This is a genomic window from Algoriphagus mannitolivorans DSM 15301 (assembly GCF_000429425.1).
GTDB lineage: Bacteria > Bacteroidota > Bacteroidia > Cytophagales > Cyclobacteriaceae > Algoriphagus > Algoriphagus mannitolivorans.
Window position 1 is genome coordinate 64,742 of the sequence record NZ_KE386903.1, and the last position, 80,799, is coordinate 145,540.

General features: G+C 42.7%; 74 protein-coding genes, 1 tRNA gene, 1 rRNA gene, 1 other RNA gene and 1 riboswitch (1 of these 78 running past the window's edge). Of the genes, 42 read left to right on the forward strand and 35 right to left on the reverse strand.

Annotated elements, in window-relative coordinates:
* The 9 genes from G458_RS0119535 to G458_RS0119575 all read left to right on the forward strand — a co-directional run.
* Positions 1–321 carry the 3' portion of a SusC/RagA family TonB-linked outer membrane protein gene (locus G458_RS0119535; protein ID WP_026953397.1) on the forward strand. The gene continues 2,658 nt to the left of window position 1, outside the view, so only the last 321 of its 2,979 coding nucleotides appear in the window; its start codon lies off the left edge, out of view; the stop codon is at positions 319–321.
* Positions 322–334: 13 nt separating this feature from the next.
* Positions 335–1,714, forward strand: coding sequence for a RagB/SusD family nutrient uptake outer membrane protein (locus tag G458_RS0119540; protein ID WP_026953398.1), 1,380 nt, complete (start codon positions 335–337; stop codon positions 1,712–1,714).
* A gap of 128 nt (positions 1,715–1,842) precedes the next feature.
* Positions 1,843–4,476 (forward strand): valine--tRNA ligase, encoded by a 2,634-nt coding sequence (locus G458_RS0119545; protein WP_026953399.1) that lies wholly within the window; start codon positions 1,843–1,845, stop codon positions 4,474–4,476.
* A gap of 176 nt (positions 4,477–4,652) precedes the next feature.
* Positions 4,653–4,739: signal recognition particle sRNA small type (gene ffs / locus G458_RS21725), an RNA gene on the forward strand.
* A 126-nt stretch (positions 4,740–4,865) separates the two neighbouring features.
* Positions 4,866–5,525 carry a fructose-6-phosphate aldolase gene (fsa, locus tag G458_RS0119555; RefSeq protein WP_026953401.1) on the forward strand — a complete coding sequence of 220 codons (660 nt, stop codon included), beginning with the start codon at positions 4,866–4,868 and terminating at the stop codon, positions 5,523–5,525.
* A 45-nt stretch (positions 5,526–5,570) separates the two neighbouring features.
* Positions 5,571–5,774, forward strand: coding sequence for a hypothetical protein (locus G458_RS0119560; RefSeq protein ID WP_026953402.1), 204 nt, complete (start codon positions 5,571–5,573; stop codon positions 5,772–5,774).
* 2 nt (positions 5,775–5,776) lie between these two features.
* A complete protein-coding gene (locus G458_RS0119565) occupies positions 5,777–6,487 on the forward strand; it encodes a cell division ATP-binding protein FtsE (RefSeq protein WP_026953403.1) in 711 nt (236 codons plus the stop codon).
* Positions 6,488–6,560: 73 nt separating this feature from the next.
* Positions 6,561–7,997: a S41 family peptidase gene (locus G458_RS21215; protein WP_051287473.1), complete on the forward strand. Its 1,437-nt coding sequence runs from the start codon at positions 6,561–6,563 to the stop codon at positions 7,995–7,997.
* A 147-nt stretch (positions 7,998–8,144) separates the two neighbouring features.
* Positions 8,145–9,368 carry a S8 family peptidase gene (locus G458_RS0119575; RefSeq protein ID WP_026953404.1) on the forward strand — a complete coding sequence of 408 codons (1,224 nt, stop codon included), beginning with the start codon at positions 8,145–8,147 and terminating at the stop codon, positions 9,366–9,368.
* A gap of 285 nt (positions 9,369–9,653) precedes the next feature.
* Here G458_RS0119575 and G458_RS21220 read toward each other — a convergent pair whose 3' ends face one another.
* The 5 genes from G458_RS21220 to G458_RS0119605 all read right to left on the reverse strand — a co-directional run bounded on the left by G458_RS21220 (position 9,654) and on the right by G458_RS0119605 (position 14,932).
* The gene (locus tag G458_RS21220) at positions 9,654–11,096 is read right to left on the reverse strand and encodes a purple acid phosphatase family protein (protein WP_051287475.1); all 1,443 of its coding nucleotides are present in this window, start codon (positions 11,094–11,096) and stop codon (positions 9,654–9,656) included.
* A gap of 137 nt (positions 11,097–11,233) precedes the next feature.
* On the reverse strand, positions 11,234–11,941 hold the full coding sequence (locus tag G458_RS0119590; RefSeq protein WP_026953406.1) for a tetratricopeptide repeat protein: 708 nt from the start codon (positions 11,939–11,941) through the stop codon (positions 11,234–11,236).
* Between the two features lie 20 nt (positions 11,942–11,961).
* Positions 11,962–13,386, reverse strand: coding sequence for a CCA tRNA nucleotidyltransferase (locus G458_RS0119595; RefSeq protein WP_026953407.1), 1,425 nt, complete (start codon positions 13,384–13,386; stop codon positions 11,962–11,964).
* On the reverse strand, positions 13,383–13,853 hold the full coding sequence (locus G458_RS0119600) for a hypothetical protein (RefSeq protein WP_035468549.1): 471 nt from the start codon (positions 13,851–13,853) through the stop codon (positions 13,383–13,385). The genes G458_RS0119595 and G458_RS0119600 overlap by 4 nt, the downstream gene beginning before the upstream one ends.
* A 674-nt stretch (positions 13,854–14,527) precedes the next feature.
* Positions 14,528–14,932 (reverse strand): hypothetical protein, encoded by a 405-nt coding sequence (locus G458_RS0119605; RefSeq protein WP_026953409.1) that lies wholly within the window; start codon positions 14,930–14,932, stop codon positions 14,528–14,530.
* A 386-nt stretch (positions 14,933–15,318) separates the two neighbouring features.
* On the opposite strand from G458_RS0119605, the gene G458_RS0119610 reads away from it, so the two are divergent.
* From G458_RS0119610 to lepB, 7 genes are all read left to right on the forward strand, one after another.
* Complete coding sequence (locus G458_RS0119610; RefSeq protein WP_026953410.1) at positions 15,319–16,935, forward strand: CTP synthase; 1,617 nt, start codon at positions 15,319–15,321, stop codon at positions 16,933–16,935.
* A gap of 40 nt (positions 16,936–16,975) precedes the next feature.
* A complete protein-coding gene (gene yidC, locus G458_RS0119615) occupies positions 16,976–18,769 on the forward strand; it encodes a membrane protein insertase YidC (protein ID WP_026953411.1) in 1,794 nt (597 codons plus the stop codon).
* Between the two features lie 186 nt (positions 18,770–18,955).
* The gene (locus G458_RS0119620) at positions 18,956–19,738 is read left to right on the forward strand and encodes a ParA family protein (RefSeq protein ID WP_026953412.1); all 783 of its coding nucleotides are present in this window, start codon (positions 18,956–18,958) and stop codon (positions 19,736–19,738) included.
* A 4-nt stretch (positions 19,739–19,742) separates the two neighbouring features.
* Positions 19,743–20,654 (forward strand): ParB/RepB/Spo0J family partition protein, encoded by a 912-nt coding sequence (locus G458_RS0119625; protein ID WP_026953413.1) that lies wholly within the window; start codon positions 19,743–19,745, stop codon positions 20,652–20,654.
* A 2-nt stretch (positions 20,655–20,656) separates the two neighbouring features.
* Positions 20,657–21,259, forward strand: a complete 603-nt coding sequence (locus tag G458_RS21225; protein ID WP_245579304.1) for a DUF5683 domain-containing protein — start codon at positions 20,657–20,659, stop codon at positions 21,257–21,259.
* Entirely contained in the window at positions 21,259–21,981 is a 723-nt protein-coding gene (dapB, locus tag G458_RS0119635) for a 4-hydroxy-tetrahydrodipicolinate reductase (protein WP_026953414.1), read from the forward strand. The genes G458_RS21225 and dapB overlap by 1 nt, the downstream gene beginning before the upstream one ends.
* A 12-nt stretch (positions 21,982–21,993) precedes the next feature.
* On the forward strand, positions 21,994–23,076 hold the full coding sequence (lepB, locus tag G458_RS0119640; protein ID WP_026953415.1) for a signal peptidase I: 1,083 nt from the start codon (positions 21,994–21,996) through the stop codon (positions 23,074–23,076).
* A gap of 31 nt (positions 23,077–23,107) precedes the next feature.
* Here the strand turns inward: lepB and ung are convergent, their stop codons facing one another.
* Positions 23,108–23,770: a uracil-DNA glycosylase gene (ung, locus tag G458_RS0119645; RefSeq protein ID WP_026953416.1), complete on the reverse strand. Its 663-nt coding sequence runs from the start codon at positions 23,768–23,770 to the stop codon at positions 23,108–23,110.
* Positions 23,771–23,833: 63 nt separating this feature from the next.
* Between ung and apaG the strand changes: the two genes are divergently transcribed.
* Complete coding sequence (apaG, locus tag G458_RS0119650; protein WP_026953417.1) at positions 23,834–24,220, forward strand: Co2+/Mg2+ efflux protein ApaG; 387 nt, start codon at positions 23,834–23,836, stop codon at positions 24,218–24,220.
* Position 24,221: 1 nt separating this feature from the next.
* Positions 24,222–25,001 (forward strand): O-methyltransferase, encoded by a 780-nt coding sequence (locus G458_RS21230; protein WP_035468552.1) that lies wholly within the window; start codon positions 24,222–24,224, stop codon positions 24,999–25,001.
* Here the strand turns inward: G458_RS21230 and G458_RS0119660 are convergent.
* Positions 24,990–25,583, reverse strand: coding sequence for a methyltransferase domain-containing protein (locus G458_RS0119660; RefSeq protein WP_026953418.1), 594 nt, complete (start codon positions 25,581–25,583; stop codon positions 24,990–24,992). The two genes, G458_RS21230 and G458_RS0119660, sit on opposite strands and share 12 nt — an antisense overlap.
* 20 nt (positions 25,584–25,603) lie before the next feature.
* Between G458_RS0119660 and G458_RS0119665 the strand changes: the two genes are divergently transcribed.
* The 4 genes from G458_RS0119665 (at position 25,604) to rplI (ending at position 27,791) form a co-directional block, all read left to right on the forward strand.
* A complete protein-coding gene (locus G458_RS0119665; RefSeq protein ID WP_026953419.1) occupies positions 25,604–26,533 on the forward strand; it encodes a coiled-coil domain-containing protein in 930 nt (309 codons plus the stop codon).
* 155 nt (positions 26,534–26,688) lie between these two features.
* On the forward strand, positions 26,689–27,057 hold the full coding sequence (gene rpsF, locus G458_RS0119670; RefSeq protein ID WP_026953420.1) for a 30S ribosomal protein S6: 369 nt from the start codon (positions 26,689–26,691) through the stop codon (positions 27,055–27,057).
* Complete coding sequence (gene rpsR, locus G458_RS0119675; RefSeq protein WP_026953421.1) at positions 27,057–27,308, forward strand: 30S ribosomal protein S18; 252 nt, start codon at positions 27,057–27,059, stop codon at positions 27,306–27,308. Before rpsF ends, rpsR begins: the two co-directional genes overlap by 1 nt.
* A gap of 39 nt (positions 27,309–27,347) precedes the next feature.
* On the forward strand, positions 27,348–27,791 hold the full coding sequence (gene rplI, locus G458_RS0119680; protein WP_026953422.1) for a 50S ribosomal protein L9: 444 nt from the start codon (positions 27,348–27,350) through the stop codon (positions 27,789–27,791).
* Positions 27,792–27,865: 74 nt separating this feature from the next.
* Here the strand turns inward: rplI and G458_RS0119685 are convergent, their stop codons facing one another.
* A complete protein-coding gene (locus G458_RS0119685) occupies positions 27,866–28,114 on the reverse strand; it encodes a hypothetical protein (RefSeq protein WP_026953423.1) in 249 nt (82 codons plus the stop codon).
* A gap of 302 nt (positions 28,115–28,416) precedes the next feature.
* On the opposite strand from G458_RS0119685, the gene G458_RS0119690 reads away from it, so the two are divergent.
* A tRNA-Gln gene (locus G458_RS0119690) sits at positions 28,417–28,489 on the forward strand.
* A gap of 33 nt (positions 28,490–28,522) precedes the next feature.
* Here the strand turns inward: G458_RS0119690 and G458_RS0119695 are convergent.
* On the reverse strand, positions 28,523–29,269 hold the full coding sequence (locus tag G458_RS0119695; RefSeq protein WP_026953424.1) for an EcsC family protein: 747 nt from the start codon (positions 29,267–29,269) through the stop codon (positions 28,523–28,525).
* A gap of 117 nt (positions 29,270–29,386) precedes the next feature.
* Positions 29,387–32,098, reverse strand: coding sequence for a M14 family metallopeptidase (locus tag G458_RS0119700; protein ID WP_026953425.1), 2,712 nt, complete (start codon positions 32,096–32,098; stop codon positions 29,387–29,389).
* A 310-nt stretch (positions 32,099–32,408) separates the two neighbouring features.
* Between G458_RS0119700 and G458_RS0119705 the strand changes: the two genes are divergently transcribed.
* The 5 genes from G458_RS0119705 (at position 32,409) to G458_RS0119725 (ending at position 37,507) form a co-directional block, all read left to right on the forward strand.
* Positions 32,409–33,335, forward strand: a complete 927-nt coding sequence (locus G458_RS0119705) for a ribose-phosphate pyrophosphokinase (protein WP_026953426.1) — start codon at positions 32,409–32,411, stop codon at positions 33,333–33,335.
* Between the two features lie 25 nt (positions 33,336–33,360).
* Complete coding sequence (locus tag G458_RS0119710; protein WP_026953427.1) at positions 33,361–33,933, forward strand: 50S ribosomal protein L25/general stress protein Ctc; 573 nt, start codon at positions 33,361–33,363, stop codon at positions 33,931–33,933.
* Between the two features lie 81 nt (positions 33,934–34,014).
* Positions 34,015–34,575 (forward strand): aminoacyl-tRNA hydrolase, encoded by a 561-nt coding sequence (gene pth / locus G458_RS0119715; protein WP_026953428.1) that lies wholly within the window; start codon positions 34,015–34,017, stop codon positions 34,573–34,575.
* Positions 34,576–34,636: 61 nt separating this feature from the next.
* A riboswitch (SAM riboswitch) is annotated at positions 34,637–34,741 on the forward strand.
* Between the two features lie 99 nt (positions 34,742–34,840).
* Positions 34,841–36,007, forward strand: coding sequence for a trans-sulfuration enzyme family protein (locus G458_RS0119720; protein WP_026953429.1), 1,167 nt, complete (start codon positions 34,841–34,843; stop codon positions 36,005–36,007).
* Positions 36,008–36,175: 168 nt separating this feature from the next.
* Complete coding sequence (locus G458_RS0119725) at positions 36,176–37,507, forward strand: GntP family permease (RefSeq protein ID WP_026953430.1); 1,332 nt, start codon at positions 36,176–36,178, stop codon at positions 37,505–37,507.
* 44 nt (positions 37,508–37,551) lie between these two features.
* On the opposite strand, the gene G458_RS0119730 is transcribed toward G458_RS0119725, so the two are convergent.
* The 3 genes from G458_RS0119730 to G458_RS21235 are packed head-to-tail and all read right to left on the reverse strand — an operon-like array spanning position 37,552 to position 42,034.
* Entirely contained in the window at positions 37,552–38,346 is a 795-nt protein-coding gene (locus G458_RS0119730) for an SDR family NAD(P)-dependent oxidoreductase (protein WP_026953431.1), read from the reverse strand.
* Between the two features lie 33 nt (positions 38,347–38,379).
* Complete coding sequence (locus G458_RS0119735) at positions 38,380–39,474, reverse strand: sugar phosphate isomerase/epimerase family protein (RefSeq protein WP_051287477.1); 1,095 nt, start codon at positions 39,472–39,474, stop codon at positions 38,380–38,382.
* Positions 39,475–39,490: 16 nt separating this feature from the next.
* Positions 39,491–42,034, reverse strand: coding sequence for a DUF7133 domain-containing protein (locus G458_RS21235; protein WP_035468553.1), 2,544 nt, complete (start codon positions 42,032–42,034; stop codon positions 39,491–39,493).
* Positions 42,035–42,214: 180 nt separating this feature from the next.
* Here G458_RS21235 and G458_RS0119750 point away from each other — a divergent pair, with 180 nt between their 5' ends.
* Positions 42,215–43,354 carry a DEAD/DEAH box helicase gene (locus G458_RS0119750; RefSeq protein WP_026953433.1) on the forward strand — a complete coding sequence of 380 codons (1,140 nt, stop codon included), beginning with the start codon at positions 42,215–42,217 and terminating at the stop codon, positions 43,352–43,354.
* An 18-nt stretch (positions 43,355–43,372) separates the two neighbouring features.
* Here G458_RS0119750 and G458_RS0119755 read toward each other — a convergent pair whose 3' ends face one another.
* Positions 43,373–45,301, reverse strand: a complete 1,929-nt coding sequence (locus tag G458_RS0119755) for an AAA domain-containing protein (RefSeq protein WP_026953434.1) — start codon at positions 45,299–45,301, stop codon at positions 43,373–43,375.
* 63 nt (positions 45,302–45,364) lie between these two features.
* Between G458_RS0119755 and G458_RS0119760 the strand changes: the two genes are divergently transcribed.
* Together G458_RS0119760 and G458_RS0119765 are read left to right on the forward strand one after the other, a co-directional pair.
* The gene (locus G458_RS0119760; RefSeq protein ID WP_026953435.1) at positions 45,365–45,970 is read left to right on the forward strand and encodes an acyl carrier protein phosphodiesterase; all 606 of its coding nucleotides are present in this window, start codon (positions 45,365–45,367) and stop codon (positions 45,968–45,970) included.
* Positions 45,957–46,415, forward strand: a complete 459-nt coding sequence (locus G458_RS0119765) for a hypothetical protein (protein ID WP_026953436.1) — start codon at positions 45,957–45,959, stop codon at positions 46,413–46,415. Before G458_RS0119760 ends, G458_RS0119765 begins: the two co-directional genes overlap by 14 nt.
* A gap of 21 nt (positions 46,416–46,436) precedes the next feature.
* Here the strand turns inward: G458_RS0119765 and G458_RS0119770 are convergent, their stop codons facing one another.
* The 5 genes from G458_RS0119770 to G458_RS21590 all read right to left on the reverse strand — a co-directional run bounded on the left by G458_RS0119770 (position 46,437) and on the right by G458_RS21590 (position 53,224).
* Entirely contained in the window at positions 46,437–46,973 is a 537-nt protein-coding gene (locus tag G458_RS0119770) for an inorganic diphosphatase (RefSeq protein ID WP_026953437.1), read from the reverse strand.
* Between the two features lie 75 nt (positions 46,974–47,048).
* Positions 47,049–48,140 (reverse strand): hybrid sensor histidine kinase/response regulator, encoded by a 1,092-nt coding sequence (locus G458_RS0119775; RefSeq protein ID WP_026953438.1) that lies wholly within the window; start codon positions 48,138–48,140, stop codon positions 47,049–47,051.
* Positions 48,130–50,244, reverse strand: a complete 2,115-nt coding sequence (locus G458_RS0119780; protein WP_035468554.1) for a sensor histidine kinase — start codon at positions 50,242–50,244, stop codon at positions 48,130–48,132. Before G458_RS0119780 ends, G458_RS0119775 begins: the two co-directional genes overlap by 11 nt.
* The gene (locus tag G458_RS21240; protein ID WP_035468556.1) at positions 50,237–50,947 is read right to left on the reverse strand and encodes a hypothetical protein; all 711 of its coding nucleotides are present in this window, start codon (positions 50,945–50,947) and stop codon (positions 50,237–50,239) included. The genes G458_RS0119780 and G458_RS21240 overlap by 8 nt, the downstream gene beginning before the upstream one ends.
* Before the next feature lie 3 nt (positions 50,948–50,950).
* Positions 50,951–53,224: an Rv1355c family protein gene (locus G458_RS21590; RefSeq protein WP_051287479.1), complete on the reverse strand. Its 2,274-nt coding sequence runs from the start codon at positions 53,222–53,224 to the stop codon at positions 50,951–50,953.
* A 192-nt stretch (positions 53,225–53,416) separates the two neighbouring features.
* Here G458_RS21590 and G458_RS0119795 point away from each other — a divergent pair, with 192 nt between their 5' ends.
* Positions 53,417–53,890, forward strand: a complete 474-nt coding sequence (locus G458_RS0119795; RefSeq protein ID WP_026953440.1) for a response regulator — start codon at positions 53,417–53,419, stop codon at positions 53,888–53,890.
* Here G458_RS0119795 and G458_RS0119800 read toward each other — a convergent pair whose 3' ends face one another.
* Genes G458_RS0119800 through porX form a run of 3 tightly spaced genes read right to left on the reverse strand, consistent with a single transcriptional unit; the run spans position 53,891 to position 57,085 of the window.
* Positions 53,891–55,102, reverse strand: coding sequence for an alanine dehydrogenase (locus tag G458_RS0119800; RefSeq protein WP_026953441.1), 1,212 nt, complete (start codon positions 55,100–55,102; stop codon positions 53,891–53,893). It abuts the gene before it with no gap.
* A 1-nt stretch (position 55,103) separates the two neighbouring features.
* Entirely contained in the window at positions 55,104–55,520 is a 417-nt protein-coding gene (gene tsaE / locus G458_RS0119805) for a tRNA (adenosine(37)-N6)-threonylcarbamoyltransferase complex ATPase subunit type 1 TsaE (protein ID WP_051287480.1), read from the reverse strand.
* 2 nt (positions 55,521–55,522) lie between these two features.
* Positions 55,523–57,085 (reverse strand): T9SS response regulator signal transducer PorX, encoded by a 1,563-nt coding sequence (gene porX / locus G458_RS0119810; protein ID WP_026953443.1) that lies wholly within the window; start codon positions 57,083–57,085, stop codon positions 55,523–55,525.
* A 60-nt stretch (positions 57,086–57,145) separates the two neighbouring features.
* Between porX and G458_RS0119815 the strand changes: the two genes are divergently transcribed.
* Genes G458_RS0119815 through G458_RS0119840 form a run of 6 tightly spaced genes read left to right on the forward strand, consistent with a single transcriptional unit; the run spans position 57,146 to position 62,780 of the window.
* Positions 57,146–58,378 carry an HD domain-containing protein gene (locus G458_RS0119815; protein ID WP_026953444.1) on the forward strand — a complete coding sequence of 411 codons (1,233 nt, stop codon included), beginning with the start codon at positions 57,146–57,148 and terminating at the stop codon, positions 58,376–58,378.
* Between the two features lie 17 nt (positions 58,379–58,395).
* Positions 58,396–59,418 carry a UDP-3-O-(3-hydroxymyristoyl)glucosamine N-acyltransferase gene (gene lpxD, locus G458_RS0119820; protein ID WP_026953445.1) on the forward strand — a complete coding sequence of 341 codons (1,023 nt, stop codon included), beginning with the start codon at positions 58,396–58,398 and terminating at the stop codon, positions 59,416–59,418.
* Positions 59,419–59,450: 32 nt separating this feature from the next.
* A complete protein-coding gene (locus tag G458_RS0119825; protein ID WP_026953446.1) occupies positions 59,451–60,845 on the forward strand; it encodes a bifunctional UDP-3-O-[3-hydroxymyristoyl] N-acetylglucosamine deacetylase/3-hydroxyacyl-ACP dehydratase in 1,395 nt (464 codons plus the stop codon).
* Positions 60,842–61,621 carry an acyl-ACP--UDP-N-acetylglucosamine O-acyltransferase gene (gene lpxA, locus G458_RS0119830; RefSeq protein ID WP_026953447.1) on the forward strand — a complete coding sequence of 260 codons (780 nt, stop codon included), beginning with the start codon at positions 60,842–60,844 and terminating at the stop codon, positions 61,619–61,621. Before G458_RS0119825 ends, lpxA begins: the two co-directional genes overlap by 4 nt.
* A gap of 1 nt (position 61,622) precedes the next feature.
* A complete protein-coding gene (locus G458_RS0119835) occupies positions 61,623–62,243 on the forward strand; it encodes an ABC transporter ATP-binding protein (protein WP_026953448.1) in 621 nt (206 codons plus the stop codon).
* A 57-nt stretch (positions 62,244–62,300) separates the two neighbouring features.
* Positions 62,301–62,780 (forward strand): DUF5004 domain-containing protein, encoded by a 480-nt coding sequence (locus tag G458_RS0119840; RefSeq protein ID WP_035468557.1) that lies wholly within the window; start codon positions 62,301–62,303, stop codon positions 62,778–62,780.
* A 50-nt stretch (positions 62,781–62,830) separates the two neighbouring features.
* Here G458_RS0119840 and G458_RS0119845 read toward each other — a convergent pair whose 3' ends face one another.
* Both G458_RS0119845 and G458_RS0119850 read right to left on the reverse strand, forming a co-directional pair.
* Complete coding sequence (locus G458_RS0119845) at positions 62,831–65,218, reverse strand: endonuclease MutS2 (RefSeq protein WP_026953450.1); 2,388 nt, start codon at positions 65,216–65,218, stop codon at positions 62,831–62,833.
* Positions 65,218–65,571 carry a DUF4296 domain-containing protein gene (locus tag G458_RS0119850; protein ID WP_026953451.1) on the reverse strand — a complete coding sequence of 118 codons (354 nt, stop codon included), beginning with the start codon at positions 65,569–65,571 and terminating at the stop codon, positions 65,218–65,220. The genes G458_RS0119845 and G458_RS0119850 overlap by 1 nt, the downstream gene beginning before the upstream one ends.
* A 106-nt stretch (positions 65,572–65,677) precedes the next feature.
* On the opposite strand from G458_RS0119850, the gene G458_RS0119855 reads away from it, so the two are divergent.
* Genes G458_RS0119855 through G458_RS0119865 form a run of 3 tightly spaced genes read left to right on the forward strand, consistent with a single transcriptional unit; the run spans position 65,678 to position 68,469 of the window.
* Entirely contained in the window at positions 65,678–66,556 is an 879-nt protein-coding gene (locus tag G458_RS0119855) for a DUF58 domain-containing protein (protein ID WP_026953452.1), read from the forward strand.
* Entirely contained in the window at positions 66,549–67,445 is an 897-nt protein-coding gene (locus G458_RS0119860; RefSeq protein WP_026953453.1) for a hypothetical protein, read from the forward strand. The genes G458_RS0119855 and G458_RS0119860 overlap by 8 nt, the downstream gene beginning before the upstream one ends.
* Positions 67,426–68,469 carry a vWA domain-containing protein gene (locus G458_RS0119865; protein WP_026953454.1) on the forward strand — a complete coding sequence of 348 codons (1,044 nt, stop codon included), beginning with the start codon at positions 67,426–67,428 and terminating at the stop codon, positions 68,467–68,469. The genes G458_RS0119860 and G458_RS0119865 overlap by 20 nt, the downstream gene beginning before the upstream one ends.
* Here G458_RS0119865 and G458_RS0119870 read toward each other — a convergent pair.
* The gene (locus G458_RS0119870; RefSeq protein WP_035468558.1) at positions 68,461–69,555 is read right to left on the reverse strand and encodes an alkane 1-monooxygenase; all 1,095 of its coding nucleotides are present in this window, start codon (positions 69,553–69,555) and stop codon (positions 68,461–68,463) included. The genes G458_RS0119865 and G458_RS0119870 overlap by 9 nt on opposite strands.
* 132 nt (positions 69,556–69,687) lie before the next feature.
* On the opposite strand from G458_RS0119870, the gene hemN reads away from it, so the two are divergent.
* The gene (hemN, locus tag G458_RS0119875) at positions 69,688–71,046 is read left to right on the forward strand and encodes an oxygen-independent coproporphyrinogen III oxidase (protein ID WP_026953456.1); all 1,359 of its coding nucleotides are present in this window, start codon (positions 69,688–69,690) and stop codon (positions 71,044–71,046) included.
* Here hemN and G458_RS0119880 read toward each other — a convergent pair whose 3' ends face one another.
* From G458_RS0119880 to rrf, 10 genes are all read right to left on the reverse strand, one after another.
* A complete protein-coding gene (locus G458_RS0119880; protein ID WP_026953457.1) occupies positions 71,047–71,751 on the reverse strand; it encodes a sulfite exporter TauE/SafE family protein in 705 nt (234 codons plus the stop codon). It lies immediately after the preceding gene.
* Complete coding sequence (locus tag G458_RS0119885) at positions 71,751–72,176, reverse strand: FixH family protein (RefSeq protein WP_026953458.1); 426 nt, start codon at positions 72,174–72,176, stop codon at positions 71,751–71,753. The genes G458_RS0119880 and G458_RS0119885 overlap by 1 nt, the downstream gene beginning before the upstream one ends.
* Before the next feature lie 3 nt (positions 72,177–72,179).
* Positions 72,180–73,610 carry a cytochrome c oxidase accessory protein CcoG gene (ccoG, locus tag G458_RS0119890; protein ID WP_035468560.1) on the reverse strand — a complete coding sequence of 477 codons (1,431 nt, stop codon included), beginning with the start codon at positions 73,608–73,610 and terminating at the stop codon, positions 72,180–72,182.
* Between the two features lie 52 nt (positions 73,611–73,662).
* A complete protein-coding gene (locus G458_RS21250; protein ID WP_035468562.1) occupies positions 73,663–74,583 on the reverse strand; it encodes a cbb3-type cytochrome c oxidase N-terminal domain-containing protein in 921 nt (306 codons plus the stop codon).
* A complete protein-coding gene (locus tag G458_RS0119900; RefSeq protein ID WP_026953460.1) occupies positions 74,580–74,762 on the reverse strand; it encodes a hypothetical protein in 183 nt (60 codons plus the stop codon). The genes G458_RS21250 and G458_RS0119900 overlap by 4 nt, the downstream gene beginning before the upstream one ends.
* A gap of 11 nt (positions 74,763–74,773) precedes the next feature.
* A complete protein-coding gene (gene ccoN / locus G458_RS0119905; RefSeq protein ID WP_026953461.1) occupies positions 74,774–76,906 on the reverse strand; it encodes a cytochrome-c oxidase, cbb3-type subunit I in 2,133 nt (710 codons plus the stop codon).
* Positions 76,899–77,087, reverse strand: a complete 189-nt coding sequence (ccoS, locus tag G458_RS0119910) for a cbb3-type cytochrome oxidase assembly protein CcoS (RefSeq protein ID WP_026953462.1) — start codon at positions 77,085–77,087, stop codon at positions 76,899–76,901. The genes ccoN and ccoS overlap by 8 nt, the downstream gene beginning before the upstream one ends.
* A 1-nt stretch (position 77,088) precedes the next feature.
* Positions 77,089–79,518: a heavy metal translocating P-type ATPase gene (locus tag G458_RS0119915; protein WP_026953463.1), complete on the reverse strand. Its 2,430-nt coding sequence runs from the start codon at positions 79,516–79,518 to the stop codon at positions 77,089–77,091.
* Positions 79,519–79,588: 70 nt separating this feature from the next.
* The gene (locus G458_RS0119920) at positions 79,589–80,233 is read right to left on the reverse strand and encodes a hypothetical protein (protein WP_245579305.1); all 645 of its coding nucleotides are present in this window, start codon (positions 80,231–80,233) and stop codon (positions 79,589–79,591) included.
* A gap of 434 nt (positions 80,234–80,667) precedes the next feature.
* Positions 80,668–80,779 (reverse strand): 5S ribosomal RNA (gene rrf / locus G458_RS0119925).
* Positions 80,780–80,799: the final 20 nt, after the last annotated feature.

The following is an 80,799-nucleotide window of genomic DNA, read 5'->3' on the forward strand; positions in this document are numbered from 1 at the left end:
GGAATTCCAAATGGCCGTCAAAGACCACCAGCTCCGTACAACAATGCCGGCCGCTGGGTACAAGATGCAAGTTTTGTGAAAGTCCGTGAAATAGGCCTTTACTACACAGTTCCAAAAACCACAGTTTCTACCTGGTTCGGAAATTCTGTGCAGAGTATTCGAGTGGGCTCTTCAGTAAACAATGCATTCTTGTTTACCAAGTACCAAGGTTACGATCCGGAGACTTCCACTTTCGGAGCACAAGCAGTAGCCAACAATGTGGACATTGCTCCATATCCTACTCCTCGCCGTGTATTCTTTCATTTAACTATTGACTTCTAAACCGGCTTTAATCATGAAAAACATAAGAAATTATTTCGCTTCTGCACTGATTACCGCCGCGGTTTTATCCAGCTGTAATCCTTTGCAACTAGATGAGGTACTTGATCCTAACAACCCATCGGTAGGATCAGTATCCAATAATGCCACCCCGCAACAGATCCAGTTTTTGATCACGGGACTAGAATCCCGTCACCGGGGTTACGTGACCAATATTTCTCAGGCCTGGAATACTTTTGGAAGGGAAATTTGGTATCTAAATGCCTCTGACCCACGATTCCAGACAGACTGGCTGGGACAGAACGGCAGAGTTCCGGATCGGGCCTATTTTGGCTTCGGCACCACTGGAGGCGGATCTTGGGCAACTCCTTATCAGGCGATCAAACAGGCAGATGTCCTAATCACAGCTGCCGAAAACACCAGCCTGATTCCAGAAACGTCCAAAAGCGCTGTACGCGGATTTGCCAAAACCATCCAAGGATTTCAATTTATGATCCCGGCAAACTTTGTTTACCAAAACGGAATCAGAATCGACGTCAAGGATCCTTTAAACCCAGGTCCATTTGTCCCATACGCTCAGGCATTAGACGCGATAAAAACCATCCTAGATGAAGGCAATGCAGAGCTTCAAGCTGCAGGAACCGGGAATTTCCCCTTCACGCTTACCAGAGGCTTTAATGGATACAATACCTTGACAGGATTGAGACAGGTAAACCGGGCGATCACAGCCAGGCTAAATGCCTATCGAAAAGACTGGCAGGGAGTATTGACCGCCTTGGAAGGATCATTTATGAATCTCAATGGAGACTTGAACGCCGGTCCTTCTCACCCTTATGGTGCATCTCCTGACATCTTCAACCCTCTCTTTTATCTTCCCAATGCGGCGGTAAACACCATCATCGTGGTACACCCTTCGGTATTGAGAGACACCATTCCAGGTGACAGGCGAGTGAGAACCAAATTCCTCAGAAGAACAAATCCTGTCACTGTAACCACAGACGCAGGAGCTTTGGTAGGTACTCACCAGGATGCCCGTTGGCCTTCCAATACCACTTCCATTCCTTTTATAAAAAATGAGGAATTGATCCTGCTAAAGGCTGAGGCTCACGCCAATCTGAACCAGCCAACTTTGGCAGTGGAAGCCATCAATATCATCCGGAATGCAGCAGGTATTGGTCCTTACACTGGAGCGACCACTCAAGCCGCTTTGATCAATGAGATTCTATTCCAGAGAAGATATTCTCTTTGGGCAGAACCATGGGGACATCGATGGATTGATGCACGACGATATGATCGTCTAAATCAAATTCCAACTTCGTTTGATGGAGGCACCATATTTACCCAATTCCCACATCCTCAAGCAGAATTGAGCTGGGATCAGTATGCGGGAAATTAACCCATCCTTAATTCTTAATAAAAGACCGGCAGTGATGTCGGTCTTTTCTTTTTCTCGGAATTGGATTCTTCCAAGGCCTTTTCCCCATTTTCTGCTATTTTTGCCCCTTCGAAAAAACAACCCCGAGTATGTCTATTGCCAGCAAATACGAACCGGCATCCGCCGAGGCCAAATGGTACGCTTACTGGATGGAGCACAAGCTCTTTTCCTCAAAAATTGACCACAGCAAGGAACCGTACACCATCGTCATTCCTCCGCCCAACGTCACCGGCGTGCTACACATGGGCCATATGCTGAACAACACCATTCAGGACGTACTCATCCGAAGAGCCAGAATGCAAGGCAAAAATGCCTGCTGGGTCCCGGGAACAGACCATGCCTCCATTGCCACCGAAACCAAGGTCGTTCAGCTTTTGAAAGAAAGAGGAATCGACAAAAAGGATATATCCCGAGAAGAATTCCTTACCCATGCCTGGGAATGGAAAGAGAAATACGGGGGAATTATCCTCGAGCAACTGAAAAAACTCGGCGCATCCTGCGACTGGGATCGGACTGCTTTCACCATGGATCCGGGATTAAGCGACGCGGTGATTTCTGTTTTTGTGGATTTGTATCAAAAAGGAAAAATCTACCGGGGAATCCGAATGGTCAACTGGGATCCAAAGGGGCAAACTGCTCTTTCGGATGACGAAGTAATCATGAAGGAAATTGCTTCGAAGCTATTCTACATCAAGTATAAAATCGAGGGTTCCGAAGACCAATTTTTGACTATCGCCACCACCCGGCCAGAAACTATCATGGCTGACGTGGCGATCTGTATCAATCCAAACGATCCGAGATTTACTCATCTCAAAGGAAAAAAGGCCATCATCCCTCTTATCAATCGTGCCATTCCAATTATTGAGGATGAATACGTAGATATGGAGTTTGGTACTGGCTGTCTCAAAGTCACTCCCGCCCACGACATCAATGACTATGAGTTGGGCATCAAACATAAGCTGGAAGTCATCGACATTCTCAACGACAATGGAACCCTCAATGAAAAAGCTCAAATTCTTGTTGGAGAGGACCGATTTATTGCCAGAAAGAAAATCGGGAAGCTTCTGGATGAAGCCGGACAATTGGAAAAAATCGAGGACTATAAGTCCAATGTAGGTCACTCCGAACGTACAGATGCAGTCATTGAACCGAAGCTTTCATTGCAATGGTTTCTCAAAATGGACGAAATCACCCAACCTGCCTTCACTTCGGTGATGGAGGATTTGATCCAATTGCATCCACCCAAATTCAAAAACATGTACCGGGTATGGATGGAAAATGTGCGCGATTGGTGCATCTCTCGCCAGCTTTGGTGGGGTCACCGAATCCCGGCTTTCTACCTTCCTAATGGTGAATTTGTGGTAGCCAAAACTGCGGAAGAGGCTTTGGCTCAGGCCAACTCCCGGTTTGGATCAAACTGGACTCTAGCCGATCTGAAGCAGGATGAAGACGTTTTGGATACTTGGTTTAGCTCTTGGCTTTGGCCGATATCGGTTTTTGACACTGAAGTTTTCAGTACTGGAAAACCCAATGAGGAACTGAAATATTATTACCCTACCAATGATCTGGTCACTGCTCCGGAGATTCTTTTCTTCTGGGTAGCCAGAATGATCATTGCCGGATACGAATACTTGGGTGAAAAACCCTTCAAAAACGTGTATTTGACGGGGATAGTCCGAGACAAGCAGGGAAGAAAAATGTCCAAATCCTTGGGCAATTCCCCTGATCCCCTCGACCTGATTGCTCAATATGGTGCCGATGGTGTAAGAACGGGAATGCTTTTCTCCTCGCCTGCCGGTAACGACTTGCCATTTGATGAAAAGTTGGTGGAACAAGGTCGAAACTTTGCCAATAAGATTTGGAATGCTTTCCGATTGGTTCAAGGCTGGGAAATTGATAAAAACCTAGATGGCTCAGCGAATGAGGCGAGTATCGAATGGTTTGAAAACCGATTCAACCAAGCTTTGAGTGAAATCAACGAACATTTTGAAAAATTCCGAATTTCTGATGCCCTGATGTCCACCTACAAGTTGGTGTGGGATGACTTCTGCTCTTGGTATCTGGAAATGATCAAACCAGGCTATCAGCAGCCGATTGATCAGGTTACATTTGATAAGACTATTGGGTTTTTCGAAAACATCCTCAAACTACTTCATCCATTTATGCCATTCATTTCGGAAGAAATCTGGCACCAAATCCGGGAAAGAAATGTGGAGGAGTCTCTAATCTTAGCTTCTTGGCCTTCTGAGCAAGGATTTGATCCAAAGATTATTGAAGAAGCAGTGCAGGTTTTTGAAGTAGTCTCTCAGGTAAGAAACCTAAGAGCTTCCAAAGGTATGTCTCCAAAAGAAGCCTTGGGCCTGACCATCAATGCAAAAAACGAAGGGCTTTATTCCCGATTTGAGTCAGTTTTGACCAAGTTGGCAAACCTCTCCTCCCTTTCATTTGGGGAGAAGGTGGAAAATGCCATGAGCTTTGTGGTAAAGGCTGACGAATGCTTTATCCCGATGGGTGATTCTATCGATGTAGAAGAAGAGAAAGCCAATATTCAAAAGGAATTGGAATACACCCGAGGATTCTTGAATTCTGTCGTGAAAAAACTCAGCAATGAGCGCTTTGTGGCCGGGGCTCCAGCCCAGGTGGTAGAAATGGAAAAGAAAAAACAAGCGGATGCTGAGGCAAAAATCAAAGCCCTAGAAGAAAGTCTGGCGAAGTTGGGATAAATAAAGACCGATGTCAGATGACCGATGTTGGTTCTCGTAAATATTTATTGAAAATTTGAAGTAGAATCCGGGGTCAAAAGGCCCCGGATTTACTTTTTTCTCCTGAATCCAAGGCAGATAGGGGTGAATTTCGAAAAAGATCTTGCTGTGAGTCATTTTTGCCGTACCTTTGTGGCCTAGCGGCACGACCAGCTCCTGCTGAATCCCCCAGGTCCGGAAGGAAGCAAGGGTAGGCGGTTGTAGCGGTGCGATGCCGCTTCTTTTTTTGCCCTAAAATTTCTGAATAGGTTTTTTTGAAGATTCCGAATCCTGATTAATCTTCTAACTTTGTTCAATTAGGAAAACAATCTCCCTATTGAATCTATTTTACAAAATCAAAACCTATTCACATGAAATTCTTTATTGACACAGCCAACCTTTCAGAAATACGCGAAGCCTATGATATGGGCATTTTGGACGGAGTGACCACCAATCCTTCCTTGATGGCCAAAGAAGGAATCAGCGGTGAAGCAAATGTTTTGGCTCACTACAAAGCCATCTGTGATATTGTAGACGATAAAGTAAGTGCCGAAGTCATCGCCACAGACTTTGATGGAATGATCAAAGAAGGTAAGGAACTGGCGAAAATCGATGATAAGATCGTGGTGAAAATCCCCATGATCAAAGATGGCATCAAGGCAATCAAATATTTCCATAGCGAAGGCATCAGAACCAATTGCACCTTGGTATTCTCACCTGGTCAGGCAATTTTGGCAGCAAAAGCTGGTGCGACCTACCTTTCCCCTTTTATCGGAAGATTAGACGATATCTCTTATGATGGATTGGAGTTGATCGCTCAGATCGTACACATCTATGGCAACTATGGATTTGAAACTGAGGTATTGGCAGCATCCATCCGACACACCATGCACTTGGTGAAGTGTGCAGAAATCGGAGCCGATGTGGTCACTTGTCCACTGAAAGTAATTACCGGATTATTAAAACATCCCTTGACTGACTCAGGCTTGGCCCAGTTTTTGGCTGACCATGCCAAGGCAGCAGGAAAATAAATTACCAGAGCTGCCTAATACAGGCAGCTCTTTGATTCTCCCCTTATGTACATCATCAAAGTAAAAGGCAAGGCAAAAATTCCGGACTACATTCAGATCCGGGATGAGAATTTTGTTTTGGTTGCTTATTTCAGGGCTGACAGACCCATGAAAAATGTAGAAAAATTTGGACTAGAGGGAAAAGAAGATCAGCTGGAAGAACTGATCAAATCCCTGCCTTTCGGAAAACTTCAAAAACTTGATCTTTAACTATGGATTTCAGTACTCAACCTGTACTTCAAATGACCTCGGCCACCATTTTTCAGGGCGAAACCCCAGTCTTGGCAGATGTCAATTTTTCAGTGGAGCAGCATGAATTTGTGTTTTTGATCGGAAGAACAGGAAGTGGGAAAAGCTCCTTACTCAAAACACTCTACGCCGATCTTCCTCTTCAGGCCGGACATGCAGAAGTAGTAGGATTCAATCTTTCCAAAATCAAAAACTCAGAAATCCCTTACCTACGCAGGAAAATTGGAATCATTTTTCAGGATTTCCAGCTGTTCTATGATAGAAATGTCTCTGAAAATCTAGCATTTGTATTGAGAGCCACTGGCTGGAAGGATAAGATGAAAATCAAATCAAGAATCAGTGAAGTCCTGATTCAAGTTGGGTTGATTGATTCCCTTTTGAAAATGCCTCACCAATTATCCGGAGGAGAACAACAGCGTGTGGTAATTGCCAGAGCATTGCTAAACGAGCCTTCAATTTTGTTGGCGGATGAACCTACCGGAAACCTGGATCCTGATGTAGCGGATGGTATTTTCCGCCTGTTTCAGGACATCAATAAAAAAGGAACTGCCATCCTTATGGCAACCCACAATCATGACCTTTTGAGAAAATTTCCTTACCGCGTATTGAAATGCGAAAAGGGAAAATTGTTGGACAGCCAGCTACATAATGTTTCCCTTGGCTCAACATTTTAATCCTTAGATTTTGAGGAAATTGAAAACATGCCACTTTTCATCGGCGTTATAGAAAACAAACAACCATAATTATATGAGTCTTAAATCAATTCTCAGGCTTCTGTTGATCGGGATGATCACTTTTGGGGCAATTTCCTGTAAGCAGGATGAGGACATCGAGCCAATCGAAGAAAAAGACCCAAACATTGCGATCAATAACTGGATCAAGGAAGTAATGGATGAAGTCTATCTATGGCTAAGCGAGATGAAAACTCCAATTGCCAATACTTCTGAACCTGCCGACTATTTTGAATCCCTTCTTAATCGACCTACAGACCGATTCTCTGTTATTTATCCTGATTACCAGCAATTGATCAACTCTCTCAATGGAATTGAGCTAGAGGCAGGATATGAATTCACGCTTTACCGAGAAAGCTCCAGCAATAGTAATGTCATTGCTGAGATCTCTTACATCAAAAAAGGCAGTCCGGCAGCTACCGCGGGTCTTAAAAGAGGTGACATCATCACCAAAATCAATGGAACCCAAATGACTCTGGACAACTACCGGGTAGTATTGGGTACTTTGGACAAAACTCATACTCTCACCTTTATTCGTTATGTGGATGCTAATGGAGGATTCGTGGCTCAGCCGGACGTCACTCTTACACCGGTTCAGCTTTCTGAAAACCCCAACTTCCTAGATTCCATTTATACCATCAATGGAGAAAAAATAGGATATGTCGTGTATCACTTTTTCTCTCCGGGCACAGGCTCAGGCAGTACGATCTATGACGATCAGATGGATGCTATTTTCCAAAAATTCAAAACAGCAGGAATCAATCACCTGATTGTGGATTTCAGATACAACGGAGGTGGTTTTGTTTCCTCGGCAGTGAACCTTGCCAGCTTAATCGGACCTGGAGTGGACAACACAAAAGTTTTCTCCAAGACTAAGTACAATAGCTATTTGATGCAGTTTGATCAGCTCAAAAATGTGCAGACCGTATTCAAAAACAAATCCCAAAACTTGGGTAATACCTTAAAAAACAACAGGGTATATATTTTAACCTCATCCAGAACAGCCTCTGCATCTGAGTTGATCATCAATGGCCTAAGACCTTACATGGATGTCTTCTTGATCGGCAGTACTACAACCGGGAAAAATGTAGGCTCCATTCCATTTGAGGACGAGGAAAACCCTGAAAACAAATATGGAATTCTTCCCATCGTCTCCAGAAGCTTTAACAGCTTAGATCAATCAGATTACATCAATGGATTCGGACCAAACCTCGAAGCAAAAGAATCTTCTGAAAGGCTTCGTCCCTTCGGAGACGTAAATGAGTTACTCCTAAGAAAAGCAATTGAACACATTACAGGAATACCTTCAGGAGCTAGAATTCAGAAGCTAGACAGAATCGATGTAGGAAGTACTTTGGAGCATAAAACACGCTTTGGAAACTTGATTGACACCAATCCAGTGGCCAACGAAAAAATCTCCGAATTAATCCATAAAAACGCCTCCGAAAGGTAATTAAGAGAAGAAAAATCAACTTCTGAAGGGCTGCTTTTTCAAGCGGCCCTTCTTTTTTTGTGAATTTTTTTCTTGGATTTAATATCGAATTTTTGATACTTATCCAATAAACGTTTCAATTACCAACAACTTTAACCAAAAAATCCCATGAAAAACTTTAGCAGACCATCAAAAATTCGGTCTTGGGCAATCGCGTCTTGCCTTGGTATTGCTATTTTTTCCTGCCAACCGGAAGAGGCTATCAACTTTGACAATTCTAACTCCTTGGAGTTTGTCAAGTACCAAAATGGAGACCTGATTCCCGGCCAGTACATTGTAGTCATGAAGCCTACAGGCCTCAACTCCAGGAAAGATTTGAGCTACCAAGGAACCCAGGAAGCCATGCGCAGATCTGGCATCTCTCTTCTAGCCAAGTACAGGATTTCTGAAGAAAATCTAGGCCAGGTATATGGCTCAACCATTGAAGGATTCGCAGTAAAATTGACAGAAGAACAAGCGGGGATTATTGCGAGTGATCCCGCTGTAAGCTATATCGAACAAGATCGGATAGTTGCTTTGGCACCTCCTTCAGGAAAAGGTCCTGGAAATGGAGGAGGAACTCCTCCATCACAAACCATCCCTTGGGGAATTACCCGAGTCAATGGTGGCGGAGCTTACACCGGATCCGGTGTTGCCTACATTATTGACTCAGGAATCGACAGTGGCCACGAAGACTTGAATGTCAATGTTTCCCTGGGCTTTAATGCTTTTACTAAGGGAAAAGATTCTGACCTCGGTAGTGACGGAAATGGACACGGCACCCACGTTGCGGGTACAGTTGCTGCACTTGATAATGAAATCGGAGTAATCGGTGTGGCGCCAGGTGCAACCGTGGTTCCAATTAAGGTTTTGGACTCTAGAGGTTCAGGTTCCTATTCCGGGGTTATTGCAGGAGTAGATTTTGTGGGAGCTAACGGAAAAGCTGGTGACGTAGCAAATATGAGTTTGGGAGGAGGATTTTCTCAGGCTGTAAACGATGCGGTGATTGCTGCTTCTTCCAAAGTTAAGTTTTCCCTTGCTGCTGGAAATGATGCTCGACTTGCATCCACGACTTCACCTGCCAGTGCCAATGGACCAAATATTTATACAATTTCTGCAATGACGCAGAACGACGGGTTGGCTTCCTTTTCAAACTATGGGAATCCCCCAGTTGATTATGCAGCGCCGGGAGTCGGAATTCTTTCTACTGTTCCTGGAGGTTACACCACTTATAGCGGGACCTCCATGGCGGCACCTCATGTAGCAGGAATTCTTCTTTTAGGAAATATTAGAACAGATGGAACTATCTCAGGAGATAAGGATAGTTCTCCAGATCCAATTGCAGTTCATTAAATTGAATCTGAAAAACAGAAGAGGCGACAAGTGATCTTGTCGCCTTTTTCTTTGATTACCAAATCGTTATTTTTTTATGTATTTCTTTTATGGATGAAATCAAGAGGCTATTTTCAAAAAATGGAAGAAGTAGCCACGTTTATCATCCTGTTCCTGATCTATTTTCTGGGAATATTGGCTGTAGTCCAACTTTCCATCAGACCGGTACGGAAATTAGTAACCAATCAAACTGGTCCCGGCAAACATTGGAAGACAAATTACCTGAGAATCCTACTACTCAGCCTTTCACTTTCTTTGCTGACTACGATTATTGCTTTTCTTGTCTTCCCCTAAATCTTCCTTATATGGGACGGTATTTTGGTGGGTTTTCTCGGGCACAGCATTGACTCGAAGTTCAATAAACTGATTCAGACCATCTTGATCTTTGACCAAGTCAAAAGCATCATAGAGCTCCCCCACAGCCGTGTAGGACTCGTATTTAAGGCGATTTCCCTCTACTGTAATGACTTGGAAAAGCTGTGTGTTTTCAGCGATTCGATCTCGTTGACCTCCTTTCAAAGTCCAATCGTCTCCAATATCATACATTTTCCCTCCACTTACGCTGACCACATAGACAGTCCCGGTTTGGTCTTTCAAATTCAACCCATCCAGAATATTCTCTCCGGGAGAAACCCTTCCTCGGGCATAGGCATGATCATGTCCCTGCAGGGCTAAATCAACTCGATATTTATCAAAAATCGGCTTCCAAAGTGTTCTCAATTCCTCATTGTCCCTTCCATTGGAAGCTGAAAACATCGGATGATGATAGGTTAGGATCACCCACTTTTTGGGATTCCATATTAAAATCTCCTCCAACCAGGCAGCCTGAATTTCATGGTCTTTGTTTGAATCCAAAGAAATCACCCTCACATCCTGATAATCCATGTAGTAAACTGTCTCTTCGAGCCCTTCTGGACCATTTAAGGGAAGCGTAAACTGAGGTCTCCATTGGACAGAAAGACTCCTTTCTTTCTTTTCTGTTTCCTCCTGGTTTTTTGCTCGGTATTCATGATTCCCGGGAGTGGGAAAAGAAGGAATCATACTGTGAATAAAACCTCCAGCAGTAAACCACTCATGCCATTCCTGGTCACGATGGGCTGTATTGATCAAGTCACCGGCATGGATAAAAAACTTTGCATCCGGAGCGGTTCTAAATCCTTCCCGGACCAATCTTGACCAAAGCTCCAAAACATAATTCTGCGCATCTCCAACATAGAGAAAGGAGAATTTATCCTCAGGATTTTCAGAGGCTGTCCTAAACTGAAACCATTCACTCCAGTGCTCACCATCCCCCACTCTATAGGCATAAATGGTATCTGGGATCAAATCCTTGAATTCCACGGAATGATAATGAGCCAAGACTTCAGCGTCTTTGATTTGCTTCGCGTCCAAGATCTCCAAGGTTGCGTTCAACTGCTTTCCGTTTTTCCAGAATTTCGGAGCTGCCGTGGCCACTGCGACTTGAGCGATGCCATTTGTTACGGTACTGTCTGTCCTCCAAGTCACATTCACTTCCCTTCCCGGGTTTTCCCCAAAGTTTAGAACTATCCGGTCGGGATGCACGGTGGGTTTGGACCAATTTTGCCGAAATTTAGGTTCTTGATACTCAATTTGGGCTTGAGAAAAACCCTGAAAACCAAAGCTTATAAAAACAATAAATAGAGTCGCCTGAAGAAGATATTTAGCCATTCACAAAGAAATTTAAGTCGAGTAAGCTAGTAAAAAATTTCAGTTCCGCTATCCCGTAGGAAATCAACTTTTTGTAAATAAATCCACATAAAAAAAGCCGGTCATTGCCGGCTTAAGAAATTAAAATTAAGGCTAGGTTAATTTGCTTTGGCAAGATTTTCTTTAGCCTGAGAGAAGTTTGGTTCTAATTGAATTGCTTCCGTGAAAGCCGCTTTAGCTTCTGCTTTGGAATTTTGGTCTAGGTAAATCAATCCTTTGAGATTTAATGCAGCAGCTTTTATCCCCACTTCCTGGGTTTCTGTCTCTGAAACTGCAAACCCGATTTTGTCATCAGGTTTGGCATTCTTCACCATCATATTGACAGAATTGAGCGCCTCTTCGTATCGTTTCAGACTATATTGAATATAAGCCGACTTGTACAGGCTGAAGTTGTCGCCGGTAAGCAAATAAAGGCTTTCGTATTGAGGCAAGGCACGGTCCAGAGCGCCTAATTGCTCCAGAGAGTAGGCTGCAATTTCCAAAGCACCGACATTTTTGTCATTCACCTGAAGAATATCCAGAGCTACCAGAGCAGCTGAAGCCACTTGTCCGGCATCAAAATACAAACTACTCAAAGCCTCCATGTAACGGAGATTTTCAGGGTTTCTGGCGATTAGATCGTATAACTTGGTCTTGGCCATAGCCCGGTCATTGTATCTCAAAGCCATCTGATAGTTAAACTGATCAATGGCGTTCAGGGCATTTTTGGTTTTTGGGTCTAGTTTTGGAATGGAATCATTTGCCGTTTGGGCTTTGAGGCAACTGGCACTAAAGGCCAAGAGCAGCAGTAGAATTGCGCGCTTCATAGGTACAGATTAGAAATAGTTTATACTGATTTTATCGGATTGAGTCCTTTTTGAGAAGCAATTTCAAACATAAGTTTTCGTGCTTCTTCAGGGTTGTTGGATATTTTGCCCTCCAATATAGCTTCTTTGATCTCTTCTTTAATCTCTCCGACTACTTTAGAGGGAGAAATGCCGAAAGTTTCCATGATTTCCTCCCCACTGATTGGAGGTTGGAAATTTCGCACTTGATCTTTTTCCTCGACTTCCTTGAGTTTCTGGTCAACCTTGTCAAAATTATCCAAATACTTCTGGACCTTTTTGTTGTTTTTGGAGGTGACATCTGCCCGGCAAAGTTTCATCAAATCCTCAATAGCATCTCCTGCATCAAACAACAATCTTCGCAAGGCAGAATCAGTGACCTCGTCTTTGACCAAAGCAATAGGCCTTAAATGGAGACGGACGAGCTTTTGCACATATTTCATCCGCTCATCCATAGGGAGCTTTAGCCTACGAAAAATTCCAGGTGTCATTTTGGCTCCTTTGTCCTCATGGCCATGAAAGGTCCATCCTGCCTTAGGATTAAACCGCTTCGTGGCTGGCTTTGCAATATCATGCAGGATTGCAGCCCACCTTAGCCAAAGGTCATCAGACACTTTGGAAACATTATCCAAGACCTGAAGAGTATGATAGAAATTATCTTTATGGGACTTGTCATCCACTGAATCCACTCCTTGCAGTTCTACCATTTCTGGGAAAAACTCATGTAGCAATTTGGAAGCGAAAAGCAGTTTGAACCCATAAGATGGCTTATCAGTCCTTACGATTTTATTTACCTCGTCAATGATCCTTTCTGCAGAAATAATCTGAAGTCTGGCCGCATTTTCACTCAATGCAAAAAATGTGTCAGCGTCGATATCAAAATTGAGCTGGGCGGCAAACCTCACCGCTCTCAGCATCCTCAATGGATCGTCCGAAAAGGTAATATTTGGCTCCAAAGGAGTCTTGATTGTCTTTCTACGGATATCCCCCAACCCATCAAATGGATCAATCAACTCCCCATAATCCTCCCGGTTAAGAGAAATCGCCATGGCGTTGATGGTGAAATCTCTCCTTTCCAGATCTTCTTCCAAGGTACCATCTTCCACAATCGGCTTTCTGGAATCAGAGCGATAAGATTCTTTTCGGGCTCCCACAAATTCTAATTCCCAATCGTCCAGCTTAAGCATGGCGGTTCCAAAATTCTTGAATACCGAAAGAGGAACATGCTGATCAAAATATTTTGCTACTTCTTGGGCCAACTGGATGCCACTTCCCACACAGGTGAAGTCGATATCCTTGCTGGGTCTACCCAAAACCAAATCCCGCACATACCCACCTACCACGTAGGTCTTGAGTCCAAGTTTCTCAGCAGCTTGAGCTACCTTTTCAAACAGTTCAATTTGATCTAATTGAGCTTTGAAATTCATCCTTTAATAATTTTCACTTCACCTTCCGGTCCCAGAAATAATTCCTTGGTGGCAGACATCAGCAAGGGATAATAAACATTGGTTTGAAAATCGACCGATTCCCAATTACCAACTTTTGCCAAAACAGGCTGCGAAATCTGGAATAAAAGTTTGTTCCAATGTGGTTCCCTTATCAATGAGAATCGAATATTCCCATTTTCAATAGGTCCTGATTTCAAAATTGAATTAGCTGGGCTGTGGTAGATGGTAGGTTTAGAGGCAAATTCAACTACATCCAATGAAACTTCAGAAAAAGGAACACTTACCGATCTAATTTGAAAAATATCGAACAACAAGTAGGTCCAGTCTTTCCCCATGGACTCTTGCCATAGTTCCGGACGGATAAGTCTGATTTTTTGGGAATTGCCATCTTGAATAATGACTTCACCTTTGTCCCTGAATGCCTTGGTTATGCTTGATTGATCCAATTTCTTTGATTTTGACACAAAAATAAGCAGAATATCCAACCTGACCTGCTTAGAAGCCTATCAATAAAAAACTGATCTCCGCTTACCATCCTACGCGAAGAAAATTTAAGCCTGACGAGTATTATCCAAACACAATGCTTCCGATTCAAAAGCACCTTTCCAATTTACTCAATCTGATCTCGCATGTTTTAAATTTGAAAGAATAGAAGGAAAAGCAAAAGAGTCCCGAAATTCAAATCATTATGGATGAATGGAGAAAGTAATTAAAGCCTTAAGAACTTTCTTTTCCTTATTGATCTAGTGAGTTAAAGAAAGTATTCTTGGTGTTTCTTTAAAAAAATCAAAACTAGATCGAATGATTTGATTTTATTATTCAGTATTTTGATTAGACCTCACAAATGGGATTTTTTTAAGAAAATGACAAAATAATTTTTATCCCGAAAATGTATTTCTCTAATAGAAATATTGAAAAAATTTAAGTTACCCAAAAATTCACTAACCCATATACTGATCCATTTCCCCATCTCATTAAGGAAACGGATTGTTATTTTATAGGATGGGAAATTTTATGTAGGCTGAATTTTTCTTTGATGATATCGTTTAAGGAAACACAAACTATCAAACAAAAAAAAGGACTGTATGAAACAGTCCTTTTTAATAAAAATTGGTAGCTATTAACCTTTCAGCCAATTGATAAATGTCTGGTAACCAACGCCAATCTCTCTAGCGAAAGCAGCCTTAGTCTTTTTACCTGCAGCTTCTACTTTTTTCCATTCTTCAACGATTTTACTCTTTTCAGAATCAGAAAAAGATCTTCTCTTACCGCTTGATTTTGTGGAGGATTTTCCACCCAAAGTAGCAATAAGATCACTCAAATCGCTCAAAAACTTATTGTCTGTCAAATGCAAACCAGCAGCCTCCAGTTTTTTGATCACTTCGTCTTTAGGATTCATCGGAGTTACAGGAATACCTCTTGTAGCCGCTTCATGAAGATCAATTTTCTTCCCATCTGCGGTCACATAAATAAATCCATCAGCTCTCTTTAGATCCGCCAACGCTTCTTTAATTAGCTCTCTCATGTTTAATTGTTAGTTAGAATTAATACAAAATTATGGCAATTTACAAAATCAAATAATAGGTATTACAAATCAGTATAAATTTTAAAGTATTATTTAACAATAAAATAACATCATCATCAAAAATCTTCCTCCAAACCAAAATTTACTTCAAAAAACATCAAATACTACACTGACCAAGGCACCTCATTTTTCATAAAAATCCCGAACAAAAACTATTATTTAAATGATAGATTAGCTTAAAAAAAGAATTTCAATTTTATCTCTATCAAAATTCAACTAAGGAATAGTTATTTCAAAATTCAGAAACATATCCCCATTCAATCCGGAATTTTCCCTAATTTTGAGCCCCATAAGAATCCAATCAAAAACAGCCTGCCAAGTTTCTTATGGCCCAATCCACAAAGTACATATTCATCACAGGAGGCGTGACCTCCTCCCTTGGAAAAGGGATTATCGCTGCCTCATTAGGAAAACTCCTACAGTCCAGAGGTTTCAGTGTCACCATTCAAAAATTCGATCCTTATCTGAATATTGATCCAGGAACACTAAATCCTTATGAACATGGGGAATGCTATGTGACAGAGGATGGGGCTGAGACTGACCTTGACCTGGGGCATTATGAAAGATTCTTGAATGTGCAGACTTCCCAAAGCAACAATGTCACAACCGGGAGGATTTACAACAACGTCATCACCAAGGAACGAAAAGGCGAATTTCTAGGGAAAACCGTTCAGGTAATCCCTCATATTACCGACGAAATCAAAAGTAATTTTTACAAGCTCGGAGAAGACGGAAAATTTGATGTAGTAATTACCGAAATCGGTGGGTGTGTTGGGGACATTGAGTCTCTTCCATTTATCGAAGCAGTTCGGCAGGCCAGATGGGATTTAGGGCCCGGAAACTTCCTAGTCATCCATTTGACTCTAATTCCTTACCTAAAGGCTGCCAAAGAACTTAAAACAAAACCTACTCAGCATTCTGTAAAGCAACTTTTGGAGGCAGGTATTCAGCCGGACATTTTGGTATGCCGAACTGAGCACCACTTGCCTCAAGAGGTCAAGAAAAAACTTGCACTTTTCTGCAACGTTCAGCTCAACAGCGTCATCGAGGCGATGGATGCAGACTCCATTTATGATGTTCCGCTCCTGATGAAAAAGGAAAAGCTGGACGAAAGAGTCTTAGCCAAGCTCAAGCTTTCTTCTAAGACGAATACTGACCTGGAAAATTGGAAAGACTTTTTGGGAAGACTAAAAAATCCAACCCAAGAAGTCACAATCGGTCTGATCGGGAAATATGTATCCCTTCCCGATTCCTACAAATCCATCATCGAATCATTCACTCATGCAGGAGCAGCTGTGGAATGCAATGTCAATCTGAAGTTGATTTCATCCGAAGAACTCAATGTTGACAATGTAGAGACCAAGCTTAAGGAATTAGATGGGATTTTGGTAGCTCCCGGATTTGGAGAAAGAGGATTTGAAGGAAAAATCGAAACAGTCAAGTACGCCCGAACCAATAATATTCCATTCTTCGGGATTTGTCTAGGCATGCAGGTAGCGGTAATTGAGTATGCCAGAAATGTCTTGGGACTTTCGGGAGCTAATTCTACCGAGATGGATCCAAATACTTCTCATCCTGTGATTGGATTGATGGAGGAGCAAAAGAATATTGAACAAATGGGTGGAACTATGCGATTAGGTTCGTATGCTTGCGAGCTCAAAAAAGGAAGCAAGTCATATTTGGCCTATGGAAAATCAAAAATCAATGAACGCCACCGCCACCGATATGAATTTAACAACGCATATTTGGAACAAATCGAGAATGCGGGAATGATCGCTACGGGAAAAAATCCGGAGACTGGCCTTGTTGAAATCATGGAAATCAAAAACCATCCTTGGTTTGTAGGCGTACAGTTTCATCCAGAATATAAAAGTACCGTGCTCAATCCTCAGCCTTTGTTTGTGAAATTTATTCAGGCAGCAATAGACTACAAATTGAAATAAATAATATTCCCTGATGACCATCAGGGGTGATGAATAGATTATGGATAGAAACCAAGCGACCGGACTGATTTTATTCGCCGCGGTCATTTTGATCTACTCGTTTTTCTTTGCCTCCGGGCCAGAAACCCAAGTAGCTGAAGAAAGCCCTGCTCAAACTGAGCAAAGCAACGTCATTTCCTCCAATACCACTCCACAGGAAACTTTCACAGAGAGTACTTTGGCGGATTCCCTTCGTGCCTCCAAGTTTGGCGTTTTAGCCAATTTGACTGTCGGCGAAGCTCAGGACGTGATTTTGGAAAATGAGCAGGTGAAAATCACTTTCTCCAGTAAAGGAGCCAAAATCAAAGAAGTAGAATTAAAGGAATATAAAAGTTGGCAAGGGGATCCCCTGATTTTGTTGGATGAAAACACCTCTCAAATGTCTGAAACTCTGGCTACCAGATTTGGAACATTTGATTTGGCTGAATTCTACTTTACTCCGGAACTGAGCACAGTTTCTGAGGAAGAAGGTGAAATCAAGCAATTGACCTTTACAGCTGCAACTGAATCAGGAACAATAAGCCAAACTTTCTCTTTGGAAGAAGGTGGTTATTTGCTGAAAAAGATTTTTGAAGTCCAGAATTTCTCCGGTGTTTTCACGGGCAACGAAATCCAGATCAACTGGACCGATCAAGTAAAAGCTCAGGAAAAAGACTTGGCTGAATCCAGAAGAAAATCCCAGGTAAACTATTACTTAAGCTCAGGATCCTATGAAAATCTTGGAGTTGGAGATGATCTGGAAGAAGAGACTATCGCTGAACCAGTCAAATGGATCGGTTTTAGCCAGAGATTTTTCACTGCTGGGATCATTTCTGACACAGAATTCAAAAACGTCAGCCTGACTCAAAGCACTCCTACAGACAGCGCGATTGTCCGAAACATGGGCGCTAGTATGGCAGTGCCTTTTGAAAATGGAAAATCAGGCTACGCTTTTTATTTCGGTCCTGACAAATACAAAACTCTAAAGAAGGTCACTGAAGGCTTTGAAAAGAATGTGGACATGGGCTACTTCTTCGTGAGCTGGGTGAACAAATACATTGTTGTTCATTTATTCGAGTTTTTGGAGAAATATTTCAACAATTATGGAATTATCATCATTCTGATTGTCTTCCTGATCAAACTGGCCTTGTCTCCATTGACCTACAAGTCCTACATCGGTATGGCCAAGATGAGAGTCATCAAGCCTGAAATCGATGAATTGAAAGAGAAATACGGAGATGATGCTACCAAAATGCAGCAGGAGCAGATGAAGTTGTTCTCTCAACTTGGCGTAAGTCCCATCTCTGGCTGTCTGCCTCTTTTGCTACAGATGCCGTTCCTTTTTGCCATGTTCTTTTTCTTCCCGAATGCAATCGAACTAAGGCAAGAAACCTTCCTTTGGGCAAAAGATTTATCGACTTACGATGAGTTTATCAAGCTTCCGTTCACCATTCCTTTCTATGGAGCACACGTCAGCTTGTTTACTTTATTGATGACCGTATCTCAGATCATCTATACCCACTTCAATAACCAGCTGACCACCGCTACCGGTCCTATGAAGAACTTGGGATATATCATGCCGGTCATGTTTATGTTTATCCTAAACTCCTACCCTGCTGGCTTAAGTTTCTATTACTTCGTTTCAAACGTGTTTACATTTGGACAGCAGGCCTTGATCAAGCTTTTTGTGGATGATTCCAAAATCCGTCAAAAGGTGGAAGAAAACAAAGTGAAGAACGCAAACAAAAAGAAGTCTAAATTCCAGCAAAGACTGGAAGAAGCGATGAAGGCGGCAGATGCCAACAAGAAAAAGTAAAATTTAAGGAGCTTTTTTAAGCTCCTTATTTTTTGCCAGTCTTTGTCGCACAAAATCCTTTTTAGGATTGATTACCAGAATATTAACCTTTTTTGACAAAAACATCCCCCCAAAAAAAGGCAGGGGATGCCAAGGAAAAGACCTTAATTTGATTAATATTGAAGTCCAAATACCCTTCGACTACTCATGGGAAAAATTATTGCCATCGCCAACCAAAAAGGCGGGGTTGGAAAAACTACCACTGCAATGAACTTGGCTGCAAGTTTGGCCATCCTGGAGCACAAAACTCTGGTGATTGACGCTGACCCGCAGGCCAACACTACCTCAGGCTTGGGCCATGACCCCAAAACTGTGGAGACTAGCATCTATGAATGCATGGTCGAAAACATCCCCGTGAAAGATATTATCATCAAAACTGAGATTGAACATCTGGACTTGGTGCCTTCCCATATTGATTTGGTCGGTGCCGAAGTGGAGATGATCAACATGGATAACCGGGAGGAAAAGATGAAAGAAGTGGTCGCCGCTATCAAGGATAACTATGACTTCATCATCATTGATTGTTCCCCTTCTTTGGGTTTGATCACCATCAATGCCCTGACCGCGGCCAACTCAGTGATTATTCCAGTGCAATGTGAATACTTTGCTTTGGAGGGTTTAGGGAAACTTTTGAACACCATCAAAATCATCCAAACCCGATTAAATCAGGAATTGGAAATCGAAGGCATCCTACTAACCATGTATGATGTCCGTCTAAGACTTTCCAACCAAGTGGTGGATGAAGTGAAAATTCACTTCAAAAACATGGTATTCGAGACCATTATTCCCCGAAACGTAAAATTATCAGAGGCTCCAAGCTTCGGGATGCCTGCTATCGCTTTTGATGCGGAAGGAAAAGGCGCAATCGCTTACCTCAACCTTGCTGGAGAAATAGCGATGAAAAACGGATTTCAAAAAGTGACCCAATAACATCATGTCTGACCAAAAACCCAACCGGAAAAGTGCATTAGGAAGAGGCCTTGGGGCCCTTTTGCAGGATAGCCCTGCCAAAGGAAAATCAGACGAAATACTCCCTGAAGTAGCAAAAACCGGCATTTCAGAAATTCTTTTAAGTGAAATTCAGGTTAACCCCTATCAGCCTAGAACTCATTTTGACAAGGAGGCTCTGGAAGAACTTGCCGAGTCGATACGTGTTCAAGGAATCATCCAGCCTATTACAGTAAGGAAGTTAGACAGCAATGAGTATCAGCTGATTTCAGGGGAAAGAAGATTTCAAGCCTCCAAACTTGCCGGCCTGAAGCAAATCCCTGCCTATATCCGAACTGCCAATGACCAGCAAATGCTGGAAATGGCGCTGATCGAAAATATCCAAAGGGAAAATCTCAATGCGCTGGAAATTGCTCATTCCTATCAGAGACTTTTGGCAGAATGTAACCTGAAGCAAGAAGAGCTTGGAGATCGGGTTGGAAAAAACAGAACCACGGTAAACAATTACCTTCGTCTGCTTAAGCTTCCTCCGACAATTCAGGCAGCTATTCGTGACCAGCAGATTTCAATGGGCCATGCCCGTGCACTGATCAATGTGGAAGATGTAGAAAAGCAACTTGCTATTTTCAAAAAAGCTGTTGAAGAGGAGTTGAGTGTCCGTCAAGTAGAGGCACTGGTAAAAGCACTCAATGAAGGCAAACCTAAAAAGGAAGAGAAGCAATCTGGTCTTGATCCGGTAAGAAAATACGAGATGAACAAAATCCAGCAGAGGCTGGCATCTCACTTTGGTACCAAGGTTGCCCTTAAAGCCAATGACAGAAATAAGGGAGAAATCAAAATCCCTTTCAACTCTGCTACAGACCTAAACAGGATTCTAGAAATCTTAGAAATCATCTAAACTTGAGCTCTTTTAGCTTTAGAAATACAGATCTCAACAAGACCCCGTGGATTTTCATGGGGCTTTTGCTTTTGATATTCTTTTGCACTCCTGACATACAGGCTCAGGTTCAAAATACCGAAACGCAACAAGCAGAGGAGGATAAACCGGATTATTCCTTACTTCCAAAAAACCCAAAAAAGGCCACTATTCTCTCCGCAGCCTTACCAGGTGCTGGGCAGGTTTACAATGGCAAATCTTGGAAAGTGCCGATTTTGTATGCTGGTTTTATGACTGATATTTATTTTATCGGCTACAACAACAAGCGGTATCAGACCTTCATTAAGGCACTCAATGCTTTCGATGAGGGAGATAATTCCCAATTTCCCTCCCTAAATCGGGACGCCTTAGTAAGAAATGTCAATTACTGGAGGCAAAACCGGGATTTGACTATTTTGCTTTTACTTGGAATATACGCCTTGAATATCATTGATGCCAATGTGGACGCCCATCTCTCAGGATTTGACATCAGCGATGATTTGGCCTTTAAAATAGAACCCAATGTGGAAACCCTATCGGCGTCCAATACAATGATGGGAATTTCCTTTAAACTTCAATTCAAATAATGAAAATCTTACTTCTAGGCTACGGAAAAATGGGTAAAATCATCGGGCAGATTGCTGAATCCCGAGGACACTTATTGGCTGGAAAAATCAACCTGGACAACCTTACTGATTTGGACAAAATTAATCCAGCAGAGGTCGATGTAGTCATAGAGTTCAGCCAACCTGAATCCGCCGTGGCCAACATTACCTGGGCGATCGAAAGAGGTATTCCGGTAGTCTCTGGCACCACTGGCTGGCTTGAACACCGACCACAAATCGAGAAATTGACCCAGGAAAAAAACGGAGCCTTCTTTTATGCTTCCAATTACAGCATCGGGGTAAATATTTTCTTCAAAGTCAATGAATTTCTAGCTAAACTGATCAATGAAACCTCCAGCTACGAAGTGGCAATAGAAGAAATCCATCATACTGAAAAGAAGGATGCTCCCTCAGGTACTGCAATTACATTGGCGGAGGGAATTATCCAAAACCTAAAAGGTAAAACTGATTGGCATTTAACCGGACAGGTGGACGCAAATGAACACTCTATTCCGATCACTGCCAAGCGTATTGACCCGGCGCCGGGCACACACATTATTACCTATTCCTCTGAAATCGACACCCTTGAGATTTCACATACTGCACACAGCCGACAGGGATTTGCCCTTGGCGCAGTTTTGGTGGCGGAATGGATAAAAAATAAAAAAGGAGTACTTTCGATGAATGACTTTCTTTCCTTTTGATCTTAATAGAATATGACAAAACAAAACAATAAAAAGTCACCGGCGAGGGAATGGATTGATGCCCTAGTTTTTGCAGTGGTGGCGGCAAGTTTGATCCGTTGGTTGCTTTTGGAGCCTTTTACGATTCCGACCGCATCCATGGAAAAGTCTCTTTTGGTAGGGGATTTCCTGTTTGTCAGCAAAATGCACTACGGAACCCGAATCCCAAAAACACCATTGCAGGTCCCTTTAACTCACCAGAAAATCTGGGGTACTGAAATCTCATCTTACAGTGATGCCATTCAACTTCCCTACTACCGCCTCCCAGGATTTAGCAGTGTGGAGAGAAATGATGTGGTAGTATTCAATTATCCGGTGGAATTTGAGTATCCAAATGATTTGAAAACCAATTATATCAAACGGGCCGTCGCAGTTCCGGGAGATGTCCTCGAAATCAAAAAAGGAGAGCTTTTTGTCAATGGCGAAGCTTCTCCTAAGCCAGAAGAAATGCAATATTCCTACGACCTGATCACCAGCCGTCCCTTGACTGTGGACTTTTTTGCGGATTATGGCATTAATCCGGAAAGCTTTATGGCCTTTTCAAATGGTGCTGGCTACCTGATTTGGGCTACCGACCAAGTGGTAGAAAGACTCAAATCCTCCCCGGTAGTAACTTCTGTCACCAAAAGGATTTATGCTGAAGGAGAGAGAGAACAAGGTCCCGAACTTTTTCCTCAGGGAATGGATGTGATTTGGAATAGAGATAATTATGGACCGCTCATGATTCCAGGAAAAGATCAAACGATCGAAATGACTCCTGAAAATGTGATTAAGTATGCTTTCACCATTGAAAAATACGAAGGCCATTCCAGCGTGGATGTCATTGAAGGAGGTCTCTATATAGATGGTCAAAAAGTAGATCAATATACCTTTAAGCAGAACTACTATTTCATGATGGGAGATAACCGACATGATTCCCTTGACTCCAGGTACTGGGGATTTGTACCTGAAGATCATGTGGTAGGAAAGGCTTGGTTCCTTTGGCTATCACTGGACAAATACGAATCCATGTTTAACAAAATCCGATGGAGTAGATTCTTCAAAGGAATCAACTAAAAATAAAAGGTCCATTTTGGACCTTTTTTTATTACCAGTCGATTGGATTGATACCCTTTGACTCCAAAAACTGATTGGCTTTGGAGAAATGCCCACAGCCTAAAAAACCTCGATGCGCGGAAAGCGGACTGGGATGAGGTGCTTTTAGTACTAAATGCCTGTTTTCATCAATCAAAGCTGATTTTTTTTGGGCATAGGCACCCCAAAGCAGAAACACCACATTTTCTCGCTGCTGATTAATCACCTTGATCACCTCATCCGTGAATTGTTCCCAACCCTTATTCTGGTGAGAACCCGCCTGGTGGGCTCTTACGGTTAGGGTTGCATTGAGTAAAAATACCCCTTGATCAGCCCAGCGAGTAAGGTCTCCGTCTGGGGGCATATCTTTCCCAATATCCTGTCTGATTTCTTTCAAAATATTCAAAAGACTGGGAGGAAATGGTATTCCCGCCCGGACAGAAAACGAGAGGCCATGAGCTTGACCCGGCCCATGATAGGGATCCTGACCTAGAATCACTACCTTCACCTTTTCTAAAGGGCAATGCCAAAAAGCATTGAAAATTTCTTTACCTGGAGGGAAAACCAAATGACTTCTATATTCGTCTTTCACGAATGATATTAAGTCTGAGAAAAATTTTTGGGAAAATGTTTCACTTAATGCATTCTTCCAACTATTTTCAATCTTGACTTCCATGAGTTCTTTTTATAGTTCAACTTTCGAAAATTGTAATTTATTTTGTATCAAAATTTTCCATCCATGGTCACAGCTGTCACAGAAGGTATCCAAGTAAGTGTGGAAGTAACCTATCAGTCTGAATTTTCTAATCCTCACCAGCATCATTTTGTTTTCACTTACAAGGTGACAATAGAAAACAAAAGTCAGCATACTTACCAACTTCTTTCCAGAAAATGGGAAATTTTTGATGCAGCTGAAAGTCCCAAGATCGTCGAAGGAGCCGGAGTGGTTGGGCAACAACCTACCCTTGAACCAGGAGAATCCCATTCCTATGTATCAGGCTGTAATTTAAAATCGGGCCTTGGAAAAATGAAAGGTATCTTTACCATGGAAAAGGTCTTTGACGGGAAGCATATTGATGTAACAATCCCTGAATTTCAGTTGATTGCCAATATTTTCCATAATTAATTTGGCTGACTTTTTATTTCAGTTTAAGTCCTATTTTAAGTATTGGCTCCTCAAAGAGGATCACTTTTCCCAACAATCCCCATTTGTATTCAATGTTTATCAGGGACTCAATTCCTTCTTGTCCAAAAACCCTAAAGGTGATCCGGAAATTGAAGGTTATCGAAAAAACTTCCTAGAAGACACCTCCAAAATCAAAGTTTTGGACCTTGGGGCAGGTTCCAAAAAAGTACCTGAACCTATCCGGGAAATCCGAAAAATCACCAAATACTCCACTAGCTCGGCCAAATTTGCCCAGATTTATCAGTATTTCTGCAGCCTTACTCCTGCTGGCAATGTTGTAGAGTTAGGTACATGCATGGGCATCAGTACAAGGTATTTGGCAAAAGCCACCCAAGGCCTTTTATATTCCTTGGAGGGGTCTCCAGAAATCTTAAATGCATCCCAAATACATCCGTTTCCACCTTGTGTCAAACTGATTTGCGGATCAATTCCGGAAACACTCCCCAAACTATTAGAGAAAATTCCAAGCCTTGATTTTGCCTTAATAGACGCCACACATACGCAGGAAGCAACTTTGGCCTATTTTGAAATATTGATCAACAAATCAAACCGCCAGACCATTATAGCCGTGGCAGATATTCATTGGAGTCCAGGAATGGAAAAGGCCTGGAAGGAAATCCAAAACCACCCAAAGGTCCAACTGACATTGGATTTTTACGAGTGTGGCATAGTGTTTTTGGAAACACCCGGAGAAAAAAAACATCTAATCCTATCTGTCTAACTTTTTCAGATTGATCCATAGCTCTGCCCCTTGTCTAGGAGGGATCGAGTTATAGCATTTTTCGAAGGTCTGAAATTCAAAAAACGGTTTAAAGTATTGTCTATACTCCGTCGCACTTCCCCCAAAAGGAGGCCCTTGTTTTTCGAATTCCCGATCGAATAAAACTCCAACAAGCTTGCCTCCCGGTTTCAGAAGTTGATGCATTTTTAGGGCGTATGCATTTCGAAGCTGGGGATCCAAAGCGCAAAAGAAGGTCTGTTCAATAATTAAATCGTATTGGCCTTGATGATTAAAAAAATCTTCATGATATACCTGATCCGAAGGAAATTGAGGATTTCTTTCTAAAAATTTCTTAATCGGATAATCCGAAATATCCAATAAAAAGACATTTAAGAACCCCAATTCCCATGCTCTGGCTACTTCATAGGCATTTCCACCACCCGGAACGAGCACTTCAATATTTTTATTTTCAATTTGGCAAAGATATTGATCAATAGGTGAAGAGACAGAACCTATGTCCCACCCTGTGTAACCCTCTTGGTATCTCTGGGTCCAAAAGTTTTCGTCTAAATCAAATGTCATAAGCCCCAATTCAAAATAAAATGAACACCAATTTCGAAAAGGATTCCAATCCAAAAAAAGACCAAAGCAAAAATATTATCATTATTGTTTTGGTACTACTGGTCATCATCAGTGGAATTAAACTGTATACGGACTATGTGGACCGTACCAAAAAAACAGAAGAAATTCTGCTACTCTCCACTGAAAACAATGAGCTAAATCAAAGACTCGACTCGGTCACCTACCAATTAGAACTTAGAATCAAGGAAATAGAAAAACTTGGAGGTGATGTAAAAGCTTTGGAAGCGGTAAGGGACCAGATGATCGCTGAGCGAAATTCCAACAAGCAAAGAAGTGCGGCGGAAATAGCTTCCCTAAATGGAAAAATCAACAACTTGAATAACCTGATTGCCCAAAAAGATCAGGAAATCCTTGAATTGAGAGCGGCCAATCAGCAGTTGTTTGCAGAAAACCAAGATTTGAAAAACACCCAAGCCGAGATTGAAGAAGAGGTAGCCCAGCTTAATATTCAAAAACAGAACCTTCAGGCCAAAGTGGACGTGGCGTCTATGCTGAAAGCAGAAAAAATTTCCATAGCTGCGGTCAATTCAAGAGGTAAAGAAAGAGTAGAGACTACCAAAGATTTTAAAAACCGACAAATTGAAAGACTTAAGGTAAGCTTCAACCTTGCAGATAATAAGGTCGCAGAAAAGGGTCCAAGAAATGTTTATGTACAGATTTTGGATCCAAAAGGCCAGCCTATTTTCGATGTCGCAAAAGGCTCAGGAACTTTCATGATCAACGGACAGGAACAATTCTACACAGTACGCCAAGATTTGATCTTTGACAACACCAATCAGGAGTTAATCTTCTATTATGAGAAAGGCACTGATTATGTTTCAGGAAATCATGAAGTAAGAATCTTTATCGACAATTACCCTGCTGGCAGCAAAACCTTCACGGTCAAGTAAATCGGATAATTCCTAAGTCATCCTTGAAAGGCTCTAATTTTTAGAGCCTTTTTTACTTTATACCTGAATGAGATTCAGGTCAACGTTTGGAATAAAACCAATAATACTCTACTTTTGCGGTCTGTTTATACAAAATATTTAAACACATTAAAGAAATGTTCCAAAGAAGTTACGAGACGGTATTCATTTTAACTCCCGTTTTGTCTGAGATTCAGATGAAGGATACTGTCGACAAGTTCGTGAACTTGTTAAAAGAAGAGGGGGCAGATGTTTTCAATGTGGAAAATTGGGGTCTTAAGAAGATGGCTTATACTATCGACAAGAAGACTACAGGTTTCTACGTTCTAGTTGAGTTCAAAGCTGATCCAACGGTAATCAGAAAGTTTGAATTGGAATTCAGACGAGATGAAAAAGTAATGAGATTCTTGACTACTGTCTTGGACAAGCATGCTATTGCTTACGCTGACAGAAGAAGAAAAGGAGAATTTAACAAAAAAGCTGAAGCTAAGGAGGAGCAAGCCTAATGACACTAGTAAACGAACCTATCAACAGAGGCGAAATCAAGAAGAAATATTGCCGATTCAAGAAGCATGGAATCAAGTACATCGATTACAAGGATCCTAACTTCCTCTTGAAATTCGTTAACGAGCAAGGTAAAATTCTTCCTAGAAGACTTACCGGAAACTCTGCAAAATATCAGAGAAAAGTAGCTCAGGCTATCAAGAAAGCAAGACATTTGGCTTTGTTGCCATTCGTAACCGATGGTTTGAAATAATTCGGTCTTGTATCGTTAAATCACAAAAGATCATTACAAATGGATATCATACTAAAAACAGACATCAAAGGTCTTGGATATAAGAATGACTTGGTTACAGTAAAGCCAGGTTATGGAAGAAACTACCTGATTCCTCAAGGATTCGCAGTGCTAGCCACTTCTTCTAACAAAAAAATCCTAGCCGAGAATATTAAGCAGGCTGCTCACAAGGCTGAAAAAATCAAGACTGAAGCAGAAAATCTTGCTACTAAGCTTGAGACCATCACTCTTGAAATCAAAGCAAAAATCGGTGACTCCGGAAAAATCTTCGGTAAAGTAACCACTCTACAGATTTCCGACGCTCTTGCAACTCATGGAATCGACATCGACAGAAAGAAAATCGCAATCTCTGTTCCTGTGGAAGGAGCTGGCGAATTCTCTGCTGACGTTGACCTTCATAGAGAAGTGAAAACTCAAGTGAAATTTGTGGTAGTAGGAGAATAATTCTCTATAAACACATCAAAAAGAAGGCCCGGAGAATATTTCTCCGGGCCTCTTTTACTTTTAGACTTTTAAGATTAAGCCAAAGCTTTTTCTAAATCCTCCACCAGTTTTTTCGCAACTGCCTTGGAGTTTTTCTCACGCGCTGCAGAAAATTTTGCCAAAGCAGCATTCCCTTTTTCAATCACTCCAACAGGATTTTGGTCATTTTGAAAACTTACCCAGCACCAGCTAAGCTCCGCTGCCAATTCAGTTTCTTTGATTTTCTCCAATTTCCCAATCACTTCAGGGATTAGTTTTTCCAATTTTTTGAGATTCGTAATCATATTTTTTAAGGTTTAATTTTCATTTTTGACACAAATCAAGTCATTTATTTTCATTACGTCAATATTTTAGTTAAAAAATTAATAAAAACACAAAATTCAATCGATTTCGAACTAGAATATTAACCCATTACCAACTTTCTTACTGCTTAACTTCACATAATTATCTCTGATTTTTTTCTCTCTGAACTCAAGGAGTTTACATTTCAATAGAAAATTTCTTGAAAACAGGGTTTGGAAAAAATAGAACAGAATTCTACCTTTGTGTCACTTTAAGAGAAGCCGAAAGTGAATCTCACAAAAACTGGTCTATGGTGTAACTGGCAACACGTCTGATTTTGGTTCAGAAGAGTCTAGGTTCGAGCCCTAGTAGACCAACAAAGCCCTCCAAAAGAGGGCTTTTTTTATGCCTTATATTTTCTCTTCCCAAGGCATCAGTCTAAGCCGGTATGCGTTCATCGCATATTCACCCAATTGCTGAGTCAGTTTGTAATTGGTCCAAGCGCCAACAGGAGCACCTATGACGGGAATTAATTGAGCCATTTTTGCCAGATCCATATAATCCCTGTAATCCAGCTGGAAAGTCCTCCAGTCGAATTCATTTATTTCTTTTGGCAATTGCTTCTTGTAGGTCTCCCAATTTTCTATCAACCCCACCAATTCATTCCGGCGGATTTGACTCGAAAAACTCAACTGGAAAATATAAAGTAAAAACAGACGCTCAGTGTAGTCCTTTGTATCCATGCCATATAATGCAGCGATATCGAAAAGCATTTTCATCTTGATCGTTAAAAAAGCCGGGAAATCCGCAAGCCCAAGTAGAATCCCTCCCGCTCCGGTAATCGCTCCCTCGGCAGTAGCGGTATTTCTATACCATTTTATCCGAGTTCGGACTTTGTCTTCCAGTTCCTTAAATTCAAGTTCCTCTCTTACCCTTGGCACTACCCAGCCCGACCCCTTAATAACAGCCTTAACCATCCCTTCAATAGCTATTGTAATCGCTTTGTGGACTTTCTCAGGAATCCATGAATTGATCTTGCCCTGGATCCCATGTGCCATCCTGCTGAATAGCCCAGGGGATGTTTTCATCTTCAAAAGCCATACAGTCAACTCGGCATGAACGTAGCTTAAATAGGTCTTGGAATAAGGTGATTTCAAGGTGTATGGGTTTGCTTTACTAACGAAGATGAAAATACTTAGTTAGATTTTACGGAGTTGGTAATAAAAAAGGATGGCCAAAAGACCATCCTTTCTCTGTTCTAGCGTAATTATAGATTATTGGTATAGGCCGTTGAAAAGCATTTTGAAAGTGCCATGAGACTGCCCTCTAAAGGTGATCTCCGGACCATAGGCGTATAGCTTGCCTTTTCCTACCTGAGCTTCAAAAGCTACCACTCCATTTTTCAAATATTGCTGACCCCAAGCCCATCCACTGCGCAAAGGAGCCTCATTTCCAAACCAAGCTAAAGGCTTAACTCCAATTAAAGCAGCCTCTGGTGCCAGCTTAAACACAGGACTGTTGTTGAACAAAACATCAGCAGTGTTGCCCATACCAAAATTTGCAGGAGAGGAATTGTCAACCTGAATCTGAAGAATACTTCCCGGAATGTAGTATTTATCTCCAGGAAGGGGTTTCTCTTTTCCATCTACTATTTCTACCAACGCATTGGAAACCGGCAAATTCAAATGATACGCAAGAGAAGTCGCAGCCCCAACTGTGATTATTTCCCCACCATTCTCCAAGAAAGACTTCAATTGAGGGATGGACTTATCCATAGACAGTCTTCCTACCATATGATGATATTCACTCGGAATATCCTCCAATTTTGGAGAAGCGCCACCGCCATAGCCACCCGAACCAGGCATACCCGGCCCAATGAACAAAATGACATCATACTTGGAAGCAAGATTTCCGGCATCGATCTCTTTAGGGAAGACCACATTGAAATCAAAGTGAAACTGTTCCATCATCCATCTTACCCAGCCTGAAGGCATTGAGCCCCCATAATAGTCATATAGCGCTATTCTGGACGGCTTGATCTCTTTTGCTCCGGAAGGCTGAGATGCCGGCACTGCCTTTATCCCATAATTCTTGGCAGAAGCTTCCAAAACCTTTTTTCCGGAAGAAGGCACATAAAAGGAGCCGGCTGGAAGTCCATTGACAGCCGTAGAAGTTCTGTACACCTTTACTTTCGCTTTAAAAAGATCATTAACAGCCAAGAAGGAGTCATTTACACGGGCATCCAAAAGGTATCCACTACCGCTGCCTAGAGCTTGAGGAGAAGGAGAAAGCAAAGTGCCATAAGCAACTCTTTCAAAAGGCCCCTCAAAGCCCTCCATAATCCGATCAAACTCTATCCCCATTTGGAAAGCCAAAGTCCAACCTGCTGCATCATAAGGGCGAACAGGAGGACCGCCTGGGTACAAGAAATCATTCGGATGATCTTGTGGCTCAAACATATCCAAAACGTGAGGACGGAAAGCCTGTGCGGTCTTTACGATGTAGGATCCTTTAGGGTAAGATTTGCCTTCTACTGTAAAATCAGACGTAGCCTGATGAACCAACACACCGGATTTAATCAAGGCATTCAAAAACTTAATCGCCGTAGAGAAATCCGGCTGATCAGCTGAAATGATATATCCTCTAGGATCTCTCTTTGCTGGATTTTTGTAAACAGCATCGTAAAACTGAAGCGGTAATCCTGAACGAAATCCGAATGCAGACATTTCCGGATCATCGGAATCTTTCTTTTTCTGAGATGCTTCAAATTCATTCTGAATATCCTGTGCATATTTTGGATATCTCGTCCACGTATCCTGATTACCCCGATCGATGGAGTTTTTACCCATCAGGTAAAAATTATATAACAACTCATCCCCATGTCGGACGGCATGGTTTAAAATGGCATAATTCAATGAAACAGAATACTCAATAGATCTTCTGAAAGGCCAAGGCCCTGGGGTTACGGGATAAGGTGTCCCATTGTTGGGAATCAGCCGATCCGGAACCAAAGGAATAGAAAACGGAGAAGGGTCCCCCACGATTTCAGTCAAAATTCCAATCATGTTATGGTAATAAGGGGTAGTCCTTAGACCACCATTCCACCAAGTAGAAAAAACAGATCCATCCAATCGGGTATAACCGGGCTTATCCTCTACGTGCAGCCTGTTGATCATCGCAGCTCCTACAGCATCCAAGCTGGTAATAATCAAAGGATCAAATACATGGTTAAAGGGATCTCTGTATGGAGGACCAGCGACTACGGTACCGGAAGGTCCGCTTTGGTGATGGTTATAAACAATTTGAGGAAGCCACTCGACATATTGCTGCAGAGAGATATTGGTAGATTCCTTCATGTTGTTCATGTAAAAATCGCGGTTGTTATCATGGCCCACATATTTCTGGTAGAGGACCGGGATATTTTTATTCCGCTTTGCCTGATCAGCATCTTTCATGTACCAATTGGACATGATTTCCATACCGTCGGGGTTTACATGAACCAAAAGAATAATCACTTCATCGAGGATTTTCAAGGTTTCCTCATCATTTCGGGAAGCAAGATTGTACAGCGTTTCGATCAATTGCTGGGCTCCAACTACTTCACTAGCATGAAGTCCCCCATCGATCCAGACTACAGGCTTACCTTCTTTCGAAAGAGCCTTTGCTTCAGCTTGGGTAATTTCTGCCCGGCCAAGTTTTTGGGAAATCTCCTTATACTTCTCCAACTGGGGGAGGTTTTTTGGAGAGGTAATGATCAGCATGGGCTGGTCTTTTCCAAATTCAGTCTTTCCGATGCTAGTGTACGTTACACGATCTGAGACTTCGGCTACTTTTTTGAAATAGGCTTCAGTCTGAGAAAAATTTGCAAGCATGTAAGGATCTCCGATATCAAACCCGAAATGGGATTTGGGAGTGGGGATGGATTGGGCAATCGAAACAATAGCCCAAAAGAAGGCTATCAGCCCAAAGAATAATTTTTTCTTCATGGGGTAGATTGAGGGGTAAGTGGTGGTTGATTTTAACTTCTATTTCCCTAAAATATCTCTTTCTGTCGGTCAAGGCTTCAAAAAGTGATAGAATACTCGAAAATTACAGGATCGGAAAATCTACCTGCCCATAACCCTCCAGAGCCTTGGCTTTCCTCTATATTTTCTCCCCTTCACAAACAGAATTAAATGAAGGAAAATTGAATCAAGACTTTTGAAATCTGAATTTCAACTAGCCCGTCCCTTAAAAATCATTACTTTTGTTTTCGATTCAATTCTGATCCTTTTCCTCAAAAATCCAGGTCCAATCATGTCTGAAGTAAAAATATTTGCCGGAACCAGCAACCTGAAGCTGGCAGAAAAAATCGCCAAAAGCTATGGCAAAAAGCTCGGAGATTTAACCATGTCCAAATTCAGTGACGGAGAAATGTCTCCTAGTTTTGATGAGTCGATCCGAGGCTGCACGGTTTTCGTCATTCAAAGCACAAACTCCCCATCTGACAACCTATTAGAACTTTGTCTGATGATTGACGCGGCCAAAAGAGCCAGTGCCTACAAGGTTTGTGCTGTCATTCCTTACTTCGGATATGCACGCCAGGACAGAAAAGACAGACCCAGAGTCTCCATCGCTGCCAAATTAATTGCCAACATGATCACCTCTGCCGGAGCAGACAGAATCATGACTTGTGACCTTCATGCCGGACAAATTCAAGGTTTTTTTGATATTCCATTGGATCATTTGAATGGTTCTGCTATTTTTGCACCCTATTTGAGTACGCTTAGGCTAAATGATATGATTTTCGCAGCTCCTGATGTAGGAGGTGTCGCAAGAGCAAGGTCTTACGCCAAGCATTTCGAAGTAGAAATGGTCGTCTGTGACAAGCACAGAAAAAGAGCCAACGAGGTTGCATCCATGCAGGTGATCGGTGAGGTAGAAGGAAAAGATGTAATTCTCGTGGATGATTTGGTAGACACTGCAGGAACCTTGTGCAAAGCCGCCCAAATTATCATGGAAAAAGGAGCTAACTCCGTGCGAGCAATCGTCACTCACGGGGTTTTGTCCGGAAAAGCCTACGAAAACATTGAAAACTCCATGTTGGAAGAGTTGGTCATCACAGATACCATTGCCGCCAAGCAGCAATCTTCTAAAATCAGAGTTCTCAGCGTGGCAGAGCTTTTTGGAAAAGCCATTCATGCTGTGACCGGAAACACCTCGATCAGTTCATTATTTATCTAAGAACCAATTTTAAATACATATACACATGAAAACACTAGAGATTATAGGGTTTAAAAGAGCAAATCTCGACAGTGCTGCTTTGAATGAGATCAGAGATTCCGGCAATGTTCCCTGCGTGGTTTACGGCCCAGGTATCCCTGAGCAAATTCATTTCTATTCTCCTGCTATCCTTTTCAGAGACTTGATCTACACTCCGGATGTCCACTTGGTAGAGTTGAACATTGAAGGAACTATCATCAAGGCTGTATTGAAGGAAACTCAGTTCCACCCAGTAAGTGAAGTATTGCTTCATGCTGACTTCATGGCATTTACTGAAGACAAGCCAATCAAATTCGAAATTCCAGTGAAAATTGAAGGTAGCTCTCCAGGTATTGCTAAAGGTGGTAAACTAGAATTCAAAACCAGAAAATTGAAAGTAAAAGGTTTGGCGAAAGACCTTCCTGATTACATCATTACAAACATTTCCAATTTGGATTTGGGTAAGTCATTCAAGGTTGGTGAATTGCAGCCTGAAGGATTTGAAATCTTGACCTCACCTAACGTTTCTATCGTGACAATTGGTATTCCAAGAGCACTTAGAGGCAAGAAGGCTGAGTAATCAACTTTCCAACAGCTTAATAAGATCCTGCCCTTTATCGGGTGGGATTTTTTATTTTCAAATGCTTGAACCGGACAGGATATGAAATATTTGATTGTGGGATTGGGAAATATCGGCCCAGAATACGAACTCACCAGACATAACATTGGCTTTTTGACCTTAGATAGATTGGCCGACAAAGAAGGAGTCACATGGAAAAGCGATCGCCTTGCTTTTAAATCTGAAATAAAATATAAAGGCCGAACCCTTCATCTGATCAAACCCACCACTTACATGAACCTAAGCGGAAAGGCTGTGAACTATTGGATGAAGGAGCTCAATATTTCCAAAGAAAATATTTTGGTGCTAGTCGATGACGTGGCCATCCCCTTTGGAAAATTGAGAATGAGAGGGAAAGGAAGTGCTGCCGGTCACAATGGCTTGAAAAATATCGAAGCCCTCACCGGTGGGCAGGATTATCCCAGACTCCGAATGGGAATCGGTGATAACTTCCCTAAAGGTCGCCAAGTGGACTATGTACTCGGGAGATTTACCCAACAAGAGTTTGACGAACTTCCCATGATGATGGACAAAGCCATAGATATGATTTTTGGATTTTGTACCATTGGAATCGCACAAACCATGACCCAATTCAATGACTGATTTAAAGGGAGATTTGGAAATACCCATTTCTCCCTTTTTATTTGCACCACTTCAGGTAACTGATTTATAAAGAAGAGGCGAGAGACTAGGCTCGATGACCCTCTGGCAACCATCCCCAGCTAAGGAGAAAGGTGCCAATTCCTACCCTTCGCGGGAACTATAAATTGGCGTACATCACTACTACCCCACTTTCTGGTTCGGAATCTGTCGCAGGGAAAATTCTTTGTAAGTTCCTGTTTATTTCTTGCATCCAAACCAGTAAACCATGAGCCATTTCGAAACAGACTCAATCCGAATCCAATCACGATCCAACGAAAGGGAGCACTCCTCCCCGATTTTTCTTACCTCTAGCTTCACATTCGATTCCGCAGAAGAGGCCAGAGCTATGTTTGCCGATGAGATCCCGGGAAACATCTACTCCCGGTATGCCAACCCCAATTCCACTGACCTCATAGAGAAAGTTTGTGCAGCAGAAGGAACAGAAGCGGGGATTGCAACAGCCTCAGGAATGGCTGCCATGTTTGGAAGTATTGCGTCGCTACTTCAGCAAGGAGATCATATTTTGGCTTCCAGATCGCTTTTTGGCTCTACTCATCAACTTTTAACTCGGGTATTTCCAAAGTGGGGCATTACCTCCACCTATGGGGATATTGCTGATTACCAAAATTGGGAAAAGCTCCTTCAGCCCAATACCAAAATGCTATTCATCGAAACTCCGTCGAACCCGGGACTTGAAATCATCGACTTGGAATGGGCTGGTAAATTTGCAGAAGCTCACAATCTCATCTTGGTTGTGGACAACTGCTTTGCCTCGCCTTACCTTCAGCAGCCTGCCAAGTGGGGAGCACATATCGTCACTCACAGCGCCACGAAGTACATTGATGGACAAGGAAGAGTGTTAGGAGGATTGATTTTGGGAAAAAGTGAATTGATCAAAGAAGTTCAGTTTTTCACCCGACATACCGGACCATCCATATCTCCCTTTAATGCATGGATTTTATCCAAAAGCATGGAAACATTGGCGGTAAGAATGGACCGGCACTGTGAAAGTGCACTTAAGGTTGCCCAGTATTTCGAAGGAAATTCACACCTAGAAGCTGTCAAATACCCTTTTCTGAAATCGCATCCACAGCACCATCTTGCCCTGAAGCAAATGAAGGCAGGCGGAGGAATCATCACTCTGACGCTCAAGGGAGGGGTAGCTAGGGCACAGCGATTCATAGATCAGCTCCAGATGATTTCCGTTACTGCCAATTTGGGGGACAGCAGAAGCATCATCACCCATCCTGCCTCCACAACCCACAGCAAACTTTCCCAGGAAGAAAGGGCCAAAGTAGGTATCGCCGACGGATTGATTCGCCTTTCGGTAGGTCTGGAACATGTCGATGACATCATCCAAGATGTCGAACAGGCTATTGCGAAATCCAGCTAAACTGGACTTTCAAATCTTGGTAGCCCGAAAGCAGCATCGACTCTTTCGGGCTTTTTTCTGACCTATTTTCCACGGGTGGGCTTTCTTTTCCTTAAATTTTCTTTAATTTTTTAATTCTCTTTCGGGACCAAAGCCCTGATTGCCATCCCAGTACTCAATTAACCCAAAATGCTGACACTTCTGATCATCCTGATAGCTCTTGCTATCATTCTAATTGCCATCATAAAGTTTGACATCCATCCATTTTTGGCACTTTTTATCGGGGCAATTATTTACGGATTGATGATGCGGATGCCTACAGAATTGATCCTAAAATCCATTTCTGACGGATTTGGCGGGGTGATGGGAAGTGTCGGGCTATTGATTCTTTTAGGAATTATTCTGGGGACTTTTTTGGAAAAGACAGGAGGTGCCATGGTCATTGCCGAGAAAGTTCTGAAGTGGGTGGGTGAAAAGTCAGTCAACCTATCCCTCATGCTCAGCAGCTGGGTCCTTTCTATTCCCGTGTTTGGGGACAGTACTATCATCATGATGAACCCAATTGCTAAATCACTATCCTCGAAAAGCAAGCTTTCCTATGCCTCCACCATCATAGCCGTTTCACTGGGAGCTATGGCAAGTCATTCTTTGGTGCCTCCAACTCCCGGTCCTATTGCAACAGCAGGGATCTTAGGGGCGGATCTCGGAAGTGTGATTTTCTACGGTGGTTTGGTCTCTCTGATTACCCTGATTCCGCTACAATTTTTTGTCCAAAAATGGGTCTCCAAAATAGAGCTCAGACCTCAGACCATCATTGAGGAAGATGCTTTGACAAAGAAAAATAGACCTAGCTTCTTTTCCTCCTTACTTCCGGTATTAGTCCCTCTGATCTTGATCATTCTTGCTTCTATTGCCAACTACCCTACCTTACCCTTAGGTGAAGGTAGTTTGGTAAAAGCTATCCAATTCATCGGCACACCTGTTATCGCACTTTTGATTGGAGCAATCCTTTCTTTTACCCTTCCGAAAAAATTTGATCGCAAGCTTTTATCCTCTTCCGGCTGGATTGGGGAAGCTATTCTTTTGTCTGCACCCGTAATTCTAATCACAGGAGCTGGAGCCGTTTTCGGAAAAATGCTTCAAAATTCTGGAGTAGGCGACTTAGTCACCTCGAGTATGAGCGATGCCAACTGGGGAATTTTCCTGCCCTTTCTAATCGCTTTTGCTCTAAAAACAGCCCAAGGTTCTACCACGGTAGCGATGATCACCACAGCTTCTATAATTGCTCCAATACTTGGGCCTCTAGGTTTGGATTCCGAGACCATGAAGGTGTTTACCACCATTGCCATCGGAGCGGGAGCATTAGCCATTTCACATGCCAATGACAGTGGATTTTGGGTAGTCACCCAGCTTTCAGGAATGACCACCAAGCAAGGTAATCTTTCCCATAGTTTGGGCACTGTCATAGCCGGAGTTACGGCAATAGTTTTGATCTATATTTTGACGCTGATTTTGGGATAAAAAAAGGCAGAAATTCTGCCTCCAATTTGATGGTTTGACGATCCTCACCGGGCTGTCCAGCCACCATCAACCGTGACCATTGATCCGACCATAAAAGTTCCTGCATCAGAGGCCAGTAAAATCGCGGCGCCCTGAATCTCTTTCAATTCTCCCCAGCGTCCCAAGGCTGTGGCTCCCACGACAAATTTCTTCCCCTCCTCCGTATCCGCTATGGGAAGATTCATTTCTGTCAAAAATGGTCCGGGACAAATGGCATTGACGGTGATATTCCATGGAGCAAGTTCCAAAGCAAGGGCGCGAGTCATTTGAACAACTGCTCCCTTGCTAGCGGTATAAGGGGTTCGATTAGCCAGTCCGACTAACCCCAGTGTGCTAGCCAGATTTATGATCGAGCCTTTCTTCTGATCTTTCATGAATGGAGTCACTGCCCTACAGGCATTCCAAGTGCCGGTAACGTTTACCTCCATCACTTTGGAAAAATCCTCTGGGCTCAACTCATCGATAGCACCACGGATATTGATTCCAGCGGAATTGATCAGCACGTCAATACTTCCAAAAGCCTCATGGGCTTTTTTTGCCATAGCATTCATTCCCTCCAAGTCTGAAACATCCGCTGCAAAGGTTATCGCTTTTACCCCATATTTTTCAGCAATTTCTTTTGCCGCTTCCTCCCCATCTTGAGCATTTCTACTCACCAGCAGGACATTAGCTCCGGCAGACGCCAAACCAGCGGCCATTGCTAATCCGAGACCCTTGGTGCCTCCCGTGATGATAGCAGATTTTCCCTTAAGTGAAAAAATTGAAATACCGGGTAACTGTGAGAAATCAATAGCAGACATAGAAAATAAGGTTTAATGATGTAAAATATAAGTTTAGCTTAACAGCTCTTTTTTAGAATAATTCAAGCACTGCAAGACATTTTGCTCTTCAAAAGCAAGGCGTTCTTCTGCTGATAAGTCTTTGACAGACGGCAATTCTCCCTGATAACTCCTGTCCCTGATCAGGCGAAGAGTCCGAGCCAAATTTTCCCCAGAATAATTCCCAAAAGTGCTCCAGTAGGAATCTTCCAAGCAAGGAATTTCTAAGGGATCCCTCGTGATCATTTCCAGACTAAATCGCAGGGCAGGATTATACTTTTGGCAGAGCTGGATGGCTTCTTTCAAATCGACGATACCCTTTCCCAGTTCTACCTCAGAGAGTAGAAATCCTTTCTTGAAGGGCTGAACCCCCATATCTTTCACATGGGTGGAAAATGCCAAAGGAGCCAAAGTTCGGATTACTTCCATAGGGTCCTCGAGTAGAGACACATTGTTTCCAAAATCCAAGGTTACCCCTATCCATTCACTATTCAGGTTTCGGATGATAGCCGCCAATTCCTCGGCTGTCCAATCCTTGTGATTCTCCACGGCTAATTTAACTTTATGCTTTCTCACGATGGGTTCTGCCAGTTGAAGACTTTGGATAGAATGCGATTCGAATGCATCCCAGTCAGCTTTAGACTTGAAGTTTTCATATCTCCTTCCATTCAGGCAGACTGTCCGAATCACCCCAGCCCCTGCTTCTTTTGCCAACAGGATTTCTTTTTCAAACCTGCCCACATCTTCTGCCGACTTTGGAAGGCTAATACTTCCTTCCAAATACATATCGAGACGCTCTCTTTCTTCCCTTACTTTTTTGGAGAAATCATCCGCCCAACCTCCAATTGTGGTCTGAATGCCGCCGGCACCGATAGCATGACAATGCTTCATTAAATCCAGCGCATTTTGGAATCCCGGATATTTTTCACTTTCGATCTTGGAATTAAATCTCATGCCGTAAGAATGGACCACCACTCCCATTGGTACAGTTTTAAGACCTTCGGAAAAAACTGAAAAGGGCAGCGTCATCCCCAAGGCAGCCAAACCGGATTTTCTGATAAAGTCCCTTCTTGAAGAAAACTCGGAATCAATCGAAGAATCTGGTTTCATGGCTGATGGTTTTGGGTTATGGTTTCGGAGCTTGCGTGAGCTTCTCTACATGTTCATTCAATTCTTTGGCAGACCAGGGATATACTCTTCCCTGATTCAAAACGCGGGTTCCACCTACTATCCGTCCCGTAACCATTGGCGCTTGGTTTCCCCACTCATTTCTAATATAAGTCAAAATCGCCGCAATGCTTCGATCATCCATCGTGGAATGTGAAGGCATCACCGGTAGAATTTCCGGCGCATCATACTTTTTTCCCATCACTTCGATAGGCCCTTCAATCCCATGGAGCAAAATCAAAGTAAGTCTCACTTCATCTCCCAGCACCCACTCTGACCCAGCCAAAGGTGGCCCCATCCGAGTGGCTCCTTTCCCATTATTTCCATGGCAACCTGCACAGGAGACCAGATATTTTTGTCTGCCTTCGGCAAAAAGTTTAAGTCCGGCCTCATCTAATTGCCCTGAAGCAGTTTTCATTTTCTCAGGAGAAAATCCCGGCCAAGCAAACATCCTTTTCATCAACATGAGTTTTACTTCGTCCAATGGAAGGTCTGACCGCTTGAAGAGTGCTGGCTCAGCGGCGAGTTTAAATGCCCCGGGAGTCTCAATATTTCCTGCCTGGATGGCAAGCCCATTTAAAACTGCATTTTCCTTCCAACCCAAATCAGACTGATTGATTAGGGCTAAAAGCCCTTTCATTTCCTCAGAATTTCCACGGTTGACGATAGCTGCGGAAAGCATTTCCAAAAAGATTTCCCGATTGGGATCTTCGGTATTCCAAGAAGGATTGGAAAGGAGGGTCTGAAGGAAACTATATTCCATCCCCTCCAAGCTGCTCATGACGGCATCTCGGATCAAGGCTTCTTCTCCGAATCGATCCAATAGCGAGGAAAGGATCTCATAGCGGGAGTCAGTAGGCAAAACATAGGCGCTGAGCGCAAGCTGAAGTCCGAAATTCTTGGAAACTTGGTCTTTCTGGCCTAATAGAAGAATCTCCAATTCCTTCAAAATCTCAGAATCTACTTGAGCCAAGGTCTCTAATTGTCTCAAAGCGGTTTCCTTTAGCCAATCCCTATCGCCTTTAAGGACGTCCAGTAAAAGGGATGGATTTTTCTTCCCGAGACCTTCCAAAGTCCACATGGCATGAAATTTCCCAAATTCGGAGCCATTGCCTCTAATCAACTTTTCCAATTCCCTTACAGATTCTGGATCATTCTTTTCGACCAAAAGTCTTTGAGCCATGTCCCGATACCAGCCTTCGGGATGTGAAAGAAACTCGATTAGCTCTAGCGTGCTTGCTTTTGCAAGGTTTGGCAATGCTTTGCCTTTAAATCCCTTTGGAACTATCCTCCAAATCCTGCCCATGTGTCCGGGACTTTCGAGTCCTCTTTCAATCGTTTTTTCTTTCAAATAAGAAGTCATGTAAGCAGTATGCTGGACGATTCCCTGATACATATCGACGATATAAAGACCTCCATCTGGACCCACTGTCCCATGAACAGGCCTGAATCTTTCATCCGTTGATGCAAAAAACTCCTTGCCCGGATTGGGATCATGGCCTTCCACAAGGAGGCCATTTTCTTTGACTACATTTCTCTTGACCAGATTGCCGGCATTTTCCATCACAAATACATTTCCATAGTATTCCTTAGGGAAAAGATGACTTCGATAAATGGTCGGTGAACAAGCCGAAGTAAACTCCAAAAGCCGGCTTGCTGAATCCAAAGTTCCGGGAATATAACCTCGGTTGACCGCTGGAGTACTTCTAATCGGATAAACCCGCCGATCGCTGGTTAGTCCGTAATCAATCCCCGTGGAAGGCTTGTGATTGGGGTTTCGGCTAAGGTAATTCGGAGGGACAAGATCTCCGTGTAGCTGGGACCAGTTGTAATTGTAAATCAAGCGCCCTTTGTCATCCTGGGTAATCCCCCACTGCCCCCGAAATTCTGTCATGTCACGGACCCATTCGCCATTTATGTTCCGATATCTGAGTCTGGATTTGGCGCTGTAATACCAGTTGTCTACGTTTCGCACAAAGCCATTATCGGCATGTTCGGGCAATCCATTGGCTGAATACGTGGAATCGACAATCACTTTCAAGTCTGCCTTCCAGTCCCCATCCAAGTCTTCCGTCCACCACAACGCGTTGTTTTCTGCGATCAATGCTCCAGACTTGTAAAGTCCCAAAGAGCGAGGCATGATCAAAGAATCCAGGTAAACGATTTTGTGATCCATCTTTCCGTCTCCATCCCTGTCCTCCAAAATTGACACAGAACCAACAGGAAGTTTTTCCTCTGACCCTTCGATGTCATTCATGTATCCTCTCATCTCCAGTACCCAAAGCCTTCCACGCTCATCAAACTGGATATGAACCGGTGCCTCTACCATCGGTTCGGAAGCTACTAATTGAACTTCAAAGCCTTCCTCAATTTGGAAAGTCTTGAGCTCTTCTTCAGGTGACCTTGGGGGGCTATCAGGAGTCTCCGGAAGCGGTCCTGATTCTTTGCAGGAAAAAAATAACACCAATCCAACAGCACTTATCCACAAGCTTCTTGGCAGCATATTTAATAGATTAATTTGGGTAAATAGGAAATGGGGAAAGCCCTTAAATGACTGATTCCCAATTTGGGGTGAATTCAAAAGAAATACAAGCCAGGCAGACTGCCGCTGGTGTAATCTTGAATTCGATGAGGAAGTCCTTGCTTTCAGATAACATCCCTAACTTTGTGAAAAACAAAGACAATGAATTTTTCCGAACTGGGACTTTCCACAGAAATCCTTTCCGCAATTTCCCGTGCAAAATATGAAAGTCCCTATCCGATACAGACTCAAAGTATCCCTTCACTCCTCAAAGGCAAAGACATTCTAGGATTAGCTCCAACGGGATCCGGAAAAACCGCTGCCTTTATCCTGCCGATTTTGGACCGGCTCCTTACTAAAAAGGAACCAGAAGGCAGACATATTCCAGTTTTGATTTTGGTACCTACCCGAGAACTGGCTGTTCAGGTGGCGGAAGTAGCGGAAAACTTCAGCCGATTTTTGCCCAGAAAAATCAAGACCATGGCGGTATTTGGAGGGGTGTCCATCAATCCCCAAATGATCAAGCTGAATAGGACGGAAATATTAATCGCGACTCCGGGGAGGTTGATTGATTTATTGGGAAGAAATGCCTTAAGCCTATCCAAGGTTCATACTTTAGTTTTGGACGAAGCTGACAAAGTTCTGAACATGGGCTTTCGGGAAGAAGTCGAGCATATTTTAGAGCTACTTCCCCAAAAGCGCCAAAACCTGCTTTTTTCAGCTACTATGGATGATGAAGTCCGGGTACTCATCGACAAAATGCTTCAAGATCCAGTGAAGGTTCAAATCGAAGCAGAGAATTTTTCCCCGGATGAAATCGAGCAGAAAGCCTATCGGGTAAGTCTAGAAAGCAAAGGTCCTTTTCTACGGACACTTATCAATTCCGGAGATTGGAAGCAGATTTTGGTTTTTACGTCATCCATTCGTACTGCAGACAATGTGGTGGGGAAACTGGTGAAAAATGGGATCGAGGCCATTGCTTTCCATGGAGACAAAAGCCAAGGAGCAAGAACTGAAGCGCTCGCTCGTTTTAAATCCGGAAAAACCAGAGTTTTGGTCGCAACCGATCTGGCGGCCAGAGGGATAGATATTTTACACCTTCCGCTGGTCATCAACTATGAATTACCAAGGTCGCCCAAGGATTATATCCATCGAATCGGCCGAACCGGGCGCGCTGGAAGCACGGGAGAGGCAATTTCTTTAATTACCCCTGAAGAAATGCATCATTTCAAGGTAATCCAGAAGAAGATGGGAAAATGGGTCAAATTGACCCATGAGGAGGATTTTGGAAAAGAGGAGTAGGACACCGAGCAAAACTCTTTAACCTAAAAACTCCCATACACTTCGGTAGGCTCCTTTTTGCTCGAAATAACTCAAAAGGGAATCAAAAAAAGGATGCTGAGCCAAGGTACTGGTATCCCCAATCAGGATTAATTTCCGCTTAGCTCGGGTCAAGGCTACATTCATCCGGCGCTCATCTGCCAAAAACCCGATCTCTCCTTTCTCATTAGATCGGGTGAGGGAAATCAGCATCAAATCCCTCTCCTGGCCTTGGAAACCGTCCACTGTATCAATAGTAATCCATTCAGAGAACGCTCGCAGATTCGGGAATTCATAGGTTTCAAATATTAAATTCTTCAGCATTCTAACTTGAGCAGAATACGGAGCGATCAGACCTACCGACCAATTATTTTCTCTAAACTTGGCTATTCCGACTCTTAACAAAGTATCATTCAGGTACCGGCAGGCAAACCTTGCTTCCTCTGGGTTAAAAGTACTGAGGCTTTCTGTATCTACTTGTTCGGAATAACCTGAGCCTGCTGTATCAATCCACTCCAAAACAGGTTCCTCCTCAGCCAAAAAGTGCTCCTGGGTATTTTCGGCAGCCTGAAGTTTTCCATCATAAAACCAGCTATTAGAAAAACCCATGATATCCTCCCGCATTCGGTATTGGATTTGGAGCATTTGGGCAGTAGATGGTTTGTTTTTGATGATTTTCTCAAAAAGAGTCACAGACAATCCCGCTTTGGAGGCTTCATAGGACTTGATCGTAGGCGGAAGCTGGCAATGATCTCCAGCAAAGACTACTTTTTTGGCTTTTAAAATCGGGATCCAAGTTGAGGCTTCGAGACCTTGAGCTGCCTCATCTATGAAAACTACATCAAATACCATCCCTTTCAAATGATAGGAAGAAGCTCCCACCAAAGTACTGGCAAAGACCTGAGTTTTCTGGAAAATATCCGTTCGGATGTAGTCTTCCAAATGCCCAGCGGCTTCCCGAATTCTGGAAACCTCCTGATACATCAATTTGCGTTGGGCTCGCTCCTCTGGCCCGAAATTCCTCTTGTATTGTTTGGCTAGACGAAGGTATTGCTCCGTTTCTTTTCTGAGTTTTTTGAGATCTCGGTAGCTTTCGTGGAAGGCAATTTTAGCATCTAGCGTTTGGTTCAGAATATTCTCCTCTACCCTGGCGGGATGACCTATTCTCAAAGTAGAAATACCTCTATCGATTAATTTTTCTACCAATAAATCTACCGCAGCGTTGCTTGGGGCGGTGACCAATACCCTCTGTCCCTGATTCGCAGCCTGTACAATGGCGGCGATCAGAGTGGTAGTTTTACCAGTTCCCGGAGGTCCGTGGACAATTGCAAAATCCTGCGCTTCCGATATTTTTTGACAAGCTTGGTTTTGGGAAAAATTCAAAGCAGGATTTTCCTGGTAATTCTCCTCCACAAACTTCGGAGACTTATCCCCAAGTGCAATGTCCCGAAGTTCTTCCAAGCGTGGATTTTCAGGAGAAATGACCTTCCGGAGAGCAAATTCCATTTCCCGGTAGCTGGCCTCATCGAAAAGCAAATCCACACCCAGCTTCGAGCTGTTCATCCATTCTGGAAGTTCATCCTCTTGAAGTGTCACCACCATGGAATCTTTCCTGACTTGGTTGATCACCGCGTTGACTCGAAATTCATTCCCCTGGTAGCCTTCCTGGGTCGAAAAAAAAGACACTGATTTCCCAGAGGAGAAAGAAGAGGAGTAGCTGGAATCCAAGCGCTCAATTTCCACCAAGAGCCTTTCCCCCATACCAATTTTTGACTTTTTCACTTGAACCGGATGCCAAGTAATTCCTTCCTTTTTCTTATCAGAAATTGAGGTATGCAAAAACTTTTTTCTGTATTGAGCCAAGTCTTCCTGCCATTCCATTTTCAACAACTTCAGGCCTTGCTTCAATTCTTCGAGGTATTTCGACATCAATTGGTATTTTAGGGTGCAAACTAAACAAAAGTCAGAGGGTTTTCCTTTCCTTTACATTTCATGAATTTTCTAGCGCACTCCTATTTGTCTTTTGGTCAGGATGAAGTACTGATTGGGAATTTTGCCGCGGATTTTATCAAAGGAAAAGAGATTCAACAGTTTCAGGGAGATATTTTGGCCGGAATCCTCCTCCACCGGGCCATTGATTCTTTCACAGACTCCCACCCGCTTGTAAGAGCCGGACAGAGTTATCTAAGACCACGATTTCGCCATTATAGCAGTGTCATCACCGATATTTTCTTTGATTATTTCTTGGCCAAAAATTGGGATAGATATTCTTCCATTCCTCTGGAAACCTTTGTAATCCAGACTTATGGAATCATCGAGAGCCATTTGAACCTCTTGCCCCCAAGATTTCAGGAAATGTTTTTTTGGATGAAAAGTCAGAATTGGCTCCTCAACTATCGGGAGATTGAAGGAATCCAACGTACGCTCAATGGGCTTTCCCGTCGAGCTAGCTTTGACTCCAAAATGAATGAAGCACCCGAGGTTTTGTTAGAAAAAGAAATGGAATTTGAGCTGATATTTTTCGCTTTCTTCGAGGATTTAGAGACTTTTGCCTCTGGTAAACTCAAAGAAATTCAACGAACTCATGGTCGTCATTAAGCCAAAAATCTCCACTTACGTATCGCTAAGCCTTATTCTTTTGGTTTTGATTGCAGGATTGGTGCTATTACTTCGGGACTTTTCATACAAAGGCACCTTCCCATTGTGGTTTTATTTGGTTGCATGCACCATTGTCACCTTAGTATTGCTCATGCTCTTAGTGAAAATGATGGCCGGATGGAGATTTATCACCGCAGGGAAAGACCACATTTTGATCAGGCTACCGCTGAGAGGGATGACCAAAACCTATCCTGTCTCAGAAATTCTGCTTTGGGAAGAAGAAACCGTCCTGGCAAACAAGCGGGAATTCAAGCAGGTGACTGTGGCTTTTCAGGACCACCAATCCATTTCGGTCTCGAATCATGAGCATGAAGCTTATACCGAACTGGTGAATTATCTCAAAAAGAAAGCTCCGAAGCAAATGGTCAAAAACAAAAAAGCCTGATAACTCAGGCTTTTTGAAGGATTAGGAAGTTCTAAAATTCCGATCATATAGCTCGACACTTTCGCGGATAATTCGCATGGCATCTTCTTTACCTAAGAAATCTTCCACTTTCACTTCCTTGTTTTCAAGCTTTTTGTAGTCTTCAAAGAAACGGTGTACCTCCTTCATCAAGTGAGGAGGAAGCTCATCGATGTCATTGATGTAATTGACGGACTGATCTCCAGCAGCTACGGCAATGATTTTATCATCTGCCTCGCCTCCATCAATCATCCGCATTACGCCGATGACTTTTGCCTTAACCAAAGTCATGGAAGGGATATCAATCTGAGAAATAATCAAGATATCCAAAGGATCATGGTCCTCACAAAAGGTCTGAGGAATAAATCCATAATTCGCAGGATAGTGAACGGCAGAAAAAAGAACCCGATCCAATAATAGCATTCCGGTCTTCTTATCCAACTCGTATTTTCCTTTACTTCCTTTAGGAATTTCGATGACACCCGTTACAAATTCCGGTGCCTCTTTGCCGATGTTTACATCATGCCAGGGATTAATCATAATTTTTTGTTTTGGAAAAAATCAATTTCTCGATGGCGCAAAGATACTAGTACTGGTCGATTTGTTTTTGAAAAATCAGTCTTTATTCATGCTGGGCAGGCTCACGGTGACAGTGGTCCCCACATTGATTTCTGATTCCAGGAAGATTTGACCTCCCATTTGTTCTACAGCTTCTTTGACCATATATAAGCCCAAGCCAGTTCCTACATTCTTTTGAGTAGCACGGGTAAAGAGATTAAAGACTTCTTCCCGATGCCTTTCATCAATCCCTATTCCATTGTCTTCAAGTACTATAAGGGCTTTTCCTTCGTGAACATTCACCGTCAAGCTGATCCGCTTTTCTCCTGGCTGGTCTTTCTGAAACTGGACAGCATTGCTGAAAAGATTGTTTAAAATCACACGGATTTTGGCATCATCCGAGAAAAAGAGTGTTTCTTGGTTTACCTGAGTATCCAGATGGAACCCGGAAAGATCAAATTTCTCCTTGAAGGCCTGCATCTGCTGATCCAAGATTTCTCTGAAATGAATTTCTGTGATCTTATTGTCAATTTTGGTGGACCTGTAGAAGTCCAGCATTTTGTAAATAAAATCATCCAGCTTGCCGGTTGCAGTGTCGATCATCTCAAAAAACTCGAGAACATTCGGGTCACTGACTTCCATCTTAGCCAATTTGGAGACTCCTGAAATACTCATGAGTGGTCCTCTCAATTCATGGGATAGGCTGTAAACAAACTGGTTCATTTCAGTATGAAGCTTTTGGAGCTTTTGATTTTTCTCCTTCAGCTCCCTTCTCATGAAGTAGATGTCCGCAGCGTTTTTAATCGAATTCTTGATCTGCTCGATATTCCATGGCTTGTCAATAAATCGATAGACCTCACCTTTATTGATTGCATCGATGACACTGGCAATATCAGAATATCCGGTGAGCAAGATTCGAATAGGGTCAGGATTGATCCTTACCATTTTCTCAAAAAACTCCGTTCCAGTCATGCCAGGCATGCGCTGGTCGGCGATCACCACATGCACTTCCTCTTCCTGGGCGATTTTTAAGCCCTCTTCACCATCAATAGCTGTAAAAATCTTAAAATCTTTTCTCAGCGACGCTCTAAATGATTTAAGGTTATTATCCTCATCATCGATATAAAGCACATTAATTTTATGATCCATAGTTTGGAGTATTTTGATAAATAGGGAGAGTTATGATAAAAGTTGTTCCTTTCCCTTCCTCGGTTTCCACCTCTAAAGTTCCCTTGTGATTTTCAATAATAGAATAAACTATGGAAAGCCCCAAACCGGTACCTTTTCCAACAGCTTTGGTTGTGAAAAATGGTTCAAAAATCCTTTGTTTCACATGTTCCGGCATCCCTGGTCCATTGTCTTCAATTTCTATCACGACATGTTCTTGATAGGCTCTTGACCTGAGCGTGATTTTAGGGTCAGCAATCTGATCAATATGATCAGAGAGCGCATGCACGGCATTATTGATGATATTCATAAATACCTGATTGATCTTACCTGCCAGGCATTCGACCATAGGCAGCTCCCCAAATTCACGAACGATCCTGATTTTGCCCGGAATAGTGGAATTCAAGAGAATCAGCGTGCTGTTCAGACCATCGTGCAGATCGACTTTCTTCACATCCTGTTCATCAACTCTTGAGAACAGTCTGAGTCCTTTGACAATCTCCACTGTCCTCTTGGCTCCATCCTCCATACCCCGAAGCAACTGATCCACTTCGTCCAGCACATAATCCAGCTCGAGATCCTCCTCTAGCCTCTTGGCGGCTTTCAAAGTCTCAGGTGCAAATTCATTATTGCCGGATTTCCGATAAAACTCAATCACCTCCATGATATCCTTTACATCTCTTTTCAGAGGAGTAATATTTGAGCTGACAAAGTTGATCGGGTTATTGATCTCATGGGCAATACCTGCCGTCAACTGACCCAAAGAGGCCATTTTTTCCTGATTGACCAGCTGGCTCTGAGTATTCTGCAGATTTCTTAGAGCCTGTTCCAATTCGTCGGTTCGCAGTTTTACTTTTTCTTCCAAAAGGGAATTTTGCTCCCTTATCAGGTTTTCATTTTCCTTGAGGACTTGTAAGCGTTGGGCCTGCTCTTCTTCTTTTTCTTTCTTCAGAATATTGATCTTATCCGCCAAGGCAAAGGAGAGAAGAACCACTTCTAATGCAGAACCAAAAGGCATGATGTAGGCCGTGAATTCATTGGTAGGAATCAAGCCCATTTCGCTGGACACAAAGAGGAATATCCCAATCATAAATACTGACCAGGCTAGCAAATAATATCTTGCTGGTCTGAAACCTTTCTTAAGAACAGAATATGCCACGAAAAGAACGTACAACACGACAATCGACTGGGTCACCAATAAGACTTGATAACTCAGAGTAATTGAAAAAATCAAAGCATTGCTGAGAATAAATGCGTAAACCAGGAAAATAAAATTAAATCCTTTGTCTAAGGTCGGAACGAATTTAGAAGTGGAAAGGAACATTTTGAGGAATAGAATCCCTACGATACTGACGAGTGACGAAAATAAAACAATCGACCTCAAGTTCATCCAGTCCCAATCTGGCCAAAACAAAAACTGAGTAAAGCCAAGAATTGATGCCTGGGCTAGCCATGCCAAAAGTGTATGGACAACATACACAAAATAGATATTGTCCTTGACGGAGAAATAAAGGAAAAGATTATAAAAAAACAATCCGATAAAAACCCCAGTAAGGAGGGCAAACAAAACAAATTCAAAATCCTGGAAATCACCGAAGTCTGATGCCTCTACCAAGGTGGAAATGAATATTTTTTTATCCGAGTTTTCCAGCTTGATGAGCAGGTAATCCGCCTCCTTTTCTTTTTCTGATAGGGAAAAATATAGCTTATGGGAATCAATTTCCTCCTCCACGTTTGCCACCAGCCTTCCAATGGATTGATGGTTGGTGACAGAATCTCGCTTAACGGCATATAGATTTACATAATCTATCGCTGCTGAATTCAAAGTCAAAATCGGCTCTTTGAACCCTTCTAATTCTTGAGCATCAATCTTGATCCAGACGACATTTCTATTGATGCCGAAATTAAATTGGTTGCAGTTGTTGTCTGTAAACTGATCAATAGAATTAATAACCTCTTCCACCTTTTTGGTAGGCTCCTCGAGGGAATAGGAAAAGCAGTCAAGTTTTACTTTTTCCAGATCCTGAGAAAAAGCGAATGAACTGAGCAGCAGAAATGAAATCGTGAGGGCAAAGATTTTAGACATCTTTTCTCCAATCTGGGTTTTCAAGTAATAACTCATATTTAACTAAAAATTCGCCTTTAGGTCCAATCTCCACTTTTTCACATTGAAGATTATTCCTTATTCCCAATATAATTTCTCTTTCCGATTGGTCTGCCTTTGGAAGACCATAAGGATCTTTCATCACAATAGAAGTAGCAACAAGATCCAATTTAGGATAAAAAAAGGTACCTGAATTACCAATCCCCTCTTCAATTTCAAAACCTTTTTGGAGAGAAGGCTTCAGCGTGTATTCTGCCACCAAAGCGAGCAAAGACCCTAATTTAAGTTGTGAAGCTATGGCAATCCCTGCTCGGATCAATAACACAGCCCCAACCCCATAACCGGAAATGGATTTTGAATTCCACAATCCAGAGACCTCGCCTGTTCCTTCAATGGAGTATTGCTTGACCAAATCAAAGATTTTATGATCCACCTGAGACACGGCCATTTCCATAGGCAAAGGGTATTTAGGATGTGCGATATGAATCCGAAGCCCACTGACAATCTCACCCGTGTCTTCCATTTCCACGGTAATCACGTACACAAATGGATTAAACATCCAATCATTGTTGGAAGAAGTCACTTTGGTAACCCCATATTGCCTCAGAACATCCGCATGTCCTTGGATAAAGTTCTCACACCGCTTGGGATCATCAATTGCCCTGAATGCCTTAAATCTAAACATATTTTAAAGCATGATTAATGTTTCTTCAACTGGCCTTCTATATGCCCGAATTGATGGTTCTCCGGCTTTATTCAACCTAAACATGAAAAGGTCCTGAGATCCTTCTTTGTTTAATATCTGGTCAAAATCGGCTTTATATTGCTTGATTTCTTTTTCTTCCTTCGCAGAAAAACCATGGTTTCGTTCTCTATTTACCAGGTTAAATATAAACAACATGGCTGTGACAGGTTGGAAACTAACTCCCATCAGATTTGCTTGAATCCAGATTCTTTGCAAAACTGCTCCCGCCTTAAGGTAGTCCTGAGGTCTAAACTGTCCACCGTTTAAGAACCCAACAGCAGATGCTGTGAGTAAAGTGTCTTTGGAGATTTTGGTAAGCCCATATCCCATCAAAAATTTCCTGAAAAACTTCACCGTCCTCGGATCCTTGAGCAATCCCATCGCCGCTTTTTCAGTACCTGAAAGTTCAAGTGTGGCAATGTCAATCCCGTCTTTGGTCTCAATGGCATCTTTTTCAGTCCATCTCACTTCTTTAATGAAATCCGAAAGTCCCTGCTCATGGAAAAGTCTCATGCGGTCCATTCCGCCGACTACTTTGGAAAGTTCATCCAGATCCTTTTCCGATTGGGTGAATTTCAGATCTAGACCTCCCTCCTGAGCAATTTTTGTCAGGATCTCCAATTCGCTAGGTGACAGCAGAACTCTGGAATTGTTTTTCCGATTGGTGCATCGAAGGAAAATCCCCTTGGATAGCTCCAAATATGGAATTTGAACTGGTTTTTGGAATTTGGCTACAAATCTTACCGTGGCAATCTGATCCTGCTCAAATTCAGAAATATGAACCAAGGTTTCGGTTTCGATGCCCATTTCGGCTGATTTGAGCTTAATGTTTTCCAAAGCAGCTCCAAATGCAATCAAAGATCCTGTCCCTTTGAAATCCAGCATTGAGTGGCTTCTTTTCTTATCGTGGATTAAGTGAAGTAAGCCTTTCTTATCAAAAACCCAGATCCAAGGCTGCACATTTCCTCCTGAAGGAGCCATATTCCCGGCATCTAGAATTTCTTTAAGTTCAGCCTTGGAAACAAGGTATGCCGATTGGAGAATATGGGTAGGAATCTTGGAAACAATTTCCTCCTGAAATTCAGAAATCGCCTGATAATGCGGTGGAGTAATTTCCTCCGCAGGGGATTCGATTTTCATTATTTCATCGAAATCCACATAATACCTTCCGGAGGTCACATTGCCTCCCAAGAGTAACCTTCTACTGACATGCGCTACAGAAGCACCTCCTAAAAATACACCAGAGGCCAATTGAGGCCAAGAAGTGATGGACTGGCCTATTTCCAGCAAAGAGGCTTTCATCCTCAAAGAAAGAGTCTCCAGCCCAGTGATTTTCAAAACTATGGCAACCCGCTCTTTATTGGACAGATTCTTCAACTGATCAGCGTTGATTCCTTCCAAAAGGCCGTGAAAAATCGCCCTTTCCGGCTCATAATCAAACCTTTCGACATCCAACATCCCTCTATCTGAGGTTTCCATCATCACCGGAATCTTTTCTTTTCTGGCCTCTTCACGAAGCAACAGCTTGATATCCAAACTATCGCATTCATCGATCAAAAGGTCTAGCTTCCCGTCTTTAAGAAGGAAATCTGAAACATTTTCTGAAGTGATTCCATCTCGATAGAGGACAACTTTCAGATATGGATCTATCTCACTGATTTCCCGAGCAGCGATTATTACTTTTTCTAGGCCTAAGCTGGTAACTCCCGCTTTCAGGCGGTTAAGGTTACTCAACTCCAAGGTGTCAAAATCAGCCAATCGCATCTCCCCACAGCCACGCTCCAGAGCAATAGCCAAGGCCACACTTTGCCCAACAGAAAGCCCCACGATTCCAACCTTCTTTTGCCTGAGCTTTTCCTGCTCCTCAGGAGTGATTTTGAAATTATTTCTTAGGGTTCTTATTCGAATAAATTGCTCTTCTGCAAGAATATGAACCAACGTGTTTTTCCATGGATAATACACCCAGTTTCCAAACTTGTCTTTTTCATTCTCGGGAAGAAAATTCCGGATTTCCTTTTGTAATTCCTGCTTTGAAAAAGTTTTTTCAGGAAAATCAGCCTTAACCAAATCCCCCACCTGAGCATCGATTTCATCGACAATAGTGAGGTAAGGAAGTTTTTTCAATTCCTCAATCTTAGTCCAATCCGACTCTTTTTTGGGGCAGTAAATCTCAGGAGTAAACCGATCTTTCAGATCAATTTCTTCAACAACAATCATGTTCACTTAGGGTGATAAGCAGAGTAAAGATAAATTATTCAAGGTTAAGTCAAATTTTTTAGTCAACAAATTTGTTTCTACGTTATTTTTTTTTTCGAATAGCCCGTTCAACTATCACTAATTCTCTAGATTTGCATTTTATTGGAAAAAAGAATTATTTGGAATAATAAAGCTGAATCCGGGCAAAGTTTAATGGAAAGTCAACCAGAAGAAAAAATCAAAGTTCTCTACGTCGATGATGAAGAAAACAACCTTCAAGCGTTTAAAGCGACCTTTAGACGGGATTATAAAATATTCCTTGCTATTTCAGCTAAGGAAGGAGAGAGAATTCTGAGTGAGGAGGAAATAGATATTATCATTACCGATCAGCGAATGCCTGAAAAAACAGGTGTTGAATTTTTAGAAAGTATTATCCCCTATTATCCAAAACCAATCAGGCTTCTTCTTACAGGATATACCGATATTCAGGCCGTAATCGACGCCATTAATAAGGGACAAGTATATCACTATCTGACCAAACCTTGGGAGGAAGAATATCTTCGAACGGTGATTAAAAACGCATTTGAGGTATATGCACTGAGAAAAGAAAATGAGAGGCTAACTGCTGCACTTCTTAAAGCCAATGAACAGTTAGAATTCCTTCTTCGACAAAATCTCCTCTCCTAATCAGTACCTCGCTGCCAAAAGCAACTGTAGCTCCTTGTGGTTTAACCCGAATTTTCGGGCCATCAATGCATTCGTAAGACTTCCTCTGTAATTATAAACACCTCTCAGAAACCACCTGTAATTAAAAATCATTTCTTCTGCCCCCCCCAATTCTACCATTTGAAGTAAAATTGGAGTGAAAATATTGCTCAGGGAATAAGAAGCTGTTCTGGCCACTCGCGAAGCGATGTTCGGAACACAATAGTGAATTACGTCATGGACTTTATATATAGGCTCTTCGTGAGAGGTCATTTTTGAAGTTTCAAAACATCCCCCTTGGTCTATTGCCACATCGATAATGATACTTCCGTGCATCATATTGGCAACCATTTCCTCAGAAACCACTATTTTATTTTTCCCTTTTTCTGCTCTTAATGCCCCAATGACCACATCGGCTTCAGCCAAAGCCTGAGAAAGCCCATGATTATCCAAGGTGGAAGTATAAATCTGCTGTCCGATTAGATGTTTGATCCTCCGGAGTTTATAAATGTGATTGTCGAACACCTTGATATTGGCACCTAGGCCCAAAGCAGTCCTTGCCGCATATTCTGCTACAGTTCCAGCTCCGATAATGACCACTTGGGTGGGTGGAACACCAGTAACTCCACCCAAAATCAAGCCTTTCCCATCATTGACACTTGAAAGATATTCGGCCGCAATGAGCATAACCGTACTTCCGGCAATTTCGGACATGGCTCTCACCACAGGCATCCCTCCAACTTTATCTTCTAAATACTCAAAGGCAACAGCTGTGATTTTTTTCTCATTTAGACCCTGAATAAATTCTGCACTTTGATTTTCAAGCTGCAAAGCCGACATCAAACATGCCCCTTGAGACATCTCTTTGATTTCTTCCAAAGAAGGGGGATCAATTTTAAGAACCACATCGGCTTGGAACACCTCATTGCGGGAATAAGATATTTTAGCACCGGCATCAGAAAAATCCTGATCGCTGAATTTGGCATGTAACCCAGCTCCAGACTCTACCACAACTTGAATCCCATTGTTGCTTAGTAATCCAACCGCCTCTGGCGAAAGGACAACCCGCTTTTCATTGGAAGAAATTTCTTTCGGCAATCCGACCGATAATTGACGGGAACCTTTCTTGACTGCCAAAGGAGACTCTTTGGTCATCAGCCCTACCGCTGTAAGTTCAGGAAATCCAGTTGGCATCTTAAGTATGTTGTATTTGGAGTGATCTCTCTTTTTCAGAGAGAATATCAAGCTTAATTAACAGAAAGTCTTCCGGAATAAATTGGGCAATTTTCTCCGCCCATTCTATCCAGCACAAACTTCCACCATAAAAATACTCTTCTATTCCGATTTCCAAAGCTTCTTCCGGATCATCTATTCTATAAAAGTCAAAATGGAAAATCTTTTGAGACGTGGAAGTATGGTATTCATTCACAATCCCAAAGGTGGGACTGCTTACTTCATCCTCCACTCCAAACTCCCTCGCCAAGGCCTTGATCAAAGTCGTTTTTCCTGCCCCCATTTGCCCTTGAAAAACCCAAATCTTCTCCCCTTTGGCCTGTGTTATCAGCCATTTGGCGGCAGATTGGATTTCTCCCAATTCGTAGGTGTAGCTCAATTTTATCCTTTTTTTGCCTGCAAATGTACGATGGGAACGATCATTTCTTCCAAGGAAATCCCTCCATGTTGAAAAGTATCCTTGTAGTAGTTCACATAGTAATTGTAATTATTGGGGTAAGCAAAAAAGTAATCCTCCACGGCAAATACATAGGAAGTGGAAACGTTCAGCTTGGGAAGTTTTGCTTCTTCTGGCTTTTTGATTTCAAATACCTTTCCTTGTTCAAAATTCAAATTTTTACCTTGCTTGTAGCGCAGATTGGTTGTGACATTTTTGTCTCCGATTATCCGGTAAGGCTTGTTTACTTTTTTGGTGCCATGATCGGTGGTGACTATCACATTCATTCCACTTTGATGGATTTTTTTGAAAAGCTCAAATAAGGAGGAGTGTTCAAACCAGCTCTTGGTCAAAGAACGGTAGGCAGACTCATCAGGGGCAAGTTCCCGGATCATCTTCATATCTGTGCGGGCATGAGAGACCATGTCCACAAAATTGTAAACCAACACATTCAGGTCATTTTGAAGTAGGGAATGAAATTGATCCAAAACCGCTTTGCCCTGATGGGTTTGGATGATTTTGTGGTAGGAGAATTTGATCGGAAGGCGATTTTTTTCCAGGTTTATCCTGATCCAATCTTCTTCAAAATTATTTTTTCCCTCATCCGAATCTTCATCTTCCCAGAGATTTGGATAGAATCTAGCCATATCCAAGGGCATCATGCCGCTAAACAAAGCGTTTCTGGCAAAAGCAGTGGTGGTGGGCAAAATACTGAAATAGGTGTCTTTTTCCGCAGGCAAGAAATATGGAGAAAGCAAAGTCTCTATCTCCTCCCATTGATCCAAGCGTAGATTATCAATCACGATAAAGAACAAGGGCTTCTTTTCTTTGAGGGCAGGAAACACCTTTTCCTTCATCACTTTATGGGAAAGCAAGGGCTTGTCTGGATTACTTTCTTCCAACCATTCCAGGTAATTATCCTTTACAAATCTTGCGAAGGAAGAGTTTGCCTCTGTTTTTTGGGTTTCGAGCACTTCCAACATGTTTTTGTTTTCCGTCTCGTCAATTTCCAACTCCCAAAATGTCAGTTTCCGATAGATATCAGCCCAATCCCGGTGATCCCTGGCATCCCCTAGTGACATGCTGATCTGCATAAACTCCTGCTGATAATTTTGAGTGGTCTTGGTGTCAATCAGCTGTTTGTTTTGCAGGATTTTTTTGACTGACAGCCAGATCTGACTGGGGTTTAGAGGCTTGATCAAGTAATCGGCGATCTTTCCTCCAATCGCATCATCCATGATATGTTCTTCCTCACTTTTGGTGATCATCACCACAGGAACTTGAGGCTTGAGCTGCTTAATTTGCTGAAGGGTTTCCAATCCAGTCATTCCAGGCATCATTTCATCAAGAAAAATCACGTCAAAATTTTTCCCTTCCACTTCTTCAATGGCGTCTACACCGGAATTCACTGTAGTAATTTCATATCCTTTTTCTTCCAAAAACAGAATATGAGGTTTGAGCAAATCGATTTCATCGTCTGCCCAGAGTATGGTGAATTTTTGAGACATATCGGGTTCCCTTTGTTTTTAAAATTATAATTACTTTTGACCCAATCAAACGCGAGCTGATTGAAAAGCCAGAAAATACTCAATGATCCAGTTTATGGATTTATCACGATTCCCAGTGAATTGATTTTTGCGATCATTGATCATCCTTATTTTCAGAGATTACGCCGGATCCGACAGTTAGGTTTGACGGACTTCGTCTATCCGGGTGCTTTACACACCCGATTTCACCATGCCATCGGAGCTATGCATCTGATGAGCATCACGTTAGATAATTTAAGAATAAAAGGCACAGAAGTCTCTGATGAAGAATATGAAGCGGCACTTATTGCCATACTGCTTCATGATATTGGACATGGCCCATTTTCCCATGCACTGGAATATAGCCTTCTGGAAGGCATTCCTCATGAAAAGCTTTCGATCATAACCATCGAAGCCCTAAACCGGGAGTTTGGAGGTAAACTTGATCTTGCGCTTCAGATTTTCCGAAATCAATATCCCCGAAAATTTCTCAACCAACTCGTATCCAGCCAGCTGGATATCGACCGATTGGATTACCTCCAAAGAGACTGCTTTTTCACCGGGGTTTCGGAAGGAACTATCGGCGCGGATCGAATCATCAAAATGATGGCTGTGCACCAAGAGCAGCTAGTGATTGAGGAAAAAGGAATTTACTCCATTGAAAATTTTCTCAGTGCAAGGCGGTTGATGTATTGGCAGGTTTATCTCCATAAAACCACCGTAAGCGCTGAAAAGATGCTGATCAATTTGATCACCCGTGCAAAAAATCAAGCCCGTGAGGGAGCGAGTTTTCCGGTTTCGGAGGAATTTGATTTCTTTCTCAAAAACGAGGTAAAGCTTTCCGACTTTCAGGAAAACCCGCAAATCCTTGAGAAATTTCTTTCCCTGGATGATTATGACATTTGGGGAGCTATCAAGCTTTGGAAAAATAATCCAGACTACATCCTGGCAAACATTTCCCAAATGTTCTTGACCCGAAATCTATTTAAAATAAGCTTGGTTAATGAGCCGTTTTCAGAGGAGGAGATCCAAGATCAGATTCAAAAAACCCAGCAGAAGTTAGGTATTCCTGCAGAAGATTTACCTTACTTTTTCTCCTACGGAAAGGTCAGCAACTACGGATATCTGGCCACTGAGCGGATTAATATCCTGACGAAAAAAGGTAAAATGATCGACGTGGCTCTGGCAGCTGATCTCCCGAATATTCAGGTGATGAGCAAGATCGTGGAGAAATTTTACGTATGTAAAGCGAAAAACCTAATTTTATCCCGTTAACACATTCCGAACCCAAAATGGAGTTTACTTTAGGACAAATTGCGGCAATTCTTGGTGGAAAAGTAGAAGGCGACCCAAATCAAAAAGTTGGTCGACTGGACAAAATCCAAGAAGGAAAATCCGGGGGAATCAGCTTTTTAGCAAACGAAAAATACGAGCCCTTTCTCTATGAGACCAAGGCCACGGCAGTAATTGTATCCGAAGATTTCAATCCAAGCAAGTCCTTCTCTACCACCCTTATCCGAGTAAAAGATGCCTACTTGGGATTCACCCAGCTTCTGGAAGCTTATGCACAATTTAGTAAGGCTGCAAAAGAAGGAGTGGAAGAACCTGCCTATATGGATCCTAGTAGCAGTATGGGAATCAAAGGATACAGGGGTGCTTTTTCCTACATTGGAAAAAATTGCACCCTGGGTGAAAATGTCAAAATTCATCCCCATGCCTTTATTGGAGATCGGGTAAGAATCGGGACCAACACCATCATCCATCCTGGAGCGAAAATCTGTGATGACAGTGTTATTGGTGCCAATTGTGAAATTCATCCAGGAGCCGTCATTGGCTCGGATGGATTTGGATTCGCTCCTCAATCCGATGGAACCTACAAAGCAATCCCCCAGATCGGGAACGTCATTTTGGAGGATTTTGTAAGCATCGGGGCTAATACTACTGTGGATTGCGCCACCATGGGCTCTACCATCATCAAAAAGGGCGCTAAAATCGACAATCAGGTTCAGATAGCTCACAATGTGATCATCGGAGAAAATACCGTCATCGCCTCACAGGCCGGAATCTCCGGATCAACCGAGATTGGCAAGAATTGTATCATCGCAGGAAAAGCCGGAATCGTAGGTCATATCAAGATCGCGGACAACACAACCGTAGGAGCAAATACTGGCGTAAGTAAAACGATCAAAGAGCCGGGACAAACCCTTTTCGGATACATGGGCTTTGAGATGAAAAACTTTCTCAAATCCTACTCCATCTTCAAAAATCTGGAAGGCCTCGAAAAGCGGATTAAAGAACTCGAAAAAAAGGGCTAATTTTGCACCCTTGACCTTCCGAAAGGAATACCATGAAAGTAAAACAGCATACGATTAAAAAACAAGTTGAGCTATCCGGCGTGGGATTACATACCGGAGTAGTTTCAAATATGACTTTTGTTCCAGCCCCTCCAAATCACGGCATCAAATTCCAGCGAGTTGATCTGGAAGGAAGACCCACTGTAGATGCGGACTGTGATCTGGTGGTGGATGTATCCAGAGGCACCACCCTCGAGCAAAATGGAGCCAGAGTATATACCGTGGAGCACGTTTTGGCTGCCTTGGTAGGACTTGAGATTGACAATGTTCTGATCCAATTGGACGGTCCTGAGCCTCCGATTATGGATGGTTCATCTATCCAGTTTATCGAAATTCTCGAAGAAGCAGGACTGGAGGAGCAGAATGCACTCAGAAGATTTTTTGAAGTTCAGGAAAGTATCCAATACAAGGATGCTTCCCGAGAAGTGGAAATGGTAGCACTTCCCACTGATAATTATCGAGTTACAGTCATGGTAGATTATAACTCCCCAGTTTTGGGAAGTCAACATGCCTCCATTACCGATATCAGTCAGTTCCGATCTGAAATTGCCTCTTGCCGAACTTTCTGCTTCCTGCACGAATTGGAAATGCTTTACAATTCCAACCTGATCAAAGGTGGAGATTTGAACAATGCAATTGTCGTGGTTGACAGAGTAGTCGAAAAAGACGAATTGGCCAATCTTGCCAAAATGTTCAACAAGCAAACCGTAGAAGTAAAGAAGGAAGGTATTCTTAATAATGTTGACCTTCGCTATCGCAACGAGCCAGCACGTCATAAATTATTGGATGTCGTAGGAGATCTTGCTTTGGTCGGCAGACCCTTGAAAGCTCAAATTTTGGCCGCTAGACCAGGGCACGCAGCCAATGTGGCATTTGCAAAAAAGCTCAAAAGAGCCATGGAAAAAGCAGGAAACTCCCATATTCCTCACTATGATCCAAAGCTCCCGCCGGTCATGGACATCAACCAGATCAGCAACATTCTTCCCCACCGATATCCTTTTCAGTTGATCGACAAAATCATCTACTTAGATGAAACTGTGGTAGCAGGTGTGAAAAATGTAACCATGAACGAACCTTTCTTCATGGGTCATTTTCCCGGAAACCCAGTAATGCCAGGGGTACTTCAGGTGGAAGCTATGGCTCAAACGGGAGGGATTTTGGTTCTTTCCACTGTGGATGATCCTGAAAATTATTGGACTTATTTCCTGGGAATAGAAAGCTGTAAATTCAGAAAAATGGTTCTTCCCGGAGATACCCTGATTTTTAAATGTGAACTATTGGCACCTATCCGCCGTGGAATCGCAAAAATGAGAGGAGAGGCCTATGTAGGTAGCACCTTGGTTTGTGAGGCCGTAATGACTGCCAGTATAACTCGTAAAGAATCATGATTAGCCCTCTTTCCTCCATAAATCCGGGCGCTCAGCTTGGTGAAAATGTTCATGTAGATCCTTTCACGATGATCCACGAAAATGTGATTATTGGAGAAGGAACTTGGATTGGGTCAAATGTCACGATTTTTCCAGGAGCCAGAATCGGAAAAAACTGTAAAATTTTTCCGGGAGCCGTGATCGCAGGGATTCCTCAGGATTTGAAATTTCAAGGAGAAGAATCTACCGTAATTATTGGAGACAATACCACCATTCGGGAATGTGTCACTATTTCCAGAGGTACTGTGGACAAACAGACCACGGTTGTGGGGAGCAATTGCCTATTGATGGCCTATGTTCACGTCGCTCATGATTGCGTGATTGGTAGCCATGTCATCATTGCCAACTCCGTCCAAATCGCAGGACATGTTTCTATAGACGATTGGGCAATTGTCGGTGGATCCAGTGCAGTTCACCAGTTTGTGAAAATTGGCATGCACGCCATGATTTCGGGCGGATCCTTGGTCAGAAAGGACGTTCCTCCATTTACCAAAGCAGCTAGAGAACCTCTTTCCTATGCAGGTGTAAATTCCTTAGGACTTAGAAGACGCGGATTTTCCAGCGAATCCATAGCCCACATTCAGGAAGTTTACCGCTACCTTTTCCTCAATAGCATGAACAACAGCCGTGCTTTGGAAGAAATCGAAATAAATCTTCCTGCCACTAAAGAACGGGATGAGATTTTGAATTTCATTCGTTCCTCGGAACGCGGTGTGATGAAAGGTTACATCAACTGACATGCTGAAAATCCACTTACAAGAAGTCTCTAAGCGATTTCAATATGAATGGATTTTCAAAAATCTCAACCTCACCATCCTTTCAGGAAGCAGTTTGGCTATCATAGGCGGGAATGGATCAGGTAAATCTACCCTTTTAAAATGCCTTTCCGGAGTAGTGCCAGTCACCTCCGGAAAGATTATTTTTTCTACCCCTGAGGGAGAAATCCCGGAGTCTGAAAAATACAAATCCATCTCCATTACTGCCCCTTACCTGGAGTTACCCGAGGAACTCACCTTGCAGGAAGTGATTGATTTCCACTTCAAGTTCAAAAGACCTTTGGGAGAAATTTCTTCCCATGAGTTATTGCGGATTCTATATTTAGAACCCCATGCCCACAAACCTGTATCCCAATTTTCTTCCGGGATGAAGCAAAGACTGAAATTGGGACTGGCCTTATTTTCGGATGTTCCATTGATTCTATTGGATGAACCGACCTCCAATCTGGATAAAAAGGGAATAGCCTGGTACCTTGAACTCATTCAAAACTACCAGAATCAAAGGACGCTGATTGTTTGCTCCAATGAGCCCCGAGAATATGAATTCTGCGAGCAAAGCCTCTCGATAGAGGATTATAAATAAGGATTGTTTTGTAACTTCCGTAAGGCTTCTAACTTTACGAAATCAAATTTTAGTTCTATGAGCGCCAAACTTCGATTGATCCCATTTTTATTAGTGCTTTTGTTCTCTCTTCAATCCTGCGGAGATGATCCTGTTCCCCCAACTCCAAAAACTGCTGAAGAACTGGCTTTAGAAGCTCTGGCTGGTACTGGAACCAAAACCTGGACGCTGACAGTCGGAAGTGTGAAAAAAAACGGGACAGATGTGACCAGCACCTACTCAGGCTTTGAGCTCACCTTCAATGCCGGCACCTCTAAGACATATACTTCCAAAAACTCCAATGATCTCTTTGACACCAATGGTACCTGGAGTTTTGCAGGCGCCAACTTTGACAAAGTTGTCCTTTCAGGGACCAAGCCTGCTGCGACCCGTGAAATATCCTTTACCGAATCCTCAGGAAAGCTGACTTTGCTTTTTACCATTCCACAACCGGGTGCCAGAATATTCGGAACTCAAGCAGTAGCGGGGAACTATGAATTTGTCTTGAATAAAAAATAATTTGGCCGAAAAGCAAGAGAGGCTGTCTCCGGATCGGGACAGCCTCTTTTTTATTTTAAGGTTACCAAAGTTACTCCTGCTCCACCACGGTCGGCGTGCTCATCCTCCATTCTTCCCACCTGAGGCATAGTCCTGAGAAGATTTCGGGTGATTTCCCTAAGAATCCCATCACCTTTCCCATGGACAATTCTCAAATCTTTCACCCCCAACATAAATCCTTCATCGATGAAAGTCTGGATTAAAGGCAGGATTTCCTCACCACGTTTTCCTCTAAGATCCAGATTGGTAGAAAACTCCATCATTTTCTCATTGGTACTATAATTCCCCCTACGCTCTACGGATTTCATTTCTTTTTTGACCTCGCCTTTCGAAATTTTCTCCAGTCTCGCGAGCTTCACATTGGATTTCAAATCCCCAATCGCAATTTCCACATCCTTGTTTTTCACGGAAACCACCTCTGCCACAGCACCATTATCCTTAAGACGAACCCAGTCTCCTGCTTCGATTTTCCCACCCAAAACGATGATTTCAGGGTCCTTGACTACAAGTTTTTCAGGTTTTACTTCCTTTTTAAACTCCTCAAGTTCCTTCCTCACCTGCTTGGTGACTTCTTTTTCCGCCTTTCCTTCCTTGATTTCCCGTATGACCGACTCAATTTTTTTATTAGTCTGGTCCAAAAGGGATTTTGCCTCCTGCTTAGCTTCCTGGATATACCGCTTTTTGGTCAACTCGAGTGTTTCCTTTAGCTGATTATATTCCTTTAGCCGAGTCTGAAGCAGTTTATCTTTCTTTTTGATATCCTCTAGGAGAGAAGAATACTGATTCTTTTCATTTTCGAGCTGAGTCAAAAGCCGATCGTACCGGACTCTCTCCTCCCCGATGTGATCCTTCGCATAGCTCAAAATATCCTTGGACAAGCCAATCTTTGAGGCAATTTCCAGCGCAAAAGAAGATCCTGGCTTCCCGATTTCAAGTTGATATAGCGGCTCCAAACGATCCACATCGTAGCGCATAGCTCCATTGACCAGGCCTTGATTTTTATTGGCGACCTGTTTCAGATTCCCGTAATGCGTGGTAATCACCCCAAAGGCACCAAGCTTATTCAAAGCCAGAAGAATAGATTCTGCAATGGCTCCCCCAAATTGTGGTTCTGTACCAGTCCCGAATTCATCGATAAACAGGATGGTCTTTTTATGGGAAAACTGGGTAAAATGCTTCATACTCATCAAATGAGAAGAGTAAGTACTCAGGTCATTTTCCAGATTTTGTTCATCTCCGATATCAATGAAAAAATTCTCAAACAGGGAGCTTTTGGAATCCGGATGCACAGGAATCAGCAGGCCACACTGAAGCATGTACTGCAACAAAGCGACAGTTTTCAAGGTCACCGATTTCCCTCCGGCATTGGGTCCGGAAATCACCAAAAGCCTTTCGTTACCCGCCAGTTTTACATCTAAGGGAATAATTTTTCGGCCTTGAGTCTTTAGCGCTTTTTCCAAGAGCGGATGTCTTGCCCTAGTCCAATCCAGGACTTTTTCCCGGACCAAAACAGGTTTTACGCTTTCCGTTTTTTGGGCATATCGGGCTTTAGCACGGATAAAATCCATCAATCCCAAATAATTGGTGGCTTTCCGTAGGGCTGGAATAGACGGCCTAAGTTGATCAGTCAAGCGGGTGAGAATCCGGATGATCTCCCGTTTTTCCATATATTCCAAATCCCGGATCTCATTATTGATGTCCAAGGCTTCCTCGGGCTCCATAAAAACCGTCTGCCCAGTGGCCGACTCGTCGTGGATAAATCCTCGGAGCTTCCTTTTGTTTTCAGCCGCCACAGGGATCACCATTCTGCCTCCACGGATGGTCATAGCGGCATCCTCCGGAGTCAGTCCTTTGGCTCTGGCATCTTTGAAAATTCGCTCCATCACCTTTCTGAGGCGGGTTTCCTCATACAACAGCTGGGTTCTGATCAGTTGCAATTCTTTGCTGGCATTGCTTCTGATTTTACCTTTTTCATCGATGATCTGATCGATCACCTTGAGCAGTCCCATATCCAAATCCAGCAATAGCCCCAGAAGGTTACTGAGAGCAGGATATTGTTCTCCGTTTTTTTGAAAAAAAACAACACAGGACTTAAGCGTCTGAAGTGCCATTTTCACCTCATAGAATTCCTCCTGATCCAAGAAGGCTCCTTCGAGTTTGGCCTTTTCAAGAAATGGGTTGAGATTGGTGAAATTGGATGAGGGAAAAATCTCCCCCGAAATCAGGATGTCTAAAAACTCAGAGGTCTGGTCTAAGAGCTTGCCGACAAGATTGTAATCAGACGAAAAAGAGACCTTGTCGACATATTCCTGCCCTAAAGAAGAAGTACATTCTTCTTTAAGATGCTCCTTGATTTTGACAAAATTGATCTTCTGTTCGAGATTGGAAGGGTATAGCATTACATTCTTTCCTCAATTCCCGGATTGTTTTCCATGACGGTGAGGGAATCAATGATTCGCGCGTATATTTTTTCCATCATGACTGCATCTTCCAGGTAATATTTCATACTTCTGGTAAAAACCGAATCTGACACTCCATGTTTAATAAAAATCTCTTTTTCCATGAGCGTGTATAAAACCCCGGAAGAATCATAGGGAATCGGAATGGCACTGACCATTCCCTCGGTCAACTGGATATCCAACAAGACAGCAACCATTTGGTCCTCTGTCAATACACCTTCTTGGGAAGGGTTGGAAGATTGGCATGCACTGATGCAAACCAAGAAAATAAGTAGGATCAAAATTCGATTCACGGGTTAAAATTAGGTTTTTTTAACGGATAATCTCTGACCCGAAGGGGGAAGACAAATTTTATAATTCAGCCCAAGGGTTTAACTTAGGCGGTTCAAATCGCCCTGCATGGATCAGCTCTTTAGCAAACTTCGAAAGTACGAAATCATGATCAGGAAGGTGGCCAACAACCACCTACAGGGGGAATATCAGTCTCTTTTCAAAGGTTCCGGTCTGGAATTTGACGACCTCCGCCCCTACCAATACGGGGATGATGTACGAACCATCGAGTGGAAAGTTTCTGCCAAAGGTCATGGTACTTTTGTCAAAACCTTTCGGGAAGACAAGGAGCAATCGGTTTATTTTCTTTTAGACATCTCTGGAAGCCAAGACATTGGCCAATTGGGAAATAAGAAAATCGATCAGGGAAAACTGGTGGCAGGTGTTTTGACTCTTGCTGCGGTATATGAAGGAAGTCAGGTAGGATTGATTTCCTATTCCGATCAAAAAGAAAAACTGATACTTCCTGCAAAAGGAAGTAAACAAGGCGTCAAAGTCATCCGGGGAATATTTGATCATCAAAACAAAAGCAAAAAAACAGACCTCAACGGGCTTTTTACCTTTGCCTTAAACCTGATTAAAAAGAGAAGCATTATCATCGTGATCTCGGATTTTATAGATGAAAATTACGACCGCTCTTTCCGGGCCTTGGCAGAACGACACGATTTGGTGGCCATTCAATTGACCGATCCTCGAGAATCAGCACTCCCTTCATTAGGGATTATTCCGATTTACGATAAGGAAAGTGAAAAAACCACCTGGGTTAATACAGTTTTTGGAAGTTTTTCCAAGAAAATCTCAGACACCTTTACGCTGGAAAGAGACCATCTGAAAGAACTTTGCAAAAAAAACCAAATCAACTATCTGTCCATTGATACCACCCAGGATATTGTGGGGCCGCTGATCGATTTGTTTAAGTACCGAAACAAACGGATGAAACGTGGGTAAATTCCTAATACTATTTTTCTGGATTTTGATCTCTATTTCCACATTTGGGCAATCTGTGGAAGTGCAGGGATATTTCACTCAAGATTCGGCCAAGCTGGGAGAACGGGTGGGTTTTGTGCTTAAAGCCAAGTACCCAGAGGGAATTCAGGTTATGTTTCCGGATTCCACATTTGATTATTCTCCTTTTGTCCTACTGGAAAAGAAAACCTTCATCAGTTCTACCCAAGAAGGAATTACCTCAGACAGTGCTGTTTATTATCTGTCTAATTTTTCTCTTGAGCCTAGCTCTTACCTTTCTTTGCCGGTATTTGAGCTCAATCGCTACGACAGTCTGACCTATTTCACCGATGAGGCCGAGATCAAGCTTAAATTGATGTTGGATTCGATTCCTGAGCAATTGGTATTTCAGGAAAACAACGTGTATCAACCTTTGGAAAAATCTTTCAACTGGCTGATGGGCTTACTGATCTTGGGGGCAGTTCTATTGCTTTTAGGAGCCTTCTTCGTACTCTTCGCCAAGAGAATCAAGGCATTCTTGAAACGTAAGAGAGAAAAGTTGCGATGGATGCAGTTTGAAAGAAAGTGGAGAAAACAAAGTGCTTTATTGGAACAAACTCCAGCCATTGAACTGGCAGACGAGGTGATAGGGCTTTGGAAAGGATATCTCGAAAGCATTACCGGACAACCCTTCCAGGAATGGACCTCCAGTGAAATTGCAGAGCAATTGAATGATCCTCAAATTCTGAAAGCTTTGAGGTCTATTGATATGATAATCTATGCTGGGAAAGAAGCCAAGACTTCCGAGTCTACAGGCTATCTACTGCAGCTTGCCAAAACGAAATACGAGGAAAAACTAAACCAACTCCGACATGAAAGAACTCCTGCTTGAGTTTTTTGACTGGTCTTGGTTTTTGCCTGAGACCTTCCGATCCTACGAATGGGAAAAGCCGATTTTCCTCAATCTACTATGGATCATTCCTTCTTTCATCCTGATCCGGAAGTTTGTCAAGTTCCTAAAAAATCCAGTCCTAGAGCTTTCCCTACCCAAGCGGGTCACGAAAGTCAACCCTTGGACTTACCTGAGACTGGTACCGACTTTATTCTTTGTTCTGTCCATGCTGCTTATTGTTATCGCCTTAGCACGACCGCAGCGTAGTAATGAGCGAGTAGAGCAATTCACCGAAGGGATCGATATTCTTTTGGTCATGGATATTTCCGAGTCCATGGATTTACAGGATTTCACCCCCAACCGACTGGAATCCGCCAAGCAAACCGCCATTGACTTTATTAACGGAAGATTTGGAGACCGAATCGGAATGGTGGTTTTTGCCGGAGAAGCCTATTCCCTTTCTCCTCTGACCAATGACTATGATCTTTTGACCAATCTCATCAAAGAAATAAACTTTCAGATGATCGAAGCCAAGGGCACGGCCATCGGTTCGGCTTTGGCGGCTGGTACCAATCGGATGAAAGACAGTGAAATCCCTTCCAAAGTCATGATTTTGCTTTCAGATGGGGAAAGTAATGCCGGTAATGTGGATCCTCTTTTCGCAGCCCAACTGGCATCTGCGTTTAACATAAAAATCTACACCATTGCGGTGGGAAAAGATGGAATGGTGCCGTATGGTACTGACTTCTTTGGAAGACCTCAGATGGTGGAAAGCTATCTGGACGAAACTACCCTTCGGGAAATCGCCAGAATCGGTGGTGGGGAATTTTATAGAGCTTCGGATGGAGATGCGCTGAAGCAGATTTTTGAGCGGATTGATACCTTGGAAAAAGCCGAAATCCAAGAAAACAGATACAAGGAAACCACTGATTATTACCGGATTTACCTCTTTTGGGCGATGTTGTTTTTCTTGGCTTGGATGTGGTTAAAAAGTACTTTCCTCAATAATTTCCTCCTAGACTAAATCTTCCATTTGCGCATTTCTCCATCTGGACAACAGGGGATTCATGATGGAAAACCAAAGCGGAGGAACCATAGCAACCAATATCATAGCTGAATATCCCGCCGGAAGCTGGGGACTTTGGGGATGGTGGTCCAAAACCTGATACCGCTTTGCAGCATACCAATGATGGTCTGAATGCCGCTGAAGTTGAAAAAGGAAAAAGTTGCTGACCATTTCACTTGCATTCCAACTATGAAGGGCGGTTACTTGCTCGTATCTTCCATTGGGCAGTTTTTTCCGTTCCATGCCATAATGCTCCAAATAGTTCACTGCCTCCAATAGGGAAAAAGCCAAGACACTTTGAATCCCGAAGAACACCGGGACTTCCCAAACCCATCTTTCAGCAAGCCAAGAAAACCCAAAAAACAATCCTAAAACGAAAAACAAACTTGTCAAATGGAAAACCAACATTTGATTGGAAAAGGACCATGGATTCAATTTCTTTTTCACCAGCCGTTCTCTTTCTAAGTGCCAGGCGCTGAGGTATCCCTGACTGACTGATCTCCACCAAAAGGCGTAAAAATTCTCGCCAAATCTACTGGTGGCAGGATCTTCCGGAGTAGCTACCCGTACGTGATGTCCCCGATTATGCTCAATGTAAAAATGTTGGTAGGTCACAGTGAGCAAAATAGCTTTGGAATAAAACTGCTCCAAAGGATCCGATTTATGCCCCAATTCATGGGCGACTGTAATCCCAATTCCTCCTGTTATCAATGCCAAGCCTGTGGCCAAAGCCGTCCATTCGCCAGCCGATAATGGATAAAAAGTCACTACATAAAGTGACCAAAACAGCATCAGATACTGGACATAGACCCAGCCAAAGGTCACCCACTTGTAAAATCTTTCTTGGGACACTTGACTTACCAAGCTTTTGGGCACATTGCTTTGATCCTTTGCCAAAACATAATCCATCACCGGAATCAGGATAAAAACAAACAAGTGGACAGACCAAATAAAGGGGCCTCCAGAATAGAATCCCAATACCAACAAAACTGGCAATAGAAAAGCACTCAAAAACCCGATCTTTCTTAAAACGTTTTGGATCATGACAATTTATTTTATCAAAAGATAAAAAATTTCGGGGTCACCTTTTTTCACCTGACAAAAATCAGTTTTACAGGTATTCCTTGTCACCAAAGCTCCAGCCTATTTATGCCAACTTGCTGAAAATTCAATAAGATGGCACTTTCACCTTTTCTAATTCAAAAGTATAACAAACCAGTACCCCGGTACACTTCCTATCCCACGGTTCCTTTTTGGGAAAATAATATGGATGAAAATCGTTGGGAGGGCATTGTGAAAAAGGCTTATAAAGAGTTTGGTCAAGAAACTGGCATCAGTCTTTATATCCATTTGCCCTTTTGTGAAAGCTTATGCACCTATTGCGGTTGCAACAAGCGAATTACCAAAAATCACAACATAGAGGATGCTTATATTCAATCCTTGCTATTGGAATGGGAAAAATATCTGGCCATTTTGGAGGAAGAACCTTTGATTTCAGCCATACACCTGGGAGGAGGCACACCGACTTTTTTTTCGCCGGAAAGTTTAAATCTCCTGCTCTCCAAAATTTTAAAATCTGCCCGGATTGCAGATAATAAAGAATTCAGCTTTGAGGGCCATCCCAACAATACAAGTTTTGAGCATCTGGAGGTTTTGAGCAAACTGGGGTTTGATCGGGTAAGCTATGGCATTCAGGACTTCGACCTTTCAGTTCAGAAGGCAATTCACAGAATCCAGCCCTTCGAAAAGGTCAAAGAGGCAACTGAAAATGCTCGAAAAACGGGGTACCAATCCATCAATTTCGACTTGATCTACGGATTGCCCTATCAAACCTTGGACACCTTAGCTGAAACTTTCGAAAGAGTCAGTACCCTAAGGCCTGAACGAATCGCTTTTTATAGCTATGCACATTTGCCTTCAGTTTTTCCAGCTCAAAAAAGCTATGAAAACCACCTCCCTTCCGAAACCAATAAGCGAGGACTTTATGAATTTGGAAAGGAAAAACTACTCTCCATGGGCTATGAGGAAGTTGGGATGGATCACTTTGCCTTGCCTGATGACCCACTTTGTAGGGCAAAACATGAAGGAAGACTCCATCGGAATTTCATGGGATATACCACTTTGAACACCAAAATCCTGCTGGGATTAGGGGCAAGTAGTATCAGCGATGTTTGGTATGGCTTTGCTCAGAATGAGAAAAAAGTGGAAGCTTATGAAAGCTCCATATTGAATCATACGCTTCCCATCATCAAAGGGCATGAATTGACAGCTGAGGATCTGCTTACAAGGCAATTGATCCTGGATTTGATTTGCAAGGGAGAGGCCGAGCTTCCATTTAGCATTTGGGAAAAGCTTCCAATCGAAAATCTGGAAGTTTTGCATGAAATGGAAAATGAGGAGCTTTTGAATACAAATCATTTCCAGATTAAAGTCTCGGAAAATGGAATGGCAGTGGTGAGAAACATCTGTGCCCAATTTGACCTGAGAATGATTTCAAAAAATACGGTAGTAGCGAAGTTTAGCAAAGCTATCTGATCAGTGACACAGGGTAATCTCGACTTGCTGGGTTCCATAGTCAAACACAGCCAACTCCGGGCTAAAACCGGGAATTCCTAGACCTAATCCACGGACCACCATCAAAACACCTATAACGATCCCCACATAGGGAATCGCCTTTTGGAATTGTTGCCTTCTGAAAGGAGATAAAATACTTCCAGAAACCATCAATCCCATCAGCAATGGGATGGTCCCCAAACCGAAAAAGAACATGTAGGCAGCTCCCATCCAAGGGCTTTGCATACCTATTGCTACCACCAGAGCCATATAAACCATTCCGCAGGGAAGCAGTCCGTTGATGAGTCCTGTGGAAAAAAATGCAGTTTTACTGCCGGATTTAAGGTATTGATTCAGTTTGGACTTGATCCAATGAACAGCTCCTGAAAGAGCCGGAACGGCGAGAAATTGATCGGCTTTTTTATAACTAAGGGAAAGTACGACCACCAGCAAGCCCATTCCGACCGAAATCCCTTGCTGAATTCCTGCAAGGGAAAGTGAGAAACCCAAAGTCCCCACTGCCAGCCCCAAAAGACCATAGGTCATGCTTCTGCCAAAGTTGTAGAGGATTTTATTCCAAATGAATTTCTGGTTACTTCTACCCCCTACTGCCAAAGCAATAGGTCCGCACATTCCCACACAGTGGAACGAGCCTAAAAAACCTAAAACCAGGGCAGTCCAGAACATTATAAGTTTATTTTTTTCTCCTCGTAGTATTCTACTCCATTTTCTTCCCAGGTCAACTGGATTCTCCAATATCCGGGTTTCAAATTTTGAATAGGTACAGCAGTCTTTCCTTGCGTGGTGATTTCCAGCGGGAGTTTCTGATCCAATCTTGCGTCCGAAGGACGAAACAACTGCAAGTTACCCTTGGAGCCAACCGGTAAGTCCAAAAAGATGGTCTTGGTAGAACCATCGAATTCCAAAACTTCACGGCCTAGTCCAGCTGCTAATTTTTCACGGTCAATCTGCTCCTGATATTTGATTTCTTTCTCGTAATAATTTTCGGTGACCAAATGGATGTCGTCCTGTTTTACAGAAATGATCACCAAAGTCATGATAAAAGCCACAAAGCCAATAATCGTTAACAAAATTCCTTTTCCCCAGTCCATAGTTTAGTTTGTTGAGCCTCCCAAAGGAGCCATAAAGTTTGTTTCAATATCCTCAAATTCAGCTTGACCAGCCGAAAGCACCAAGTGTACTTTTTGCTGCTGAACTTTCACTGTTTTTCCATCCTGAACCAAGAAAAACCGTCCTTCAAATTTCGTCTGAGGCTCTATCACCCAATTCTGATCTCCCACGATTTCGACCTTTATTCCTTCTGCAAGTGATTTGATCGATACCTGTTGTGGTTCGAAAGTTTTATTAATCAGGGTAATATTGTACAGGTTGGAGACGTTTCCGTCAGGTCTGGCTTGGTAGGTCATCCCAGGAAATCGGGTAATCGTCGCTTCCAACTCATCCCGGGTGACAATCAGACTTACAAAGGCGGCTACCAAAACGGTAAGCACCAAGGTATATCCTTTGACTCTTCCAGTAAAAAGCTTTTGAAATCCCTGCTTGATACTGTTCTCGGAGGCATAGCGAATCAAGCCCGTAGGCCTTTCCACTTTTTCCATCACCTCATCACATGCATCGATGCAAGCGGTACAATTGACGCACTCCATTTGGACGCCATTGCGAATATCTATCCCCGTGGGACACACTTGGACACAAAGCCCGCAATCCACACAATCTCCTTTGGCAGATGCCTCTGCTTGGTTTTTCCGGATAGGCCCTCTGGGTTCTCCCCGGACATAATCATACATCACGTTGATGCTGTTATCATCCAGCAGGACTCCCTGAAGTCTTCCGTAGGGACATACTACAATGCAGGCTTGCTCCCTAAACCAGGAAAACACAAACATGAAAATCCCTGAAAAGGCCAATACCCCAATAAATCCTGCCATATGCGCTGAGGGAGGCTGAGTCACAATCTCGACCACTTGGTCAATTCCTATCAGGTAGGCCATGACCAAATGGCCTATTGCCAAGGATATGATTCCAAAAACAGAGATTTTTACTCCCTTTTTCCAAATCTTCTCTGCCGTCCAAGGACCTTCATTTAAAGCCCGCTGTTGATTGGCATCGCCTTCAATGGCATACTCGATTTTGCGAAAAACCATTTCCATAAATAAAGTCTGCGGACAGGCCCATCCACACCAAACCCTTCCAAAAACTACCGTAAAAAGAATAATGAAAACAAAGAAAATCAGAAGGAGAAAAATTAGTAGGATGGTGTCCTGAGGCCAGAAAACAGCACCGAAAATGATAAATTTTCTCTCAAAAATATTAAACAACATGTAAGGCCTTCCATCAATCCGGATAAAGGGTCCGGCAAATAAAATGGCCAGAAGAATCCAAGAAAGGTAGGTTCTATACTTATAAAAGAAACCTTTGACTTTTTTGGGATACACCCAATTTCGCTTTCCATCCTCTCGGACGGAAGCTAAAGAATCCCGAAAATTCTCCGGATTCAAATTGGGGTTATAATTCTTTTTGGCCATGGTAAAAATTGAAATCAGGGTCGGAAGCTACAACACCTCCGACCCATTGAACTTATTGAATTGATGCAATCACTGCGGTGCTGTCAGCTGCCGGAGCAGGATCAGCAGCCGAATCTGAATAAAGCTCTCCTTGAGCTTCTTTTGGATTGGCAGGGGTTGTTCCTTTTAGGGAAAGGATAAAAGAAGATACTTGCTGCATTTCTTCTGGGCTCAACTGGTCTTGCCAAGGGATCATCCCTTTTTCTACCACCCCATTTTTCACAACTGCGAATATATCTTGAATAGAACCTCCGTGAATCCAGTAGGCATCGGTAAGATTGGGACCGACTCCTCCTCCTCCATCGGCAGCATGACAGGCTGCACAGTTGGTCTCAAAAATGGTCTTTCCTGCTGGCAAACCTGCCTCGTCAAAAACTACAGTGTTTTCATCGATTCCTGCAAGCATGCTGGCTTTTCTGGCCTCTGCAGCCAATGCCTCTAATCTGAGTTCCTCTTCGTATTCTTCTACCCCAGTGGGTCCCACTCCTAATACCGAATAATTCACGAAATAGATTACTCCAAAAGCTATGGTACCGATAAACACCCACTGAAGCCAAGGAGGCATGAAATTATCCAGTTCGGTAATGCCATCGTAAGAATGGTCAGACATGACTTTGGCTTTTTCTTCCTTACTGCCTACATCTGCCAATTTACCAGTCACCCATCTTTCCTTGAAAGATTCCCACCAAGATGGCTCATCCGCCAGCTCAGGGTTTTCCTTCCGAAGAACAGTAGCCATGAAGGACATCAGATATATCATTAAGACCAGTAATAGGACAATGACGATCAAGACTACACCCAGAATTACCAACAAAGTAAGCTGGGAAGAATCCATACTACTCAAGGTAGTGTACCAACTGGATTCTGCGGTTTGGGAAAATGCCGGAATACCGGTCAATCCCAATAAACTTAGTATTGCAATTAATTTTTTCATGGCTGGATTGGGGTTGATTCGTGCTCATCCATGGGAAGTGATTTCATATGATCCACGTAGGTTTTGGGTACACGGATCACCCAAATAAACATTCCTACAAAGAAGACCACGAAGATGATCAAAGAGATAATCGGATAGATCTCAACGTTTTCTATAGATCTGAGAATTTCTTTATACATGGCTTTAGGATTTATTTGGTTGTAGCTGTGCTTTGTTTGATATCAGTACCTAGACGCTGGAGATAAGCAATCAAAGCGACGATTTCGGTATTTGGAGCGACTTCGACTCCGGCTTCCTTGAGATTGGCGACCACCTTCGCCGCCTGCGCTGCATAATCTGCCTCTGCTTGCTGATCAAAGCCTTCAGGGTAAGGAACCCCCAGTTTTTGAAGAGTCCTGATTTTGGCAGGAAGGTCGGCAATATTCAATTCGTTGGTAGCCATCCAAGGATATGGTGGCATCAAAGATCCCGGAGACATAGAAGATGGCTCGACCATATGGTGATAATGCCAGCTGTCTGGGTATTTTCCTCCTACGCGATGCAAATCAGGACCAGTTCGCTTAGATCCCCACAGGAATGGTCTATCGTAGACAAATTCACCAGCTTTGGAATATTCTCCATAGCGTTCGGTTTCAGAACGGAAAGGACGAATCATCTGGGAATGACATCCCACACAACCATTGGCGATGTAAAGGTCACGGCCTTCTAATTCCAGAGGAGTATAAGGCTTCACTGAGCTGATGGTAGGCACATTGGATTTGACCAAAATGGTTGGGATGATTTCAACCACGCCTCCAATCAAAACTGCAATCGTTGCTAAAATGGTGAAGAAAACAGGCTTTCTTTCCCAGGCTCTGTGCCAGAATTCACCTTTAGGATTATAGGCTTTGACAAGTGCCGGAGCTTGGTCTTCCTCGGTTTCTTGGAAAACACCCTGCTTAGAAGTCATCCACATATTATACATCATGATTACCGCACCTGACAAGTACAAAAGACCTCCGAGTGCTCTTAGAACATACATAGGAACAATTTGAATGACCGTTTCCAAGAAGTTCGGATAAGCCAATCGACCTGCCTCATTGAATTCCTTCAGCATTAAAAACTGAGTCAAGCCAGAAACATACAGCGGGAGTGCATAGAACACAATGCCAAGGGTGCCTAACCAGAAGTGGGTATTCGCTAATTTTTGAGAATAAATGCTGGTTTTAAACAATCGAGGCCACATCCAGTACAGCATCCCAAAAGTCAAGAATCCATTCCATCCCAAACCACCGATGTGTACGTGACCTACAATCCAGTCCGTATAGTGGGCGATGGCATTTACATTTTTCAAAGAAAGCATCGGGCCTTCAAAAGTCGCCATCCCGTAAGCAGTAACAGCCACCACCATGAATTTCAATACCGGCTCCTGCCGAACTTTATCCCATGCTCCTCTCAAAGTCAAAAGACCATTCACCATACCGCCCCAAGAAGGTGCAATCAACATTACCGAGAACACGGTTCCCAATACTTGAGCCCATTCAGGAAGAGCAGTATAAAGCAAATGGTGCGGACCTGCCCACATGTAAATGAAGATCAAAGACCAAAAATGGACAATGGAAAGTTTGTAAGAATAAACTGGTCTGTTCGCTGCTTTAGGCAAAAAGTAGTACATCAACCCCAAGAAAGGAGTAGTCAGGAAGAATGCCACTGCATTATGTCCATACCACCATTGTACCAAAGCATCCTGCACACCAGCGTAGGCTGAATAGCTTTTAAAGAAAGAAACCGGAAGCTCTAGTGAGTTGAAAATATGCAATATAGCAACCGTCACGAAGGAACCCAGGTAGAACCAGATAGCCACATACATGTGACGCTCTCTTCTCTTGATTAAAGTTCCGATCATATTGGCTCCGAAGGCTACCCAAACCAAGGCAATCGCAATGTCAATGGGCCATTCCAATTCTGCGTATTCCTTAGAAGTGGTGATCCCCAAGGGCAAAGTAATCGCCGCGGCTAAAATGATGAGCTGCCATCCCCAGAAATGGAACCAGCTCAGGGCCTTGTTCCACATCGGGGTCTTAAGCAATCTCGGCATGGAGTAATAAACCCCTGCAAAGATGGCGTTTCCGACAAAAGCGAAAATCACGGCATTGGTGTGCAAAGGACGAATCCTACCAAAGGTGGTGTAGGGATTGCCCATATTAGCCTCTGGCCAGAAAAGCTGGGTAGCGGCAATAAGCCCCACCAACATCCCGACTAGGCCCCAGATAATCGTAGCAGCTCCAAAGTATTTGACAATTTTATTGTCATAATGGAACCGTTCCAAAGTAACATCATTCATAGGACTTGGATTTTTTTGGTTGATTTTTAATTGATTTTTTAGGCTGGTTTTCGAATAATATTCTTATCGAGGGTGTATAGCCATCGTCAAATTGACCGTCTTTCATAGCCCTGAAAAAGAGGATAAGAAAGGTGATGGCCAAAACCAAACTGACGGCTATTAGGACAAAGATTACTTCCATTTTAGCTTTGTTTAGAGGTGATTAATCCTTTGCGGATACCCACAAAATTGGTGGCAAGGGTAGTAAACACTACCACTGAAATACTACTGACAGGCATCAGAATGGCACATAGTACTGGGCTCAATAATCCCTGAACAGCCAGAGTCAAACCGACAATGTTGTATAGAAAACTTAAGGCGAAACTGGCTTTGATGATTTTTCGGCTGTCTTTGGCGAAGGCCAAAAAACTCGGGATTTTGGCAAACACTTCAGCATCCAAAATCGCATCGCTTGCAGGTGAAAAATGACTCACCCGATCCGTGATAGCTACACCGACTTGGCTCTCCTGAAGCGCACCTGCGTCATTCAGACCATCACCGACCATCAGCGTATTTTTCCCTTGTGAATTGAGTTTCTTTAGATAATTCAACTTCTCCATGGGACTTTGATTGAAATTGAATTGGATCTGAGGAGAAAAAGATTGGCTTAGATAATCTCTTTCATGGGCATGATCTCCTGAAAGTATGTGCTGTTCATAAGAAGGAGCTAATGTTCGTGTCACTTCAGTGGCACCTTTTCTAATACCAGATTGGATATGGAAATATCCCAGAGTGGTGTCTTCCACACTTAAGAAAACCAGATTCCCAGTGTTAGGGAGCTCTTTTATAATGGACTTGGTAAGTTCAGAAGATCCAAGCTTGATACTTTGGCCTTTGTACTCGGCTGTCAATCCCAAGCCCTTGAGTTCTTGATATTGATCAAGCTTAGCACTTCCTATTTTACCCAACCAAAGGTTAATTCTATTACTTAATGGATGGGTAGATCTCTCTACCAAAGCTTTCACAATTGATTTGCTTTCAGGAGAAAGCACCTCTCCGAAATACTGTATGCTGGCATTTGAAGGGTCAGTAAGTGTACCGGTTTTATCAAAAATGACGGTATCGACTAAGGCCAATCTTTCTACAACGGAGGCATTTTTCAGGTAAAACTTGCCCTTTCCAAAAATCCTCAAAGTATTTCCCAGAGTAAAAGGAGTGGACATGGACAAGGCACATGGACAGGCTACAATCAAAACCGTCGTAAATGCCTTGACAGCCAAATTGAGATCTCTCCCGAACCAAAAAACAAAAGCTGCCACTGCTATCGTCAATACAGTCCATGTGAAAACTCCGCTGATTCGATTTGCCAATGGCTCAAGAAGTTTTTTGTTGGGCTTTTCGAAGGACTCATTATTCCAGAGGTCGGTTAGGTAGCTTTGGGATGGTGACTTTTGAACGGTCAAGAAAATAGGGTCTCCCTTTTGTCTTCCACCAGCATAAACTAATTCACCTTTTTGCTTGGGAACAGGAACCTCCTCTCCCGTCACAAAACTGTAATCGATATTCGCCCGCTCGCTCAATAAAATGGAATCTGCTGGAACTAACTCCTCATCCCTTACCAAAATCACATCCCCAACTTGAAGTTTAATCAATGGAATAACTTCTTCATGATCCTTATTCATTCTCGTGACTGCAACTGGAAAGTATGCCTTGTAATCGCGGTCAAATTCCAGTGTGGCAAAAGTTTTCTGCTGATATACCTTGCCTAAAAGGAGGAAAAACAAAAGTCCTCCCAAACTATCCATGTATCCCGCATTTCCTTGGAGGAAAATTTCCCAAAGAGAATACAAGAAAAAAGCAATGATCCCTAAAACGATGGGAACATCCATGTTGATTTTACGCTGTCTGATAGAATTCCATGCTGAGACATAATAATCACTGGCAGCATAGAAAACGATGGGCAGGGACAAGACTACATTGAGGTAATCGAAAAGACCTTTGAAGCCATCACCCAAAAGCTTTGCCTCGGAAAAATACTCCGGCATACTGAAGAGCATCATATTGCCAAAGCAGAAACCGGCCACTCCCAGCTTGGTGAGAGTTTTACGATCAATACTGGGTTTTTCTTTTTGGTCTAGATCTGAAAGATTGATTTTGGGCTCATACCCTAGCGTAGAGAGCAAGACCACAACTTCCTTAAGGCTGATTCGGTCATGTAAAAATTTAACCTGGACCTTTTTCTTTATAAAGTCGACCCGGCTCCCGGTAATAGCTGAATTGATCTGGAACAAATTCTCCAAAAGCCAGATGCAAGAGGCGCAATGGATCAGCGGAACATAAAAAGTCACATGGCTTTCCTGCTCATTTTTAAAGTCCAATAGTTGATTTTCGACTTCCTTATCCTCGAGGTAATCAAATCGGTTTTTTTGGGAATTGGTGTTTTTTTGGCTTTTTCCAGGGTTGGATTCTATAGTATAATAATCGCAGAGATCATTTTGGGAAAGGACCTCATAGACCAACTTGCACCCCTGACAGCAGAATTTTTTCTCATCAAAGATTAGAGAATCATGAGTACAATCTTCCCCGCAGTGGTAGCATTTACTTGGAATTTCTGTTTGTACACTTACTCCCATCACTATGACTTTCTTTTAAATTTATTTAGTAAAAGCTTGAAAAAACATGATCAAAATCATTTGGCTCAAATTATAATGAGAGATAAAATGAAAGTTTATCACTCCAGATTTCTCCTTTATAAAAGTGGAAAAGGACCTTAGCCAAGTCGGATTGGTAATTTTTCGAAGTCACCAAAAGGGTGCATTGGTGCTTTACTCCATAGGACCAAAAGTCTCCGATCCTGGAAAAATTGAATTTGATGAAACTCGTCTCCCTGGTATTAGATGTAACCAATTGAATAATCTCCTGCTCTTCCCTGATTTTGGATTTAGGAATAAAGCTCGGAGAAATGATAGTTGCCTTACTCTCTGAAATAAGATTTTCGAATAAGCTGATGAAATTCCTGATCAACCTTGCCGAATTAGGAGTCCCGTCATAGTGAAAAAGAAGATGTTCAGTGCTGAATTTTGGTACATAAAGCAAAACCGGAACTGGGCAGACTTCTTTTTCCAAGGGTTTTGGCAATTCATGAGAATGCAGCCAGTCCAGAGTTTTATATAAATCGACGGAAAAAAGTGATGTGTCTTGGCCTATTTGAACTCCGGATTCCTTTTGAGCGGGTTTAAAAGAAGAATCCAAAGATTGCCCATGAAACTCCTGAAGCAAGGACTCCGGTAATTCGAACTTATACGTCTGCTTGGTTTTGACTTCCATTTCTTGTAAGAGAATAGCCAAAGGTATATATCGGCTAAAAGCTTACAGGTGATAGAATCCAGTGAAGAATATGATAAATGTCAGGTTTGAAAAACAATAATAGGTTAAAGAATGAATAAAAATTAAGTGGAGAAATTAAAGCTAAATTTTAAAGTCCTTAGAAATTTAGAGAATACTAAAAAGAACTCCAGATTACGAATTTAAATCTTCCAAAAATTCTCGTAAGGAGAAATTTTCCGAAATATTGAGAAATAGAATCGCATTACTTATGCATACCAATGTATCCAAGATCGACGAGCAAATTTTATAGAAAGGATTAATTGATTGCACTCAGAAATCAAAAAAGAACTTATAAAGCCTAGCTACTTGCCTATTGCTATTTGCCATTTGCTATTTGCCATTTGCTATTTGGTATAAAACACAAAAGCCCCAGCGGTAAGGCTGAGGCTTGAATAATGTGGCGGCGACCTACTCTCCCGGGTGTAACCCCAGTACCATCGGCGCTGCAGGGCTTAACTTCTCTGTTCGGGATGGGAAGAGGTGGGACCCCTGCGCTAGGCCGCCTAATTTGTAAGTATGCAGTGATC

Bases quoted from the DNA above. Each gene is read 5' to 3' on its own strand.
- G458_RS0119540 (WP_026953398.1), top strand. From the start codon at position 335: ATGAAAAACATAAGAAATTATTTCGCTTCTGCACTGATTACCGCCGCG.
- G458_RS0119545 (WP_026953399.1), top strand. From the start codon at position 1,843: ATGTCTATTGCCAGCAAATACGAACCGGCATCCGCCGAGGCCAAATGG.
- fsa (WP_026953401.1), top strand. From the start codon at position 4,866: ATGAAATTCTTTATTGACACAGCCAACCTTTCAGAAATACGCGAAGCC.
- G458_RS0119560 (WP_026953402.1), top strand. From the start codon at position 5,571: ATGTACATCATCAAAGTAAAAGGCAAGGCAAAAATTCCGGACTACATT.
- G458_RS0119565 (WP_026953403.1), top strand. From the start codon at position 5,777: ATGGATTTCAGTACTCAACCTGTACTTCAAATGACCTCGGCCACCATT.
- G458_RS21215 (WP_051287473.1), top strand. From the start codon at position 6,561: ATGAGTCTTAAATCAATTCTCAGGCTTCTGTTGATCGGGATGATCACT.
- G458_RS0119575 (WP_026953404.1), top strand. From the start codon at position 8,145: ATGAAAAACTTTAGCAGACCATCAAAAATTCGGTCTTGGGCAATCGCG.
- G458_RS21220 (WP_051287475.1), bottom strand. From the start codon at position 11,096: ATGGCTAAATATCTTCTTCAGGCGACTCTATTTATTGTTTTTATAAGC.
- G458_RS0119590 (WP_026953406.1), bottom strand. From the start codon at position 11,941: ATGAAGCGCGCAATTCTACTGCTGCTCTTGGCCTTTAGTGCCAGTTGC.
- G458_RS0119595 (WP_026953407.1), bottom strand. From the start codon at position 13,386: ATGAATTTCAAAGCTCAATTAGATCAAATTGAACTGTTTGAAAAGGTA.
- G458_RS0119605 (WP_026953409.1), bottom strand. From the start codon at position 14,932: ATGAGAGAGCTAATTAAAGAAGCGTTGGCGGATCTAAAGAGAGCTGAT.
- G458_RS0119610 (WP_026953410.1), top strand. From the start codon at position 15,319: ATGGCCCAATCCACAAAGTACATATTCATCACAGGAGGCGTGACCTCC.
- yidC (WP_026953411.1), top strand. From the start codon at position 16,976: ATGGATAGAAACCAAGCGACCGGACTGATTTTATTCGCCGCGGTCATT.
- G458_RS0119620 (WP_026953412.1), top strand. From the start codon at position 18,956: ATGGGAAAAATTATTGCCATCGCCAACCAAAAAGGCGGGGTTGGAAAA.
- G458_RS0119625 (WP_026953413.1), top strand. From the start codon at position 19,743: ATGTCTGACCAAAAACCCAACCGGAAAAGTGCATTAGGAAGAGGCCTT.
- dapB (WP_026953414.1), top strand. From the start codon at position 21,259: ATGAAAATCTTACTTCTAGGCTACGGAAAAATGGGTAAAATCATCGGG.
- lepB (WP_026953415.1), top strand. From the start codon at position 21,994: ATGACAAAACAAAACAATAAAAAGTCACCGGCGAGGGAATGGATTGAT.
- ung (WP_026953416.1), bottom strand. From the start codon at position 23,770: ATGGAAGTCAAGATTGAAAATAGTTGGAAGAATGCATTAAGTGAAACA.
- apaG (WP_026953417.1), top strand. From the start codon at position 23,834: ATGGTCACAGCTGTCACAGAAGGTATCCAAGTAAGTGTGGAAGTAACC.
- G458_RS0119660 (WP_026953418.1), bottom strand. From the start codon at position 25,583: ATGACATTTGATTTAGACGAAAACTTTTGGACCCAGAGATACCAAGAG.
- G458_RS0119665 (WP_026953419.1), top strand. From the start codon at position 25,604: ATGAACACCAATTTCGAAAAGGATTCCAATCCAAAAAAAGACCAAAGC.
- rpsF (WP_026953420.1), top strand. From the start codon at position 26,689: ATGTTCCAAAGAAGTTACGAGACGGTATTCATTTTAACTCCCGTTTTG.
- rpsR (WP_026953421.1), top strand. From the start codon at position 27,057: ATGACACTAGTAAACGAACCTATCAACAGAGGCGAAATCAAGAAGAAA.
- rplI (WP_026953422.1), top strand. From the start codon at position 27,348: ATGGATATCATACTAAAAACAGACATCAAAGGTCTTGGATATAAGAAT.
- G458_RS0119685 (WP_026953423.1), bottom strand. From the start codon at position 28,114: ATGATTACGAATCTCAAAAAATTGGAAAAACTAATCCCTGAAGTGATT.
- G458_RS0119700 (WP_026953425.1), bottom strand. From the start codon at position 32,098: ATGAAGAAAAAATTATTCTTTGGGCTGATAGCCTTCTTTTGGGCTATT.
- G458_RS0119705 (WP_026953426.1), top strand. From the start codon at position 32,409: ATGTCTGAAGTAAAAATATTTGCCGGAACCAGCAACCTGAAGCTGGCA.
- G458_RS0119710 (WP_026953427.1), top strand. From the start codon at position 33,361: ATGAAAACACTAGAGATTATAGGGTTTAAAAGAGCAAATCTCGACAGT.
- pth (WP_026953428.1), top strand. From the start codon at position 34,015: ATGAAATATTTGATTGTGGGATTGGGAAATATCGGCCCAGAATACGAA.
- G458_RS0119720 (WP_026953429.1), top strand. From the start codon at position 34,841: ATGAGCCATTTCGAAACAGACTCAATCCGAATCCAATCACGATCCAAC.
- G458_RS0119725 (WP_026953430.1), top strand. From the start codon at position 36,176: ATGCTGACACTTCTGATCATCCTGATAGCTCTTGCTATCATTCTAATT.
- G458_RS0119730 (WP_026953431.1), bottom strand. From the start codon at position 38,346: ATGTCTGCTATTGATTTCTCACAGTTACCCGGTATTTCAATTTTTTCA.
- G458_RS0119735 (WP_051287477.1), bottom strand. From the start codon at position 39,474: ATGAAACCAGATTCTTCGATTGATTCCGAGTTTTCTTCAAGAAGGGAC.
- G458_RS21235 (WP_035468553.1), bottom strand. From the start codon at position 42,034: ATGCTGCCAAGAAGCTTGTGGATAAGTGCTGTTGGATTGGTGTTATTT.
- G458_RS0119750 (WP_026953433.1), top strand. From the start codon at position 42,215: ATGAATTTTTCCGAACTGGGACTTTCCACAGAAATCCTTTCCGCAATT.
- G458_RS0119755 (WP_026953434.1), bottom strand. From the start codon at position 45,301: ATGTCGAAATACCTCGAAGAATTGAAGCAAGGCCTGAAGTTGTTGAAA.
- G458_RS0119760 (WP_026953435.1), top strand. From the start codon at position 45,365: ATGAATTTTCTAGCGCACTCCTATTTGTCTTTTGGTCAGGATGAAGTA.
- G458_RS0119765 (WP_026953436.1), top strand. From the start codon at position 45,957: ATGGTCGTCATTAAGCCAAAAATCTCCACTTACGTATCGCTAAGCCTT.
- G458_RS0119770 (WP_026953437.1), bottom strand. From the start codon at position 46,973: ATGATTAATCCCTGGCATGATGTAAACATCGGCAAAGAGGCACCGGAA.
- G458_RS0119775 (WP_026953438.1), bottom strand. From the start codon at position 48,140: ATGGATCATAAAATTAATGTGCTTTATATCGATGATGAGGATAATAAC.
- G458_RS0119780 (WP_035468554.1), bottom strand. From the start codon at position 50,244: ATGTCTAAAATCTTTGCCCTCACGATTTCATTTCTGCTGCTCAGTTCA.
- G458_RS21240 (WP_035468556.1), bottom strand. From the start codon at position 50,947: ATGTTTAGATTTAAGGCATTCAGGGCAATTGATGATCCCAAGCGGTGT.
- G458_RS21590 (WP_051287479.1), bottom strand. From the start codon at position 53,224: ATGATTGTTGTTGAAGAAATTGATCTGAAAGATCGGTTTACTCCTGAG.
- G458_RS0119795 (WP_026953440.1), top strand. From the start codon at position 53,417: ATGGAAAGTCAACCAGAAGAAAAAATCAAAGTTCTCTACGTCGATGAT.
- G458_RS0119800 (WP_026953441.1), bottom strand. From the start codon at position 55,102: ATGCCAACTGGATTTCCTGAACTTACAGCGGTAGGGCTGATGACCAAA.
- porX (WP_026953443.1), bottom strand. From the start codon at position 57,085: ATGTCTCAAAAATTCACCATACTCTGGGCAGACGATGAAATCGATTTG.
- lpxD (WP_026953445.1), top strand. From the start codon at position 58,396: ATGGAGTTTACTTTAGGACAAATTGCGGCAATTCTTGGTGGAAAAGTA.
- G458_RS0119825 (WP_026953446.1), top strand. From the start codon at position 59,451: ATGAAAGTAAAACAGCATACGATTAAAAAACAAGTTGAGCTATCCGGC.
- lpxA (WP_026953447.1), top strand. From the start codon at position 60,842: ATGATTAGCCCTCTTTCCTCCATAAATCCGGGCGCTCAGCTTGGTGAA.
- G458_RS0119835 (WP_026953448.1), top strand. From the start codon at position 61,623: ATGCTGAAAATCCACTTACAAGAAGTCTCTAAGCGATTTCAATATGAA.
- G458_RS0119840 (WP_035468557.1), top strand. From the start codon at position 62,301: ATGAGCGCCAAACTTCGATTGATCCCATTTTTATTAGTGCTTTTGTTC.
- G458_RS0119845 (WP_026953450.1), bottom strand. From the start codon at position 65,218: ATGCTATACCCTTCCAATCTCGAACAGAAGATCAATTTTGTCAAAATC.
- G458_RS0119855 (WP_026953452.1), top strand. From the start codon at position 65,678: ATGGATCAGCTCTTTAGCAAACTTCGAAAGTACGAAATCATGATCAGG.
- G458_RS0119865 (WP_026953454.1), top strand. From the start codon at position 67,426: ATGAAAGAACTCCTGCTTGAGTTTTTTGACTGGTCTTGGTTTTTGCCT.
- G458_RS0119870 (WP_035468558.1), bottom strand. From the start codon at position 69,555: ATGATCCAAAACGTTTTAAGAAAGATCGGGTTTTTGAGTGCTTTTCTA.
- hemN (WP_026953456.1), top strand. From the start codon at position 69,688: ATGGCACTTTCACCTTTTCTAATTCAAAAGTATAACAAACCAGTACCC.
- G458_RS0119880 (WP_026953457.1), bottom strand. From the start codon at position 71,751: ATGTTCTGGACTGCCCTGGTTTTAGGTTTTTTAGGCTCGTTCCACTGT.
- G458_RS0119885 (WP_026953458.1), bottom strand. From the start codon at position 72,176: ATGGACTGGGGAAAAGGAATTTTGTTAACGATTATTGGCTTTGTGGCT.
- ccoG (WP_035468560.1), bottom strand. From the start codon at position 73,610: ATGGCCAAAAAGAATTATAACCCCAATTTGAATCCGGAGAATTTTCGG.
- G458_RS21250 (WP_035468562.1), bottom strand. From the start codon at position 74,583: ATGAAAAAATTAATTGCAATACTAAGTTTATTGGGATTGACCGGTATT.
- G458_RS0119900 (WP_026953460.1), bottom strand. From the start codon at position 74,762: ATGTATAAAGAAATTCTCAGATCTATAGAAAACGTTGAGATCTATCCG.
- ccoN (WP_026953461.1), bottom strand. From the start codon at position 76,906: ATGAATGATGTTACTTTGGAACGGTTCCATTATGACAATAAAATTGTC.
- ccoS (WP_026953462.1), bottom strand. From the start codon at position 77,087: ATGGAAGTAATCTTTGTCCTAATAGCCGTCAGTTTGGTTTTGGCCATC.
- G458_RS0119915 (WP_026953463.1), bottom strand. From the start codon at position 79,518: ATGGGAGTAAGTGTACAAACAGAAATTCCAAGTAAATGCTACCACTGC.